The sequence below is a fragment of the Streptomyces bikiniensis genome (assembly GCF_000716625.1).
GTDB lineage: Bacteria > Actinomycetota > Actinomycetes > Streptomycetales > Streptomycetaceae > Streptomyces > Streptomyces bikiniensis.
In genome coordinates, this window is the sequence record NZ_JNXJ01000001.1 from 57,302 (window position 1) to 172,644 (window position 115,343).

Annotated in this window: 96 protein-coding genes and 3 pseudogenes (1 of these 99 cut by a window edge); 67 read left to right on the forward strand and 32 right to left on the reverse strand. The window is 73.9% G+C overall.

Annotated features, from left to right (window positions below; genetic code table 11):
- Nucleotides 1-900: 900 nt before the first annotated feature.
- Nucleotides 901-1,083, reverse strand: coding sequence for a hypothetical protein (locus OO47_RS36730; protein WP_158708618.1), 183 nt, complete (start codon nt 1,081-1,083; stop codon nt 901-903).
- Between the two features lie 205 nt (nt 1,084-1,288).
- Here OO47_RS36730 and OO47_RS00250 point away from each other — a divergent pair, with 205 nt between their 5' ends.
- Nucleotides 1,289-3,127 (forward strand): APC family permease, encoded by a 1,839-nt coding sequence (locus tag OO47_RS00250; RefSeq protein ID WP_030211321.1) that lies wholly within the window; start codon nt 1,289-1,291, stop codon nt 3,125-3,127.
- Here the strand turns inward: OO47_RS00250 and OO47_RS00255 are convergent.
- Nucleotides 3,124-3,801, reverse strand: a complete 678-nt coding sequence (locus tag OO47_RS00255; protein ID WP_030211324.1) for a TetR/AcrR family transcriptional regulator — start codon at nt 3,799-3,801, stop codon at nt 3,124-3,126. The two genes, OO47_RS00250 and OO47_RS00255, sit on opposite strands and share 4 nt — an antisense overlap.
- 113 nt (nt 3,802-3,914) lie before the next feature.
- On the opposite strand from OO47_RS00255, the gene OO47_RS00260 reads away from it, so the two are divergent.
- A complete protein-coding gene (locus OO47_RS00260; RefSeq protein ID WP_051715755.1) occupies nt 3,915-5,330 on the forward strand; it encodes a serine hydrolase domain-containing protein in 1,416 nt (471 codons plus the stop codon).
- Nucleotides 5,331-5,503: 173 nt separating this feature from the next.
- On the opposite strand, the pseudogene OO47_RS33195 reads toward OO47_RS00260, so the two are convergent.
- The 5 genes and pseudogenes from OO47_RS33195 to kdpB (OO47_RS00280) all read right to left on the reverse strand — a co-directional run.
- A pseudogene (locus OO47_RS33195) lies at nt 5,504-6,179 on the reverse strand (amino acid transporter); the annotation flags it as partial.
- Between the two features lie 346 nt (nt 6,180-6,525).
- A complete protein-coding gene (locus tag OO47_RS00270) occupies nt 6,526-7,314 on the reverse strand; it encodes a GNAT family N-acetyltransferase (protein WP_051715757.1) in 789 nt (262 codons plus the stop codon).
- Nucleotides 7,315-7,379: 65 nt separating this feature from the next.
- Complete coding sequence (locus OO47_RS38690) at nt 7,380-7,457, reverse strand: 50S ribosomal protein bL37 (RefSeq protein WP_401662558.1); 78 nt, start codon at nt 7,455-7,457, stop codon at nt 7,380-7,382.
- A gap of 14 nt (nt 7,458-7,471) precedes the next feature.
- Nucleotides 7,472-8,281, reverse strand: coding sequence for an SDR family NAD(P)-dependent oxidoreductase (locus OO47_RS00275; RefSeq protein WP_030211333.1), 810 nt, complete (start codon nt 8,279-8,281; stop codon nt 7,472-7,474).
- Nucleotides 8,282-8,543: 262 nt separating this feature from the next.
- Entirely contained in the window at nt 8,544-10,760 is a 2,217-nt protein-coding gene (gene kdpB / locus OO47_RS00280) for a potassium-transporting ATPase subunit KdpB (RefSeq protein WP_030211335.1), read from the reverse strand.
- Nucleotides 10,761-11,678: 918 nt separating this feature from the next.
- Here kdpB (OO47_RS00280) and kdpF (OO47_RS34365) point away from each other — a divergent pair.
- The 9 genes from kdpF (OO47_RS34365) to OO47_RS00320 all read left to right on the forward strand — a co-directional run bounded on the left by kdpF (OO47_RS34365) (nt 11,679) and on the right by OO47_RS00320 (nt 22,549).
- Nucleotides 11,679-11,768, forward strand: coding sequence for a K(+)-transporting ATPase subunit F (gene kdpF, locus OO47_RS34365; protein ID WP_033207508.1), 90 nt, complete (start codon nt 11,679-11,681; stop codon nt 11,766-11,768).
- Nucleotides 11,765-14,329, forward strand: a complete 2,565-nt coding sequence (locus OO47_RS00290; protein WP_267883670.1) for an ATP-binding protein — start codon at nt 11,765-11,767, stop codon at nt 14,327-14,329. The genes kdpF (OO47_RS34365) and OO47_RS00290 overlap by 4 nt, the downstream gene beginning before the upstream one ends.
- Nucleotides 14,330-14,454: 125 nt before the next feature.
- Nucleotides 14,455-14,604, forward strand: a complete 150-nt coding sequence (locus OO47_RS37140; RefSeq protein WP_167345327.1) for a hypothetical protein — start codon at nt 14,455-14,457, stop codon at nt 14,602-14,604.
- The gene (gene kdpF / locus OO47_RS34370) at nt 14,601-14,690 is read left to right on the forward strand and encodes a K(+)-transporting ATPase subunit F (protein WP_033207511.1); all 90 of its coding nucleotides are present in this window, start codon (nt 14,601-14,603) and stop codon (nt 14,688-14,690) included. Before OO47_RS37140 ends, kdpF (OO47_RS34370) begins: the two co-directional genes overlap by 4 nt.
- Before the next feature lie 8 nt (nt 14,691-14,698).
- A complete protein-coding gene (gene kdpA, locus OO47_RS00300; protein WP_030211339.1) occupies nt 14,699-16,363 on the forward strand; it encodes a potassium-transporting ATPase subunit KdpA in 1,665 nt (554 codons plus the stop codon).
- On the forward strand, nt 16,360-18,498 hold the full coding sequence (gene kdpB, locus OO47_RS00305) for a potassium-transporting ATPase subunit KdpB (RefSeq protein ID WP_030211341.1): 2,139 nt from the start codon (nt 16,360-16,362) through the stop codon (nt 18,496-18,498). Before kdpA ends, kdpB (OO47_RS00305) begins: the two co-directional genes overlap by 4 nt.
- A 6-nt stretch (nt 18,499-18,504) precedes the next feature.
- A complete protein-coding gene (locus OO47_RS00310; RefSeq protein ID WP_030211344.1) occupies nt 18,505-19,176 on the forward strand; it encodes a potassium-transporting ATPase subunit C in 672 nt (223 codons plus the stop codon).
- A 99-nt stretch (nt 19,177-19,275) separates the two neighbouring features.
- On the forward strand, nt 19,276-19,962 hold the full coding sequence (locus OO47_RS00315; protein ID WP_030211346.1) for a response regulator: 687 nt from the start codon (nt 19,276-19,278) through the stop codon (nt 19,960-19,962).
- A gap of 43 nt (nt 19,963-20,005) precedes the next feature.
- A complete protein-coding gene (locus OO47_RS00320) occupies nt 20,006-22,549 on the forward strand; it encodes a sensor histidine kinase (RefSeq protein WP_030211348.1) in 2,544 nt (847 codons plus the stop codon).
- A gap of 502 nt (nt 22,550-23,051) precedes the next feature.
- Here OO47_RS00320 and OO47_RS00330 read toward each other — a convergent pair.
- A complete protein-coding gene (locus OO47_RS00330) occupies nt 23,052-23,480 on the reverse strand; it encodes a hypothetical protein (protein WP_158708619.1) in 429 nt (142 codons plus the stop codon).
- A gap of 624 nt (nt 23,481-24,104) precedes the next feature.
- Between OO47_RS00330 and OO47_RS00335 the strand changes: the two genes are divergently transcribed.
- The 3 genes from OO47_RS00335 (at nt 24,105) to OO47_RS00345 (ending at nt 27,239) form a co-directional block, all read left to right on the forward strand.
- Nucleotides 24,105-24,734 (forward strand): DJ-1/PfpI family protein, encoded by a 630-nt coding sequence (locus OO47_RS00335; RefSeq protein WP_030211353.1) that lies wholly within the window; start codon nt 24,105-24,107, stop codon nt 24,732-24,734.
- Between the two features lie 229 nt (nt 24,735-24,963).
- Nucleotides 24,964-26,163 carry an MFS transporter gene (locus tag OO47_RS00340; RefSeq protein ID WP_051715759.1) on the forward strand — a complete coding sequence of 400 codons (1,200 nt, stop codon included), beginning with the start codon at nt 24,964-24,966 and terminating at the stop codon, nt 26,161-26,163.
- Entirely contained in the window at nt 26,160-27,239 is a 1,080-nt protein-coding gene (locus tag OO47_RS00345; protein ID WP_030211358.1) for a hypothetical protein, read from the forward strand. Before OO47_RS00340 ends, OO47_RS00345 begins: the two co-directional genes overlap by 4 nt.
- On the opposite strand, the gene OO47_RS00350 is transcribed toward OO47_RS00345, so the two are convergent.
- Complete coding sequence (locus tag OO47_RS00350; RefSeq protein WP_106969310.1) at nt 27,226-28,431, reverse strand: acyl-CoA dehydrogenase family protein; 1,206 nt, start codon at nt 28,429-28,431, stop codon at nt 27,226-27,228. The two genes, OO47_RS00345 and OO47_RS00350, sit on opposite strands and share 14 nt — an antisense overlap.
- A 146-nt stretch (nt 28,432-28,577) precedes the next feature.
- Between OO47_RS00350 and OO47_RS00355 the strand changes: the two genes are divergently transcribed.
- Nucleotides 28,578-30,371 carry a CoA transferase gene (locus OO47_RS00355; RefSeq protein WP_030211360.1) on the forward strand — a complete coding sequence of 598 codons (1,794 nt, stop codon included), beginning with the start codon at nt 28,578-28,580 and terminating at the stop codon, nt 30,369-30,371.
- On the forward strand, nt 30,368-32,053 hold the full coding sequence (locus tag OO47_RS00360) for a class I adenylate-forming enzyme family protein (RefSeq protein ID WP_051715762.1): 1,686 nt from the start codon (nt 30,368-30,370) through the stop codon (nt 32,051-32,053). Before OO47_RS00355 ends, OO47_RS00360 begins: the two co-directional genes overlap by 4 nt.
- 221 nt (nt 32,054-32,274) lie before the next feature.
- Here OO47_RS00360 and OO47_RS00365 read toward each other — a convergent pair whose 3' ends face one another.
- From OO47_RS00365 to OO47_RS00375, 3 genes are read right to left on the reverse strand one after another with little or no spacing between them, the layout of a single operon-like run.
- Nucleotides 32,275-33,123, reverse strand: a complete 849-nt coding sequence (locus OO47_RS00365; RefSeq protein WP_030211364.1) for a metal ABC transporter solute-binding protein, Zn/Mn family — start codon at nt 33,121-33,123, stop codon at nt 32,275-32,277.
- Nucleotides 33,081-33,950 (reverse strand): metal ABC transporter permease, encoded by an 870-nt coding sequence (locus tag OO47_RS00370; protein ID WP_030211365.1) that lies wholly within the window; start codon nt 33,948-33,950, stop codon nt 33,081-33,083. The genes OO47_RS00365 and OO47_RS00370 overlap by 43 nt, the downstream gene beginning before the upstream one ends.
- Entirely contained in the window at nt 33,947-34,582 is a 636-nt protein-coding gene (locus OO47_RS00375; RefSeq protein WP_030211367.1) for an ABC transporter ATP-binding protein, read from the reverse strand. Before OO47_RS00375 ends, OO47_RS00370 begins: the two co-directional genes overlap by 4 nt.
- A gap of 589 nt (nt 34,583-35,171) precedes the next feature.
- On the opposite strand from OO47_RS00375, the gene OO47_RS00380 reads away from it, so the two are divergent.
- Both OO47_RS00380 and OO47_RS00385 read left to right on the forward strand, forming a co-directional pair.
- The gene (locus tag OO47_RS00380) at nt 35,172-35,930 is read left to right on the forward strand and encodes a hypothetical protein (protein ID WP_324606502.1); all 759 of its coding nucleotides are present in this window, start codon (nt 35,172-35,174) and stop codon (nt 35,928-35,930) included.
- A gap of 134 nt (nt 35,931-36,064) precedes the next feature.
- Entirely contained in the window at nt 36,065-36,649 is a 585-nt protein-coding gene (locus tag OO47_RS00385) for a sigma-70 family RNA polymerase sigma factor (protein ID WP_030211369.1), read from the forward strand.
- Nucleotides 36,650-36,758: 109 nt separating this feature from the next.
- Here OO47_RS00385 and OO47_RS00390 read toward each other — a convergent pair whose 3' ends face one another.
- Complete coding sequence (locus OO47_RS00390; RefSeq protein ID WP_030211370.1) at nt 36,759-36,974, reverse strand: hypothetical protein; 216 nt, start codon at nt 36,972-36,974, stop codon at nt 36,759-36,761.
- A 447-nt stretch (nt 36,975-37,421) separates the two neighbouring features.
- Here OO47_RS00390 and OO47_RS00395 point away from each other — a divergent pair, with 447 nt between their 5' ends.
- From OO47_RS00395 to OO47_RS37540, 8 genes and pseudogenes are all read left to right on the forward strand, one after another.
- On the forward strand, nt 37,422-38,054 hold the full coding sequence (locus OO47_RS00395) for a hypothetical protein (protein WP_234323040.1): 633 nt from the start codon (nt 37,422-37,424) through the stop codon (nt 38,052-38,054).
- Between the two features lie 91 nt (nt 38,055-38,145).
- Nucleotides 38,146-39,597 carry a PepSY-associated TM helix domain-containing protein gene (locus OO47_RS00400; RefSeq protein WP_030211377.1) on the forward strand — a complete coding sequence of 484 codons (1,452 nt, stop codon included), beginning with the start codon at nt 38,146-38,148 and terminating at the stop codon, nt 39,595-39,597.
- Between the two features lie 159 nt (nt 39,598-39,756).
- Nucleotides 39,757-39,969: a hypothetical protein gene (locus OO47_RS00405; protein WP_033207514.1), complete on the forward strand. Its 213-nt coding sequence runs from the start codon at nt 39,757-39,759 to the stop codon at nt 39,967-39,969.
- Nucleotides 39,969-42,278, forward strand: a complete 2,310-nt coding sequence (locus OO47_RS00410; protein ID WP_030211380.1) for a heavy metal translocating P-type ATPase — start codon at nt 39,969-39,971, stop codon at nt 42,276-42,278. The genes OO47_RS00405 and OO47_RS00410 overlap by 1 nt, the downstream gene beginning before the upstream one ends.
- Entirely contained in the window at nt 42,275-42,808 is a 534-nt protein-coding gene (locus OO47_RS00415) for a copper chaperone PCu(A)C (RefSeq protein ID WP_030211382.1), read from the forward strand. The genes OO47_RS00410 and OO47_RS00415 overlap by 4 nt, the downstream gene beginning before the upstream one ends.
- A gap of 175 nt (nt 42,809-42,983) precedes the next feature.
- Nucleotides 42,984-44,021: pseudogene (locus tag OO47_RS33200) on the forward strand (ABC transporter substrate-binding protein).
- Nucleotides 44,022-44,136: 115 nt separating this feature from the next.
- Nucleotides 44,137-44,676: a FecCD family ABC transporter permease gene (locus OO47_RS00425; RefSeq protein WP_456114891.1), complete on the forward strand. Its 540-nt coding sequence runs from the start codon at nt 44,137-44,139 to the stop codon at nt 44,674-44,676.
- A gap of 129 nt (nt 44,677-44,805) precedes the next feature.
- Nucleotides 44,806-45,072: pseudogene (locus OO47_RS37540) on the forward strand (ABC transporter ATP-binding protein); the annotation flags it as partial.
- Nucleotides 45,073-45,427: 355 nt separating this feature from the next.
- On the opposite strand, the gene OO47_RS00430 reads toward OO47_RS37540, so the two are convergent.
- Nucleotides 45,428-46,378: a helix-turn-helix transcriptional regulator gene (locus OO47_RS00430; RefSeq protein WP_033207517.1), complete on the reverse strand. Its 951-nt coding sequence runs from the start codon at nt 46,376-46,378 to the stop codon at nt 45,428-45,430.
- Between the two features lie 86 nt (nt 46,379-46,464).
- On the opposite strand from OO47_RS00430, the gene OO47_RS00435 reads away from it, so the two are divergent.
- A complete protein-coding gene (locus OO47_RS00435; RefSeq protein ID WP_234323041.1) occupies nt 46,465-46,818 on the forward strand; it encodes a VOC family protein in 354 nt (117 codons plus the stop codon).
- A 32-nt stretch (nt 46,819-46,850) separates the two neighbouring features.
- Here OO47_RS00435 and OO47_RS36735 read toward each other — a convergent pair whose 3' ends face one another.
- Nucleotides 46,851-47,951, reverse strand: a complete 1,101-nt coding sequence (locus OO47_RS36735) for a hypothetical protein (protein WP_051715765.1) — start codon at nt 47,949-47,951, stop codon at nt 46,851-46,853.
- Nucleotides 47,952-48,191: 240 nt separating this feature from the next.
- Nucleotides 48,192-48,863, reverse strand: a complete 672-nt coding sequence (locus OO47_RS00445; RefSeq protein WP_078489407.1) for a TetR/AcrR family transcriptional regulator — start codon at nt 48,861-48,863, stop codon at nt 48,192-48,194.
- A gap of 299 nt (nt 48,864-49,162) precedes the next feature.
- Between OO47_RS00445 and OO47_RS00450 the strand changes: the two genes are divergently transcribed.
- From OO47_RS00450 to OO47_RS38695, 4 genes are all read left to right on the forward strand, one after another.
- On the forward strand, nt 49,163-49,564 hold the full coding sequence (locus OO47_RS00450; RefSeq protein ID WP_030211394.1) for a VOC family protein: 402 nt from the start codon (nt 49,163-49,165) through the stop codon (nt 49,562-49,564).
- 141 nt (nt 49,565-49,705) lie between these two features.
- Nucleotides 49,706-51,391 (forward strand): PP2C family protein-serine/threonine phosphatase, encoded by a 1,686-nt coding sequence (locus OO47_RS00455; protein ID WP_167345328.1) that lies wholly within the window; start codon nt 49,706-49,708, stop codon nt 51,389-51,391.
- Nucleotides 51,392-51,548: 157 nt separating this feature from the next.
- On the forward strand, nt 51,549-52,157 hold the full coding sequence (locus tag OO47_RS00460) for a hypothetical protein (RefSeq protein ID WP_030211399.1): 609 nt from the start codon (nt 51,549-51,551) through the stop codon (nt 52,155-52,157).
- Complete coding sequence (locus tag OO47_RS38695) at nt 52,127-52,291, forward strand: hypothetical protein (RefSeq protein ID WP_407696258.1); 165 nt, start codon at nt 52,127-52,129, stop codon at nt 52,289-52,291. Before OO47_RS00460 ends, OO47_RS38695 begins: the two co-directional genes overlap by 31 nt.
- On the opposite strand, the gene OO47_RS00465 is transcribed toward OO47_RS38695, so the two are convergent.
- The gene (locus tag OO47_RS00465; RefSeq protein ID WP_030211401.1) at nt 52,251-52,910 is read right to left on the reverse strand and encodes a response regulator; all 660 of its coding nucleotides are present in this window, start codon (nt 52,908-52,910) and stop codon (nt 52,251-52,253) included. The genes OO47_RS38695 and OO47_RS00465 overlap by 41 nt on opposite strands.
- A 56-nt stretch (nt 52,911-52,966) precedes the next feature.
- Complete coding sequence (locus OO47_RS00470; protein WP_078489408.1) at nt 52,967-54,076, reverse strand: sensor histidine kinase; 1,110 nt, start codon at nt 54,074-54,076, stop codon at nt 52,967-52,969.
- A gap of 261 nt (nt 54,077-54,337) precedes the next feature.
- On the opposite strand from OO47_RS00470, the gene OO47_RS00475 reads away from it, so the two are divergent.
- Entirely contained in the window at nt 54,338-54,823 is a 486-nt protein-coding gene (locus OO47_RS00475) for a cation:proton antiporter regulatory subunit (protein WP_030211405.1), read from the forward strand.
- A 7-nt stretch (nt 54,824-54,830) separates the two neighbouring features.
- On the forward strand, nt 54,831-56,105 hold the full coding sequence (locus tag OO47_RS00480) for a cation:proton antiporter (RefSeq protein ID WP_033207520.1): 1,275 nt from the start codon (nt 54,831-54,833) through the stop codon (nt 56,103-56,105).
- 65 nt (nt 56,106-56,170) lie between these two features.
- Here OO47_RS00480 and OO47_RS00485 read toward each other — a convergent pair whose 3' ends face one another.
- Both OO47_RS00485 and OO47_RS00490 read right to left on the reverse strand, forming a co-directional pair.
- Nucleotides 56,171-57,607: a flotillin family protein gene (locus OO47_RS00485; RefSeq protein WP_030211409.1), complete on the reverse strand. Its 1,437-nt coding sequence runs from the start codon at nt 57,605-57,607 to the stop codon at nt 56,171-56,173.
- Between the two features lie 62 nt (nt 57,608-57,669).
- On the reverse strand, nt 57,670-58,161 hold the full coding sequence (locus OO47_RS00490; RefSeq protein WP_030211411.1) for a hypothetical protein: 492 nt from the start codon (nt 58,159-58,161) through the stop codon (nt 57,670-57,672).
- A gap of 372 nt (nt 58,162-58,533) precedes the next feature.
- Between OO47_RS00490 and OO47_RS00495 the strand changes: the two genes are divergently transcribed.
- Entirely contained in the window at nt 58,534-58,959 is a 426-nt protein-coding gene (locus OO47_RS00495; RefSeq protein WP_078489409.1) for a BlaI/MecI/CopY family transcriptional regulator, read from the forward strand.
- A 5-nt stretch (nt 58,960-58,964) separates the two neighbouring features.
- The gene (locus OO47_RS00500; RefSeq protein WP_030211414.1) at nt 58,965-60,017 is read left to right on the forward strand and encodes a M56 family metallopeptidase; all 1,053 of its coding nucleotides are present in this window, start codon (nt 58,965-58,967) and stop codon (nt 60,015-60,017) included.
- A gap of 63 nt (nt 60,018-60,080) precedes the next feature.
- Here the strand turns inward: OO47_RS00500 and OO47_RS00505 are convergent, their stop codons facing one another.
- Together OO47_RS00505 and OO47_RS00510 are read right to left on the reverse strand one after the other, a co-directional pair.
- Nucleotides 60,081-60,536, reverse strand: a complete 456-nt coding sequence (locus tag OO47_RS00505; protein WP_030211416.1) for a tellurite resistance TerB family protein — start codon at nt 60,534-60,536, stop codon at nt 60,081-60,083.
- An 85-nt stretch (nt 60,537-60,621) separates the two neighbouring features.
- Nucleotides 60,622-61,869, reverse strand: coding sequence for an SLC13 family permease (locus OO47_RS00510; RefSeq protein WP_033207591.1), 1,248 nt, complete (start codon nt 61,867-61,869; stop codon nt 60,622-60,624).
- Nucleotides 61,870-62,175: 306 nt separating this feature from the next.
- On the opposite strand from OO47_RS00510, the gene OO47_RS00515 reads away from it, so the two are divergent.
- The 20 genes from OO47_RS00515 (at nt 62,176) to OO47_RS00610 (ending at nt 86,511) form a co-directional block, all read left to right on the forward strand.
- Nucleotides 62,176-64,485, forward strand: coding sequence for a collagenase (locus OO47_RS00515; protein WP_030211420.1), 2,310 nt, complete (start codon nt 62,176-62,178; stop codon nt 64,483-64,485).
- 104 nt (nt 64,486-64,589) lie between these two features.
- A complete protein-coding gene (locus OO47_RS00520) occupies nt 64,590-65,768 on the forward strand; it encodes an NAD(P)/FAD-dependent oxidoreductase (RefSeq protein ID WP_033207524.1) in 1,179 nt (392 codons plus the stop codon).
- On the forward strand, nt 65,765-66,085 hold the full coding sequence (locus OO47_RS00525; RefSeq protein WP_030211422.1) for a (2Fe-2S)-binding protein: 321 nt from the start codon (nt 65,765-65,767) through the stop codon (nt 66,083-66,085). Before OO47_RS00520 ends, OO47_RS00525 begins: the two co-directional genes overlap by 4 nt.
- Nucleotides 66,066-67,517: an FAD/NAD(P)-dependent oxidoreductase gene (locus tag OO47_RS00530; protein WP_030211423.1), complete on the forward strand. Its 1,452-nt coding sequence runs from the start codon at nt 66,066-66,068 to the stop codon at nt 67,515-67,517. The genes OO47_RS00525 and OO47_RS00530 overlap by 20 nt, the downstream gene beginning before the upstream one ends.
- Nucleotides 67,518-67,600: 83 nt before the next feature.
- Complete coding sequence (locus OO47_RS00535) at nt 67,601-68,515, forward strand: dihydrodipicolinate synthase family protein (RefSeq protein WP_030211424.1); 915 nt, start codon at nt 67,601-67,603, stop codon at nt 68,513-68,515.
- A 45-nt stretch (nt 68,516-68,560) separates the two neighbouring features.
- A complete protein-coding gene (locus tag OO47_RS00540; RefSeq protein ID WP_030211426.1) occupies nt 68,561-69,565 on the forward strand; it encodes a proline racemase family protein in 1,005 nt (334 codons plus the stop codon).
- An 80-nt stretch (nt 69,566-69,645) separates the two neighbouring features.
- On the forward strand, nt 69,646-70,332 hold the full coding sequence (locus OO47_RS00545) for a GntR family transcriptional regulator (protein ID WP_030211428.1): 687 nt from the start codon (nt 69,646-69,648) through the stop codon (nt 70,330-70,332).
- Nucleotides 70,333-70,589: 257 nt separating this feature from the next.
- The gene (locus OO47_RS00550) at nt 70,590-71,816 is read left to right on the forward strand and encodes an aminotransferase-like domain-containing protein (protein WP_199812256.1); all 1,227 of its coding nucleotides are present in this window, start codon (nt 70,590-70,592) and stop codon (nt 71,814-71,816) included.
- Between the two features lie 159 nt (nt 71,817-71,975).
- Nucleotides 71,976-72,416, forward strand: a complete 441-nt coding sequence (locus OO47_RS00555) for a cell division protein SepF (RefSeq protein WP_030211431.1) — start codon at nt 71,976-71,978, stop codon at nt 72,414-72,416.
- 55 nt (nt 72,417-72,471) lie between these two features.
- Entirely contained in the window at nt 72,472-73,914 is a 1,443-nt protein-coding gene (locus tag OO47_RS00560; RefSeq protein WP_030211432.1) for an AAA family ATPase, read from the forward strand.
- Nucleotides 73,911-74,321, forward strand: a complete 411-nt coding sequence (locus tag OO47_RS00565) for a nucleotide pyrophosphohydrolase (protein WP_051715767.1) — start codon at nt 73,911-73,913, stop codon at nt 74,319-74,321. Before OO47_RS00560 ends, OO47_RS00565 begins: the two co-directional genes overlap by 4 nt.
- Before the next feature lie 151 nt (nt 74,322-74,472).
- Nucleotides 74,473-74,964 carry a DUF6099 family protein gene (locus tag OO47_RS00570; protein WP_030211434.1) on the forward strand — a complete coding sequence of 164 codons (492 nt, stop codon included), beginning with the start codon at nt 74,473-74,475 and terminating at the stop codon, nt 74,962-74,964.
- 178 nt (nt 74,965-75,142) lie between these two features.
- Nucleotides 75,143-76,069 carry an LLM class F420-dependent oxidoreductase gene (locus OO47_RS00575; protein ID WP_030211435.1) on the forward strand — a complete coding sequence of 309 codons (927 nt, stop codon included), beginning with the start codon at nt 75,143-75,145 and terminating at the stop codon, nt 76,067-76,069.
- Between the two features lie 14 nt (nt 76,070-76,083).
- Nucleotides 76,084-76,998, forward strand: a complete 915-nt coding sequence (gene mmuM / locus OO47_RS00580; RefSeq protein WP_030211439.1) for a homocysteine S-methyltransferase — start codon at nt 76,084-76,086, stop codon at nt 76,996-76,998.
- Between the two features lie 225 nt (nt 76,999-77,223).
- Nucleotides 77,224-78,714, forward strand: coding sequence for a 3' terminal RNA ribose 2'-O-methyltransferase Hen1 (locus OO47_RS00585; protein WP_030211441.1), 1,491 nt, complete (start codon nt 77,224-77,226; stop codon nt 78,712-78,714).
- Complete coding sequence (locus OO47_RS00590) at nt 78,711-81,278, forward strand: polynucleotide kinase-phosphatase (protein WP_030211443.1); 2,568 nt, start codon at nt 78,711-78,713, stop codon at nt 81,276-81,278. The genes OO47_RS00585 and OO47_RS00590 overlap by 4 nt, the downstream gene beginning before the upstream one ends.
- A 273-nt stretch (nt 81,279-81,551) precedes the next feature.
- Nucleotides 81,552-82,271 carry a hypothetical protein gene (locus OO47_RS00595; protein WP_158708621.1) on the forward strand — a complete coding sequence of 240 codons (720 nt, stop codon included), beginning with the start codon at nt 81,552-81,554 and terminating at the stop codon, nt 82,269-82,271.
- Between the two features lie 185 nt (nt 82,272-82,456).
- Nucleotides 82,457-83,689 (forward strand): arginine deiminase, encoded by a 1,233-nt coding sequence (locus tag OO47_RS00600; protein WP_030211447.1) that lies wholly within the window; start codon nt 82,457-82,459, stop codon nt 83,687-83,689.
- Between the two features lie 228 nt (nt 83,690-83,917).
- The gene (gene argF / locus OO47_RS00605; protein ID WP_234323042.1) at nt 83,918-84,988 is read left to right on the forward strand and encodes an ornithine carbamoyltransferase; all 1,071 of its coding nucleotides are present in this window, start codon (nt 83,918-83,920) and stop codon (nt 84,986-84,988) included.
- Between the two features lie 119 nt (nt 84,989-85,107).
- On the forward strand, nt 85,108-86,511 hold the full coding sequence (locus tag OO47_RS00610) for an amino acid permease (RefSeq protein WP_030211451.1): 1,404 nt from the start codon (nt 85,108-85,110) through the stop codon (nt 86,509-86,511).
- A gap of 77 nt (nt 86,512-86,588) precedes the next feature.
- Here the strand turns inward: OO47_RS00610 and OO47_RS00615 are convergent, their stop codons facing one another.
- Entirely contained in the window at nt 86,589-88,097 is a 1,509-nt protein-coding gene (locus OO47_RS00615) for a DUF4246 domain-containing protein (RefSeq protein ID WP_030211453.1), read from the reverse strand.
- An 85-nt stretch (nt 88,098-88,182) separates the two neighbouring features.
- On the reverse strand, nt 88,183-88,746 hold the full coding sequence (locus OO47_RS00620) for a dihydrofolate reductase family protein (protein WP_030211455.1): 564 nt from the start codon (nt 88,744-88,746) through the stop codon (nt 88,183-88,185).
- A gap of 261 nt (nt 88,747-89,007) precedes the next feature.
- Between OO47_RS00620 and OO47_RS00625 the strand changes: the two genes are divergently transcribed.
- The 4 genes from OO47_RS00625 (at nt 89,008) to OO47_RS00640 (ending at nt 94,824) form a co-directional block, all read left to right on the forward strand.
- Complete coding sequence (locus OO47_RS00625; protein WP_030211457.1) at nt 89,008-90,756, forward strand: CoA transferase; 1,749 nt, start codon at nt 89,008-89,010, stop codon at nt 90,754-90,756.
- Nucleotides 90,753-92,621 carry a class I adenylate-forming enzyme family protein gene (locus tag OO47_RS00630; protein ID WP_033207529.1) on the forward strand — a complete coding sequence of 623 codons (1,869 nt, stop codon included), beginning with the start codon at nt 90,753-90,755 and terminating at the stop codon, nt 92,619-92,621. Before OO47_RS00625 ends, OO47_RS00630 begins: the two co-directional genes overlap by 4 nt.
- A 283-nt stretch (nt 92,622-92,904) precedes the next feature.
- On the forward strand, nt 92,905-94,161 hold the full coding sequence (locus OO47_RS00635) for a nucleotide sugar dehydrogenase (protein ID WP_030211464.1): 1,257 nt from the start codon (nt 92,905-92,907) through the stop codon (nt 94,159-94,161).
- A gap of 123 nt (nt 94,162-94,284) precedes the next feature.
- Nucleotides 94,285-94,824, forward strand: a complete 540-nt coding sequence (locus tag OO47_RS00640) for an EF-hand domain-containing protein (protein ID WP_030211466.1) — start codon at nt 94,285-94,287, stop codon at nt 94,822-94,824.
- Between the two features lie 83 nt (nt 94,825-94,907).
- Here OO47_RS00640 and OO47_RS00645 read toward each other — a convergent pair whose 3' ends face one another.
- From OO47_RS00645 to OO47_RS00665, 5 genes are read right to left on the reverse strand one after another with little or no spacing between them, the layout of a single operon-like run.
- Complete coding sequence (locus tag OO47_RS00645) at nt 94,908-95,360, reverse strand: DUF6917 domain-containing protein (RefSeq protein WP_051715771.1); 453 nt, start codon at nt 95,358-95,360, stop codon at nt 94,908-94,910.
- The gene (locus OO47_RS00650) at nt 95,357-96,430 is read right to left on the reverse strand and encodes a Gfo/Idh/MocA family protein (RefSeq protein ID WP_063831864.1); all 1,074 of its coding nucleotides are present in this window, start codon (nt 96,428-96,430) and stop codon (nt 95,357-95,359) included. Before OO47_RS00650 ends, OO47_RS00645 begins: the two co-directional genes overlap by 4 nt.
- Nucleotides 96,427-97,614, reverse strand: coding sequence for an Ldh family oxidoreductase (locus OO47_RS00655; protein ID WP_063831865.1), 1,188 nt, complete (start codon nt 97,612-97,614; stop codon nt 96,427-96,429). The genes OO47_RS00650 and OO47_RS00655 overlap by 4 nt, the downstream gene beginning before the upstream one ends.
- Nucleotides 97,611-99,974, reverse strand: a complete 2,364-nt coding sequence (locus OO47_RS38550) for a M20/M25/M40 family metallo-hydrolase (protein ID WP_324606503.1) — start codon at nt 99,972-99,974, stop codon at nt 97,611-97,613. The genes OO47_RS00655 and OO47_RS38550 overlap by 4 nt, the downstream gene beginning before the upstream one ends.
- A complete protein-coding gene (locus OO47_RS00665; protein WP_030211477.1) occupies nt 99,958-101,004 on the reverse strand; it encodes a Gfo/Idh/MocA family protein in 1,047 nt (348 codons plus the stop codon). Before OO47_RS00665 ends, OO47_RS38550 begins: the two co-directional genes overlap by 17 nt.
- A gap of 296 nt (nt 101,005-101,300) precedes the next feature.
- Between OO47_RS00665 and OO47_RS00670 the strand changes: the two genes are divergently transcribed.
- From OO47_RS00670 to OO47_RS00695, 6 genes are all read left to right on the forward strand, one after another.
- Nucleotides 101,301-102,458, forward strand: a complete 1,158-nt coding sequence (locus tag OO47_RS00670; RefSeq protein WP_033207533.1) for a DegT/DnrJ/EryC1/StrS family aminotransferase — start codon at nt 101,301-101,303, stop codon at nt 102,456-102,458.
- Nucleotides 102,455-103,663 carry a DegT/DnrJ/EryC1/StrS family aminotransferase gene (locus OO47_RS00675; RefSeq protein ID WP_078489411.1) on the forward strand — a complete coding sequence of 403 codons (1,209 nt, stop codon included), beginning with the start codon at nt 102,455-102,457 and terminating at the stop codon, nt 103,661-103,663. Before OO47_RS00670 ends, OO47_RS00675 begins: the two co-directional genes overlap by 4 nt.
- A gap of 79 nt (nt 103,664-103,742) precedes the next feature.
- Entirely contained in the window at nt 103,743-105,095 is a 1,353-nt protein-coding gene (locus OO47_RS00680; protein WP_033207535.1) for a protoporphyrinogen/coproporphyrinogen oxidase, read from the forward strand.
- Entirely contained in the window at nt 105,092-106,708 is a 1,617-nt protein-coding gene (locus OO47_RS00685; protein ID WP_030211485.1) for a class I adenylate-forming enzyme family protein, read from the forward strand. Before OO47_RS00680 ends, OO47_RS00685 begins: the two co-directional genes overlap by 4 nt.
- Nucleotides 106,705-107,559 (forward strand): class I SAM-dependent methyltransferase, encoded by an 855-nt coding sequence (locus tag OO47_RS00690; protein ID WP_051715773.1) that lies wholly within the window; start codon nt 106,705-106,707, stop codon nt 107,557-107,559. Before OO47_RS00685 ends, OO47_RS00690 begins: the two co-directional genes overlap by 4 nt.
- A complete protein-coding gene (locus OO47_RS00695; RefSeq protein ID WP_030211487.1) occupies nt 107,556-108,542 on the forward strand; it encodes a UbiA family prenyltransferase in 987 nt (328 codons plus the stop codon). The genes OO47_RS00690 and OO47_RS00695 overlap by 4 nt, the downstream gene beginning before the upstream one ends.
- A gap of 13 nt (nt 108,543-108,555) precedes the next feature.
- On the opposite strand, the gene OO47_RS00700 is transcribed toward OO47_RS00695, so the two are convergent.
- Together OO47_RS00700 and OO47_RS00705 are read right to left on the reverse strand one after the other, a co-directional pair.
- Nucleotides 108,556-109,383 (reverse strand): PaaX family transcriptional regulator, encoded by an 828-nt coding sequence (locus OO47_RS00700; protein ID WP_030211488.1) that lies wholly within the window; start codon nt 109,381-109,383, stop codon nt 108,556-108,558.
- 143 nt (nt 109,384-109,526) lie between these two features.
- Nucleotides 109,527-111,152, reverse strand: coding sequence for an AMP-binding protein (locus OO47_RS00705; protein ID WP_030211489.1), 1,626 nt, complete (start codon nt 111,150-111,152; stop codon nt 109,527-109,529).
- Between the two features lie 545 nt (nt 111,153-111,697).
- On the opposite strand from OO47_RS00705, the gene OO47_RS00715 reads away from it, so the two are divergent.
- Together OO47_RS00715 and OO47_RS00720 are read left to right on the forward strand one after the other, a co-directional pair.
- The gene (locus OO47_RS00715) at nt 111,698-112,111 is read left to right on the forward strand and encodes a RidA family protein (RefSeq protein ID WP_030211491.1); all 414 of its coding nucleotides are present in this window, start codon (nt 111,698-111,700) and stop codon (nt 112,109-112,111) included.
- Nucleotides 112,112-112,220: 109 nt separating this feature from the next.
- Nucleotides 112,221-113,774 (forward strand): MFS transporter, encoded by a 1,554-nt coding sequence (locus OO47_RS00720; protein WP_030211492.1) that lies wholly within the window; start codon nt 112,221-112,223, stop codon nt 113,772-113,774.
- 33 nt (nt 113,775-113,807) lie between these two features.
- Here the strand turns inward: OO47_RS00720 and OO47_RS00725 are convergent, their stop codons facing one another.
- On the reverse strand, nt 113,808-115,343 hold the 3' portion of the coding sequence (locus OO47_RS00725) for a SpoIIE family protein phosphatase (protein ID WP_078489412.1). 687 nt of this gene lie beyond the right edge of the window; only the last 1,536 of its 2,223 coding nucleotides appear in the window; its start codon lies beyond the right edge, outside the window; its stop codon occupies nt 113,808-113,810.

Genomic DNA, 115,343 nt, shown 5'->3' on the forward strand with positions numbered 1-115,343 from the left:
CGCCTGGTGCCGACCGGCAGGAGCGGACGCAGTCGTTCCTGCTCGGCCTCACTCGGATCACCCCGCCCCACGCAGCCCTACGATCCCGTCCCCGAGGTCGACGAAGGCGCAGACGGAGACCGTCTTCTCAACCGTCCCACGGAGTCCCGCCGCGCCGGCGCCGGCGGCCGCCGCACCCCGGCCGGCACCCGCACGCCTACCGGTGCCGCCTTCGGCGCGGAGGTCTCGCCCAGCGGGACCAGGAACGGGCGCACCGTCGCGTACCGGTTCGCCGGCGCAGCCCGCACGGCTACCCCAGCGGAGTCCTCGTCCTCCGGCACCAGTGCGACCACCGGCGCCGCCGCGCTCATCACCGCCGAGCGTGGAGCGGCCTCCTCCACTGCGGCCCACAGCGCCGCCGTGTCCAGGTCGGTGCGTGGGCCTCGACCGGCTCGCTCCAGCTCCTCCCACCGCACTTTCGCCCCCGCGCGAGCGTGGTGACGCCTCGCCGGCTGCGGCGCGGTAACTCCCCGTGAGGTCGTAAGCCTCAAGGATTTCCATGATCTCCCTGCTGTTCTTCACCCGCTCGAGCGTCGCCGAGCAGGACCTGTCGGGGCGAGCGGGGAGAAATATGGCCGTACGCGGGAATCCCGTGGCCATCAGTGGGGCGGTAAACGGCTGCCTATGGGGAGCTTGTCATGGCCGCCGTCAGTGCTGCGCCCCGCCGGGGACGGGTGCCACCGGATGTTCCTGACCGGTTCACCCGACGACGGTGTGCCGCTCAGCCCCTCCCCACCGGGCCTGGACGGCTTCCCCGGCCCTCGCCGGGCGCAGGGGTGTGGGGCGAGCGATTGCGGCGGAGCGCCCCGGGTCACGCGGGAGTCGCCGCCCGCGGTCCGGGAGGCCCCGCGATGTGGCTGGTCATGGGCGGTAGACCAGTTCCAGGAGGATGGCTGCGATGAGTTGCCACGCGCCGGCGGCGAGCAGCCACATGCTGTCGAGAGCCAACCCGGCGGCGCTCGTGAGGGCTGCGCCGAGGAAGAGCGTGCGGGAGAGGTGGAGCATGCGGCGGTCCGACGGCAGGCGCCCGTCATGTCGGCTCATGGGACGCACTGTAGGGCCGCGATCGGGCAGGCCGGCCGATGCCCGGGAAGTCTTCACGCCATCCTGATGCCCCGCCTGGCCGGGGCCGGCGTCAAAAGGCTGTCAGAGGAGGGCGGGGCGGCGCCAAGAACGCGCCAAGAAGGGCGGACAGGTCCGGGAGGCGGGCGGAAGCTGAGCGGAGCCCGATCCGAAGGAGTCCGCCCACATGACCACCCTGACCGCCGAGAAGGACGCCGCACCCGGTGCCGAGGAACCGCCCGATACCGGCGCCCGGCACAAGCTGACCGCTGTCACCGGGCTCGCTGCCCTGTCCCTGGACGCGATGGCGTCGGTGGCGTACGGGCCCGAGGCCATCGTGCTCGTACTTGCGGCCGCAGGTGGGTACGGGCTTGGGTTCACGCTGCCCGTGACGCTGGCCATCGCGGGGCTGCTGGCGGTGCTGGTGGCCTCGTACCGCCAGGTCATCGCGGCGTTCCCGGACGGCGGTGGCTCCTATGCCGTGGCGAAGGCGCACCTGGGACGGCGTACGAGCCTGGTCGCGGCCGGTTCGCTGGTCCTCGACTACGTGCTGAACGTCGCCGTCGCCGTCACCGCCGGCGTGGCCGCGCTGACGTCCGCCTTCCCGGGCCTGTACGGCGACCGGCTGGTGATCTGTCTGGGTGTCCTGGTGCTCATCACGGCTGTGAATCTGCGCGGGATCGTCGACTCGGCCCGCGCCTTCATCGTCCCGACCGCCGTCTTCGTCGGCGCGATCCTCGTCGTGATCGCCGTCGGCCTGTTCCGCGACGCGCCCGTCTCCACCGCGGCCTCCGACGGACACACCTCCGTTCTCGCAGACGACGCCACCACCATCGGTGCCCTGCTCCTGCTCAAGGCGTTCGCCTCCGGCTGCTCCGCACTGACCGGTGTGGAGGCGATAGCCAACGCGGTGCCGTCCTTCCGTGCGCCGGCCGCCCGCCGGGCGATGCGTGCGGAGGTGGCGCTGGGAGGGCTGCTGGGCGTGATGCTGATCGGTCTGTCCGTGCTGATCTCCCGTTTCGGGCTCCAGCCGGTGGAGGGCGTCACCGTCCTCGCCCAGCTCACCGACGCCTCCCTCGGTCACAACGGGGCCTTCTACGTCGTTCAGTTCGCGACCATGGTGCTGCTTGCGTTGTCGGCCAACACCTCCTTCGGCGGGCTGCCCGTCCTGCTCAAGCTGCTGGCCCGGGACAACTACGTGCCGCACGTCTTCGGTCTGAAGGCCGACCGACAGGTGCACCGGCACGGGGTGGTGTGGCTCGCGGTGGTCTCGGCGGCGCTGCTGGTCTTCTCCGGAGGTGACACCAACACCCTGGTGCCGCTCTTCGCGATCGGTGTCTTCGTCGGCTTCACGATCGCCCAGACCGGCATGGTCCTGCACTGGCGGGCCACCCGGCAGTGGGGCAAAGCCCTCCTCAACGGCCTCGGCGCCCTTCTGACCGGCGTCTCCGCGGTCGTCGTCACCGCCACCAAGTTCCACGACGGCGCCTGGCTCATCGTGATCGCACTGCCCGCGCTCGTCCTCGCCTTCGAGGCCGTCCACCGCGCGTACGGGCGGATCGGTGAGCGTCTGGGCGTGGGCAAGGTCCCGGAGCCGCCGCACCGTGAGCGCTCCCTGGTCCTGGTCCCCGTCTCCTCACTCACCCGGCTCACCAGCGAGGCCCTCACCGCGGCCGTCTCCCTCGGCGACGAGGTCCGGGCGGTGACCGTCTGCCACCCGGACCCCGAGGACCTGGCGGCCACCGAGGCCCTGGAGCGGGACTGGGCGCTGTGGAACCCGGCCGTTCCCCTGGTACGGCTCCCCTCTGAGAGGCGCTCGCTCGGGCGGCCCGTCAGCGTCTACGTACAAGCACTGCGCGCCGCCGAACCGGGGACCCGCGTGACCGTGCTGATCCCGGAGGCCGAGCCGCAACGCCTGTGGCAGCGGCTGTTGCAGAACCAGCGGGGCGCGGTCGTCGCCCACGCCGTCCGCCGGGACACGGATGCCGTGATCTGCCGGCTGAGGTTCCGGCTCGGGGCTGGCTAGTCCGTCTCGGTCAGCTGCGCCTCGAAGCCGTTCAGGATCGTCTCCAGACCGAACTCGAAGGTGCGGTCGGGGGCCGCGAGGTATTCGGTGGCGGCCGTCCCTCCCAGGCGTTCGCGCAGACGGGGGAAGTCCATGGCGACCTCGGTCGCCGCTGCCATGGTGTCGGCGAGCTCCTTCTCCGGGTCGCCGCTCTTGCCGAGGCGCCGGGTCAGCGAGACCTGGGCGGCGGTGCCGAGGGCGCTGCCGAGGACGTAGACGAAGACGGCGGCGGCGGCCCGGTCGGCGTCGGCGGGGGCGAAGCCGGCCTTCTCGTACAGGGCGAGGCTGTGGTCGTCGCGCCGGGACTTGCCGGGGCCGTAGAGCAGGTGGCTGCCGAAGGCCTGGCCGAGCCACGGGTGCCGGGTGAGCATCGCGTGCATGCTGCCGGCCATGGCGGCGGCGGCCGGCCGCCAGCCCGTCGCGTCGAGGTCGGGCAGCTCCACCTCGTTCCAGACCTCGTCGGCGGCGAGCCTCACGAGCTCGTCCTTGGTCCTGATGTGCCAGTAGACGGCGGTGGCGGCGGTGCCGAGCCGCGCGCCCAGGCTGCGCATGTTGAGGCCGTCGAGCCCTTCGTCGTCGAGCAGCTCGATCGCCGCGCGGACGATCTGGTCGGGGGTGAGTGTGTTTCGCGCCATGCCCGGACTCTACTTGAACTTAGTGCAGTAATGGGTCTACGGTGCTCCTGTACTTAGTTCAAGGAGCTCGTGTTCGATCCGGGCCCGAAACGAAGTCCCAGGGGGAACCCGTCATGCAGCAGCACGAGGACGACCAGCAGAACCAGCGGGACCGCGAGAACGAGTTCGCCGCGATCGTCGCGGCCCTCGCCGAGGAGCACGGCGTGCCCGGCGCATCCGTCGGCGTTCTGGTCGGCGGCCGGACGGCCTTCGTGAACCACGGGGTCACGAGCCTTGCCCACCCGCGCCCGGTCGACGAGCACACCGTCTTCCACCTGGCGTCGATCTCGAAGACCTTCACCGCGACCGCCCTGCTCCGCCTGGTCGAGCAGGGCGGGGTCGACCTCGACGCGCCGGTCCGGCGCTACGTGCCCGAGCTCGTCCTCGCCGACGAGGAGGTTGCCGCCCGGATCACCGTCCTCAACCTGCTCAACCACACCGCGGGCCTCGACTGGAACCTCATCGACACGGAGGGCGAGGACGGCTCCCTCGCCGCGTTCGTCGCCAAGCTCGACCGCCTCCCGCTGATCGCCCCGCCCGGCGCCCGCGCCTCCTACAGCCAGGCCGGCTACAACCTGGCCGGGCGGATCGTCGAGAACGTCACCGGCCGGCCCTTCGAGCAGGCCGTGGCCGCTCTCGTCCTGGAGCCGCTCGGCCTCACGGACACCGTCTTCGACGTGGACGACGTCATGGTCCGGCCGTTCGCCACGGGCCACGTCCACGGCGAGGACGGCGAACTGAAGGCCGCCCGGCCCTGGAAGGCCTTCCGCGCCGGCACCCGCGGCGACAACCCCGGCGGCGGCATCGCCTCCACCGCGGCCGACCTCCTCGCCTGGGCCCGCTTCCACCTGGGCGACGGCGACGGCCTGCTGCGCACCGCCACCCTGCACGGCATGCGCGACGAGACGGCGCCGCTGCGCGGCAGCACGATGGGCGACGGCTTCGGCATCTGCTGGTTCCGCCGTCCCGTCGACGGCGTCCGCACCATCGGCCACGGCGGATCCGGCAACGGACAGTACGCCGAGCTGCACCTCGCGCCCGAGCACGACTTCGCCGTCGTGTCCCTCGCCAACAGCGAGGAGGGCTACCTCTTCAACCAGGCCGTCGTCCGCGCCGCCTTCGCGCACTTCCTCGGCCTGGTCGAGAAGGACCCCGAGCCCGTGCCGTACGACGGGGCCCGCGCCCGCGAGGTCGCCGGGCGTTACCGGATCGACGCCATGAACCTCGACATCGCCACCGACGTCACCGCCGACGGGGAGCGGCTCACCCTCGCCGTGGAGATCAAGCCGGAGATCCGCCGGGCCTCGGACGCGGACATGCCGCCGGACATCGCCCCCGCCGCCATGGGCTTCCTGCCCGGAGACGGCGACGAGTACGTCCTCACCGAGGGCATCCTCGCAGGCCAGCGCGGCTTCTTCACCCGCGACGCCGACGGCCGCGTCACGGGCGTCGACCTGGGAGGCCGCCTCTTTAACCGGACGGCGAGCTGACTGGCCGACGTGGACGCGGGGGCGGCGGTCCCGGTCGGATTCCGCCTCGCGCAGGATCTCGCGGGTGACCGGGGCGATCTCGCCCTGCCCGAAGAGGAAGAAGCGCAGGAAGTCGGCGAAGGGGTTGCCCTCGGTCCATTCGAAGTACACGTGCGGACGGGCGCCGGTCATGTCGCGGCCGTCGTCAGGAGCTCCTTGGTGCCGCGGATCCGGCCGGTGGGCTTCGTCTCCGCGTCGCCCGGGTCGCCCTTCACGTGCGGCATGACCGCCATCCCCCGTCTCGAAGCCGGACAGGCCGAGCGCGAGCTTGGGGAAGACGATCGGCGCGACGCCGATCATGACGAAGACGTTGCCGTGTTCCTGGGTCAGGGCGGCCGTCCAGTCGGTGACGACGTGGCCCTCGGTGGCCACGTGCCACAGGCCGGTCACCACGACGACCGCGTTGAGCGCGAGGTAGACGCCGACCAGGGCGACGGCGACGCCGATCGCCTCCAGGAAGCCCTTGAGGAACACCGCGCCGAGCAGCGCGATCAGTATCAGGGTGATGATCACCTGCTTGTCGTGGAGGGCCGATTCCAGGTGCGGGTTCTCCACGAGGTGGGTGGAGGCGTCGGCGGCGGACAGGGTGATGGTGATGAGGAAGTCGGCGGCCGCGAAGCCGAGCAGGGTGAGGACGAAGAGCTTGCCCTTCCAGAAGGACAGCAGCCGCGACAGCATCGCGATCGAGCCCTCGCCGTGCGGACTCTCCTCTGTCACCCGCCGGTAGACCGGCAGCGCGCCCGCCAGCGTCACGATCACCAGCACGATCGTCGCGACGGGGGAGAGGAGGCCGGCCACGAGCGCGGCGATGCCGGGCCGGTGGCCGAGGGTGGAGAAGTAGTCCTTCGCCCCGGGGCCACAGCGCGGAGGTGGCGAGGGGGCGCGGAGGTCGACCTCGGCCCGGACACCGCCCTCGTCCCGCAGCGCGAGGCGCCCGGCGGTGTCCGCCGACCGGACGACCGCCACGAGCCGGTCGGTGCGCACGGTCCCGGTGTTCCACAGGCCCCGCACCGTCAGCCGCGCCGCCCGGGCCTCGCCGGGCCGTCCGGCGTCGTGCAGCACGTCGGCGGCGGGCCGGGAGAGGGGGGGCGATGGCTGCGGGCAGCTGACGCCGGGACCACGAGCGGTACACACCCGGTGGATGGCTACGCGCCTTTTACGCGGCGGCCCGCAGCTTTGACGTGTCGCTGACGGCGCTGTGCGGGCCGGTGGTGTGGTGCACGTACTCGCGCAGGAGCCGGAACCCGGCGGTCCAGGCGAGCAGGCGGCTCGCCCGGTTCTCGCGGGAGCAGCTCCAGGTGGCGGTCCGGCCGCGGGCCGCGATGTCGGCGGTCAGGCCGGCGACGCAGGCGAGGGCCAGGTGCTGTCGCCGCTCGGCGGGGTCGGTGGCGCAGGCCACGTCCTCGTACCGGCTGCCCGTGAACCGGGAGCAGGCCACGGCCAGGATCCGGTCCTTGCGGAAGGCGGCCCAGCCGTGCCCGGACCGGGCGAGGCCCTCGGGGCCGCCCCACGTGGCGAAGGGCCGACCGAGGGCGAGACCGGCGGCGACGAGCGCCGGGCCGTCCTCCGCGCGCAGGCGCCGGACCGTCGTCCCGCGGGGGACCTGTGCCGGGGCCGCGTCCGCCCGGTGGACGTAGAGCATGCGGTCCCACGGGTGCAGGAGGTCGAAGGCGGCGGCGAGCACGGGCAGGAAGCGGGGGGACGCCTCGACGCGGTGGCCGGCCAGCGGGGCGAGATCGGAGGGGGCGAGGGCGGTGGGGTCGCCGGCCAGGAGGGCGTGGCGGCCGCTGGTGACGGCGACGACGCGGGACCGGACGGGGCGGTCGGTCCACCAGGTGCCGTGGCCGGTGGTGAGGACGTGTTCGGCCAGGGTCGCCGTGCCGGGCGCGCCGACGGGGAACACCCGGGCGCAGGCCGGTGGCTGGTGAGCGGGGTGGGGGATCACGGGAACCTCCGGGAGTACGGGAGCGGTGCGGCCCGCTGTCGTCGTGCGGGCCGCACCTGGGCGGGTCAGCTCTGGCCGGCCTTGCGGCCGTGGTTCGCCTTCTTCTTGCGGCGGTCCTTCTTCTTGCGGGCGCGCTTGGACATGTCCGGTGCCCCTTTCAGGCCGTGTGGCCGACGAGGACGTCGGCGAGCTTGCTGAGGCGCTTGACGCTGCGTTCCTCCAGGGCGACCGGCGCCGGGGTGACGCGGTGCTCGCGGTCGTAGTAGGCGCCGTTGACGATCTCCGTGGCCGGGTCGCAGAGGCGCACGACGTGCGCGGCGCCCTCGGCCGGGGCGACGCCCTCGTGCGCGTACAGGGGCAGGAGGCCGGTGGTGCAGATGCCGGGATGGACGGAGACGGCGGTCACCCGGGGGTCGGCGGCGAAGACGGTGAGGGCGAGCTGGGACTGGGCGTAGGCGGCGAGGCGGGAGTAGCGGCGGGTGCGGTTGGGGTCGTTCCACTGGATGGAGCCGGTGCGGTGGAGCGAGGAGGAGACGTTGACGACACGGCCGCCGGGCTCGCTGGTGAGGGCGGGTTCGAGGAGGTGGGTGAGGAGGTAGTGGGCGAGGAAGTTGACCTGGAAGGCGACCTCGTTGCCGTCGGCGGTGACGGTGTGGCGTTCGGGCGCGGCCATGCCGGCGTTGTTGACGAGCACGTCGAGGCGCGGGTGCTCGGCCAGGACGCGGTGCGCGAGGCGCTCGACCTCCTCCAGGCGGGTGAAGTCCGCGCCGAGCGGGTGCAGACGGGCCTCGTCGACGTCGGCCAGGGTGACCAGACGGTCGGTGGCGGCCTGCGCCTCCTCGGCGGTGCGGCCGTGGACGAGGACGGTGGCGCCGCGCTCGGCGAGGATCCGGGCCGTCTGGTAGCCGATGCCGGAGGTGGCGCCGGTCACCAGGACGGTGCGGGAGGAAAGGTCGGAAACGGACATGACGGGTCAGTCCCTCACGGGTGTCGAAGGTGTGCGGGTACGGAGAAGGGGCGCCGGACGCGAGAGGTCACGACGCCCCGTGGCAGGGCCGGAGAGGATCAGCGGCGTACTGCGGTCTCCGGACAGCGGGGCTCACGACGGGGCGCCCGATGGGGCGGCCGGTCGAGCAGGAGCCACGCGCTGTTCATGTTCCCCATCGAAGCTCCGGGGCGACCCACCCGCAAGCCCAGAAGCCCTTCTCTTACGTGACTCTGACGGTTGTTCACCCGAGTCCGGGGACGGCGGAGACGAGCAGGTCGACGGCCTTGATGCCGAGGAAGGGCAGGGCCAGGCCCCCGAGCCCGTACACGAGCAGGTTGCGGCGCAGAAGCTCGTGCGCGGACGCCGGGGTGTAGCGGACACCGCGCAGGGCGAGCGGGATCAGGGCCACGATGATCAGGGCGTTGAAGACGATGGCGGAGGTGATCGCGGAGGTGGGGCTGCTCAGCCCCATGATGTTCAGTGCTTCGAGGCCCGGGTACGCGCCCGCGAACATCGCGGGGATGATCGCGAAGTACTTGGCGACGTCGTTCGTGATGGAGAAGGTGGTCAGGGCGCCCCGGGTGATGAGGAGTTGCTTGCCGATCTCGACGATCTCGATGAGCTTGGTCGGGTCGGAGTCGAGGTCGACCATGTTGCCGGCCTCCTTCGCGGCCGACGTGCCCGTGTTCATCGCCACCCCGACGTCCGCCTGTGCCAGCGCGGGGGCGTCGTTGGTGCCGTCGCCGGTCATCGCGACCAGCTTCCCGCCTTCCTGCTCCCGTCGGATCAGGGCGAGCTTGTCCTCGGGGGTGGCTTCGGCGAGGAAGTCGTCGACGCCGGCTTCGTGGGCGATGGCCCGGGCCGTGAGCGGGTTGTCACCGGTGACCATCACGGTGCGGATGCCCATGCGGCGCAGCTCCGCGAACCGTTCCCGGATGCCCTCCTTGACCACGTCCTTGAGGTGGACGATCCCGAGCACCCGGGGACCGTCGCTGTCGTGGAGGGCCACGAGGAGGGGCGTGCCGCCGGCGTCCGCGACCGCGTCGGACCAGGCGCGGGCCTCGGGCGGCACCGTGCCCCCGTACATCTCCACCCAGGCGGTGACCCGTGCCGCGGCTCCCTTGCGGATGTGGCAGGCGCCGCCGTCCCAGCGCAGGTCGACGCCGCTCATCCGGGTCTGCGCGCTGAACTCCACGAACCGGGGGTTCGCCAGTTCGCCCTCGGCGGGAGCCTCCAGGCCGTACTGCCGCCGGGCGAGCTCGGCCACGGACCGCCCCTCGGGGGTCTCGTCGGCGAGCGAGGAGAGCTGCGCCGCGTCGGCCAGGAGGGCGGCCTCCACCCCGGGGAGCGGGATGAAGGCGGTGGCCTCACGGTTGCCGAGGGTGATCGTGCCGGTCTTGTCGAGGAGCAGGGTGTTCACATCGCCCGCGGCCTCGACGGCCCGGCCCGACATGGCGAGGACGTTGCGCTGGACGAGCCGGTCCATGCCGGCGATGCCGATCGCGGAGAGGAGGGCGCCGATCGTGGTGGGGATGAGCGTGACGAGGAGGGCGACGAGGACGGTGGTGGACGGGGCGGCGTTTGCGTATCCCGCCATCGGCTTCAGTGCGACGACGACCAGGATGAAGACGACGGTCAGTGCGGAGAGCAGGATGTTGAGGGCGATCTCGTTCGGCGTCTTCTGGCGTTCCGCGCCCTCGATGAGCGCGATCATCCGGTCCATGAAGGAGTGGCCGGGGCGCGAGGTGACGCGGACGACGATCCGGTCCGAGAGCACCGTCGTCCCGCCGGTGACCCCGGAGCGGTCGCCGCCCGCCTCCCGGATCACGGGCGCGGACTCGCCCGTGACGGCGGACTCGTCGACCGAGGCGACGCCGGCGACGACGTCGCCGTCCGCCGGGATCAGCTCGCCCGCCTCGACGAGGACGAAGTCGAACTGCTTGAGGTCGGTCGCGGCCACCGCCTCCGTCGCAGCCCGGTCTACATCGGTGCCGTACCGCCAGTGCGTGAGCCGCAGCGCGACCGTGTCCGTCCGGGCCCTGCGCAGCGACTCGGCCTGCGCACGGCCCCGGCCCTCGGCAACGGCCTCCGCCAGGTTCGCGAAGACCACGGTCAGCCAGAGCCAGACGCTGACCGTCCAGGTGAACACGGACGGATCGAACAACGCCGAGAGCGTGGTCAGCACCGAGCCGACGGCCACCACGAAGAGCACGGGCTTCCGGACGAGGGTCCGTGGGTGGAGTTTGCGCAGCGCCTCGGGGAACGACTTCACGAGCTGCACGGGATCGAGGAGCCCGCCGTGGCCCGCGCGCCGGCGCCCCGGACGGAAGCGGGGGGCGGGATTGCGGGGCGGGGCCGGCGGAGGGCCCGGGAAGAGGGGTCCGTCGGAAGACGGCGAACCGGCAGGGACGTACGGGCCGGCGGGAGGGTGCGCCGGTCGGGGCGCGGCGGAATGCATCGCGGAAGGCCTTCGGGAAGATCCCGGCCGTCCGTGCGGCGGAGGCCGAGGAGAAACGGCTGGGCCCCTCCCGGGAGGAAGTCCTGGAGGAGTGGACGGTCCGGCCCGCGCCTGCGGGTGCCGGGCCGTGTGGACCCGGCACCCGTGGTGCGGCTGTGGACGGACAGCGCGGTCGCGACGCGGGGGCACGAAACGCCGGATGGGAGGGCGGTCCGTGCCCCCGCGGCCGGGACGATCAGGCCACTGACGCCCCCGGGCCGGTGAGCGACCGAGGATGAATCTAGACGCTCGTCGCCCGGGTGGAGCCCGCTCGACGCAGGCTTTGACGAGCCTCTTACGAGCCGTTGGAGGCGTTCGTCAAGGCTCCGTCAAAGCGAGGTGACCCGACGTCAGAGCAGCGTCAAGGGGGCCGGATCTCCACCCGGTCGTGGCACAGGATGATCCCCTCACGGGGGATCGGGCGACCGTTCGAACGTGTGGGGTGTGAGGGGGCGCGTCGCCGAGGCGGCGCGCGTGGTCCGTGACCGACGGCCCGGACCGACACCTCGGCACGAGCGGGCGGAACCGCCCGACGAGAGGGACGTTCCGGCCCGCGGCACCAGGGGGTGGCCGCGGGCCGGACGAGCCCTTCCGCGGGACGGCCTCCCCCCCCCCGGGCCTCGACGCCCCGACCCCCGGATCGGCGGACGTGCACGCCCGGCCGTGTGAACCGCCCGTACAGGAACCGTCAAAGACCCGTCAGCTTCCGGGACGCGGTCGACAGGGCGACGTCAAGGTGGGCGCACGTCGACTCGAAGCGAGCTTTGATGACAGAGAGCGAATGCATTCCGCTGTCCGTCCGCGCTGTGGTTCTTCGTCCGTCCGCGCTGTCCGCGCTGTGGCCCTTTGGTCCTTGTTCTCGTAGGGAGCTGATCGTCCGTGAGCATCGAGAATGCCGTCGGTCTCGCTGTTGCCCTGGCTCTCGTCGGCTATCTGGTGGCCGCGCTGTTCTACCCGGACAAGTTCTGACCGGCACCGGGCGTCCGGCGACAGAGACCCGTACCGGGCGGCCGGAGACGGGCGCGCCCGTCGGCCGTCGAGGAAGGCTCAAGGTGCTCATCGGCGCCACCGCCGGCGTCGGCAAGACGTACCGGATGCTCGACGAGGGCCACCGCAGGGCGGCACGGGGGACCGACGTGGTCGTCGGCGCCGCCGACTGCCGAGGCCGACCGCACACCGAGGCACTGCTCGACGGCCTGGAACTCCTGGGACACCGGGACGACGCGGCCCGCGGCCGTCCCGCGGACGATCACGGCGGCTTCGACCTGGACGCCGCGCTGCGCCGCCGCCCCGGACTGCTCCTCGTCGACGACCTGGCCCGCACCAACCCGCCCGGCCACCGCAACGCCCGCCGTTGGCAGGACGTCGAGGAACTGCTCGCGGCCGGCATCGACGTCCTGACGACCATCGACGTCCAGCACCTGGAGTCCCTGAGCGATGTCGTCGAGACGATCACCGAGGTACCGCCCGGCGACAGCGTCCCGGACGGCTTCGTCCGCGCCGCCGACCAGATCGTCCTCGTCGACGTGGATCCCGAGGACCTGCGCCGGCGGATGGCGCACGGGAACATCCACCCTCCGGAAATGGTGGACGCGGCGCTCGCCAGCTGGTTCCGTCCCGGCAACCTCACCGCCCTGCGGGAGCTCGCCCTGCTCTGGGTCGCCGACCAGGTCGACGACGCCCTGCGGAAATATCGCACCGACCACGGCATCGGCGGAATCTGGGAAGCCCGGGAGCGCGTGGTCGTCGGACTGACGGGCGGACCGGAGGGCGACACCCTCATACGGCGCGCCGCCCGGATCGCCGCCCGGTCGGCACAGGGCGAGCTGTCGGCCGTGCACGTCGCACGGGGCGACGGGCTCGCGGCGGGTGCCTCGTCCACGGCGCTCGCACGGCAGCGGCACCTGGTCGAGAGCCTCGGCGGCAGCTACCACACGGTCGTCGGCGAGGACGTGCCGACCGCGCTGCTGGACTTCGCCCGGGCCGGGAACGCCACACAGCTGATCCTCGGCACGAGCAGACGCGGCCGGCTGGAACGCTTCCTCACCGGGCGCGGCATCGGTGAGACCACCGTCGCGCTCTCCGGCGCGATCGACGTGCACATGGTCACCCACGAGAGGGCGGGCCGGGGACGCCTGCTCCCCTCGCGCCGACGCACCCTCCCGCTGTCCCGGCGCGTCGCCGGACCTGTCGCCGGTGTCGTTCTCCCCGCCCTCCTCACCCTGCTGCTCGACCGGTTCAGGGGCAGCGTCGACCTGACCAGCGAGGCCCTTCTCTTCCTGCTGACCGTGGTCGGCGTGGCCTGCATCGGCGGCATCGGATCCGCGCTCGTCGCGGCCGTGACGGCCTCCCTGCTGCTCAACTACTGGTTCGTACCGCCTGGAGGAGCGTTCTCCTTCGAAGACCCCGACAGCGTCCTCGCCCTCGTCGTGTTCGTCGTGGTCGCGGGTTCCGTCGCTGCGGTCGTGGACCGGTCGCTGCGGCTGTCGCGCAGAGCCGCGAGCGCCACGGCCGAGGCGGAGACCCTCTCGGCGCTCGCCGGCTCCGTCGTCAGGGGCGAACACACCGTCCCCGACCTGCTCGCCCGTACCCGGGAGACCTTCGCCGCCCACGCCGCCGAACTGACCGACCACCCCGTGGACGACCCCGCCGCGAGCCAGGTCGCGGTGGGCGACGGCAGCTTCCTCGTGCTGCGCGGCCGCACCCTGCCGGCTGCCGACCGCCGCGTCCTCAACGCGTTCGCCGCCCATCTCATGGCCGCCGTCGAACGGGCCCGGCTCGCCGAGGCGGCGGCCGAGGCGGAGACCGCGAAGTCCGCGGACCGGATGCGCACCGCCCTCCTCGCCGCGGTCAGCCACGATCTGCGGACCCCGCTGGCCGCGGGCTGGGCAGCAGTGGCCTCCCTGCGGAGCCCCGACGTGGGCTTCACACAGGAGGAACAGGAGGAGCTGCTGGCCACGGCGGACGAATCCATGGCCCGGCTCAGCAGGCTGGTCGACAACCTCCTCGACATGAGCCGCCTCCAGGCGGGCGCCCTCACCCTGAACCTTCGTCCCACGACCTGGGAAGAGGTCGTCCCGGCGGCTCTGGACGGCCTCCCGGACGACGCGGGACGCCGGGTGGCCCTCCGCGGACTGGAGGAGGCACCGCTCGTCCTCGCCGACCCTCCGCTCCTCGAACGGGTCGTCGCCAACCTCGTGGCCAACGCCGTCCGCCACTCCCCGCCAGGACACCTCGTCCTCCTCGGAGCCAGTACGCTCGCCGGCCGCGTCGAACTGCGTGTGGTCGACCGGGGCCCCGGTCTGCCTCCGGCAGACCTTGAACGCGTGTTCGAGCCCTTCCAGCGCCTCGGCGACACCGACAACACCACCGGTGTCGGCCTCGGCCTGGCCCTGGCCCGAGGGCTCACCGAAGCGATGGGCGGCACGCTCACCCCGGAGGACACCCCCGGCGGGGGACTGACCATGGTCGTCACGCTGCCCTGCGCGTACTCCCGGACACAGGGTGCCCCCGCCCCCACGGAACCCTGACAGCTGCCTGGACCGTGCGAACGATGCCCTCCAGCCGGGCATGGGAGCCGGCCGGGGCCCGCCGCGTAGGGGACGCGTCAAGAGTGGGGCCAAGGACGTTAGGGCGGTGTCAACGAAGGCGGCGGGTGGCCGAAAAGGCTGTTTCCTCAACTCGTCAGAGAATCCGCTTTTCCTTCATTCGGGAGTTCACGATGGCCGACGTGGCCTTCGTCGTCACCATGGTCGCGGTCTTCGCGCTGGTGGCTTTTGTCGCCAAGGGGGTGGCGAAGCTGTGACTGTCGAGAACATCGTCGGTCTGCTGGTGGCCGCCGGCCTGCTGGTCTATCTCGTCCTCGCCCTCCTCAAGCCGGAGAGGTTCTGAGCACGGATATGAGTCCCGTTCTGGCTGGAGTGCTCCAGCTCGTCGCCCTCGTCGTCGCCCTCGGTCTCTCCTACCGGCCGCTGGGTGACCACATGGCCAAGGTGTACTCCTCGGAGAAGCATCTGAGGCCGGAGAAGTGGATCTACAAGGCGATCGGTGCGAATCCGAACGTCGAGATGCGGTGGCCCGCGTATCTGCGCGGGGTGCTGGCCTTCTCCGTGGTGGGTGTCCTCTTCCTCTACCTGTTGCAGCGTCTTCAGGGTTCGCTGCCGGGTTCGCTCGGCTTCGTGTCGATCGATCCGGACCAGGCGTTCAACACGGCCGCGTCGTTCGTGGCGAACACGAACTGGCAGTCGTACTACGGCGAGCAGGCCATGGGCCACGTCGTGCAGACCGGTGGCCTCGCGGTGCAGAACTTCGTGTCGGCGGCCGTCGGCATCGCGGTCGCGGTGGCCCTGGTGCGCGGCTTCGCCCGTTCCCGTACGGGTGAGCTGGGCAACTTCTGGGCCGATCTGGTCCGGGGTGTCGTCCGGATCCTGCTGCCGATCTCCGTGATCGGCGCTCTCGTCCTGGTGGCCTGTGGCGCGATCCAGAACTTCTCCGGGATCCACGAGGTGGGTCGGTTCACGGGCGGTTCGCAGCAGTGGAACGGCGGCGCGGTGGCCTCGCAGGAGGTCATCAAGGAGCTGGGCACGAACGGCGGCGGCTACTTCAACGCCAACAGCGCCCACCCCTTCGAGAACCCCAACGGGCTGTCCAACCTCTTCGAGATCTACCTGATCCTCGTCATCCCCTTCGCGCTGACCCGGACCTTCGGCCGCATGGTCGGCTCGCTGAGGCAGGGGTACGCCATCCTGGCCACGATGGCCACCATCTGGCTCGTCTTCACGGGCCTGATGCTGTGGACCGAGTTCGCGGGCAGGGGCCCGGCCTTCGAGATCGCCGGCGGTGCGATGGAGGGCAAGGAGACCCGGTTCGGCATCGCGGCCTCCGCGATCTTCTCGGTCGCCACCACGCTGACCTCGACCGGCGCCGTGAACTCCTTCCACTCCTCCAACACCGGTTTCGGCGGTGGCATCAACCTCCTGGGGATGCAGCTCGGCGAGATCGCGCCCGGCGGCGTCGGCTCCGGCCTCTACGGCATGCTGATCATGGCGGTCATCGCCGTGTTCCTCGCCGGCCTGATGGTCGGCCGCACCCCGGAGTACCTGGGCAAGAAGATCGGCACCCGCGAGATCAAGTTCGCCGCCTGCTACATCCTTGTCACCCCGGCGCTCGTCCTCGGCTTCACCGCCGCATCGTTCGTCCTGGACACCCCGGCGAACTCGATGACCAACTCCGGCGCGCACGGCTTCTCCGAGATCCTGTACGCGTACACCTCGGGCGCCAACAACAACGGTTCGGCGTTCGCGGGCCTGAACGCGGACACGCAGTGGTTCAACTCGACCATCGGCATCGCGATGCTGCTGGGCCGGTTCCTGCCGATGGTGTTCGTCCTCGCGCTGGCGGGCTCGCTGGCGGAGCAGAAGCCGGTGCCGGAGACGGCGGGCACCCTGCGGACCGAGAAGCCGCTGTTCACGGGCCTGCTGGTCGGCACGATCATGATCATCACCGGTCTCACCTACTTCCCGGCCCTCGCGCTGGGCCCGCTCGCCGAAGGGCTCGCGGCATGACCAACGATCTGAAGAAGCACGAGGACGACATGTCCACCACCACGACTGGCCCCAGGACGCCACACGGCGACCCGTCCGGCGACCCCCAGTCGGCCGGCCGCGTCGGCGGGGGCCTGTTCGACCCGAAGCAGCTGATCACGTCCTTCCCCGACGCGATCAAGAAGCTCGACCCGCGGGTGATGGTCAAGTCGCCGGTGATGTTCGTGGTGCTGGTCGGCTCGGTGGTCACCACGGTGCTCGCGGTGAAGAACCCGGACGACTGGTTCGGCTGGGCGATCACCGCCTGGCTCTGGCTGACGACGATCTTCGCCAACCTGGCGGAGGCGGTCGCCGAGGGCCGGGGCAAGGCCCAGGCCGACACCCTGCGCAAGGCCAAGACCGACACCGTCGCCCGCCGTCTCACCAAGACGGGCGAGGAGCAGGTGGCCGGCACCGAGCTCAGGATCGGTGACCTGGTGGTCTGCGAGGCCGGCGACGTCATCCCCGGCGACGGCGACGTCGTCGAGGGCGTGGCCTCCGTGGACGAGTCGGCGATCACCGGCGAGTCCGCTCCGGTGATCCGGGAGTCCGGCGGTGACCGGTGCGCGGTGACCGGTGGTACGAAGGTGCTGTCGGACCGTGTCGTCATTAAGATCACGACGAAGCCGGGCGAGACGTTCATCGACCGGATGATCAACCTGGTCGAGGGCGCCGCCCGGCAGAAGACGCCCAACGAGATCGCCCTCAACATCCTGCTCGCTTCGCTGACGATCGTCTTCCTGCTCGCGGTCGTGACCCTGAAGCCGTTCGCGATCTACGCGGGCGCCGACAAGCAGACCTCCCTCATCGTCCTCACCGCCCTGCTCGTCTGCCTGATCCCGACCACCATCGGCGCGCTGCTCTCCGCGATCGGCATCGCCGGCATGGACCGGCTCGTGCAGCGCAACGTCCTCGCGATGTCGGGCCGGGCCGTCGAGGCCGCCGGCGACGTCTCGACGCTCCTCCTGGACAAGACCGGCACGATCACCCTGGGCAACCGCCAGGCCTCGGAGTTCGTTCCGGTCAAGGGCACCACCGCGGCCGAGCTGGCGGATGCCGCCCAGCTCTCGTCCCTCGCGGACGAGACGCCCGAGGGCCGCTCGATCGTGGTCCTGGCGAAGGAGAAGTACGGCCTGCGCGAGCGCCACCAGGGCGAGCTGACGCATGCCACCTGGATCGAGTTCACCGCGCAGACCCGCATGTCGGGCGTGGACGTGGACGGCAAGCAGACCCGTAAGGGCGCGGCCGGATCGGTCGTCAACTGGGTCCGCGAGCAGGGCGGCGAGGTCGCCGACGACGCGGACACCCTGGCCAACCGGATCTCCGAGGCCGGCGGCACCCCCCTGCTCGTTGCGGTCAAGGACGACAAGGGCGCGCGTGTCCTGGGTGTCATCCACCTGAAGGACGTCGTCAAGGAGGGCATGCGCGAGCGGTTCGACGAGCTGCGCCGCATGGGCATCAAGACAATCATGATCACGGGCGACAACCCGCTGACCGCCAAGGCGATCGCCGAGGAGGCGGGTGTCGACGACTTCCTCGCCGAGGCCACCCCCGAGGACAAGATGGCCCTCATCAAGCGCGAGCAGGCCGGCGGCAAGCTCGTGGCGATGACCGGTGACGGCACCAACGACGCCCCCGCGCTCGCGCAGGCGGACGTCGGGGTGGCGATGAACACGGGCACGTCGGCCGCGAAGGAGGCCGGCAACATGGTCGACCTCGACTCCAACCCGACCAAGCTCATCGAGATCGTCGAGATCGGCAAGCAGCTCCTCATCACCCGGGGCGCCCTGACGACCTTCTCGATCGCCAACGACGTCGCGAAGTACTTCGCGATCATCCCCGCGATGTTCGCGGTCGCCTACCCCTCGCTGGACAAGCTCAACATCATGGGCCTGGCCTCGCCCGAGTCCGCGATCCTCTCCGCCGTCATCTTCAACGCGCTGATCATCGTCGCCCTCGTCCCGCTCGCCCTCAAGGGCGTGCGCTACCGGCCCTCCAGCGCCGACTCGATGCTCCGCCGCAACCTCGGCCTCTACGGACTGGGCGGCCTGATCGCCCCGTTCATCGGCATCAAGCTCATCGACCTGCTCCTCTCCCTCATCCCCGGAATCGGCTGACCCACGATGAACAACTCAGCAGCGAACACCGGCCGGGTCCTCTGGGCGGGCCTGCGCGCCCTCCTCGTCCTCACCGTGATCTGCGGCGTCCTCTACCCGCTGGCCGTCACCGGGATCGCCCAGGTGGCCTTCCCCGGCAAGGCCAACGGCTCCGAGATCAAGGACGCGAGCGGGAAGGTCGTCGGCTCCGAACTCATCGGCCAGACCTACAACCTGCCCCTCAAGGAGGGCGAGGAGACGCCGACCCCGGACCTGAAGTGGTTCCAGCCGCGCCCGTCCAACGGCCTGGGCACCAACAGCGTCAACACCCAGTACTCGATCATCCTCTCCGGCGCCACCAACCGCTCCGGCGACAACGAGGACCTGATCACCTGGGTCAAGGACGCCAAGGCGGCGGTGGTCAGGGACAACTCCACCGCCGACCACAAGGTGAAGCCCTCCGACGTGCCCGCCGACGCGGTCACCTCCTCCGGCTCCGGCCTGGACCCGCACATCTCGCCCGAGTACGCGAAGCTCCAGGCCCACCGCGTCGCCGAACGCAACAAGCTCACCGTCGACCAGGTCGACCGGCTGGTCGCCGAGCACACGGACGACCGGATCCTCGGCTTCATCGGCGAACCCCGCGTCAACGTCCTGAAGCTCAACATCGCTCTCAAGGACCTGGTGGCCAAGGGCTGATGGGCTTAACCGAACGACAGCGGAGCCGACGAGCCATGGACGATCCACGGCTCGTCGGCTTCCGCCGCACACCGAACCACTACAGGAGGGGCGGCACCGATGACCCGGGTGCTGGTCGTCGAGGACGACGCGCAGCTCGCACGCGCACTGGTGATCAACCTGCAGGCACGGAAGTACGCCGTGGACGCCGCACCCGACGGCACGACGGCGCTGCGCCTGGTGGCCTCGGAGCAGCCGGACGTGATCCTGCTCGACCTCGGCCTGCCCGACATGGACGGGGTCGACGTCATCAAGACGCTCCGGGGATGGAGCAGGGTCCCGGTGCTCGTGCTCTCCGCGCGCAGCGGGTCCGAGGACAAGGTCCGGGCGCTCGACTCGGGTGCCGACGACTACATGACGAAACCGTTCAGCATGGACGAGCTGCTCGCCCGTGTACGGGCGGCGACCCGGCGCACCGAAGAGGCGTCCGCCCAACCGCTCACGACGAGTCCGGTCACGGCCGAGTCGTTCACCGTCGACCTCGTGGCCAAGAAGGTCCGGCGGCAGGACCGTGACGTACGGCTGACGCCGACCGAGTGGCACCTCCTGGAGATCCTCGTCTGCAACCCGGGCGCTCTCATCAGCCAGAGGCGCCTCCTCACGGAGGTGTGGGGGCCCAGCTCAGGCAGGAAGACCAACTACCTCCGGGTGTACATGGCCCAGCTCCGGCGCAAGCTGGAGGCGGACCCGGCGCACCCCCGTCATCTCGTCACCGAGCCCGGCATGGGCTACCGCTTCGAACCCTGACTCCTCCTCCCGCCACCGCACGAGAACGGCAGCGCACATCACCATGGGACGTGGAAAGTTCCGCATCTACCTCGGCGCGGCACCCGGCGTCGGCAAGACGTACGCGATGCTCTCGGAGGCCCACCGGCGGGTGGAGCGCGGCACCGACTGCGTCGTCGCCTTCGTCGAGCACCACCACCGACCGCGTACGGAGGTGATGCTGCACGGCCTGGAGACGGTGCCGCGCAGGGAGATCGCGTACCGGGACACCGTCTTCACGGAGATGGACGTGGACGCGGTCCTCGCCCGCCGGCCGGCCGTGGCGCTCGTCGACGAGCTCGCCCACACCAACGTCCCCGGTTCCCGCAACGCCAAGCGGTGGCAGGACGTCGAGGAGCTGCTCGCGGCCGGCATCGACGTCATATCCACGGTCAACATCCAGCACCTGGAGTCGCTCGGCGACGTCGTCGAGTCGATCACGGGGGTACGGCAGCGGGAGACCGTCCCGGACGAGGTCGTCCGCCGGGCCGACCAGATCGAGCTGGTCGACATGTCGCCGCAGGCCCTGCGGCGGCGGATGGCCCACGGCAACGTCTACAAGCCGGACAAGGTCGACGCGGCCCTCTCCAACTACTTCCGCCCCGGCAACCTCACCGCCCTGCGCGAGCTCGCCCTGCTGTGGACCGCCGACCGGGTCGACGAGTACCTCCAGGAGTACCGGACCGAGCACCGCGTCTCGAAGATCTGGGGCTCCCGCGAGCGGATCGTGGTCGGCCTCACCGGCGGCCCCGAGGGGCGCACCCTCATCCGGCGTGCCGTCCGCCTCGCCGAGAAGGGCGCGGGCGGCGAGGTCCTCGCCGTCTACATCTCCCGCAGCGACGGCCTCACCACCGCGTCGCCCAAGGAGCTGGCGCTCCAGCGCACGCTCGTCGAAGACCTCGGCGGCACCTTCCACCACGTCGTCGGCGACGACGTCCCCACCGGGCTGCTCGAATTCGCGCGCGGCGTCAACGCCACCCAGATCGTCCTCGGCGTCAGCCGGCGCCGGACGTGGCAGTACGCCTTCGGACCCGGCGTCAGCGCCACCGTCGCCCGTGAGTCCGGACCCGACCTCGACGTCCACATCGTCACCCACGACGAAGCCGCCAAGGGCCGCGGTCTCCCCACCGCCGGCCGGACGCGGCTCGGCCGGCCCCGCACCCTGTGGGGCTGGGCCGTCGGCCTCGCCGGGCCCGTCCTGCTCACCCTGCTCCTGAGCAGCGTCCTCCCCGAAGTGGGCCTGGCCAACGACGTACTGCTCTTCCTGACCCTGACCGTGGCCGCGGCCCTCCTCGGCGGCCTCAGACCCGCCCTGGCGTCCGCGGCCGTCGGATCGCTCCTGCTCAACTGGTACTTCACCCCGCCGCTCCACCAGCTCACGATCGCCGACCCGCGCAACATCGTCGCCCTGGTGATCTTCGTCGGAGTCGCGATCTCGGTCGCCTCGGTCGTGGACATCGCCGCCCGCCGTACCCATCAGGCGGCCCGGCTGCGGGCGGAGGCGGAGACGCTCTCCTTCCTCGCGGGCAGCGTGCTGCGCGGGGAGACCGGTCTGGACGCCCTGCTCGAACGGCTCCGTGAGACCTTCGCCATGGAGTCCGTGGCACTCCTGGAGCGCGGTGACGACACCGAACCGTGGTCCTGCGTCGCCAGGGTCGGCCCCCGCCCGATCGACCGCCCCGAGGTTGCCGACGTGGACATGCCCGTCGGGGACCACCTGACCCTCGCCCTGATCGGCCGTGTCCTGCCGGCCGAGGACCGCCGTGTCCTCGGAGCCTTCGCCGCCCAGGCCGCCGTCGTCCTCGACCGGCAGCGACTCGTGGGAGAGGCGGAGGAGGCCCGCAAGCTCGCCGAGGGCAACAAGATCCGCACCTCGCTCCTCGCCGCCGTCAGCCACGACCTGCGCACCCCGCTCGCCGGCATCAAGGCATCCGTCTCCTCCCTGCAGGCCGACGACGTCGAGTGGTCGGAAGAAGACCGGGCAGAACTGCTCGCGACCATAGAGGACGGCGCCGACCGGCTGGACCACCTCGTCGGCAACCTCCTCGACGTGTCCCGCCTGGAGACCGGCACCGTCACGGCCGTGATCAGGGAGACCGACCTCGACGAGGTCGTCCCCATGGCGCTCCTCGGCGTTCCCGAGGACAGCGTCGAACTGGACATCCCCGAGACGCTCCCGATGGTCGCCGTCGACCGCGGCCTGCTGGAACGCGCCGTCGCCAACATCGTCGAGAACGCCGTCAAGTACAGCCCACACGGGGAACCCGTTCTCGTATCGGCGAGCGCCCTCGCCGACCGCGTCGAACTCCGTGTCGTGGACCGGGGCCCCGGCGTCCCCGACGAGGCCAAGGACCGCATCTTCGGCGCCTTTCAGCGGTACGGGGACGCTCCGCGCGGTGAGGGCGTCGGCCTCGGCCTCGCCGTGGCGCGTGGCTTCCTGGAGGCGATGGGCGGCACGGTGACGGCGGAGGACACCCCCGGGGGCGGGCTGACCATGGTGCTCGGCCTGCGTACGGCGGACGGCCTCCCTCCGTCGAGCACGGGAGTCTCCCGGGAGAGGACGACCTGAGGCCGGTGGTGGATCCGGCCGTGTCAGTCGGGGTCCGGGCGGGCGCCCGGCACTTCAAGCGGCAGGACGCAGGGGTGTTCCCGCCCTTCCCGCAGGAACGTGAGGCGGACCGTGAGGATGCGCGCGGAAGGGGCGACGGCCGGCTGCCCGGTGATCGTCCCTTCCGTGTGGCCGCCGTCCGCGCTCGGGCCGTACGCACCGCCCCAGTCGGTGTACTCGTTGCCGACGTCGTCGCGCGCCTCCAGTGCCGGCAGGACGAACGACTCGCCTTCCTCCCCCCGGGGAGGGGCGGCCTGACCGTGTAGCGGAGGGTGAACGAGTCCTCGTCCAGTGACAGACCGTCGACGACGAGTTCGTGGCGGCCGTCGAGGACACGGGCGCTGGTGCGGGGGGTCCGGCTGTTCACGGGGTGCTCACGCGCTTCCGGGCCGGGGAACCCGACAGGTGATGCAACGGTCGGCGGCCGAGTCGGGCCTGGAGCCCTTCAGCGACCAGTGGAAGGTCAGCTCGTTGCCGGTGGCGATCGTGCCGGAACCCCCCCGACGTGCTGATACTTGTTCATGCTGCCGTGGAAGTTGTACGTGCTGATCGCGGTGTGCGGACCGTACGGCGGATTGACGGCCTTGCCGTTGACGTACGCGTACGGCATCGTCACCGTGACCGGAGAACCGAGGTTCGCCCGGGCCGTGTGGGACAGTTCGAGTCCCCGGGCGAGGGTGCCGCCCGACGCGCGCTGGAAGGTGACGGTCGATACCGCGTGCGTCCAGGTGCCGGTGCACAGCTTGTTCGCCGGCGTCCGGACGTGAACATCCTCCGCCCGCTCCCGGGCCGGCTCCTCGACGGTCGCCGCGTCCTTCGGCTCGTTCCGTGCGAGAAAGCCGCCACCGTCGTCGGACGGCTCGTCCACCGCCGAGGCGGATGCGGCGGCCATCGCCGGCAGGATGGCGCCCGAGGCGGCCAACACCGAAAGGACCTCCCTAACAGATCTCCCCCTTGCTTGACGTGCGTCACAACCGTTGCGGGTTGGAAAGCGGTTCACATGACGTCGTGGGAACAATCTCGCCGAGTGATCAATGCGGCAGCAACGGGCAGAGCGTATGAACCCCGTCAAGAGGAGATGTACGGGCGAAGCCGGGCTCACGCAGATCGAGGAGGCGCGCGAAGCGGAGGCGGGGTGTCCGGTGCGTGTCGGGTCGGGGGCGGTAGGAGGTCTGCGCCCGGGAAGGCGCCTGCGATCGCTTCCGCGCGGGCGACGCGTGCGCGGTCTGCCGACTGCTTCCTCCTGCCGAGCGCCCGAGTGGCGGGAGGGCACCGGCCCGGACGTACCGGGCCGGCACCGCGAGCGTTCCACGGCCTCGGTGCGGCAGGTGTGTCCTGCCGGGAACTCGGCCCCGGACCGCCACGACTCCCTCTGTGGGGGAATGAGCGGGGGACGCGGTCCGCTCCTCCGCCGCCACCGCAGCGAGGCGGTGCGCGATGGAACCGAAGGCCACGTGGCGGCCGCCGGCGATCCGCTCGCCTTCTCGACCCGCCCGCGCCAGCGAAGGAGCGCTTCATGCAGATCGCGATCGTGCTCTACCCGGGCTTCACGGCCATCGACGTCATCGGCCCCTACGACGTACTGGGCCGGCTGCCCGACACCGAGATCGTGTTCGTCGCCGAAACGCCGGGCCTCGTCCGTAACGACCTGCGCAGCCTTTCCATCGAAGCCGTGGCCCGGCTGGAGGACGCGCCCCGTCCCGATGTCGTGGTCGTCGGCGGCGGCCCCGGACAGGCGGACCAGATGACCGACGGCGCCCTGCACGCCTGGTTGAGGCGCGTCGACGAGACCGCCGACTGGATGACGTCCGTCTGCACCGGCGCCCTGGTCCTCGCCGCGTCCGGAGTCCTCGCCGGCCGCCGGGCGACGACGCACTGGGGCGCTCTCGACCGGCTCACCGGGTACGGCGTGACCCCGGTGAAGGAGCGTGTCGTCGTCGACGGCCACTACGCGACCGGCGCGGGAGCCTCGGCGGGGATCGACATGGCCCTGACCCTGGCCGGGCGGATCGCCGGGGACGACACGGCCCAGGCGGTGCAACTCCTCCTGGAGTACGCGCCACAACCGCCGTACGACGCGGGGACCCGGGAGTCCGCGGGCCCCGACGTCGTGGAGAGGCTGTTCGCGATGTTCCCGCACGAGTGAGTGCGGTCGGCCGGGCCGCCTTCGCGGGTCCCGCGCGAGCGGATCGTGGCAAAGCGCCGCTCCGGCGGGTGTCCTGAACGCAGCGTGTCGTTCGGTGTGGTCCGGTCGCCCGATCCCGGTGTGCCGCAGGCCACAGGAGCCGTCGGGAACCCGCAGCGCCCTCGCCACGACTGACTCTGCGACCGGTTCGCAGCATCCGACCGCACCGCGAGAGACGGAGACGAGACCTGTGGCGTCACACGGGACGGAAGCGGGAGCCTCGCCGATCGGGCGGGGGAGTGCGCGGCTCACCGCCCTGCTCACCTGCGCGATGGCGTTCTCCATGCTCCAGCTGTTCCTGCTGGGGGCGCTCGGCCCGCGGCTGGTGGACGATCCGGGCGTCTCTCCGACGGTGCTCGGCCTGACCACGACCCTCGGTTTCGGCACCGCCGCCTTCCTCTCCCCGGTCGCGGGGCGGATCGTCGACCGGACGGGCCCGCGACGTTCGCTGGTGCTGCTGCTCGTGGTCTCCGCCGTCGCCCTGGCGCTGATCGGCGCCGCCCCCGGTGCCGGGCTGCTGCTCGGTGCGGTGGCCCTGGGGGGCATCCCCCAGGCGCTCGCCAACCCGGCCACCAACAAGGCCGTACTGGCGACGGTGGTTCCCGAACGGCGTGGCGCGGTGACGGGCATGAAACAGTCGGGCGTCCAGCTGGGCGCGTTCGCCGCGGGGCTTCCCCTGGCCGGACTCGCCGCGGGTCTCGGCTGGCGCGCCGCCGTGTGGACCGCCGCGGGCGCCGCGCTGCTGGCCGCGGCCTGGGCGTACCGGTCCCTGCCCGCCGACGACGTGCGGCCCGCGTCACCCGCCGGCCGGCTGCGGGCCCCCGAGGGCATGACGGCCTGGCTGTGCGGCTACTCCCTCTTCCTCGGTGCGGGCATCGCGTCGGTCAACACCTACCTCGCGCTGTACGGTTCGGGGCCCCTGGGCCTCGGGCCCGCCGTCGCGGCGGCCCTCGTCGCGGTCCTCGGTGTCACGGGGATCGTGGGTCGTATCGGTTGGTCCCGGGCGGCCGGGCCGGGACGGGCGGAGCGGTTGCCCGCCGTCCTGGCGTGCGGAGCCGTCGGCGCGGCACTGCTGATCGGCGCCGCGGGGTGGGTCGGCCCGCTGGTGTGGGCGGGGGCGGTCGCGGTGGGCGTGTTCGCGGTCTCGGCGAACGCCGTGTCGATGGTGCTGGTGATGCAGCGGGCGAAGCAGGGGAGGGCGGGGCAGGATTCCGCTTTGGTCGCCGCCGGCTTCTTCGCCGGCTTCGCGGTCGGTCCCGCGGTGTTCGCGCCGTTCGCGGAGACCGGCCACTACGGGTGGGGATGGCTGCTCGTCGCCGCGGAGTTCACGGCCGCCGCGGCCGTCGCGTACGTCTGGTTCCGCCGCGACCGGCGGGTGCCGGCCCGGTGAGCGGTGTGGCGGGGGACTGGGCCGACCGGGCCATGGCCGCCGTGATGGAACGCGTCACCACGACCGAGGCCCAGGTCGGGGAGCGGTTCCCGCTGTACGCGGACCCCCGGGACGGGATCTGGAAGACGACCGGCCGTGGCTCCTGGACCGGAGGATTCTGGGCCGGGCTGCTGTGGCTGCGGGCCCGGTACAGCGGATCGGCGGCCGATCGGCGCGCGGCTGCCGGGCGCACGGCGGCCCTGGCTCCCTGGGCCGACGCGGACACCGTCACCCGGGGGCTGGTCTTCTGGTACCCGACCGCCCTGGCCGACGGCGACCCGGAGGCAGCCGTCCTTCAGGAGCGGGCCGCGCGGGCCGTTCTCGCCGCCCGTGACCCCGAACTCGGCCTCGTCCCCTGGGGGGAGGCTTTCGGCGGCCCCCGGTTGCAGGCCCGCGCCGACGGGATGCCCGGGACCGTACCCCTGCTGGCGACGCTCGCGCCCGGGGCGGCCGCCGGCCACCTCCACCGGCACCTGGACCTGTGCCTCGGACCGGAACGGGAACCTCTGCCCGCCTGGCGGTTCGAGGGAGGGGACGTCGGCTGGCAGCCGTGCGGGGAGCCCGGGCGGGGGTGGAGCCGGGGCCGCGCCTGGCTCCTCCTCGCCGTGGCGGACGCCCTGTTGCTGCCCGAGGTCGCCGCCCGCGACCGCGTGCGCCTGACCGAGGCGGCCCGGCGCCTGCTCTCGCTGGAGGGCATCCTGTCGGGACCGTTCGTGCCCCCGAACGACCGCGCGGCCCCGTACGGTCCCCTCGACACCTCGGCCGCCGCGATCACCGCCGTCGCCCTGCTCAAGCTCGCCCGCGTACCCGAGGACTGGGCGCCCGCGTGCTCGTACCGGGGAGTCGTCACGCTGAGCACCCTGGCCGCGAAGCACCTCACCGCACCGGGGTCCGGCCGGCCCGCGGGCATGCTGCTGGACGGCTGCTACGACGCGGGCCGGGGCCTGGCCGAGCGCCACGAACTGGTGTGGGGCGACTTCTTCCTGGCCCTCGGCCTGGCCTCCCTGAACGGTCTGGTCGACCTCACCCGCGTGTAGCGGCCTCTTCCGCCCGGTCGCGGAGGACGCGGCGCGCGACGGAGGTGACGTGGAGCTCGTCGGGGCCGTCGAGGATGCGTGCGGCCCGGCCGCCGCGGAACAGCGCGGGCAGGGGCGTGTCCGGGCCCAGGCCGGCCGCTCCGAACACCTGGATCGCCGCGTCGGCGACCTGCTGGAGCATCCGCGCCGCGGCCACTTTCGCCAGGCCCACCTCCGTACGCGCATCGCGCCCGGCCGCGACCAGGGCCGCCGCCTCGTGGACCAGCGGCCGGGTGGTGCGCAGGGCGAGGAGCGCGTCGAACACGTGCTGCTGGACGAGCTGGTGGTCGGCCAGCGAACCGCGCGTCCCGCGGCGCGTGACGGCCCGCTCGCACATGAGGTCGAAGGCCCGCTGGGCCTGGCCGAGCCAGCGCAGGCAGCGCAGCGTCCTGCCGATCGCCAGCCGCTCTCCCGCGAGGGTCAGGGCGCCGCCCTCGGGGCCCACCAGGTGGTCGTCCGGAACCGCGACGCCGTCGAACTCGATCTCGTACTGTCCTGCCGCGCCGAACACGGGGAGCTCGCGCACCACCCGGAACCCCGGCGCATCGGTCGGGACGAGGAGCAGTGACAGGCCGTCCCGGTCGCCCGGTGCGCCGCCGGTCCGGGCCAGGACGGTCACCAGGTCGGCCCGGGCCGCTCCGGAGACGAACCACTTGCGGCCGCTGACCCGCCAGCCGCCGCCCGGTGTGCGGGTGGCGGCGGTCGAGGTGAGCCGGGGTTCGGTGCCGGGGACGTCGGGTTCCGTCATGGCGTAGCAGGTTCGCAGGGTGCCCGCGACGAGGGGCCGCAGGTAGGCGTCGCGGACCCGGTCGGTCGCGTGCCGGGACAGCATGCCGACGTCCAGCAGGGGAGCGGAGCCGAGGGCCGCCGGCCCGTGATCGCTGGCCCCCTCGGCCTCTGCGAACCGTGCGTAGGCGGCGAACGGCAGCCCGCCGCCGCCCAGTTCCGCCGGGAGCGGGAGCGCCCAGAGCCCCTCCGACCGTGCCCGCGTGTGGATTTCGGCCAGGGCGACGGCCGCCGCCGGGCCACCGGCGTCGAGCACCGTCTCCGCCGGTGTCACCACGGAGCCGACGAACTGCCGTACGCGCTCGGTCAACTCGGCCGACGCGGTGTCGGATCGGGTGGGGTCGTCCAGCGATGCGGGATCCCGCACGGCGATGCCTCCTCGGCTGTCCGGGAACTCCCGGGAACGTGTGTCCGACTCTCTCTGTGGAACTGGTCGGGCGCACCGGCGTCCTGGTTCCCGTCTTCGGTACGACTCGGGCGCCGGCCACCGCCGGGCGCCGGGAGAGGAGAGGCATGGCGTCACCAGCAACCACGGCGGCCCTACGACCACTCGACGCGATGGACACCACCGTCTCGGGGCCCACGGAGATCGCCGACGTCGTCGCCGCGCACCTGGAACTGCTCGGGGCCCGCGCGGACGGGTCGCCGGACAGGGCCGGGGACGACGGGATCACGGTGGGCGGCCGGGGGTTCGAATCCGTGTCCGCCACCGTGCACTGGGGTGCACCCGGGACCGGACTCGTCGACGAGGCCACGGTCCAGGCCGCCACCGGCGTGATGGCCGTGCACGGGCGCAGGACCGGCCTTCCGGCCGGGCTGGCCGCCGACTACGCCGCCACCGCCACCGGAGTCCTCGCCGTCCAGGGGCTCCTCGCGGGACTGGTCGGGCAGTCCCGCGGAACGGCGGTCGGCCACGTCGAGGCGACCGCCGACCGGGCCGGGCTCCTCGCGGTCTCCCAGTACCTGGCGGCCGCCGGGGCCGACGAGGGAGAGGCCGCCGAACTCGCGCCCGGGGGGCCGCCCTTCACCTCCGCCGAGGGAGTCCTCTTCGAGCTGGAGACCCTCGACCCCGGTGCCTGGGCCGCCTTCTGGCGGGCCCTGGAGGCACCCGCGGACGCGATCCGGGCGGGCTGGCGTCCGTTCCAGTTCCGCTACGCCACGGCCTGCGCGCCCTTCCCGCCGGTGCTGCACGAGGTCACGCGCGGGAAACCGCTGGAGGAGATCCGCCGGGCCGCCGACCTGTCGGGGGCCGAGGTGTGCGCCCTGCGGACCCTGGCGGAGCGTCACGCGGAGGCCGACGGTGCGCCGCCCTGGTCGTTCCTGCCGGTCGGAGGCGAAGCGTTCCAGCGGCCCCCGCGCACGGCGAAGCCGGTCGGACCCGAGGCCGACGGCGGTCCGCTGACGGGCCTCACCGTGCTGGAGGCCGGCCGGCGCATCCAGGCGCCCCTCACCGCCCACCTGCTGGGCCTGCTGGGCGCCGAGGTGATCAGGATCGAGCCGCCGGGCGGGGACCCGCTCCGCGGCATGCCGCCGACCTCGTCGGGCATATCGGCGCGCTGGCTCGCCCTCAACCGCGGCAAGAAGGCCGTCGAGATCGACATCAAGGCGGCGGCCGACCGGCGCAGGCTGACCGAGATGGCCGCCGGCGCGGACGTCTTCCTCCACAACTGGGCTCCGGGCAAGGCGGCCGGACTGGGCCTGGACGCGGAGGACCTGGCCAGGGTCAACCCCGCCCTCGTGTACGCGTACACCGGCGGCTGGGCGGGCCGGATCGACGACGCTCCCATGGGCACCGACTTCATGGTCCAGGCCCGTACCGGCGTCGGCGAGGCGGTCCGGCCCGAGGGCGAACCGCCCGCACCGTCCCTGATGACGCTGCTCGACGTGCTCGGCGGACTGCACGGGGCCGAGGCCGTCCTGGCGGGACTCCTGCTGCGCGAGCGCACCGGCAGGGGGATGCGTGTGGACTCCTCGTTGCTGGGAGCGGCCGACACCCTCACCGCCCCCGCGCTGGCACGGATCGGGCGGGGCGAGAACCCTCGCCGTCCGGCCGGCTTCCGCCGGCCCCTACGCACGGCGGACGGCTGGATCGCGCCCGCCGACCGCGATGCCCGGGCCGCCGCGGCCCACGACCTGACCGCACTGCCCACCGCGGAGGCGCTGGCGCTGCTGCACGGCCACGGTCTGGCCGCGACCACCGTCACCACGGACCTCTCCGCCCTCCACCACGATCCGCGTTTCGGCGGTGCGATCCACCGCGACGCGCACGGCGCCCCCGCCGTCCCGGCCCCTTGGAGCTTCGCATGACCGTCGACCTGCACGACCTGCTGCCCGCCGGACTCCGCCGCTCCTGGGCGACCGACGGAACCTGCCCCGACCTCGACCTCTACAGCCTCTTCAGGGCCCGCCAGATCGCCGACCCGCACCACACTGCCGTCCTCGACGCCAAGGGCAAGCTCTGCTACACGGCACTCGACCGCAAGGTCCGATGTCTGGCCGCCGGTCTCAGAGACCTCGGCATACGCGAGGGCGACGTGGTCGGCGTGCAGCTCCCCAACCACCGCAACGCCGTCATCGCCGACCTGGCCCTGGCCGCCCTCGGCGCCGTCGCCCTGCCCTTCCCCGTGGGCCGCGGCGTCTTGGAGGCCGAATGCCTGCTGCGCCGTGCTCAGGCCGTGGCCGTCATCGCCGCCGTCGAACACCGCGACTTCCACCACGCCGCCGACCTCCATGTCCTCACCCGGTCCCTGCCCGACCTGCGCCACGTCGTCGCCGTCGGTCCCGGCCAGGCGCCGGAGGGAACGGTGGCGTGGGCCGGACTGATGCGCAGTGATCCGAAGGCGTTCACGCCCGCACGTCCCGACCCGGACAGCGCCGCCCGCATCCTGGTCTCCTCCGGTTCCGAGGCCGAGCCCAAGATGATCGCGTACTCGCACAACGCGCTGGCCGGCGGGCGGGGCAACTTCCTCGCGTCGCTCATGCCGGACCGGACGCCGCCCCGCTGCCTCTTCCTCGTCCCTCTTGCCTCCGCGTTCGGCTCCAACGGCACGGCGGTGACCCTCGCCCGCCACGGCGGCACACTGGTCCTGCTCGACCACTTCACCCCGGACGCCGCCCTCGCGGCCCTGCGCGAGCACCGGCCCACCCACGTCCTGGGCGTGCCGACGATGGTCCGCATGATGCTGGAGCGTCTCGACGCGGACGCCGAACCCCTCCCGGCGCCGACCGCCCTCGTCCTCGGCGGGGCGCCGCTGGACGAGACCACCGCGGCCGCCGCGGCGAAGGCGTTCGGCTGCCCGGTCGTCAACCTGTACGGCTCCGCCGACGGGGTCAACTGCCACACCGGGCTTGCCCACACGGTTCCGCCCACCGACGGCTCGGGCGTCGTCGCCGGCCTCCCCGACCCCCGCGTCACCGAGATCCGGATCGCCGACCCGGACACCCACGACGCGCTCGCCGACGGCGCCGTCGGCGAGATCATCTCCCGGGGCCCGATGTCCCCGCTGTGCTACGTCGGCGCACCCGACCTGGACGCCCGCTACCGCACGCCCGAGGGCTGGGTCCGCACCGGCGACCTCGGATTCCTCGACGCCGACGGCGTCCTGCACGTGGTCGGACGGCTGAAGGACATCGTCATCCGGGGCGGCGCCAACATCAGCCCGGCCGAGGTCGAACGCGAGCTCACCTCGCACCCGTTGGTCCGGGACGTGGTGTGTGTCGGGGTCCCCGACCCCGTGATGGGAGAACGCCTCGCGGCCTGTGTGGTCCCCCGGGGTGAGGACGCCCCCACCCTGGAATCCCTTGGCGAGCACCTGTCCGCGCGGGGCATGGAACGCCGCAAGCACCCCGAACGGCTCCTGGTCGTCCAGGCCATGCCGCTCACCGCGGCGGGCAAGCCCGACCGGGCCGCGCTGCGGGACCGTCTCACCCCGAGCGGGACGGACCCCGTCGCCCGGGAGGAGCGGCCGCCATTCGCGCAGGCGGGCTGATCAGGAGGGCCGGTCACGCGCGCACCGCGTGACCGGCCCCGACCCGACCACCGCCCCACGCCGGCGGACGCCTGGACATCCGGAGCGTGTACGAACCCTCGGAGGCGGTCCCCGAGGCCGGGAAACGCACGCGGGTGCGTCCGAAAGGGAACGCACCCGAGTGGGCCCGCCGCGCGGTGCGGGCCGAAGGCGGCCGTGCCGGCGGGGCCGGCGTCACGGGGTCAGGATCCGCCCATCCCCTTCTTGATCTCGGTCGCGGCGTTGCGGTAGACGGCCAGCAGGTCGAGGTCGTCGCCGGGGTAGTTGACGATCTGCACCTGCCTGGCGCCGGAGTCGGGCAGCACGGTGCCGGTCGACATGTGGGCGTTGTCCAGGACCAGGGCGGGCTTCTTGCCGGAGAGTTCGGCCAGCTGCGCGGGGGTCACGGCCTCCGGTCCGTACGTACCGGCCGGGGTGATGCCCGCGAGCTTCGCCGCCCAACCGGTGAACACCTGGGTGACGGTGACGGGGCTCTTGCCGCCGGGCCAGGCCGCCTGGACGTCCTTGTTGAGCTTGCCGTACTCGCTGTCGAATCCGGTCTTCCACTTCGTCGCGGCGTCCGTCGTGCCGAAGAGCGCGGCCAGCTTGTCGACCTCTGCCTTGACCTTGTCCGGGTCGTTGTCGAGGTTGACCTCGACCAGCTTCGCCTTCGAGCCGGCCGCCTCCTTGATCTTCGCGGCGTACGGCTCGAACGGCGCGTAGAGGACGAAGTCGGCCTGGGCGACGGCGGCGAGGTCGGAGGGCTTCGGGTCGTAGTCGGGGGCGTGGTGCACCGACTGCGGGACGATGACCTTGACGTCGTCGGCGCCGGCGGCCTTGGCGAACGCGCCCTCCCAGGTCGTGGTGACCACGACCGCGGGCTTCTGCTCGGCGTCGGCGGGTGCCGAGGACGCTCCTGCCGAGGCCGAGGCCGAGGCCGACGACGAGGGGGAGGACGTGTCGTTCTTGTCGCCGCCGCAGCCGGTGACGAGGGTCAGGCCGAGCGCGCTCAGTGCGAGGAGGGACGGGATGCGGACGCCGGTGCGCGCCATGAGGTGGTTCTCCGTTCGGATATGAGGTGCACGGCGAGGACGACCGCCCCCGCCGTCAGGACGAGGACGGGCCCGGGCGGCCAGTCCAGCCACAGGGCCAGCAGGAACCCGGTCAGGTTCACCGCGACCCCGATCCCGATCGCCCACAGGGTGATCGACTTCAGTGAGCGGCCCAGCCGCCGGGCGGCGAGAGCGGGCAGCAGGGTGAGCGCGTCGACGAGCAGGGCGCCGGTGAGCTTGATCGCTCCGGCGACCGCCACGGCCACCAGGACCAGCAGTGCGGCGGTCAGGGCGCGGACCGGGACGCCCGAGCACTCGGCCAGCTCCCGGTCGTACAGCAGCAGGCCGACGTCCCGCCGCCGCCACCAGAACAGCGCCGGCACGACGACGGCCAGCGCGCCGAGCACGATCAGGTCCGGTGTGCCGACGGAGAGGATCGAGCCCCACAGCAGCGCGAACGCACCCGAGGCGTTCACCCCGGACACCGCCAGGAGCAGCAGGGCCCCCGCGATGGCCAGGCTCATCAGCAGTCCCATCGCCCCGGACAGTCCGTCCGGCGTACGGGCCAGGGGCGCCACGCCCGCCCCGGCCAGGGCGCAGGCCACCAGCGCGCACAGCATCGGGTCGAGCCCCGTGATGAGGCCGACGGCGATCCCGAACAGCGCGACGTGCATCATCGCGAACCGGACCGGCATGATGTCCAGACCGACGATGATCACGCCGATGACGGGCAGACCGACGGCCGCGAACAGCAGGGCGAGACCGGCCCGCTGGACCGGGACGAGCTGGAGCAGCGCGCCGACGTCGGCGGTCGCGAGGGTGCTCACCGGACCTCCCGCAGCCGGCCCGCCGCCATCTCCAGGACCCGGTCGCACCGGTCGGCGAGCGCCCGGTCGTGCGTGACCACGACCAGGGTCACCGGCAGCGACGCCAGGACGTCCGCGGCTTCGGCCTGTCCGTCGAAGTCGAGTGCGGCGGTCGGTTCGTCGGCGAGCAGCACCTGCGCTCCGGCGGCGACACAGCCGATCGCCCGCGCGAGGTACATGCGCTGGAGCTGCCCGCCCGACAGGGTGTGCAGCGGCCGTTCGACCAGCGTGCCCACCCCGAGCCGGCCGGCCGCTTCCGCGGCCTCCGCGGGCGCACCACCGCTGGCGAGCAGTTCGGCACCGAGCAGGGGGAACCGGCCGACAGCAGGCTTCTGCGGGATCCAGGCGCAGGAGCGCCGCCGCCACGCCCACTCGGCCGCCGTGCCGGTGCCCCGGCCACCGACCAGGATCGATCCGCCCGCCTGCCGGTGCAGACCCAGGACGGCGCGCAGCAGCGTCGTCTTGCCCGATCCGTTCGTCCCGGTCAGTGCCACCCGGTCCCCGGCGGCGATCTCGAGGTCGACCCCCGAGACCGCCTCCACACGGCCGTGCCTGCACATGACCCCGTGCATCCGCACGTCCAACCCGCCCATCCCACACCTTTCAGACGGCACGTGTGAGGAGCCGGTTCGCTCCTCCCCCAGCGAGTAGTCGGATGGAGCGCGGTGCTGGTTCCAGGACGCGCCGTTCCGCCGGAATCGAGCCGCGCGCGATTTCTCCGCCGAGGTGCGCCGGCCGTGGTCCGGCGGGCGCGCGGGCGCGTCGGAGGGCCGGGGCCGGGGCGGTTCCGCCGGAAGGAGCCGGTGCCGGTGCCGTCCGGGTTACCGAGGAGCACAGGGACGATCCTCACGTGGGATCCGCCTCGCGTGGCAGGCGTTCCGAGGGGATTCCCGTGCCAGGATGACGCCGCCGGACCACGTGGGAATTCGCCTTCCCGAGCGTGGACCGTTCCGGGCCTGTCGGCCGCGTGTTTCGCCACATCCCGCTTCACGGAGGGGATGCGGCCGGCAGGTCCCTCGTGGCGGACGCGATCCTGTCCGGCCGAATGACCACCGTGTTCGTCCCTTCTGGTCCGCCGACACCTGGAACGCGGTCTTCCGCGGTGCGGATCCGGCCCCGGTCTGTGAGCACCGGGTACGAGCTGTCAGGATGCGTGCCATGACGGTCGGGGGGAGCTTGCGCGTGGCGCGCGCCGCGATGTTCGCGGTGGTGTGCGTGGTGCTCGCGTCCGTCGGTCACGTGCTCATGTCCGGCGAGTCCCTGCCGTGGCACGTTCTCGTCCTCTCCCTCGCGGCCGTCGGCGGTGCCGGCTGGGCGGCCGCGGGCAGGGAGCGCGGCCGCGTGGCGGTGGTGGCGCTCACCCTCGCTGTCCAGGCGGGCCTGCACGGGGCCTTCACCCTGGCCCAGGCACTGTCCTCGTCCCCGGCGGGGACATCCGGCGCGGAGTCCGCGCTGGCGCGACGCTGGGCCGACTACCTCCTGTGCGGGTCGCACAGTGACCTGGCCGCCGCGGCGCGCGCCTACGACGTGGCCGAGGACGCCGGTCTGATCCGGAACCTCAAGATGCCGCCGTTGAGCGACGGTTCGTCCGCGATAGTCGCCCTTCAACACACGGGGCACGGCGGGGGGCACGGAGGCGGCGGCCACGACATGGCCGCGATGACCGGTACCGCCTCGTGGGGCATGCTCGCCGCGCACGCCGCCGCGGCCCTGCTGTGCGGGCTCTGGCTCGCCCACGGCGAGCGCGCCCTCTTCCGTATCCTGCGCGCGGCCACGGACCGTGTCCTCGTCCCCTTCGCGCTCCTGCTGGCGATGCCCGCTCCGACGTGGGAACCGCCGAGGACGCCCTCCCTCGACCAGCCTGTGCGGCCGACCCGGCTGCGGCTGCTCGTCCACGCGCTCATCACCCGGGGTCCTCCGGTGGGAGCCGCTGTCGTCTGACGGCGGAAGAACCCGGACCGCGGCCGTACGCCGTCCGGGAGCACCCCCGTGCCCCCGCACGGGGCCCACCCCCTCACGGGCAGCCGACGGACGCGTGCCGTCGTGCCCGGAACACGGAAGGACCCGATCCCACGATGAGCCCTGTCCTGTCCGAAGACGTCACGGACGACGACCTCACCGCCTGGGCCCTCGCCGCCTCCCGCGGCGACGCCGACGCCGTCGACCGCTTCGTCCGCGGGGTCCAGAGCGATGTGCGGCGGTACGTCGGCCGGCTCGCCGACGACGCCCAGGCGGCCGAGGACCTGACCCAGGAGACGTTTCTGCGCGCCCTCACCAGCCTGCACCGCTACGAAGGGAGGGCGCCGGCGCGGCTGTGGCTGCTCTCCATCGCACGGCGCGCGGTGATCGACAGCATCCGCTACAAGACGTCCCGCCCACGTGTCTCCGACGTCGCCGACTGGCAGGACGTCGTCGAGCGGACACAACCGACGGACCTGCCCGGTTTCGACGAGGGCGTGCTGCTGCGGACCCTGATCGGCGCGTTGCCCGAGGACCGGCGGGAGGCGTTCGTCCTCACACAGGTGCTCGACCTCTCCTACGACGAGGCCGCACGGGCCGCCCACTGCCCCATCGGCACGGTCCGGTCACGGGTCTCCCGCGCGCGGGCGGCGCTGGCACAGTCGGTGAAGCACCCCGAAGGGATGCCCGTGGCCGCCTGAGGCCGACCGGTCCCCGGGCGCTCCCGGTCGTTTCCGTCCGCCGTCCCCGGCGGACGGAAACGACCGGGAGCCGCGGGCCGGACGTGAGCGACCGCGAGCGGGGCGGTCCTCAGGCCGACGCCACCGCGTCCAGCCTGCCTTCCTTCGCCTCCTCGACGAGCGAGGCGAACTGGTCCGCGCTCATCTCCACCTTCTGTCCGAAGTCGTCGGTGATCACCACCCGGCGCTCCGGGGGCGCGCTCTCGTCCACGAAGAGCTGGGGGCAGCCGCAGTCGCACTTTCCGCAGAACGTCGCCAGGGGCTCCAGAGAACCGATGTCAGCCATCACCACACGCCTTTCTCGATCACATCCGTACCAGGGCCGCACGATGCCGCCCCGTCCTCACGGACGGAGGAGTCCTGCCCGGCCGAGCGACACGCACGCCCGTCCGGAGAGCCGCCTGGGAGCACGAGGACCGGCCCTGTGCTCCCGATGCCCCCGATTCCGGCCATCCGCCGGAAACCGGACACCGCTTTCGTACGACCCTTCCGGCGGGGCGGCCGTTCCGCCCGGTCGCCGAGGGTGTGAGGGGGCGGGACTTCCCACCTGTTTGTCCCGTTGGTCGTTGTGGTGAGGCACCTCACTCGGACGGGGACGGGCAGGCGTCGGCACCGGTCGTGCGGTGCAACTCCGTTGGTCGTGCGCGAAGCTGACGGTGCGTGTGCGGGAGACGTCGCGGGGGAGCCGGGAAGCGGCGTCACGGGCCCTGCCCGGGCGGGCTACCTTGTGGCCGTGCGCGGACCCGGGAACTGGCTGAGGCGGACCCGGGCGGGTCTGCTCGGGGCCTTCGCATGCCTGTTGCTCGGCGCCGCCGGGCATGCGGCGGCGGGCGGGCGACTGCCCGGCGCGACGGGGCTCGCGGGGATCTTCGTCGTGCTGGCGGTCCTGTGCGGGGCGGTGTCGGCGCTGCGCCGTCACCGCTTCGCGGCGACCGCTCTCACGCTCGGTCTCGTCCAGAGCGTCCTGCATCTCGTGTTCCACGCGATGACCGGCGGGCACGGCGGGCACACCGCGGAGTCCGGCGGCGGGCACATGGCGCACATGGAGCACACGAGCCACGCCGGGCACGCTGAGATGCCGACCGGTTCCGTGGCCCCGGGACACTCCATGGACGCCGGGATGACGCCGGCCCACACGCTCGCGGCGCTCGGCGCCTCGGTGTGCCTGATCCACGGCGAACGCCTCCTGGCACGTCTGTCCCGGCTGCTCCTGAGCCCGCTGCCGCGCGCCCTCGTGCCCGCGGCGGTGCCGGTTCCACCGAAGCTGCCGACCGGGAGGCCCGACCGCCCCCTTCCCCCCTCGCACGGTGTGCTGCTCGCCCGCACCCGCCCCCGGCGCGGCCCGCCCCCGGTGACGTACGCCTGATCACCACCCCGCCCCGACCGGCGGTCTTCCCCGTGCCGACGGCGCCTCGCGCGCCCGGCCCGGTTTCCGTACGTCCCCATGGAGCACACACATGTCTTCCGTCACCGAATCCACCAGACCGAGAGATCCCTCCGGCGCGCCGGACGAGGCGCCTTCGGGCCGGTCCCGGCAGGGCGTACGCGCCCTGCTCGTCCGGCTCCACTTCTACGCCGGCGTGTTCGTCGCCCCCTTCCTCTTCGTCGCCGCCCTGACCGGCCTCCTCTACACCTTCACCCCCCAGCTCGACCAGCTCCTCTACGGAGACCAGCTGCGGGTGGAGCAGACCGGCGAGCGGGTGCTGCCCCTGTCCGAGCAGATAGCCGCCGCCCGGGCCGCCCACCCCGAGGGCACCCTCACCTCGGTGATCACCCCGTCGGGTCCCGAGGACACGACCCGCGTCGAGCTGTCGCTTCCCGAGCTCGGGGAGAAGCAGCGGACGGTCTTCGTCGACCCCTACACGGCCGAGGTGAAGGGCGAGCTGACCACCTGGTTCGGCTCGACCCCGGCGACGACCTGGCTGGACGACCTGCACCGCAACCTGCACCTGGGCGAGTTCGGCCGGATGTACTCCGAGGTCGCGGCGAGCTGGCTGTGGGTCATCGCCGCCGGCGGGCTCGTGCTGTGGATCGGCCGCAGCCGCGGACAGCGGGCGAAGTCGGCACGCGGTGTCCTGCTGCCCGACCGCTCGGCGCGTGGCGTACGCCGTACGCGCGGCTTCCACGCCGCGACCGGCGTCTGGCTCGCACTGGGCCTGTTCTTCCTGAGCGCCACCGGTCTGACCTGGTCCCACTACGCCGGTGAGCGCTTCGGGCAGGTCCTCGACGCGGCGCGGGGCCACGCGCCCGAGCTCGACACCCGGCTGCCCGACGCCCCCGAGCCCGCGGCGGAGGACGGCGGCGAGCACGCGGGGCACGCGGGTCACGACACGGGCGCGGGCGAGGCGCCGAAGGCGGACCCGGCGGACTTCGACAAGGCGCTGGAGGCGGCGAGGAAGGCCGGTCTGGGCGGCACCGTCACGCTGACGCCCCCCGCCGACACCGCCGGCGGCTGGGTCGTGGCGCAGTCCGACAACGTGTGGCCGGTCCACTACGACAGCGTGACCGTGGACGCCGCGAAGGGCGAGGTCACCTCGCGCGTGCGCTGGGCCGACTACCCGGTCCTCGCGAAGCTGACCAAGCTCGGCGTCCAGGGGCACATGGGCGTGCTGTTCGGCATCGTCAACCAGATCGTCCTCGCGCTCGTCGCGATCGGCCTGATCCTGGTGACCTTCTGGGGCTACCGCATGTGGTGGCAGCGCCGTCCCACCCGCGAGGACCGCTCCGGACGCCTGGGCAAGGCGCCCGCGCGGGGTGCGTGGCGTCAGCTCCCGCTGCCCGTCCTGATCATCGGAGTCCCGGCCGTCGTGGCACTCGGATGGGCGCTGCCGCTGCTGGGCGTCACCCTCGCGGTGTTCCTGGTCGCCGATGTCGTCGTCGGACTCGTGCGGCGCGCCCGCACGGCATGACGGCCCGGCCCGGGGCTGCGACGCGCGGCCCCGGGCCGACTCCCCGATGTGACTCACGTCACTGCATGATGAAGGAACTACCCCTCCCCGGTATCCGACCCCTGTCATACCTCCCTCCCGTCGACGGGAGGGAGAAGGATGTGACCGGAGGCCGTTGCCGTGGAACAGACGCCAGTCCGCGCGAGGGCGTTCGCCCGCTTCCTGCCGCCGCCCGCGGTGTGCGGCTTCCTGCTCCTTCTCGGGGTGGTGTTCGCGGGCGCCTACGCGGCGGGAGCCGCCGTCGGACCCGTCGCACCCGGCATCGTGGGCCCTGCCCCGCCCGGCTCCGGGCAGGACGGGACCACTCCCGGACACCACTCGGGCGGCCACTGATGACCGCGGGAACCGGGACCGGAACCGTCACGGACCTCGTCGTGGGGGGCATGACGTGCGGAGCGTGCGTACGCCGTGTCGAGCGGAAGCTCGGCAAACTGGAGGGGGTCGCCGCAGAGGTGAACCTGGCCACCGGCCGGGCCCGGGTGACACACCCTCGTGAGGTCACCCGGGACGCCCTCGTGGCGGCGGTGGAAGCGGCCGGATACACGGCCGAGGTGCCGCGCCCCGAGCCCACGCCCGAGACCGGCCCGGATCAGAACGAAGGCACCGGGACCGACCCGGAGCGTCAACGACTCGTCGTCACAGCCCTGCTGTCCCTGCCCGTCCTGATCCTCTCCATGGTCCCGGCCGCCCAGTTCACGAACTGGCAGTGGTTGTGCCTGGCGCTGTCCGCGCCGGTGGCGGTGTGGAGTTCGTGGCCGTTCCACCGGCAGGCACTGCGGGGACTTCGTCACTCGACGGCGACGATGGACACCCTGGTCTCCCTCGGCGTCCTCGCCTCCTTCTCCTGGTCCCTCTACGCCCTCTTCCTGGGCGGTGCCGGTGAACCGGGCATGCGCATGGACTTCACCCTGCTTCCCTCGGCCGGGGACGGCATGGCCCACGTGTATCTGGAGGCGGCGGTCGGCGTACCGCTGTTCGTCCTCCTCGGACGCTTCCTGGAAGCCCGCGCCCGGCTCGGTACGGGTGAGGCGCTGCGCGCCCTCGCCGACCTGGCCGTCAAGGAGGTCACCGTCCGCCGGGGAGAAGCCGAAGTGGCCGTCCCGGTCGAGGAGCTGCGCACGGGCGACCTCTTCGTCGTACGGCCCGGTGAACGCGTCGCGACGGACGGGCAGGTCGCCGAGGGCGGTTCGGCCGTCGACCTGTCGCTGGTCACCGGGGAGTCGGAACCGGTCGAGGTCGCCCCGGGCCAGGACGTCACCGGCGGCTCGGTGAACGTCGGCGGACTGCTCGTCGTCCGCGCGACCGCCGTCGGCGAGGACACCCGGCTCGCCCGCATCACCCGCATGGTCACCGACGCCCAGGCCGGCAAGGCCCGCGCCCAGCGACTCGCCGACTCGGTGGCCGGCGTCTTCGTCCCGATCGTCCTCACCCTCTCCGCCACCGTCCTCGGCTTCTGGCTCGGTGCCGGAGGCGATCCCCAGGCCGCCGTGACCGCGTCCGTCGCCGTCCTGGTCGTCGCCTGCCCCTGCGCCCTGGGGCTCGCCACACCCACGGCGCTCATGGCGGCCACCGGCCGCGGAGCACGCCTCGGCGTCCTGGTCAGCGGCCCCCGAGCACTCGAAGGGCTCCAGCACATCGACACCGTCGTCCTCGACAAGACCGGCACCCTCACCAGCGGACACATGAGCGTCGGCCGGGTGACCGCCGCGGCCGGCGGCCTCGGCGAGGCCACCGCGGTGAAGCTCGCCGGCGCCGTCGAGGCCGGCTCCGAGCACCCGCTCGGCCGGGCGATCGCCGCCCACGCGCGCCGGTCCCCGGGCGGTGGCTCGATCCCCCGCGTCCACGACTTCCGGGCCCTCACGGGAAAGGGCGTCAGCGGCCGGGTGGGGAAGCGGACGGTCGAGGTCGTCACAGCCGAGGCGGAGGAACTGCCCGCGGAGCTGCGGACAGCACTGGAACGGGCCGAGGACGCTGCCCGTACCGCTGTCGTGGTCCGGGTGGACGGGAAGGCACAGGCCCTGCTGGAGGTCGCCGACCTGGTCCGTCCCGGCAGCTACCGGGCGGTCGACCGGCTCCGCAGGCTCGGCGTCCGCCCGGTGCTCGCCACCGGCGACCGCGCGGCCGTGGCCCGCGCCGTCGCAGAGGACCTGGGCATCGCCGAGGTCCACAGCCGCTGCACCCCCGAGGAGAAGGCCCGGCTGGTGGCCCGTCTGCGCGCGGAGGGCCGCCGCGTCGCCGTCGTCGGCGACGGTGTCAACGACGCCGCCGCCCTCGCGGGAGCCGACCTCGGCATCGCCATGGGCGGCGGTACGGACGCCGCCATCGGCGCATCCGACGTCACCCTCGTCCGCGCGGACATCGAAGCCCTCGCCGACGCCGTACGCCTCGCCCGCCGCACCCTCGCCACGATCCGCACCAACCTCGCCTGGGCCTTCGGCTACAACCTCGTCACCATGCCCCTCGCCATGGTCGGCCTGCTCAACCCCATGCTCGCCGCACTCGCCATGTCCGCCAGCTCCGTCCTGGTCGTCGCCAACAGCCTGCGACTGCGCACCTGGCGGCCCGGAGGCACGGCCGAAGCCGCCCGCCGCTCCCGTACCCGCCCGGCGGGCGCCGGCCGGCCCATGGCCGGTGCGCGATGAACACGACGCCGCCCACCGCGTGGCGCTACGACCGCGCCCGCCTCACCGACGCACTCCGCACCGGTGCCGTCGCCCTCCTCCTGGGAGTCGCGGGGATCTTCGGCCTCTCCGCCTGGGCCCTCGCGGGGCACGCGGGCAGCCCGGCCCGGATCGAGGTCCGCGAGGGCCACGTGCTGCTGCCCGCCGTCCCGGGAAGCCCCACCAACGCCTACTTCCCGGTCGTCAACACCGGTGGCGCCCCCGACCGGCTCCCGTCGGCGACGGTACGCGGCGCGTCCCCGGGGCCTGCCGAGCTCACCCGGCACCGCATGAACGAGGCCAACGGGGCCTACCGGGAACCGAACGGCCTCCTCACCGTCCCCGCCCGCACGGAGCTCGCCATGTCCCCGTTCGGCACGGCCCTCACCGTACGGGCGTCACCGCGATGGCGCCCCGGCGACCGCATCACCTTCGTCCTCACATTCGAACGCGCGGGACCGATCACGGCCGACGCGGTCGTCACCCCCCTCGGAACCGTCCCGTCACGGTGACGGGGTTTCCGCGTGACCGCGTCGGGAGACCCTGTGACGGTTCCACGAGGACCCGGCAACAGGTTTCCCCCCGAGAGCTCAGACGCGTGGCGGGTCACGGGAACCGGGGCAGCCTTTCCCCCGACCCCTGTCGTGAACCGACCGGCACGGACCGGCCCGGCACCAAGGAGCGTCCATGCCGTTCCATCGACCTGCCGCACCGGCCCTCATCGCGGCCGTCGGCCTGACCACCGCTGCCTGCGCGGGTTCACCGGAGAACGCCGACGCGAAGGCGAAGGCGACGGCCTCGGCACCGGCCTCGGGCTATCCGGTGACGCTGGAGAACTGCGGCACGAAGCAGACGTTCACCAAGGCTCCCGAGCGGGTCGTGGTCATGAACGGTGCCTCGGTCGCCGAGGTCTCCACCCTCCTCGCCCTCGGCGTCCAGGACCGGATCGTCGCCAACCAGCAGAGCTACGGCCAGTCCGAGGTCCCCGGCCGCGCCGACGCCATCAAGGCCCTGCCGAACGGCGGCACCAAGCAGAACGACGCCTTCGACATCTCCCGGGAGGCCATGCTGCGGCAGCGGCCCGACCTGGTCCTCTCCAACACCTCGTACGGCTTCAACGCCAAGAACGGTTTCGCCACCCGCGACCAGCTCAAGGCCGTGAACGCCCGCACCTACATCTCCCCGCAGGGCTGCGAGGAGGATCCGTCCCGCACGACCCTCCAGGACAGCGACACCCTGCTGCGGGAGATGGGCAAGGTGTTCGGAGACGAGGACAAGGCCGAGAAGATCATCGCCGGCTCCCGGAAGCGGATCGCCGACATCTCCGCCAAGGTCGAAGGCGAGCCCAAGCCCAAGACCATGGTCCTCTTCTCGAACATGTCCATGCGAGCCAACGAGTTCAGCGCGGTCGTCGCCAAAGGCGTCGACAACGACATCCTCGCCAAGGCGGGCGGCACCAACGCCTTCGAGCCCGCCTCCGACACCTCCTTCGCCGACCTGAGCAAGGAGAAGGTCGCAGCCACCGACGTCGAAGCCCTCGTCGTCATCGCCTACAACGACCCGAACGTCACCGCCTACGCCCAGAAGCTGCTCAAGTAGTTCCCCCAGTGGACGGCCTCGAAGAAGAACACGTACGTGGTGCTGTCCGACTCGATGTACCCCGGCCCCAGCAACGACCTCGCCGTGGAGAAGGTCGCCGAGGTGCTGCACCCCGAGGCGTTCTGAGAACTCCGGGCCTCCTCGCGATCGCGGCTGTCCTTTCCGCGGCGCTCGTCGCGGCCATGATCGTGGCGATCAGCGCCTCATCACCCTGGGCGGCATCGGACTCGGCGGCACGGGCGTGGCCGGTGCGGCGTTCCTCGGCGCGCTGCTGGCCGGCGCCGCCGTCTTCGCCCTCGGCCGCCGCCGGGGCCGGATCGCGCCCACCCGCCTCGTCCTCGCCGGAGTCGCCGTCGGCTACGTACTGCTCTCCACCACCAGCTTCGTCCAGCTGTGGGCGACACCCACCGAGCTGCGCACGGTGAGGTTCTGGATGCTCGGCAGCGTCGCGGGAGCCCAGTGGAACCAGATCCCCGTCGTCGCGGCCGTGGTCCTCGTCTGCACCGCCCTGCTCACCGGCTCGGTCATCGCCGTCGTCGGCTCCATCGGCTTCGTCGGCCTGATGATCCCCCACCTGGTCCGTCTCACCACCGGCTCCGACCACCGGCGCCTGCTGCCCCTGACCGCACTCCTCGGCGCGGTCTACCTCGTCCTGGTCGACCTGCTCTCCCGCACCGTCATCCGACCCAGTGAACTGCCCCTGGGCATCCTCACCGCCCTGCTCGGAGCACCGTTCTTCCTCTGGCTGCTGCGCCGCAACACAATGATGGACACCGCATGAAGCCGACCGTCGACAACGTCTGGCTCGCCCTCGCCGGCACCCCCGTCCTGCGCGGCACCGCACTCGACGCCCACCCCCGGCGAGATCGTCGGCCTCGTCGGTCCCAACGGCAGCGGCAAACCCACCCTCCTCCTGGACCTGATCCGCTCCACTGGCGTCACCACCCTGGCCGTCCTGCACGACCTCGATCTCGCAGCCCGCCTCTGCGACCGCCTCGTCGTCCTCCACGAGGGCAGGGCCGTAGGAGCGGGGCCCGTACTCGACGTCCTCACCCCCCGGCTCCTCCGCGAGGTCTTCGACGCCGAGGCCCACGCCGAACGCCACCAGGACGACGTGATCCGAATCGCGTACGCCGCGGCCCCGCTCGTCCAACGAGAGACCCGTGAAGAGGGGTAGGGCGAGTTCACACGGCACGCGTGGGCCGTTCCGGCGAAGCCGTCGGCAAAGGAGAGGCTGCGCAATCCTCGTCCGGTCTTCGCACACAGTGCCCGTAGTGCACATCGGGAATGTCGTTGATGGGACGTAGAGGTGCTCTGACCTGGGATTTCCCTTAACCTGTTTTGCGTAGATCCTATTCTTGTGACGCATCATGTGGAGTGCGTGGCGATTCTGGAGCCTGTTGAGAAGGGCCGCTGACCTGCGGTTTGCCGAGTATGGATGGCAGGTGTGCACGGCGGGTGTCTCGTGGGCTTCGGCGCCCCGTCCGGTTCGGTGAGGTGGGAAGGGCGGGGCGCTCTCGTCGAGGTCGTCGTCAGCGGTTGGCTGTCAGGAGTGCTCGGGCGCGGTGGACGAGTGCCTGGCGCACCTCGTCGGGGGACAGCACGGTGAGGGGTGTGGCCAGGCCGAGGAGGTAGTCGGCGAGGCAGTCGACGCTGTTGCCGCCGATCCGGACCACGGTGGCTTCGGGGCCGTCGGGGCTGTGCGTGCCGATGGTGGGCGGGATTCTTCGCAGGGCGTGGTCCAGGGGCAGCGGAAGGCGGATCGTCGTACAGACCGGATAGACGACGCTTGCCATCCCGTCGGAGACCAGGGCCGCGGCGCCGGGCGGGTCGGTCAGATCGGCCGCATCGGCGGTGGGACGCACGCTCACCACCCGGTCGGCGCGGAAGGTGCGCCACTGCCGCTTGGTGACGTCCCGGGCGACCAGGTACCAGCGCATGCCGGTGTGGACCAGGCGGTACGGGTCGACGGCCCGCACGGAGGCCCGGCCGGCGTGGTCGCGGTAGGAGAGGGTGGTGCGCAGCGCGCCGTGGCAGGCCCGCGCGAGTTCCAGCAGTACGAGCGAGTCGATCTGCGGTTCGCCGGAGCGAGGGGTGTGTTCGAGGGCGCCGTCCAGCGCGCTCAGCCGGTCCGAGAGGCGTGCGGGGAGGCTCTGGCGGAGTTTGAGCAGAGCGGCGAGGGCCGCCTGCCCGGTGCCGAGGACTCCGCTGAGCGCGGCCTCGCGCAGGGCGACGGCGACGGCCAGGGCCTCCTCGTCGTCCAGGACCAGCGGCGGCGTCCGGGCACCGGGGCCGAGCCGGTAGCCGCCCCAGGGGCCGGGCGCGGACTCGACTCCGTAACCGAGGTCCCGCAGCCGGGCGACGTCCCGGCGGACCGTGCGGTCGGTGACCGCCATGCGCTCGGCCAGTTCACGGCAGGTCCATTCGGGGCGCGCGGACAGCAACGACACCAGGCGCAACAGACGGGAAGAGGTCCTGATCACGATCGGTCAGTCTTCCGTACGACCAGGACAGGCCCTGTCCGGGTCGTGGCCTACGGTCCCCTCTCATGAACACACCGGAGATCCGTATGCTTTCCGTCGACTTCGACTGCCTCGACCCGGCCGAACAGGCCCGCTTCTACGGCGCGGCCCTGGACCTGCCCGTGCTGTACCGCAGCGACGACTACGTCCTGCTGGGACGGGCGGGAGCGCCCGGACTCGGCTTCGTCCGCCAGGAGGGCTTCCGGCCCCCGGCCTGGCCCGACCCCGCCCACAGCAAGCAGGCCCACCTCGAACTGGGTGTCGACGACCTGGACGCCGCGCAGGAGAGGATGCTCGCCCTGGGTGCCGTCCTGCCCGCCTTCCAGCCGCAGCCCGACGCGTGGCGGGTGCTCCTGGACCCGGCGGGCCATCCCTTCTGCCTGGCGACACACGGAATCTGAGCCCGTCCCGCAGCCGGCGTGTCGTCGGTACGTCAGCACCAACGCGTACGGGGGCAGTTCCACCCGCCGCCACCACCGCCACCGCCACCGCCGCCGTCCGACGAGCCACCCGACCCGCCCGGCAGTCCGTTCGGGAAAGCGCTGTTGCGGTGCCGGTCACCGGGGAACGGATCGCGGTAGTCGGGGTCGCCGTCGTCGTCCCGGTCGGGCAGGCTCGGCCGATCGCCGTCCTCCCCGTCGGGAGCGGGGCAGCCGTTGTCCGGGTGGGTCAGTTCGAGTGTCACCCACAGGTCGACGGTGACGTCCCGGCCCTTCGCCGGGTCGGTCACGCACACCCGCCAGTCGTCGTACTCCCCCTCGTCGGGGAGCTGGTCGTTGACGTACGCCGCGGACGCCATGACGTGGTCGGCCGGTACGGTCCCGAGGGCGGCGACCTCCTTGTGCGCCGTCCTCCACGTCTTCCGGATCAGGTCCGGCATCGTCGGCCACGGGACCGCGCCCCCGTCCTCCCGGGGACACGGGGCGCCCTTCTTCACCGCGCCGAAGTCGATCGTTTTCGTGCCGGACGAGGTCCAGCCGGTGCGCTGGAAGCAGACGGTCCAGTTGAGCCGCATCCAGATGCTCTTGTCCTGGTCCGACGCGTCGTGCTCGTCCACGCCGAAACCAGCGGCCTCCGCGGCTTCCCGCGCGTCGTCCAGGGACATCCCCCGGTAGTCCTTCGCCGTGGGGCGGGGCTCGGCGGTCGGCGACGGCGAGGGCGACGGAGACGGAGACGTCCGGGCCGGGATGCCCGCCGTGCCCGCGCCCGCCGTGCCCGTGCCCACCGCGGCTTTCCCGTCCGGCCGTGCCGCGGTGCCCCGGGTTCCGTCCTCGGGCTGGTCCGGGGCGACCGAGCCGAGCAGCGCGAACGCCGCCACCGTGGCGACCACCTTCGTGCCCCGGCTCCAGGAACCGTCCTTCCAGACCAGGACGACGGCGACGACCATCACCGCGAATCCCAGATACGGGCTGATCAGCCCCAGTACGGGGACGGCGAGGAAGAACCCGGCGCGGGCGCGGACGGTCTGCCACCAGCGGGCGCGGGGAGCCGCCGGATCCGGCGACGGGCGGGAAGGAGCGGACGGGCGTTGCATGGGCGGTGTCTTCTCTGGCGCTGGGGCATGACGGCCCGCGAGGTCCTTCGGGACGTCTGTCGAGCGACCGCATCGTACAAAGTGCGCAAGGCGCCGGTCGCGTGGCATCGGCGCCGGCCGTCCGGGAGGCCGCCGGGCTCGGCGGAGAACCGCCCGGCCGTGATCGCGGGGGCGGCTGCCGTTCCGCGACGGAGGGAACGCTGTGCACGGGGAGATCGGGGGACGGGGTGAACCGCCTGGTCAGGCCCGGTTCTCCGCGCTCCTCGTCCCGCGGTTTTCCGCAGGGAGGGCCCGGTGGTCTCCCGTTCGCCTCTCCGGTGGGGTCGGGTCGGTGGCGTAGGCGCGCAGGAACATGTCCAGCAGTTTGTCGATCGCGGTTTCGTCGACCGGTCTGGTCGTGAGCAGGTGGCGGTAGTAGAGGCCGCCGCACAGGATTTCGGTGGCGAAGGCCAGGTCCGTGTCGGCGCGCAGTTCGCCGGTGTCCCGGCCGCGGGCGATGCGGTCCAGGGTGCGCTGCTCGACGGTCCGCAGGAAGCGCTCGTCCAGGGCGGCGCGGAGGGAGGGGTCGGACTGGGCCTCGGCGATGACGGCGCGGTAGACCGGTCCGATCGGCGGTTCGGACAGGGCCGCGGCGGAGCGGACGAACTGTTCGCGCAGGTCGCGGCGGACGTCGCCGGTGTCGCGGTGGTCCAGGTCCGTGGTCCATGCGCGGTTGAGGGCGTCCATCAGCAGCGCCGCCTTGGACGGCCAGCGCCGGTAGATCGTGTGCTTTCCGACCCCGGCCCGGCGTGCGATGGCCTCGATGCTCAGGCCCGCGTATCCGACCTCGGCCGCCAGGTCGAGCGTCACCTGGAGCAGTGCGTCGGTGCGTGCGGTGCCCCGGCGCCGTGGGGGCGGGGGTGTGTTCGGCATGGGTCGGATCCTAACGGCACGCACCATGCCGTTGACACGGCGCGGGTGGGGAAGCAGGATGATCACCCGAACGGCACGCACCGTGCTGTTCCGTACCGGGGGTGGACCCCCGCCGACGAGGAGGGGCGGCCCGTCGAGCGCGGCACCGTGCGCATGCGGACCGGCGCGTCCGGCAACCGCCGCCGGACCGGAGGCCCGCTTCCCGGACGCGCCTCCCGGACGTGCCTCCCGGGGCACGCGGGGCGCCCGGTCGCTCCACACCCCGTTCGTCATTCATCCGCACCCCTCAAGGAGCCGCCGTGAAGGTCACCACCTCGACCCTCTCCCTCACCGTCGCCGACGTGGACGCCTCGCGTGAGTTCTTCTGCGCCCACCTCGGTTACGAAGTCGCCATGGCCGCCGACGGCTTCGCCTCGCTCACCCGGGGCGAGGCCGACGCCGCCGCCGACATCGTGCTGCTCCGCACCGGCGCCGAGGTCCTCCCGCCCGAGCAGCGGGACCGGCAGGCCGGCGGCCTGATCCTGGCGCTCACCGTCAGCGGCCTCGACGCCGAGGAGCGCCGACTGCGCGAGGCCGGCGCGCCGATCACGATGCCGCTGCGCGAAGAGCCCTGGGGCGAGCGGCTGTTCCAGATGACGGACCCGAACGGCATCGTCGTCCAGCTCGTCGAGTGGGTCACCCCGGCCGACCCCTCCGCGTAGCGGCGCGACCCGGAGACGGGCGGGCTTCCGGCCGGTTTCCACCGGTCGGGGCGGAGTGCTCCCGGAAGGGGCTCCCGAATCCGGGTGACGGGACGAGGGACGTCCGGGAGTCCCGGAAGCCATCCGTGGCATGCTCGTTCCATGACGGGTAGCCGCGACGAGTTGGACGTGCCTGAGCCGGGAACCAGCGGCTTCGGGGGAGCCACCGCGCTCTCCCGCACGGCCGGTGAGGGCTCCGTCTTCTCGTCGAGCCGCTACGTGGCCCGCCGGCAGCCGACGGTGACGGCCCCGGGCACGCGCCCGCCCGTCCTCACGGAGTCCGCGATCCAGGAGATGCTCGACGGGCTGCCCGGTTCCGCGATCTTCCTCGTGCCGCTGTACGGGGCGGACGGCGGCGTCGAGGACTTCCGGGTCGCGGCGGCCTCGCCCGACGCGCTGGACATCGGGGGCCGCAGGGGCAAGGGGCTGGTGGGACTCAGCGTCCTGGAGACGTACCCGAGCGTGCTCGGCACGGACCTGTGGCGCGGCTACCTGGAAGCGCTGGAGAACGGCGTCCGCTACGAAGGAGAGCCCTTCGAGTACGAGGAAGTGCTCGCCGGCATCCCCCGCCTCTCCCGGTTCGCCGTCCGCGCGTCCGCCTGCCAGGGCGGCCTGATCGTCTCCTGGGTGCGCCTCGACAGCGGCGAGCGCGAGCAGCGCCGCCTGGAGGTGATGCAGCGCCTGGGCAACATGGGCTGGGCCAACTGGGACCTCGTCCGGAACGCCATCACCTGGTCGGAACAGGTCTACGACATCTTCGCCCGCGACCCCTCCCTCGGCCCCGTGACCCTGGAGGAGCTGCCCGGGCACGTCCTGGCCGAGGACCTGCCCGCCCTGGGCGACGAGGTGCGCCGGCTCCTCGGGGACGGGCAGCCCATCGACCACACCTTCCGCATCACCACCCCCCGCGGCGAGGTCCGGCACCTCCGGATCGTCGCGGAGGCCGAGGCGGACGCCCACGGCGCACCGGTCGAGGTCCACGGCTTCTTCCAGGACCTCACCGCCGTGAAGCGGACCAAGGAGCAGCTCCTCGAACGCGAACGGGCCGCCCTGGCGCAGCAGGAGACGCTGGCGACCGAGCGCGTCCTCGCCGCCCGGCTCCAGCACGCCCTGCTGCCCCTTCCCCAGCAGTCGCTGCGCCTCGCCGGCCTCACCGTCGACGTCGCCTACCACCCCCTCCAGCAAGGACTCAACGTCGGGGGCGACTGGTACAGCGCCATCGAACTGCCCGACGGCAGCGCCCTGCTCGTCGTCGGCGACGTCGCCGGCCACGGGCTCGACGCCGTGGCCACGATGGCCCAGCTCCGCTTCACCGCCAAGGGCATGGCCATCACCGGCACCCCGCTCGCCGCGATCCTCGCCCGGCTCAACACCCTCCTGTGGCACAGCGCCGACCGCGCCTACAGCACCGCCACGATGATCATGGGCCGGTACGAGCCCTCCTCCGGCATCCTCACCTGGGTCCAGGCCGGCCACCTGCCGCCCCTGCTCCTGCGCGACGGCGAGGCCCGGTACCTGCCGTCGCCCCGTGGCGTCCTCCTGGGCGCCACGACCGCGCCCCGCTACGACTCGTCCGCCATCCCCCTGCTGCCCGGCGACCACCTGCTGTTCTTCACCGACGGCCTGGTCGAGGCCCCGGGCGTCCTCCTCGACGACGGCCTCGCCCACCTGGCCCGCACGGTCGCCGGGCTCGGCGACGGCCCACGGCCCCTGGACGACATCCTGGGCGCCCTCGTCGACCCGGCCGCCCGCCGCGACGACATCTGCGTCCTGCACGTCAGCGTCTGAGGGGACCGGCCGACCCCGGGCGTCCGACGGAGCCCACCGGCCCCACGGGACCGGAAGGACCCCTCGTCCTCCACGCGAACCTCGTCTCCGACCTCGCGGTCGACCCCGAGGAGCGCGGGGTGCTCCGCGCCTGGGCGGAACAGGCGCCCCGGGAGGCGTGGCCGCTGCGGCCCGGCGACGTCCTGGTGTCCCCGGCGCCCCGTACGCCTCCGCGGCGGCGGCCGAGGCCGCCCTCGACGTGACCGGCGGGCCCGGAGGGCTGTGGGGCGTCGAGGAACGGATCGACGCCGCCCGGTCGGTGAGCATCCAGATGGAGACCGGGCCCGGCGGGACGAAGGCGCTGTTCAGCGGCGGGATGCGGACCGTGGACGGCGCCTTCACCGGTTACCTCTCGCCCCTGCCCGCCCCGGCGGCGCGCGTCGCGGCCACCCTGGAGGCCTGGGGGCACGCCCTGGGCGGCCTCCTCGCGGCGCGCGGGTACGCCGGGCCCTTCGGCCTCGACGCGATGGTGACGCCCGACGGCGAGGTCTTCGCGGGGGAGAGGAACGTGCGGCGCACGGCCACGACCACTCCGCGGGCCATGGTGGCCCGGCTCGCCGCCCGGTCGGGAGCCGGCGACCCGGCCTGGGCGACGGGCAAGGTGCGGCCCCGGCCCCGTACCCCTTCGCCGCGACCGTCGAGCGGCTGCACCGCGAACGGCTCGCCTACGACCCCGTACGCGGCGAGGGGATCGTCCTGTACGCCGGACCGCCACCCGACGGCCTGACCCGGCGTTACGCGGCGATCGCCGGCGACCACGCGGGCGTGGCGCGGTACGAGGAGCTGCTGCGGGCCGCCCGGGCCTCCGCCCCGGGCGGCTCTACGGCTCGATCAGGCCCACCCGGATCGCGTACCGGGTGAGTTCGAGGCGGTCGCGCATGCCCAGCTTCTGGAGCAGGTTGGCCCGGTGCCGCTCGACGGTCTTGGGGCTGATGACGAGGAGGTCCGCGATCTCCTTCGAGCTGTGCCCCTCCGCGACGAGCTTGAGGATCTCCTCCTCGCGTTCGGTCACCGCCTTGTCCGGCAGGGGCCTGCCCTGCTCCGCCCGGTCGAGGTAGGTGCGGATCAGGGCGGTCTCGGCGCCGGGGTAGATGAACGGCTCGTCGCGCACCGCCGCCCGGCACGCCTCCACCAGGTCCCGGTCGGCCACGGACTTCAGGACGTAACCGCTCGCCCCGGCCTTGAGCGCCTCGAAGAAGTACTGCTCGTTGTCGTACATGGTGAGGATCAGGATCCTCAGCTCCGGCTGGAGGCGGCTGAGTTCGCGGGCCGCCTGGAGCCCCGTCCGGCGGGGCATGGAGATGTCGAGGACGGCCAGGTCGATCCGCTCGGAGCGGGCCAGGGCGACGGCCTCCGCCCCGTCCGCGGCCTCGGCGACGACGGTGAGGTCCGGCTCGGCGTCGAGGATCAGCCGCACCCCGTTGCGCACCAGGGCGTGGTCGTCCGCGAGCAGGACGCGGGTCGGTTCCGCTGCGGTCACGACGCCGCCCTCCTCGCGTCGCCGGTCATGACGTCCCCTCTTCGCGGTGCCACCGGTCACGGCGTTCCCTTCTCCGGTCCGCCCTCCGGACCCTTCTCCGGTCCGTCCTGCGGACCCTTGTCCGGCCCGTCCTCCGGTCCGTCCTGCGGACCCTTCTCCGGTTCATCCTCCGGTCCGTCCTGCGGACCCTTCTCCAGTTCGTCCTCCGCCTCGATACGGCGTGCCCCCGCGCCGCCCGTCGTGCCCAGACGGACCTCCGTCCCCCCGGTCCGGCCGCCACGCACCGTCAGTTCCGCGCCGATCAGCAGGGCCCGCTCGCGCATGCCCCGCAGCCCGGCGCCCTCGGGCGCGTTCCCGATGCCCCGGCCGTCGTCCCGTACGAGCAGGCCCACCCCGCCCCCGGGCAGCAGCCGCAGCCACAGGTCGACGCGGCTCGCGCCGGAGTGGCGGGCCGTGTTGGTCAGGCCCTCCTGCGCCACCCGGTAGAGCACGAGCTCCGTCTCGTGGTCGAGCTTCGGCAGACCGGCCTCGATGTGCGGCCGCACCGTCAGACCGCGCGTGGAGAACTCCGACGCCAGCGACCTGAGCGCGCTGTGCAGGCCCAGCTCCTCCAGGACGCCCGGCCGCAGCCGGCGCGCCATCCGCCGGATCTCGTCGAGGCTGCCCCGGGTGGTCTCCTGCGCCTGGAGCAGCTCGGCCCGCAGGTCGGCGGGGGCGTGGTCGGCGGAGTGCTTCAGCTGGAGCAGGACGGCGGTGAGGGTCTGCCCCACCTCGTCGTGCAGCTCCTGCGCGATCCGCCGGCGCTCGGCCTCCTGGGCGGAGAGCACCCGGGCACTGCTCGCGGCCCGCTCGGCCTCCAGCCGGTCGAGCATCGTGTTGAACGTACGGGTCAGGTCCGCGATCTCGCCCCGGCCCGCCACCTCCGCGCGCCGGCCGGGCCGCAGCAGGTCCGCCGTCCGCATCACCCGGGTGAGGCGCTGGAGCGGCGCGAGGCCCACCCGCAGCAGGAAGGCGTTGGCCACGAGCATCGCCACCAGGCCGGCCACGAGGACGAACGCCTCGCCGACGAGGACCGGGGTGGAGACCGTGACGGGGCCGAAGAGCAGCAGCACGGCGACGACCAGGATCGCGGCGTTCAGCAGGAAGAGGCGCCAGTACAGCGACACCGTCCCGCCTCTCCCCGTGCGCACCGCGCGCCCTCCGGCCCGCGGCGGGACCCGTGTCCCGCCTCATCCTGACCGGTTTGTCGGTGTTCTGTCCATCCGTGCTGACACCCATGTTCCGCGTCTCCGCGCGGATGGCACCATAACGGGGCCGCGGGGCGCGGGACGGCGCCGTTCCCCCCGTGGCGCACCCCTTTCCACGACAGGCCGGCGACCGGCCCCGACCGGCCGCGGCCGGTCACGACGACAGGAGGCGACGGGCCAGTGCCTGCCCCACGGACCAGAACGACACCCCTGCCCGGAATCGGAGTCCAGTACGACTTCACGACGCGCGAACACCAGCACCTCTCGGTCATCGCGCACCGCGACGGAACGCGGACGGTGAACGTCTACCGGGCCGACGACCCCGACGCCTGCGCCCAGTCCCTCCACCTCACCGAGGGGGAGACGGCCTCCCTGATCGACGCGCTGATGCCCGCGCACCACAGCCCCAACGTCCTGCACACCACGGACCTGGGACTCGTCGCCGAGCGGATCGAGCTGTCCGCCCACTCGTACTGGAACGGGCGCGTGCTCGGCGACACCCGGATGCGCACCGAGGCGGGCGCGTCCGTCGTCGCCGTACTGCGCCGCTCCGGGGCGATCCCGTCCCCGGCGCCGGACTTCCGGCTCGCGGGCGGCGACACGCTCATCGTGATCGGCACCCGCGAGGGCGTCGACGCCGCGGCCGCGATTCTCGGACGGGAGTGAGGCGAAGGTGCATTCCGCTGTCTTCCTGATCGAGTTCGGCGCCATCATCCTCGGCCTGGGCCTGCTCGGCCGCTTCGCGGCCCGGTTCAGCTTCTCCCCGATCCCGCTCTACCTCCTCGCGGGCCTCGCCTTCGGCAACGGCGGTCTGCTGCCGCTCGGCGCCAGCGAGGAGTTCATCGCCATCGGCGCCGAGATCGGGGTCATCCTCCTGCTCCTGATGCTCGGCCTGGAGTACACGGCGAGCGACCTCGTCTCCAACCTCAAGACCCAGTACCCGGCCGGGCTCGTCGACTTCACCCTCAACGCCCTGCCGGGCGCCGTCGCCGCGCTGCTGCTCGGCTGGGGGCCGGTCGCCGCCGTCGTCCTGGCGGGCGTCACCTGGATCTCCTCGTCCGGAGTCATCGCCAAGGTCCTCGGCGACCTCGGACGCCTGGGCAACCGCGAGACCCCGGTGATCCTCAGCATCCTGGTCCTCGAAGACCTGTCGATGGCCGTCTACCTGCCCATCGTCACGGCCCTGCTCGCCGGCGTCGGCCTCGCCGCCGGCAGCGTGACGCTCGCCATCGCCCTGGGCGTGGCCGGGCTCGTGCTCTTCCTCGCCCTGCGGTACGGGCGCCTGATCTCCCGGTTCGTCTCCAGCGACGACCCCGAGAAGCTGCTCCTGGTCGTCCTCGGCCTGACCCTGCTCGTCGCCGGTGTCGCCCAGCAGCTCCAGGTCTCCGCCGCCGTCGGCGCGTTCCTCGTCGGCATCGCCCTCTCCGGCGAGGTCGCGGAGGGCGCCCACACCCTGCTGAGCCCGCTGCGCGACCTGTTCGCCGCGGTCTTCTTCGTCTTCTTCGGTCTGCACACCGACCCCGCCAGCATCCCGCCGGTCATCCTGCCGGCGCTCGCCCTGGCGATCGTCACCGCGCTGACCAAGATCGCCACCGGGTACTGGGCCGCGCGCCGGGCCGGGATCGGGGTCAAGGGCCGCTGGCGGGCCGGCGGCACGCTGGTCGCGCGCGGCGAGTTCTCCATCGTCATCGCCGGACTGGCCGTCAGCGCCGGCGTCCAGCCGCAGATGGGGCCCTTCGCCACCGCCTACGTCCTGGTCCTCGTCGTGATCGGGCCGCTCACCGCCCGCTTCACCGAGCCGATAGCCGCCTACGTCGCCCGTCGCCGGGGCACGCCGACGACCCCGGTCGCGGGAGACGGGGCGACGGCCGCGGAGCCCGTCACGGACCTCACGAAGGCCGGCAGCGGCGACGTGGAGGCGGGCAGCGGGGCGCCCGGCCGCGTCTGACGCCACGTCGTGGGTACGGGAAAGGCCCGGGGGCGACCTCCCCCGGGCCTTTCCGTGCCCGTCCCTCAGCCGGTGATCTCGACGGCCTCGCCCTGGGCCTCCCGGGGCCGGTGCGGCTCTGCCCCGTTCGGCTTCTGCTTCCGGGTGATGCCCTGGAGGAGCTGTGCCAGGTCGACGCCGGTGGTGGCGGAGAGCAGTTCCACACCCTGGGCGACGTTGTCCGCGACCGTACGGGACAGCTGGCTCGCCCCGTCGGTCGAGATGACCGTCATCTTGTCGACGGCCGACAGCGGCTCGGACGCCTTGGCGACGACCTGCGGCAGGACCTCGACGAGCATCTGGAGGACGGCCGCGTCCCCGTACTGGGCGAAGGCGTCGGCCTTCTTGCGCATGGCCTCGGCCTCGGCGGCGCCCCGCGCGGCGATGGCGGCGGCCTCGGCCTCGCCCTCGATCCGCACGGCGTCGGCGAGCGCGGCGCGGTGCGCCTTCTCGCCCTCACCGGTCAGCCGGGAGCGCTGGGCGTCGGCCTCGGCCTGCTTGACGAGGGCGATCCGGCGGGCCTCGGCCTCCTGCTCGGCCTGGTAGCGGGCGGCGTCGGCGGGCTTGCGGACCTCGGTGTCGAGCTGACGGTCGGTCAGCGCGGCCTGCCGCTGGGCGACCTTCTCCTGCTCGGTGAGGATGTCCTGCTGCCGGGCGGCCTCGGCGAGGGGCCCCGCGGCGTTGGCCTGGGCGGCGGCCTCGTCGGTCTGCGCCTTGATCTCGGCCTGCTTCAGGTAGAGGGTCCGCTGCGCGACGGCGATCTCCTCCTCCGCCTTCAGCCGGGCCTGCTCGGCGGTGCGGCGGGCGACGGCCTCGGCGATGTCCGCCTCCTGCTTGGCGCGGGCGGCCTCGGGGCGCCCGAGGTCTTCGAGGTAGGAGCCCTCGGTGGTGATGTCCTGGATCTGGAAGGCGTCCAGGACCAGGCCCTGGCCGGACAGGCTGGCCTCGGCCTCCTCGGCGACCTGGCCGGCGAACGCGGCGCGGTCCCGGATGATGTCCTCCACCGACATGCGGCCCACGATGGAGCGCAGCGCGCCGGACAGCACCTCCTGGGTGAAGCCGACGATGCCGTCCTGCTGCATCAGGAAGCGCTGCGCGGCCGCCCGGATCGAGTCCTCGGTGCCGCCGACCTTGACGATCGCGACGCCCTCCAGGTTCGCCTTCACGCCGCGCAGGGTCACGGCGCCGCGCACCGCGACCGGGATGTGCCGGCTGGAGAGGTCGAGGGTGAACTTCTGCTGCACGAACGGGACGACGAACACGCCGCCGCCTACCACGACCTTCTGGCCGCTGTTGTCGGTGAAGACGCGTCCGGTGGCGGGATCGGTGGCCTTCTTGCCGCGTCGGCCCGTGATGATGAACGCCTCGCTCGGTCCCGCGACCTTGTAGCGGGTGACGACGACGAGGCCGAGCAGAACGACGAGGACGACGATCCCGAGGACCGCTGTCAGTACAGGACTCATGGCGAAATCCCCTTGAGTGGAACGTGGGTGAAAAAGAGCGGAAAGAAAAAGCGGGCGCCGGGTCAGCGCTCGACGGGACGGACGGTGACCGACGTCGGGGAGAGGATGGACTCGACCCACACCTCGGCGCCCCGCGCCACCGGCGCGGCGGCCTTCGCCGCGTACTTCACCGGCTGCCCGCCCAGGTACAGCAGGACCTCGCCGTAGCCGGCGGCGGGGATCGCCGTGACGACCGTGCCCGACGTCCCGGTCAGGTCCTCGCCACGCGGCGCGGGCGCGTCGTCCCGGAGCAGGGCCCGGCTGAACCGCCAGGTCAGCCAGCCCACCAGGGCGCCGGCCACGACCCCGACGACGGTCGCGGTGACGACGCCCGCACCGGCGGCGCCGGTGGCGATGGCCCCGGTGAACCCGAGGGCCGAGACGAAACCGGCGATCACCGGGAGGGACAGGAATCCGTCCACCCCGATGCCGATGCCTTCCAGGACGCCGTCGAAAACGAGGGAGAGGGCCAGGACGGCCAGTCCGGCGATTCCGAATCCGAGAAACCAAACCATGTCGCTGTGCCCCCTCGGCCCCCGTGATCGGCTCGCGCCTCCGCGCCCGCGGGTTCTCGCGTGCGCGTTCTCGCGCCGAGCCGTGAAATCATGTTCCCGCGTCGGGAAGTACCCCATTGTCCCATGGCATAGGCCTGCGGAACATGGGTGCCGGTTACCCATGGACGCTCCCACCGGTATTGCGGTGGTGAATTCCCCTGTCGTCGCGAGGCTACCCGAATTCCTTTCCGCCGGGGAGGGCCGGGACGCCCCTGTACGGCACGGGACGCCCGGCTCCCCGCGTACGGTTCCTCCGCCCGCTCAGTACGATGGTCCGCCGGCCGGGCGGGCGGCAGACGGGACCGCCGGGCGCGGCGACGGAAGGGCGGCGGCATGATGGACCGGAGCGGCGACGGGGCGGAGCCCTCGGCCCGCAGGCGCGGGCAGGGCGAGCTGGAGGCCCAGGTGCTCGCCGCCCTGCGTGAGGCGACCGAACCGGTGCCCGTGGCGTGGGTGCGCGAACGCCTCGGCGGCGGCCTCGCCTACACCACCGTGATCACCATCCTGACCCGCCTGCGGGCGAAGGGCGCCGTGGAACGCGAGCGCGACGGCCGGTCCTTCCGGTGGACGGCGGTCGCGGACGAGGCGGGGCTCGCCGCGCTGCGGATGCGGAAGGTCCTGGACGCGGAGGCGGACCGGCAGGCGGTCCTGGCCAGCTTCGTGACCGCACTCTCGCCGAACGACGAGCGACTCCTTCGTGAACTCCTCTCCCCGGAGGCCGAGCTCCCCTCCCCGGAGGCCGGGGAGGAGGAAGGCTGACCGCCATGGGAGTCTTCGTCTTCCTTCCCCTGGTCCTTCCGCTGACCGCGTGGCCGGTCGCCCGCCTCGCCGAACAGCGGCTCCACCCCCGTACCGCGACCCGGCTGCTCGCCGCCGTCGCCGGTGTCTCCGCCGTGTGCAGCACGCTCTGCCTCGGCCTGCTCATGATCGTGGGCACCGCGCAACTGCCCGGCAACCCGCTCCCCGACAGCTGGTCGGACCCCGACGTGCGCGCGGCCGTCCCGTACGACGAGATCGCGGGCCGGGCGGCCATCCCCGCGCTCCTCGCCGTCCTGGTCTCCTGCGCCGTCGCCGCGTGGCGGCAGGCGCGGGTGCGCCGCCGGACGGCGGGCGCGCTGGCCGGGCTGCCGCCGACGTCCGTCGCGGTGCTGCCGGACCGCACCCCGTACGCGTACGCGCTCCCCGGCGGGCGCGGGAGCGGGCGCGGGAACAAGCGGGGGAACAAGCGGGGGAACGGTCGTGAGGGCGGGCGCGGCGACGGCCCAGGGAACGGCCGCCGGGACGGCCGCGGGAACGGCCGCCGGAACGGCCGCGGGCGGGTCGTGGTCAGCACCGGGATGCTCGCCGGGCTCGGGTCCGCCGAGCGCCGGGCGCTCTTCGCCCACGAGCGGGCCCATCTGAACGGGCGTCACCACCGGCACCTCCTGACGGTCCACCTGGCGGCCCGCGCGAACCCGTTCCTGCGCCCGCTGCGGACCGCCGTCGCGTACACCGCCGAGCGCTGGGCCGACGAGGAGGCGGCGGCCGAGGTCGGCAGCCGCCGGACCGTGGCCCGGGCGATCGGCAGGGCCGCGCTGCTCGCCCCGCGCGCCCCCGCCGCCACGCTCCCCGCCCTGGCGGCGGTGGGCCCGGTGCCCCGGCGGGTCGCGGCCCTGATGCGCCCGGCCCCGGTGGGCCGCGCCTGGCCTCCGGTGTGCACGGCCGCCGGCCTGGCCGCCTGGGGCGCCGCCTTCGGCACGACGGTCTCGGCCCTCTCCTCGGCCAACTCGGCGGTCACGCTGTACCTCGTGCTGCACGCCGCCACCACGTCGGTGTAGCGGGCCGCTGGTGGGACGAGTCGCCAGGGCCTGTCCGGCGGATCAGGGTCGGGTGGACAGGCCCTAGAGGTCGAACTCGTGCGGCGGCAGGCCGAGGGCGAAGCACGCCTCGCGCACCACGGCCTGCTCCGTCTTGTCGAAGTCGCCGTCGGCGCCGCCGATGACGATGCCGATCTGGACGACGGCGCGGGCCTCGGCCGGCTTCTTCTTCGCCTTGGCGATCTCCTGGAGGACGCCGACCTTGCCGAAGTCGAAGTCGGCGGTGAGCTTGTCCAGGTTGGCGTCGAAGCGGCGCTGGAGGTCGAGCGCGTCGAAGTTCTGCAGCACCTCGTCGGTCGCGATGAGCTGGGCGACCCGGCGCCGCTCGGAGGGGTCGATCGTGCCGTCGGCGGCGGCGACGAGGGCGCACATGGCCATGCTCGCGTCCCGGAAGGCGCCGCTCTTCAGGTCGTTCTTCTTCGCCACCAGCTGGGTCTGCATCGTCGATGCGGATTCCTTGATGCGGTCCCACAGGGCCATGAGCACTCCCGACGTCGATTGCCTACTTCTACGTACGTGTAGAACTTAGCAGTGTCGCCGGGGGTTCCCGGGCCGCGGGCGCCGGTCACGGACCCAGGAGCAGCAGCGAGAGCCACAGGGCCGCCGTCGAGGCGACCAGGGCGGCGGGGACGGTGAGCAGGCCGAGCCGGGTGAACTCCCCGAGGTCCACCGGGTGGCGGTGGTGGTGGGCGATGCGGCGCCAGAGGAGGGTGGCGAGGGAGCCCGCGTACGTGAGGTTGGGGCCGATGTTCACGCCGATCAGGACGGCGAGCACCGCGCCGGGCCCGGAGCCGGCCGCCAGTGGGACCAGGGCCAGGGTCGCGGGCAGGTTGTTGATGAGGTTGGCGAGGACGGCGGCGAGCGCGGCGGCGCCGAGCAGGGCCGGCAGCGAGGTGCCGTCGGGCAGGAGGTGGGCGAGGACGGTGCCGAGGCCGTTGTCGACGACGGCGCGGACGACGACGCCCAGGGCCAGGACGAACGCGAGGAAGGGCGGCGAGGCCGAGCGGACGAGGGCGCGCGGGGTGGTGTGACGGCGCGCCAGGGCCCGTACGGCGAGGACGGCGGCGCCCGCCGCGGCCGCCCAGGCCGGGTCCACGCCGGTGGCCGAGGCGACGGCGAAGCCGGCGAGGGTCGCGGCCACGGTGACCAGGGCGAAGAGCGGGAGTTCGACGGGCTCCGGCGGCTCGGCGGCGTCGGCGGGGGCGGCGAGGTCGCGGGCGAAGAAGCGGCGGAAGACCGCGTACTCGACCGCGACGGCGGTGAGCCAGGGGAGCAGCATCAGGAGCGCGAACCGGGTGAAGCCGAGGCCGGTGGCGGTGAAGGCGAGCAGGTTGGTCAGGTTGGAGACGGGCAGCAGCAGCGAGGCCGTGTTCGACAGGTGGGCGCTCGCGTAGACGTGGGGTTTGGGGCGGGCCCCCATCCGGGCGGCCGTCGCGAAGACCACCGGGGTCAGCAGGACGACCGTCGCGTCCAGGCTCAGTACGGCGGTGATCAGCGAGGCGAGGCCGAAGACGGCGCCGAGCAGCCGCTGGGGCCGGCGGCGGGACCAGCGGGCCATCCAGGCGCCGCAGGCGTGGAAGAGGCCTTCGTCGTCGCAGAGTTTGGCGAGGACGAGGACGGCCGCGAGGAAGCCGATCACCGGCCCGAGCCGCTCGGCCTCCTCGCGGACGGCGCCGGGCGTGACCGCCCCCACCGCGAGGACGGCACCGGCGGCGGGCAGCGCGAAGACCGCCTCGGGCAGACGGAAGGGACGGACGACGGCGCAGAAGAGCACCACGGCCAGGGCGAGCACGGACACGGACGAGACGAGCATGTGCCCGATCATCCGGGGTGGCGGGGGCGCGGCGGCGCCGGGGGTCCGGCGAGTCCCGCCGGACCCCCGGCCGGGTCGCGGGAGGCGCCGGGTCCGTTCCGGCCCCGTCGGCCGGCTCCTCGGTGTCCGCGCCGGCCTGCGGCGGGGGAGGAATCCCGCCCGGTTCCCGCCCGCCTCTTGTCAGTGCAATTTCACATTACTATGGTACTGCTCGCACCGCAGTTGCCATCGACGTCAACTCGGCCATCAGGAAAGCGAGTTGACTGGGAACCACCCCCACATCCCCCTCCCGACACAGGAGTTCCGGTGTCCCAGCACAGATCCGTGCGCACCTCCCTGCTCGCCGCCGTACTGGCGGCCGGCCTGCTCGTACCGCTCGGGCAGACCGTCAGCCAGGCCGCGACCGCGGGAAGCGCGCCGCCCGCCGCCGAGGCGCGTCCGCACCCGTACGACGAGGTCGACCGCCTCGCCGTCGCGCCCCCGGCCACCACCGCCCCCGCGCCCGCCCCCGGTGGCGCTGCCGCCGGACGGACACCCGGGCCCGCCGAGACCGGCGCCGCACCGCGCAGGGCCGAACGGCGGGCCGCCGCCCCGCCCTGCACCCTCGACGGCATCACCGGCCTGGCCCCCGAGCGGTTCGCCGACTTCCTCGCCGACCCCGCCGTGACCGCCGAGGGCTGTCTGCGCGACCTCATATGGACCTGGGACGCCCGGCTCGCCCCGGTCATGTCCGACGCCCACGTCCAGGCCGTCGCCCGGCGCGCCACCTGGCTCGCCCCCGGCCACGACGGACGCAACTCCACCCACCTGGAGGAGCTGTTCACCTACCTCCACGCGGTGGCCTACCACGACTTCTCGCGCGACGAGATCGACACCACCGACGCCCCCACCGTCGACGCCGTGCGCCGCGCCGTCGCCGCCTTCGGCACGGCAGCCCGCACCTTCGACGCCACCCCGGCCAACGCCGCCACCCTCCGCGAAGCCCTCTACGCGGCCAGCGCGCCCGGCCTGCGCCAGCACCAACTCGCCCTGATACCCAAGGTCCTGGCGACCATGGGCGCCGACCGCACCGCGACCCGGCACGACCCCGCCTGGGCGAACGCCGCGCTCGCCGCCCTCTCCGTCAACTACCTCGGCGTCTACCCGGGCAACCGGGACGCCGCCTTCCACGCGGCCGTCGCCGCCGACCCCGCGTACCGCGCCGCCTTCAAGGCCTTCTCCGGCCACGGGCACCTCAAGGGGACCGCCAACGCCTGGGTCGTCCGCGACGCGCTGAGCGAGTACGGCCGCTTCGGCCAGGTCGACGGCCTGCGCACGGGCGTCGTCGCCGACCTCGGCGCCCTGCTCGGCCCGGTCGAGACCACCTTCGGCACCGCGAGCGCGCCGTGGGCCTCGCTCGTCTCCTGGCTCAACTTCTACGACGCCTGCGCCCCCCACGGGGTGTGCAAGGGGGACATCGAGCGCCGGATCTTCCCGTACGCCCACACGTACGACAACGGGGCCCTCAAGGTCCGCACCGGCCTTCCGCGCGCGACCGTCGACACGCTCTACTACGCGAGCAAGCGGGTCAAGGCGCAGTTCCACCGGGTCCTCGGCACCCAGGAGCCCCTGGCCGGCGACCCCAACACCACCCTGAACGTCGTCCTGTACGCCTCGCGCGCCGACTACGAGCAGTACCACCCCATCCTGACCGGGATGGACACGAACAACGGCGGCATCTACATCGAGCGCGGCGCCACCTTCTACACCTACGAGCGGCGCGTCCCGCAGGACTCCACGCTCACCCTCGAAGAGCTCTTCCGGCACGAGTACACGCACTACCTGAACGGCCGGTTCGCGGTGCCCGGCTTCTTCGGCGAGGGCCCCTGGTACCAGAACGACCGCACCACCGCCATGGACGAGGGGACGGCCGAGTTCTTCGCCGGCGCCACCCGTGACGACGGCGTCGCCGTCCGCAAGTCGCTCGTCCGCGGCGTCATCTCCGACACGGCGGGCGGCGGACCGCGCATGACGGTGCGCCAGATCCTCAACGCCACGTACGACGGCGACGGATTCCGCTTCTACTCCTACGCCGGCACCCTCTTCGAGTACCTCTGGACCGAGAAGCCGTCCCTGCTGCGCGAGATGTACGGACACCTGCGCGCCGACAACGTCTCCGCGTACGACGCCTGGCGCGCGCGGCTCGGCTCCGACACGGCGCTCCAGCGCGGCTACGACGCCTTCCTCGACGCCCGGATCGCCGAGGTGGACCGCCTGTACGTGCCGGTGACCACGTTCACGCCGAACGACCGGCTGCGGGACTCCAGGGCCTCCGACGTCGCCGCCTCCTTCGCCGCCGCGACCTCCAACACCCCGGCCTGCGCGGAGACCGGCGCGCCCGGCGGACGCCGCTTCACCTGCACCGGCCGCATCACGGCCAACCTCGCGAACGCGGCGAGCGCGGACCAGGTCTTCAAGGACATGTCCGAGACCGTCGACTACTTCCTCCTCGACCGGGCGGGCGCGGCCTCGAACAACCTGGCCGACATGAACTGCTCCTTCGGTCCCGTCGACATCTGGACCGGCGGACGCGCGGGAACCTCCGGCTACAGCTGCGAGGGACCGCTGCGCGGCTGAGCCGCGCGCACCGGGCCCGGAGGGCGCGCGGTCGGGCGACCCCCGACCTCCTCCGGGCCCGGCCCGCCCTGTTCCTCCTCCCAGGAAGGTGGCACCTTACTTCCGTGTCCAAGAGCCAGAGCCCGGACGCCGTGATCATCGGCGCGGGCGTCGTCGGAGCCGCCTGCGCGTACTACGCCGGCCGCGCGGGACTCTCCGTCGCGGTCGTCGACCGGGGCCCCGTCGCGGGCGGCACCACCGGCGCCGGCGAGGGCAACCTCCTCGTCTCCGACAAGGAGCCCGGACCCGAACTCGACCTCGCCCTGCTCTCCGTGCGCCTCTGGCGCGACCTCGCCGCACTGCTTCCGGCCGACGTCGAGTACGAGGCCAAGGGCGGCCTCGTCGTGGCCCCCGACCCGACCGCCCTCAAGGCCCTGCGCGCCTTCGCGGAGGGGCAGCGGGCGGCCGGCGTCGAGGCCGCCGAGGTCCCCGGCGACGGACTGCGCGCCCTCGAACCCCACCTCGCCGGAGGCCTCGCGGGCGGCTTCCACTACCCGCAGGACTCCCAGGTCCAGCCCGCCCGCGCGGCGGCCCGGCTCCTCGCCGCCTCCGGTGCCGCCGTCCACCTCGGAGAGGAGGTCACCGGCATCCTCCGCACCCCCTCCGGGGCGGTGCGCGGAGTCCGCACGGCCCGCCGCGACCTCACCGCCCCCGCCGTCGTCAACGCGGCCGGCACCTGGGGCGGCGCGGTCGCCGCCCTCGCCGGTACGGAGCTTCCGGTACGGCCCCGACGCGGCTTCGTGCTCGTGACCGAACCCCTCCCCAGGGTCGTGCGGCACAAGGTGTACGCCGCCGACTACGTCGCGGACGTGGCCAGCGGCTCGGCCGCGCTCCAGTCCTCGGCCGTCGTGGAGGGCACCCCCGCCGGGCCCGTGCTCATCGGCGCCACCCGCGAGCGCGTCGGCTTCGACCGCTCCCCGTCCACCGAGGCCCTGCGCCGGCTCGCCGCCCAGGCCGCCGCGCTCTTCCCGGTCCTCACGGACGTACGGGCGCTGCGCGCGTACCACGGCTTCCGCCCCTACCTGCCGGACCACCTGCCGGCGATCGGACCCGACCCCCGCGTCCCGGGGCTGCTGCACGCCTGCGGCCACGAGGGCGCGGGCATCGGCCTGGCCCCGGCCACGGGACTCCTGATCGCCGCCGCGCTCACGGGAGAGCCGGCGGGGGGCGTCGATCCGGCGCCCTTCCGGCCGGAACGGTTCGACGACGCCCCCGACACCGGACGACGGGAGAACACCCCATGAGACGACGCCGCACCCCGCGCGCCCTGGTCGGCGGCCGGGCCGGGGCCGCCTTCACCGTCACGTTCGACGGACGCCCGCTCCCCGCGCTCGACGGCCAGTCCGTCGCCGCCGTCCTGTGGAGCGCGGGCATCCTGACCTGGCGCACCACCAGGAACGCCGGGGCGCCGCGCGGGGTCTTCTGCGGCATGGGCAGCTGCTTCGACTGCCTCGTCACGGTCAACGGGCGCCCCAACCGGCGCGCCTGCCTCACCCCGGCCCGCCCCGGCGACGCCGTCACGACCCAGGAGGGAACGGGCCGTGCCGACCTCGCCGTCTGAACCGCCGGAGCGGTCCGGACCGTTCGACCTCGCCGTCGTCGGTGCCGGCCCCGCCGGCCTCGCCGCCGCCGTGGAGGCGGCCCGGCGCGGACTCCGGGTGGTCCTCCTCGACGCGGGGGACCGGCCCGGCGGCCAGTACCACCGGCACCCCGCGCCCGAGCTGGGCGCGCGGCGGCCCGGGGCGCTCCACCACGACTGGCGGGAGTTCACCCGCCGCACGGCCGCCCTGGACGGCCTCGTCCGGGCGGGCCGGGTCGTCCACCTACCCGGGCACCACGTCTGGACGGTGGTCCCCGAGGGCACCGGCCGGCGGCTGCACGCCGTGGCCGGGCCCGACGAGGCCGCCGCGTCCGTCAGGGCCCGCGCGGTACTCCTGGCCACCGGCTCCCACGAGCGCCAACTGCCCTTCCCCGGCTGGACGCTGCCGGGCGTGGTGGGCGCCGGGGGAGCGCAGGCGATGCTCAAGGGCGGGCTCGTCCTGCCCGGTCGCAGGGTCGTCGTGGCGGGCAGCGGCCCCCTGCTCCTGGCCGTCGCGGGATCCCTGGCGGCGGCGGGCGCCCGCGTCCCCGCCGTGGTCGAGGCCGGCACGTACCTCGGCTACTCCGGCTTCGCCCCGGCGCTCCTCCGCAACCCCGCCAAGCTCGCCGAAGGCGCCCTGCACGGAGGCGCGCTGCTGCGGTACGGCACCAGGCTCCTCACCCGTCACGCGGTGGTCGGGGCCCACGGCTCCGCGCGCGTCGAGGCGGTGACCACGGTACGGCTCGGCCCCGACTGGCGCCCCCTGCCGGGCACCGGCCGCCGGATCCCCTGCGACGCGCTGGCCGTCGGCCACGGCCTCGTACCGCAGTTGGAACTCGCCACGACCCTCGGCTGCGCGACCCGCACGGCCGCCGACGGGACGGCCGCCCTCGTCCTCGACGCCGAGCAGTCGACCTCGGTCCCCGGCGTCTGGGCGGCCGGGGAGGCGGGCGGCATCGGCGGCGCCCGACTCGCGGTCGTGGAGGGGACGCTGGCAGCCGCCTCCGTCGCCCGCGCCCTCCTCGGCGGCGGAGCGCCGGGGCCGCGCGAGACCGCGCTCCGCCGCCGCCGCGACCGGCTGCGCGCGTTCGCGGAGGCGATGGGCGGCGTGCACCGGCCCGGGCCCGGCTGGACCGGGTGGCTGCGGCCGGACACCGAGGTCTGCCGCTGCGAGGAGGTGCCGGCCGCCCGCGTGACGGAGGCCGTCGACGTCCTGGGCGCGCGGGACGCCCGTACGGTCAAACTGCTGACCCGCGCCGGAATGGGCTGGTGCCAGGGCCGCGTGTGCGGCCCCGCCGTGGCCGCCCTCGCCGGGCACGCCTCCGGGGAGGGGGCGGTCCCGGACCGGCGCCCGCTCTCCTGCCCCGTACCGCTCCGGCATCTGGCGGAGCTTCCGGAACCTCCTGCTGACTGAACATCAGGAGTGGCCGTGCGCACGCCTCTTGTGGGCCGCGCACCCAGAAGTAAAATGTCACACACCACACAAGGGAGTCCTTCATGGCCCACGAACAAGCCCCCGTGCACCGCGACCGCCCCTGGCGCGGCATCATGGTCGCCACCGCCCTCCCCTTCCGCGAGGACGGCTCCGTCGACCACGACGCCTACGCGCACCACGTGGCCCGGCTGATCGCCGAGGGCTGCGACGGAGTCGTCCCGAACGGCTCCCTCGGCGAGTACCAGACGCTCACCGACGCCGAGCGCGCCCGCGTCGTACGGACCGCCGTCGAGGCGGCCGGGGACGGCGCCCGCGTCATGCCGGGCGTCTCCGCGTACGGCGGCGCCGAGGCCCGCCGCTGGGCCGAGCAGGCCGCCGAGGCCGGCGCCGGGTCCGTCCTGCTCCTGCCGCCCAACGCCTACCGGGCCGACGAGGCGGCCGTACGCGACCACTTCGCCGCCGTCGCCGCCGTCGGCCTGCCCGTCGTGGCCTACAACAACCCCCTCGACACCAAGGTCGACCTCACCCCCGCCCTCCTCGCCCGGCTCCACGCCGACGGCAGCGTCGTCGCCGTCAAGGAGTTCAGCGGGGACGTCCGCCGCGCCTACGAGATCGCCGAACTCGCCCCCGGACTCGACCTGCTGGTCGGCGCCGACGACGTCCTCCTCGAACTCGCCCTCGCCGGCGCGGTCGGCTGGGTCGCCGGCTACCCCAACGCCCTCCCGCGCACCTGCGCCGCCCTCTACCGGGCCGCCGTCGCGGGCGACCTCGACACCGCCCTCCCGCTCTACCGGTCCCTCCACCCGCTCCTGCGCTGGGACTCGAAGACCGGGTTCGTCCAGGCGATCAAGCTCTCCATGGACCTCGCCGGACACCGCGGCGGCATCACCCGGCCGCCCCGGCTCCCGCTCGCGCCCGAGCAGGAGGCCGCCGTGCGGGCCGCCACGGAGAAGGTCCTCGCGGAGGGCCACGCGTAACCCCGTACGCCCGCCCTCCCTCAAGGCACCGACAGAAGGGGAACCATGCGCACCCGCCACGTCTACCACGCGGTGGACTCCCACACCGAAGGCATGCCCACCCGGGTGATCACCGGCGGCCTCGGGGTGATCCCCGGAGCCACGATGGCCGAGCGGCGGCTCCACTTCGCCGCACACCTCGACCACGTCCGCACCCTCCTCATGTACGAGCCGCGCGGCCACGCCGCGATGAGCGGCGCGGTCCTCCAGCCGCCCACCCGCCCCGACGCCGACTACGGCGTCCTCTACATCGAGGTCTCCGGACTCCTCCCGATGTGCGGCCACGGCACCATCGGGGTCGCCACCGTCCTCGTGGAGACGGGCATGGTGCCGGTGGCCGAACCGGTCACCACCATCCGCCTCGACACCCCGGCGGGGCTCGTGAGCGTCGACGTACGGGTGGAGGACGGCGCCGCGAAGGCGGTCACCCTCACCAACGTGCCGTCCTACTGCGTCGGCCTCGACCTCAAGGCGGACGTGCCCGGGTACGGCACCGTCACCTACGACCTCGCCTACGGCGGCAACTTCTACGCCTTCGTGGACCTCGACGCCCTGGGGCTGCCCTTCGACCGCGCCCGCAAGGACGACCTCCTCGCCGCCGGACTCGCCGTCATGGCCGCGATCGACGCGGGACCCGACCGGCCCGTCCACCCGGAGAACCCCGCCATCGCCGGGGTCAAGCACGTCTACCTGGCCGCGCCCGGCTCCGACGCCACCCGCTCGCGCCACGCCATGGCCATCCACCCCGGCTGGTTCGACCGCTCCCCGTGCGGCACCGGCACCAGCGCCCGCATGGCCCAGCTGCACGCCCGGGGACTCCTCGCCCCCGACACCGACTTCGTCAACGAGTCCTTCATCGGAACCGAGTTCACCGGCCGGATCGTCGGAGAGACCACCGTGGGCGGACGGCCCGCCGTGGTCCCCACCGTCACCGGCCGGGCCTGGATCACCGGCACGGCCCAGTACTTCCTCGACCCCGACGACCCGTTCCCCGCGGGCTTCCTGCTCTGAAGTCCTTCGGTGACGGTCGGACCGGACGGCGAAACGTGACATTGTACGATGCCCCTCCGTGACTTCTCGGAGGACGCACGATGGGTGACCTGAAGCAGTACGGCCTCGTCAGGGCGCAGGAACGGCTCCGCGACCAGGTCGGGCACGCCCTCCGCGCGGCCCTGATAGCCGGAGAGCTGCGCCCCGGCCAGGTCTACTCGGCCCCCGGCCTCGCGGCCGACCTCGGCGTCTCCGCGACCCCGGTCCGCGAGGCCATGCTCGACCTGGCCCGCGAGGGCCTGGTCGAGCCCGTCCGCAACAAGGGCTTCCGCATCACCGAGGTCGGCGAGCGCGACCTCGACCAGTACACCGAACTGCGCACCCTCATCGAGGTCCCCACCGTCGGCCGGGTCACGAGGACGGCGTCGCGGGAACAGCTGGAGGAACTCCGGCCGGTCGCCGAGGAGATCGTCGCCCGCGCCCGCGCCCACGACCTCATCGGCTACCTGGAGGCGGACCGCCGCTTCCACCTCGCCCTGCTCGGCCTCTCCGGCAACGAGCGGCTCGTCGAGACCGTCGGGGACCTGCGCAAGCGCTCCCGCCTCTACGGCCTGACGGGTCTGGACGAGGCCGGTCTGCTCGTCTCCTCCGCCGAGGAGCACGTCGAACTCCTCGACCTCATGATCGCCGGGGACGCGCGCGGCGCCGAGGCCTGCATGCGCCGCCACCTCGGCCACGTCCGCTCCCTGTGGGCCGAGGGCCGCGACAAGCCGGCGGAACGCCGGTAGCACCGCCCCGCGGAGCGGGCCTCGGAAACGGTTCCGGACCGGCTCCGGGACTGGTTCCGGTCGGTTCCGGACCGGCTCCGGGATCGGTTCCGGATCGGCCTCGGGTCGGTTCCGGATCGGCCTCGGGTCGGTTCCGGATCGGCCTCGGGACCGGCTCCGGGGCCGGTTCCGCACGGCCTCGGAGCGCGCCAACTCGGCGTGCCCGGGCGAAAATCTCACGATCTGGACATCGCCCCGCACATCTATATGCTGACAGCATGTTTCCCGCCGACTCCACGCCCGCGCACGCCGGTCCCCCCGCCTCCGCCGCGCCCGTGCCGGCCGTCGCCTCCCGCCTGGCGAACGTCGGCTCGTCGCCCGTACGGGACATCCTGGCGCTCACGGCACGGCCCGAGATGATCTCCTTCGCCGGCGGCCTCCCCGCCCCCGAGCTGTTCGACGTCGCCGGGATGCGGGCCGCGTACGACCGGGTCCTCACGGAGAACCCGCGGCAGGCCCTCCAGTACTCCACGACCGAGGGCGACCCGGAGCTGCGCGCCGCCGTCGCCGACCGGCTCACCGCGCGCGGACTGCCCACGGAGGCCGACGACCTGCTCGTCACCACCGGCTCGCAGCAGGCCCTCACGCTCCTCACCACCGCCCTCCTCGAACCGGGCGCCGTGGTCCTGGTCGAGGACCCCTGCTACCTCGCCGCCCTCCAGACCTTCGCCTTCGCCGGGGCCCGCGTCGTCCCCGTGCCCACCGACGACCGGGGCGTCGTCCCGGAGGCCCTGGAGGAGATCGCGGCCCGCGAGAACCCGACCCTCCTCTACGTCGTCCCCACCTTCCAGAACCCCACGGGCCGCACCCTCCCCGCCGAGCGCCGCACCGCCGTCGCCGAGGCCGCGGCCCGCCACGGCTTCTGGATCGTCGAGGACGACCCGTACGGCGAACTGCGGTACGACGGCGAGCCCGTCCCCTGGATCGCCGCCGACCCCGCGGCGGCCGACCGCACCGTCCTGCTCGGCTCCTTCTCCAAGGTGATGGCCCCCGGCCTCCGGCTCGGACACCTGCGCGCCCCCGCCGGGCTGCGCCGCTCCTGCGTCATCGCCAAACAGGCCGCCGACCTGCACACCTCGACCATCGACCAGGCCGCGGCCGCGCGGTACCTGCGCGACAGCGACCTCGACGCGCACGTGGCGGTCATCCGCGCCGCCTACCGGGAGCGCAGGGACGCGATGCTCGAAGGCCTGCCGGCCGCGCTGCCCGAGGGCAGCCGGTGGAACAGGCCGGAGGGCGGCATGTTCGTCTGGGCGACCCTGCCCGAGGGGTACGACGCCACGACCCTCCTGAGGACCGCCGTCGGTCACGAGGTGGCGTACGTGCCGGGAGCGCCGTTCTTCTGCGGCGAACCGGACCCGGCCGCCATGCGGTTGTCGTTCACGACGCACTCGCCCGACGAGATCGGGGAAGGCCTCCGCAGGCTCGCCAAGAGCTTCGTCTGACCCGGACCGGTGATACGAGCCGGTGACACGGTCCGGTGGTACGGGGCCGGGGCGGGGGAGTGGGCCGACCGGGTGAGCTTCCGGCCCGTCCGCCCGCCGCACCGCCATCACGCCGTGTCGTTGTTGGGCCGAACGGGTGAGTAGCGGGAGGATGGACCCATGAGTAGGTACGAGAGGTACGACGTCACCGACGAGCAGTGGGAGGGCCTCGCGCAGGTCGTGCCCCTGCGCGGCCGTGACGAATGGCCGTCCAGGGTCGACCACCGCACGATCCCCGAGCAGTACGAGTCCGCCGAGCAGCGCCGCATGGTCGTGCTCCGGGTGCAGGTCTTCGCCGACGCCCGCGAGGTCGCCGAGTACCTCATCGCCCAGATCCCGGTGCTCCTCGACCTGACGAGCGCCGACACCGAGGTCGCCAAGCGGATTCTCGACTTCAGCAGCGGCGTCGTCTTCGGGCTCGGCAGCGGGATGCACCGCGTCGACCGGAACGTCTTCCTGCTCGCCCCCGCGGGCACGGAGGTCGAGGGCGCGGAGGGCGCGGAGGGCGCGGACGAGGAGGAGGTCGTGGGGGGCCGGACCGCCGGCGTCCCCCGATCGTAGGAAGGTCCGCCCGACGTAACGGTTCGCCGGGGAAAGGGCTGCGTACGGTCCGGACATGGACCTCACCGGCGGCTCCGCGCCCGCCCGCACGTCGAAGAACCGCTCCTCCGACCTCGTACCCGGCCCCGACTCCGTCACTCCTGCCGGTTCCGGTTCCGGCCCCGGTTCTCCTTCCCTTTCCCCCTCCCCCCTTCCCGTTTCCGGCGGCGCCGTTCCTTCCAGCGCCACGCCTTCCCCCGGGTTCCGCGTCCCGGAGGCCCGTACCTCCACCGCGTCCGCCTCCGGGGCGGCCGCTTCCCTCCCGCGCGCTTCCCGGTCCCGTGCCTCCGTCCCCGAGGCACGGGGCCCGGTCGCGCCGGAGACACCGGGAGCCCGGCCCGACGCCCGGCCCGCCGTCACCGAACTGCGCCTCTCCGCGTTCGCCGGACACCGCTCCGCCGTGTACGCGCTCGGTCCCGTGACCCTCTTCACCGGGCCCAGCGGCAGCGGCAAGACCACCACCCTGCGGGCGTACGAGGCGCTGGCCCGGCTCGGCGCGGGCGACCCGCTCGACGAGGTGTTCCCGGACGCCGCCGACCTCGTTCCCGAGCGCGCCCGGCCCGACACGCAGGGCCGGCGCGGGTTCCGCATCGGCTGCACCGTCGACGGACCGTGCGGCCCCGTCAGCCTGGACCTCGCCGTGCAGGCCGAACCCCGGCTCCGCATCGTCGGCGAACGGCTCACCGCACGGGACCGCACCCTGCTCGCCACCGCCCTCCGGGACCCCGGGCGCAGCACCGTCCAGGCCGAGTGGCACACGGCGGGCACCACCTCCGTGACCAGGGCCCCGCTCCCGGACGACCTGCTCGGTACGGCCCTGCTGCCGCTGCGGGTCGCCGGCAGGACCCCCGGACAGCTGGAGGTCCTGGCCGCCGCCGAGCAGGTGGTCGTCGGGCTGCGGTCCGCCTTCGCCTGCGACCCCCGGCCCGAACGGATGCGGGCCCCCGTGCCGCCGGGCGAGGGACGGCTGCGGCGCGACTGCGCCAACCTCGCCGAGGTCCTGCACCGCACCCACACCGACTGCCCGCGCCGCCACCACCGCCTCGCGGTCGTGGCGGGAGCGGGCTGCGCGGGGACCGTCACGGGGCTCGGGGTGCGGGAGCTCCGCGAGGGCACCGTCCGGGCGGTGCTCGAACGGGGCGGCCGGCCCGCGACCCCGCTCGGACGCCTCGGCGACGGCGAACTGCGCTATCTGGCGCTCGCGCTCACCCTGCTCACGGGCCCCGGGGTCCTGGAGATGGACCGCATCGCCGAGGTGCCCGACGCCATGCAGAGCCTGACGCTGCTCGCCGACGGCCTCGACCGGGGCCTCGACCGGCGCCAGTCGGCCGAACTGCTGCGGCTCGCCGTGGAGATCGCCGGGGACGGGCACATCAGGGTGGCGGGCGCGGTGGGCGACCGGACGGCGGCGGAGGCGCGCCGGACGCCCGGGGCGACGGTGGTAGACCTGAGCGCGTGACGCACGAAGAGACGACGGACGACGGTGTGGCGGGGCTCCGGCGCAGGCTGGTCGCGTTCGCGGCCGCCCGCGACTGGCAGCCCTACCACACGCCCAAGAACCTGGCGGCGGCCCTCAGCGTGGAGGCGGCCGAACTCCTGGAGATTTTCCAGTGGTTGACCCCCGAGCAGGCCGAGCGCGTGATGGAGGACCCGGAGTCGGCCCACCGGGTCGCCGACGAGGTGGCGGACGTGTTCGCCTACCTCCTCCAGTTCTGCGAGGCGCTCGGGATCGATCCGCTGGCGGCGCTCGCGGCCAAGATCGACCGCAACGAGCTCCGCTTCCCCGCCGAACGGCGGGAGGGAGGGGGCGAGAGGCAGGAGGAGGACGGGGAGCGGGGTGAGGGAGGGGTGGGAAGAGACCTGTGAACGAAGATCGTCACTCTTCGGAGTGATCGACTTTCCCCCATCAAGCCTCCTGTCCACAGATTTCCGAATTCCTCTGGTGTTTGGGCTCAGGTCGCCTCACTCTGGGTAATGACTGAGTGGGTGGCAAGTCGTGGGAACGGGGGCGGTGTTGATGGAAGCGGAGCGACTGATCGCGCTCGGCCGGCACGCGCTGGCGGAGAGCGGGACGGCACAGGACATCGTGGCGGAGGCCTGGCAGACCCAGGCCCTCGCCCAGGCCGTGGGGAGCCGTCTCGCGCTCTGCGGTCCGCAGGAGCTGCGGGGCGAGGCGCGGGGGCTGAGCGAGATCGGGGAGTATCCGGCGGTGTGGGGCGCCGGGGGGCCGCGCGCGGCCCGGCTGACCGAGGTCGCGGACCCCCACCGGGCGCTGACCGCGCTGGGGGAGCTGCTCGGCGAGGTGGGGATCGCCCTGGTGGGCGTGGCCTGCGCCACCGACGAGGAAGGGCTCTACTGGCAGTGCATCGAGGCGATCGACGCCACCGACGAGTCGGGGGACCGGGTGCGCGGGTTGTTACGGCGCCTCGTCGTTCGCGACGGCGAGCGAGCCCGCCCGCCCGACCCCGCCCGGGGCCGCGCGACCCCACGACGGGAGCCGTCGTGTTGACGCCCCCGGTCCGACCGGGCTCCTCGATCCGACCGGACTCCCTGATCCGACCGTGCTCCCCGATCTTCCCGTTCCGGCCGGGCTTCCCGGAGCGCCGGGGGCGGCCGGGGCGGGCGGCCCGGGCGGCCCGGGTGTCGGCCGGGAGGTTGACCCGCACCCGACGGTGCAGGATGGAGGCATGGATCTTCGCATCTTCACCGAGCCCCAGCAGGGGGCCGACTACGACACCCTCCTCACCGTGGCCCGCGCCACCGAGGAGCTCGGGTTCGACGCTTTCTTCCGCTCCGACCACTACCTCAGCATGGGGTCCGCCGACGGCCTGCCCGGCCCGACGGACGCCTGGATCACCCTGGCAGGACTGGCCCGGGAGACGAAGAGGATCCGTCTCGGCACGCTGATGACGGCCGGCACCTTCCGGCTCCCCGGAGTCCTCGCCATCCAGGTCGCCCAGGTGGACCGGATGTCCGGCGGCCGGGTCGAACTGGGCCTGGGCGCGGGCTGGTTCGAGGAGGAGCACAAGGCCTACGGCATCCCCTTCCCGAAGGAGAAGTTCGGCCGCCTCGAAGAGCAGCTGGCGATCGTCACCGGCCTGTGGGAGACCGAGGTCGGCAAGACGTTCACCCACGAGGGGGAGTTCTACCGGCTCACCGACTCCCCGGCGCTGCCCAAGCCCCTCCAGGACAAGATCCCGGTCCTGATCGGCGGCCACGGCGCGACCCGCACGCCGAGGCTCGCCGCGCGGTACGCGGACGAGTTCAACATCCCGTTCGCCTCCCTGGAGGACAGCGAGAAGCAGTTCGGCCGGGTGCGGGCCGCCGCCGAGGCCGTCGGCCGGCCGGCCGACGACCTGGTGTACTCCAACGCGCTGGTCGTGTGCGTCGGCCGGGACGACGCCGAGGTGGCCCGCCGGGCCGCCGCCATCGGACGGGACGTGGACGAGCTCAAGGCGAACGGCCTGGCCGGCTCGCCCGCCGAGGTCGTCGACAAGCTCGGGCGGTACGCGGCCATCGGCTCCTCCCGGGTCTACCTCCAGGTCCTGGACCTGGACGACCTGGACCACCTGGAGCTGATCTCCGCCCAGGTCCAGTCCCAGCTGGGCCGATAGGGAGGAGCGACCCGATGAGACCGGCCCGTACGCTCGCCGAAGCCCTCCGGGCGGAGGTCCTCGTCCTCGACGGCGGACTCTCCCACCGGTTGGAGGCACAGGGCTGCGACCTCTCGGACGCGCTCTGGTCCGCGCGGCTCCTCGCCGACGGACCCGAGCGGATCGAGGAGGCGCACATGGCGTACGTACGGGCCGGGGCGCGGGTCCTCATCACCTCCGGGTACCAGGCCACCTTCGAGGGCTTCGCCCGGCGGGGCCTGGACCGGGCGGACGCGGCGCGGCTGCTCGCCCGGAGCGTGGAGCTCGCGCGGTCGGCGGCGGACGCCGGAGAGCGGGAGGTCTGGGTCGCCGCGTCCGTCGGACCGTACGGCGCGATGCTGGCGGACGGCAGCGAGTACCGGGGCCGGTACGGGCTCTCCGTACGGGAGCTCGAAGCGTTCCACCGGCCCAGGATCGAGGTGTTCGCGGCGGCCGGGCCCGACGTCCTGGCCCTGGAGACGGTGCCCGACGCGGAGGAGGCGGAGGCGCTGCTGCGGGCGGCCGAGGGGTGCGGGGTGCCCGTGTGGCTGTCGTACACGGTCGAGGGCGGGCGGACCCGGGCCGGACAGGACCTGGCGGAGGCGTTCGCGGTCGCCGCCGGGAACGACCGGGTGGTGGCGGTCGGGGTCAACTGCTGCGACCCGGCCGACGCGGGACCCGCCGTGGAGACGGCCGTCGCCGTGACCGGGAAACCGGCCGTGGTCTACCCCAACAGCGGGGAGCGCTGGGACGCCCGGGCGCGGGACTGGCGCGGCGGGTCCGCCTTCGACCCGGAGCGGGCCGCCGACTGGGTACGCTCCGGGGCCCGGCTCGTCGGCGGCTGCTGCCGGGTCGGCCCGGACGCGATCACCGCCCTGGCCGGGACCTTGGCCGCCGACGGCACCGGCTGAGCCGGGAGCTTCCGGCGCGCCCGGTCCGCGCGACAGGACCCGTGCGTCCGGCCCGTGCTGTCCGGCCCCTGCGCTCCCGGCCCGCGTGCCCGCCCGCCCCGCGCGCCCGCCCGCCTCGCGCTCCCGGCCCGCCCGCCCCGCGCCCCCCGTGCGTCCGGCCCGCACCTCCGGACCGTGCGGAAAATGCCTGGTGAGGCCGGTGCGGGCGGCACCATACTCGAAGGCGTGTTCCTGACGATCAGTACGACCGGCATCCCGGAGCGACCCGCGACCGACCTCGGATTCCTGCTGCACAAGCATCCCGAGCGGGCGCAGTCGTTCTCGACCTCGCACGGCACCGCGCACGTCCTCTACCCCGAGGCGAGCGCCGAGCGGTGCACGGCGGCGCTCCTCCTGGAGGTGGACCCCGTGGCGCTCGTGCGCCGCGGCAAGGGCAAGGGCCGGGGCGGCGCCCCGGACTCCGCGCTCGCGCAGTACGTGAACGACCGGCCCTACGCCGCGTCCTCGCTGCTCGCCGTCGTGCTCGCCAAGGTCTTCAAGACCGCGCTGCACGGCGACTGCAAGGCGATGCCCGAGCGGGCCGCCGCGCCGCTGCCGCTGCGGATCGAGGTCCCCGCGCTCCCCGCCCGGGGCGGCGCCGCGCTGGTGCGCGCGCTGTTCGGCCCGCTGGGCTGGTCCGTCGTGGAGGCCGAACCGATCGCGCTGGACCCGGAGTTCCCCGAGTGGGGCGACTCGCGGTACGTGCGGCTCGTCCTGGAGGGCGAGCTGCGGCTCGCGGACGCCCTCAACCACCTGTACGTCCTGCTGCCCGTCCTCGACGACGCCAAGCACTACTGGGTCGCGCCCGACGAGGTCGACAAGCTGCTGCGCGCCGGTGACGGCTGGCTCGCCGGACACCCCGAGCGGAAGCTGATCACGGAGCGCTACCTCTCCCGCCGCCGGGGCCTGGCCCGGGAGGCGGCGGAACGGCTCGAACTGGTCCGGCTCGCCGAGGCCGAGGGCCTGGACGTCGAGGACGTCGACAACGCCGTGGACGAGACGACCGACACCGAGGAGCGCCCGGTGCCGCTCGCCCAGCAGCGGCGGGACGCGATCCTGTCCGCGCTGCGCGCGGCCGGGGCGGTGCGCGTGCTCGACCTGGGCTGCGGACAGGGCCAGCTGGTGCAGGCCCTGCTCAAGGACCCGCGCTTCACCGAGGTCGTCGGCGTCGACGTGTCCGTCCGGGCCCTGACCGTCGCCGCGCGCCGGCTGCGGCTCGACCGCATGGGGGAGCGGCAGGCCGCCCGCGTGAAGCTGGTGCAGGGCTCCCTCGCGTACACCGACAAGCGCCTGTCCGGCTATGACGCGGCCGTGCTCAGCGAGGTGATCGAGCACCTGGACCTGCCGAGGCTGCCGGCCCTGGAGTACGCGGTGTTCGGCTCGGCCCGGCCCCGCACGGTCCTCGTGACCACGCCGAACGTCGAGTACAACGTGCGCTGGGAGAGCCTGCCCGCCGGGCACGTCCGGCACAGTGACCACCGCTTCGAGTGGACCCGCGAGGAGTTCCGGAGCTGGGCGGCCCGGGTGGCGGGGGAGTACGGGTACGAGGCCGGGTTCGTCCCCGTCGGCCCCGACGACCCGGAGGTCGGCCCGCCGACCCAGATGGCCGTCTTCACCCGCGCCACCACCGGAAGCGACGAGAACACCGACGAGAACGAGAAGGAGGGACGGGCATGACCACCGTCACCGACAGCACCGCCGACACCACCACCGCGCGCCGGGCCCTGCCCGTCACCGACCTCTCCCTCGTCGTGCTCGTCGGCGCCACCGGCTCCGGCAAGTCCACCTTCGCCCGGCGCCACTTCAAGCCCACCGAGGTCGTCTCCTCCGACTTCTGCCGGGGGCTCGTCGCCGACGACGAGAACGACCAGTCCGCCAGCCGGGACGCCTTCGACGTCCTCCACTACATCGCCGGCAAGCGCCTGGCCGCCGGCCGGCTCACCGTGGTCGACGCCACCAACGTGCAGCAGGAGGCCCGGCGGCAGCTCGTGCAGCTCGCCAGGACGCACGACGTGCTGCCGATCGCGATCGTCCTCGACCTGCCCGAGCAGGTCTGCCGCGAGCGCAACGCGGCCCGCCCCGACCGCGCCGACATGCCCGCGCACGTGATCCAGCGCCACCGCCGCGAGCTGCGGCGCTCCCTGCGCGGCCTGGAGCGCGAGGGCTTCCGCAAGGTCCACGTGCTGCGCTCCGTCGAGGAGGTCGAGGCCGCCGAGGTCGTCCTGGAGCGCCGCTTCAACGACCTGCGCCACCTCACCGGACCTTTCGACATCGTCGGCGACGTCCACGGCTGCAGCTCCGAGCTGGAGACCCTGCTCGGCAAGCTCGGCTACGTCGACGGCCGCCACCCCGAGGGGCGCACGGCGGTCTTCGTCGGCGACCTGGTCGACCGGGGGCCCGACTCCCCGGGCGTCCTGCGCCGCGTCATGTCCATGGTCGCCTCCGGCGACGCCCTGTGCGTCCCCGGCAACCACGAGAACAAGCTCGGCCGCTGGCTGAAGGGCCGCAAGGTCCAGCGGACCCACGGCCTCGCCGAGACGATCGAGCAGTTGGAGGGCGAGAGCGAGGAGTTCCGGGCCGAGGTCGCGAAGTTCATCGACGGGCTCGTCAGCCACTACGTCCTCGACGGCGGCGACCTCGTCGTCTGCCACGCAGGACTGCCGGAGAAGTACCACGGCCGCACTTCCGGCCGGGTGCGCTCGCACGCGCTGTACGGGGACACCACCGGCGAGACCGACGAGTTCGGGCTGCCCGTGCGCTACCCGTGGGCGGAGGAGTACCGGGGCCGGGCCGCCGTCGTCTACGGGCACACCCCCGTGCCGAACACCTCCTGGATCAACAACACCCTCTGCCTCGACACCGGAGCCGTCTTCGGCGGGAGGATGACCGCGCTGCGCTGGCCGGAGCGCGAGCTGGTCGACGTACCGGCCGAGCGGGTCTGGTACGAGCCGGCCCGGCCGCTCGCGACCGACGCGCCCGGCGGGCACCAGGGGCGCCCCCTGGACCTGGCCGACGTGCACGGGCGGCGGACCGTCGAGACCCGGCACCACGGCAACGTCGCCGTGCGCGAGGAGAACGCGGCGGCGGCCCTGGAGGTCATGAGCCGGTTCGCGGTCGACCCGCGCCTGCTCGCGTACCTGCCGCCGACGATGGCGCCGACCGCCGCCTCCAGGGAGGACGGCTATCTGGAGCACCCGGCCGAGGCCTTCGCCCAGTACCGGGCCGACGGCGTCGAACGGGTCGTGTGCGAGGAGAAGCACATGGGCTCCCGGGCCGTGGCCCTGGTCTGCCGGGACGCCGACGCGGCCCGCGAGCGCTTCGGCGCCGACGGGGTGACGGGCGCCCTGCACACCCGTACCGGACGCCCCTTCTTCGACGACCCCGCCGTCACCGAGGAGGTCCTGGTACGGCTGCGGACCGCGATCGGCGCCGCCGGACTCTGGGAGGAGCTCGACACGGACTGGCTGCTGCTCGACGGCGAGCTGATGCCGTGGTCGCTCAAGTCGGCCGGTCTGCTCCGCGCCCAGTACGCGGCCGTGGGCGCCGCCTCGGGCGCGGTGCTGCCCGGCGCGGTCGACGCCCTGCGGCGGGCGGTGGAACGCGGAGTCGAAGGGGTCGACGGCCTTCTCGACCGGCAGCGGGGACGGGTGGCGGACGCGGAGGCCTTCACGGCCGCCTACCGCCGTTACTGCTGGCCGACCGAGGGTCTGGAGGGCGTGCGGTTCGCGCCCTTCCAGCTCCTGGCGGCACGCGGGCGCTCGCTCGCGGCCGTGCCCCACGACGAACAGCTCGCGTGGCTCGACCGCCTCGTGGAGCACGATCCGACCGGCCTGCTCCAGGTCACCCGCCGGCTCGTCGTGGACACCGGCGACGAGGCCTCGGTCCGCGCCGGCGTCGACTGGTGGCTGGAGCTGACCGGCGCGGGCGGCGAGGGCATGGTCGTCAAGCCCCTCGCCGCGCTCGTCCGCGACGCGAAGGGCCGGCTCGTCCAGCCGGGCGTGAAGGTCCGCGGCCGGGAGTACCTGCGGATCATCTACGGCCCCGAGTACACCCGCCCGGAGAACCTGGAGCGGCTGCGGCAGCGCTTCCTCGGCCACAAGCGGTCCCTCGCCCTGCGCGAGTACGCGCTCGGCCTGGAGGCGCTCGACCGGCTCGCGGACGGCGAACCGCTCTGGCGGGTCCACGAGGCCGTCTTCGCGGTCCTCGCCCTGGAGTCGGAGCCGGTGGACCCGAGGCTCTGACCCGAAGCTCCGACCCCGGGGCCCGGGACGGAGACGCACGGGCCCGGGGCAGCGACGTACAGGCCCCGGGACAGGGGGCGCACGGGCCCCGCGACAGGGGCGCAGGGGTGCCGGAAACGGCGCTCCCCTGCGCCCCCCGTGCTCGTTGACGCGTTTCTTCCGCACCCCCTAGCGTTCATCACCCCGTCACGTGGCGGGACGTCAACCCCCTTGTGGGACAAGGCGGACGACGCACACCTTCGGCCGGCACCGGGGCGTCGCGAGGGAGTCGGAGTGAGCAGTGCGGGAGCGAACGGGACGGTGGACGGAGTCGTGGGCGGGATCCACCGGTTCGTCGTCTTCGGCGGCGTCTGCGGCTCCGGGAGCCCGGACGGGGCCGGAGGGGAACCGCACCGCGCGGCGCTGCACGCCGCCTTCGACGAGGCGTACGGCTCCATCGGCGTCGAACCCGGCACGTACCACCGGGAGGACCGGGGCGACGGCGTCCTCGCCGCGCTGCGCCCCGGCGTGCCGCCGTCCCTCATGGTCGGGCGGTGGATCGACACCCTCCACGAGAGCCTGCGCGCCCACAACGCGGGCCGCGACCGGCGGCTGCGGCTGCGGATCGGCATGGACGCCGGGCTCGTCGCCCGGGGCGGGCAGGGGGAGGGGGGCGGGCTCGTCGGACGGGCGGTCGACCGCGCCGCCCGGCTCTGCGGCAGCGCCCCGGCCCGGCGGATCATGGCGGAGGCGCCCGACGTCGACCTCCTCGTCGTCGTCTCCGACTGGCTGTACGGGAACGTGGTCGCCGAGGGCGGGCGGTACGTGGAACCGGCCCACTACCGGCCGGCCCGCGTCCGGCCCGGAGCGGCCGACGGGTCCGACGGGTCCGACGGGTTCGATGGGAACGACGGGAACGACGTGACCGCCTGGTTCCACGTGCCGCGCAGGACCGCGCCGCCGCTGCCGGAACCGGAGCCGGAGCCGGAGCCGTACGGCGAACCGGTGGCCTGAGGAGGGGCGGGGGGAGCCGACGGGGGGATCACGGACCGGCGTCGGGCCGTCGCGGGGGGACGGCCCGACGCCCAGCACCGAGGAGGGGCCGTACCGCCGCGCGCACCTGACCGGCCACGACCGCACCCGCCGCCTCCCGTGCCGAAACACGGGCCGCGCGGGCCCCCCTCCGTCAGGATGGACCCATGGGATTCCACGTCGACTCCGAGACCGGGCGGCTGCGCCGCGTCATCCTCCACCGCCCCGACCTGGAGCTGAAGCGGCTCACCCCGACCAACAAGGACGCCCTCCTCTTCGACGACGTGCTCTGGGTGCGCCGGGCCCGGCAGGAGCACGACGGCTTCGCCGACGTGCTGCGCGACCGGGGGGTGGAGGTGCACCTCTTCGCGGACCTCCTGAGCGAGTCGCTGAAAGTGCCGGCCGCCCGCGCGCTCGTCCTGGACCGGGTCTTCGACGAGAAGGAGTACGGTCCGCTCGCCGCCGACCACCTCCGGTCGGCCTTCGACTCGCTCGACGCCGTCGCGCTCGGCGAGGTGCTCGTCGGCGGGATGACGAAGCGGGAGTTCCTGGCGGCGCACCGGGAGCCGACCTCGGTCCGCTTCCACGCCCTCGACCTGGACGACTTCCTCCTCGGCCCGCTGCCCAACCACCTCTTCACCCGGGACACCTCGGCCTGGATCTACGACGGCGTCTCCATCAACGCCATGCGCTGGCCGGCCCGGCAGCGCGAGACGGTCCACTTCGAGGCGATCTACAAGCACCACCCGCTCTTCACCGGGCCCGACGCGGGCCCCTTCCACCACTGGTCCGAGGGGCAGGCGGACTACCCGTCGACGATCGAGGGCGGCGACGTCCTGGTCATCGGCAACGGCGCCGTGCTCATCGGGATGAGCGAGCGCACCACCCCGCAGGCGGTGGAGATGCTGGCCCGGGGCATGTTCGCGGCCGGTTCGGCGCGCACGATCGTCGCGCTCGACATGCCGAAGCGGCGCGCGTTCATGCACCTGGACACGGTGATGACGATGGTGGACCAGGACACGTTCACCCAGTACGCGGGGCTCGGCATGCTCCGCTCGTACACGATCGAACCGGGGGACGCGGGGCAGCCGCTGCGGGTGACCGACCATCCGCCGGAGCGGATGCACGACGCGATCGCGGCGGCCCTGGGGCTCCCGGAGATCCGGGTCCTCACCGCCACCCAGGACGTGCACGCGGCCGAGCGCGAGCAGTGGGACGACGGGTGCAACGTGCTCGCCGTGGAGCCGGGGGTGGTCGTCGCGTACGAGCGGAACGTCACCACGAACACGCACCTGCGCAAGCAGGGCATCGAGGTGATCGAGATCCCCGGCAGCGAGCTGGGCCGGGGGAGGGGCGGCCCGCGCTGCATGAGCTGCCCGGTGGAGCGGGACGCCGCCTGAGGGCCCGGGGGCGGGGCGGCCGGGGCCCGAGGTCAGGGGGCGGGGCGGCCGGGGCCGGGGCCCGAGGTCAGGGGCCCGGGCTCAGTGGTCCGGGACCGGGGCCCGGGGGAGGGCGCGGACTTCCCGCGAAGGGGGCTGTATATAAATGTTGGAGTGCGTATAGACTTCCATAGTCCCCGATCGTCGTCCCCGATCGCCGTCCCGACCGTACCCACAGGAGCGCGACCCATGGCCACAGACCTCATCGGCCGCCACTTCCTCAAGGAGCTGGACTTCACCGCCGAGGAGTTCCGCGGTCTGGTCGCGCTCGCCGCCGAACTCAAGGCCGCCAAGAAGGCGGGCGCGGAGGTGCAGCGGCTGCGCGGCCGGAACATCGCCCTGATCTTCGAGAAGACCTCGACCCGCACCCGCTGCGCCTTCGAGGTCGCCGCCGCCGACCAGGGCGCCTCCACGACCTACCTGGACCCCTCGGGCTCCCAGATGGGCCACAAGGAGTCCGTCAAGGACACGGCCCGCGTCCTCGGCCGGATGTTCGACGGCATCGAGTACCGCGGGGACAGCCAGGCCGCCGTCGAGGAGCTGGCCGCCTTCGCGGGCGTGCCCGTCTTCAACGGCCTCACCGACGACTGGCACCCCACCCAGATGCTCGCCGACGTGCTCACCGTGACCGAGCACACGGACAAGCCGCTGGACGCGGTCTCCTTCGCCTACCTCGGCGACGCCCGCTTCAACATGGGCAACTCCTACCTGGTCACCGGCGCCCTGCTCGGCATGGACGTCCGGATCGTCGCCCCGAAGACGTACTGGCCGGCCGAGGAGGTCGTCGAGCGGGCCCGCGAGCTCGCCGAGAAGAGCGGCGCCGTCGTCACCCTCACCGAGGACGTGGCCGAGGGGGTCCGGGGCGCCGACTTCGTGGCCACCGACGTGTGGGTCTCCATGGGTGAGCCCAAGGAGGTCTGGGACGAGCGGATCGCCGCCCTCGCCCCGTACTCCGTGACCATGGACGTGCTGCGCGCCACCGGGAACCCGGACGTCCGGTTCCTGCACTGCCTGCCCGCCTTCCACGACCTGGGCACCGCCGTCGGCCGCGACATCCACGCCCGGCACGGCCTGACCGAGCTGGAGGTCTCCGACGAGGTCTTCGAGTCGGCGCACTCGATCGTCTTCGACCAGGCCGAGAACCGGATGCACACCATCAAGGCGGTCCTGGTCGCGACGATCGCCGGGACCGGGACCGGGACCGGGACCGGGACCGGCGCCGATGGCGGGTCCGATGGCGAGGTCGCGACCGGGGCATAGCATTACGCCCGATTGGGTGAATATGCGCGGTGCGGTTTACGATCGCACGGTTCAGGGGGGTCCGGGCGGGTAAGCCCGGACCCCCCTCACGTGTGTCCGCGCCAGAAACGAGAACCCGCATGCCCCCGTCCGCCCCGCGGATCAAGACGCCGCAGCAGCTCATCGCCGAGTCCGGCGCCGACCTCGAAGGCCACGGCCTCAAGCGCACCATGGGCCTCTTCCAGCTCGTCTGCTTCGGCGTCGGCGCGATCGTGGGCACCGGCATCTTCGTCGGCCTCTCCGACAGCGTCGCGGAGGCCGGCCCCGCGGTCGTGGTCTCCTTCGTCCTCGCCGCGATCACCTGCGTCTTCACCGCCTTCTCCTTCGCGGAGCTGGGCAGCGCGATCCCGGTCTCCGGCTCCTCGTACTCCTTCGCCTACGCGAGCCTCGGCGAGCGGGCCGCCTTCCTCGTCGGCTGGTGCCTGCTCCTGGAGTACGGCGTGTCCGTCTCCGCCGTCGCGGTCGGCTGGAGCCAGTACCTCAACGAACTCCTGGACGGCCTGATCGGCCTGCGGCTGCCCGCCGCGCTCTCCGCCGGACCGGCCGAGGGCGGCGTGGTCAACCTGCCCGCCGTGATCGTGATCCTGCTCGCCGCCACCCTGCTCGTGCGCGGGGTCCGCGAGAGCGCCCGGGCGACCGCCGCCATGGCCGTCCTCAAGATCGGCATCCTGGTCGTCTTCTGCGCCGTCGGCTTCTCCGCCTTCCAGGACGGGCACCTCTCGCCGTTCACGGGCAGCGGCGCCGCCGGCATCACCGCCGGCGCCTCCGTGGCCTTCTTCTCGTACATCGGCTTCGACGCGATCACCACGGCCGGCGAGGAGGTGAAGAACCCGCGCCGCAACGTCCCGATCGCCATCCTCGTCTGCATCGGGATCGTCACCCTGCTCTACTGCGCGGTCGCCCTCTCCGCGATCGGGGCGATCGGCGCCGACGCCGTCGCGAACAGCCCGGCCGCGCTCTCGGTCGTCGTGGACGAGGTCACCGGCTCGTCGGTCGGCGGCGGGATCGTCGCCTTCGGCGCGGTCGTCGCCATCGCCTCCGTCGTCCTCGCGGTGATGTACGGCCAGACCCGCATCCTGATGTCGATGTCCCGCGACGGCCTCGTCCCCCGGGTCTTCGAGCGGGTCTCCCCGAAGACCTCGACCCCCGTCGCCAACACCTGGATCGTCGCCGCCGTCTTCGCCGTGCCGGCCGCCTTCGCCCCGCTCGACGTGGTCGTCGACCTGACCACCATCGGCACCCTGGCCGTCATGGCGGTCGTCAACCTCGCGGTGATGGTGCTGCGCCGCCGCGCCCCCGAGCTGCCCCGCTCCTTCCGGGTGCCGCTCTTCCCGCTGAGCCCGGTCCTCGGCATCGGCTTCTGCCTGTACCTGATCTGGGGCACGGGCTGGGCGACCTGGCTGCAGTTCGCGGTCTTCCTGCTCGCGGGCGGTCTGCTGTACGCGGCCTACGGACGCCGCAACTCGCGGCTCGCGGCGCGGTAGGGGCAGCCGCGGGACGGCCCCGTACCGGGTGGGCGGCCGCCGTCCGCCGGCCGCCCCCGGGGGTCCTCCGGCGGAGCTCAGTGCTCGCAGAGGGAGAACTCGCGCTCGTACAGCTGCTCGTTGTGCTCGTCCACGAAGAACTTGCGCTCCTTCATGAGCTCCTCGCGGTACTCCTCGGCCTGCGCGCGCGTCATGGTCGAGGTGGCGGACCACGGCTGCTGCGGCGGCACGTCGGACGTCGAGACGATCCGCTCCGACGGGTCGACCAGGAAGAACGCGAGGATCTTGCGGTGGCCCGGGCGGGCGGGGTCCGCGAGGCGGAACGGGGCGACGCGGTGCTGCAGGACGTTCGGGAACGCCAGGCAGCGGCCCGCCGGGGTCGCCACCGACCCCAGCACCTGGTTCAGCGCGTCCTCGTCCTCCAGGCCGTAGACCTCGCGCAGGCCGTCGTCGTCGTTCTGCTCGTAGTCCGGGTCGTCGAGCGCCGCCCGGAAGCCCAGCCGGCTCTCGGTGATGTTCTCGCTGTCCCAGTAGAAGAGGCCGGTCGAGACGATCCGCTCGTTCAGCATCCCCTCGACGTGCCAGGAACCGCCGGCGTACTCGGGCTTCTCCGGGGTGAGGTGGATGGTGGCGAGCTTGACGATCACCTGGAGGCGGCGGCCCCGCAGGTCGACCCGGGCGGACGCGTCGGGCAGCGCGGGCGGGGTGAAGTCCGGGGCGTCCGGGACGACCGGGCGGCGGTTCTCCCACCAGTCCTCGTAGGCCTCCTCCCAGGCGTCGAGGGCCTCGCGGTGCGCCCCGGCGTCGTCGTAGGAGTTCCTGTGCGGGTACTCCGGCTTCGAGTCGTACCACCCGTAGGGGTCGGCCACGATCCGCGGGGGCCGGGGGTGGCGCAGATCGGTGAGCACGTTCTCGAACAGCGGGCGGAAGCGCGCGAACAGCTCCGGCAGGACGGCGGCCAGCTCACGATGGACCTCGGGATGGACGTTGTTGACGTACGAGAGGAAGGCGGCGCCGCCGTCCTCGTCGACCTCGACATCCGTGGGCAGCCACTGGAACCGCTCCGAGAACTCGTGCTTCGAGTAGCTGGTCGTCGGGTTCCGCCAGGCCTCCTCGGGAGCCCCGCTCACGTCCCTCACCAGGCAGAACAGCGAGGGGTGCACCAGATCGAGGACCTGGCCGTCCGAGCCGGGGTGCCAGTCCCTCTCCGCCTCGGGGACCTCCTCCAGGACCCGGACCGCCTCGCGCAGCCGGGACCGCAGCCCGTCGTCCACCAGCGCGTCCGACTGCCACACGCCGTCGACCCCGGACACCTCGGTGCCGGTCCGCCCGTCCCGCAGCGCGGCGTAGTGCGCGAGTTCGGCGAGGACGTGGCGGACCTGCGCCTCGGTGAGCCCCTGAGCGACCGCCTCCCGCGACCACCTGGCGGCGATCTCGGGGTCGTTCATCTTCTCGAACCAGTCCGGCTTCTCCCGGATGTGCGCGCTGCACTCGATCATCTGGAGTTCCCGCAGCGTCCGGGGCGTCGCGAACGCTATGGAACGGGAGGTCTGGAAGGGCAGCGGGAAAGCGGACGGGCCGGACAAGGCTCTTGTTCCTCACGGTCGGTGGACGATGGCGGGAACAATACTTCGACGGACCGACAACGAGGCCGCGGTCCGGCGGGGTGCCTCAGCGCACCACGCGGTGGCGGAGCAGGACGACCTTCGAGCCGAGGGCACGGGTCTCCACGAGTTCGAGGTCCACCCGGCGCTCGTCCCGGGGGAAGAACGGAGTGCCGCCGCCGACCAGCACCGGATGGACCACGGTCCGGTACTCGTCGATCAGACCCGCCGCGGCCGCCCCGGCCGCCAGGGTCGCGCCCCCGATCGCGATCTCGCCCTCTCCGGGCTCGGCCCGCAGCCGCTCGATCTCCTCCGCCACGCTTCCGGTGGCCAGCCGGGCGTTGCCCCGCACCTCCGTCAGGGTGGTGGAGAACACCACCTTCGGGAGCGGATTCCAGAGCGCGATCCACTCGCGCGTCGGGGCGTCGAGCGACGGGTCCTCGCCGGCGGTCTCCCAGTACAGCATCGTCTCGTACAGCCGCCGCCCCATCAGATGGACGCCGACCCCCCGGATGTCCTCGATCCAGAAGCGGAAGACCTCCTCGTCGGGCCCCGACCAGTCGAAGCCGCCGTCCGGCCCGGTGATGTAGCCGTCCAGGGACACGCCCATGGAACAGGTCACTCTGCGCATCGGAAAGCCTCCTCGGTGACGGGCTTCCGACAGTACGTCCGCCGGGCGCCGGGGGACGCGCCACGACGCGCGGGAGCCCGACCGGGGCACGCCCGGCCCCGGTCGCCCGGTGGAACAACCCTGCGAACCCTCCCCGGTGGGGATGAAGCGCCGTCGCCGCCGTGCCCCCGGCCGCCCTCCCGCTGTTCTTTCCGGCGGAAAGATCGTTCCGGCGCCGGGAGGGGGCACGATGCGACGAGGCGGGGAAGGCGGTCGCCGCACATGAGCCCGTACCAGGAGACCGGGACCCGGACGCCGCCCGCCGCCACCCGCACCGCCCGGACGGTGGCCGGGCGACTCCTCGACCGCACCTTCGGCACCCCGGCCGAACGTCCCCGCTGGGACGTCGACGGCGCCGGGCCGGTCGGCATCGACGCGGGCGACGAGCACGCGGTGCAGGCCGCCTGCGGCGTCATGCACGTGCACGGCCGGGCCACCGGCGCCCCCGCGCCGCTCGCCGCGGACTACGTCTCCACGGTGACCGGCGTCCTCGCCGCCCAGGGCGCCACGGCGGCCCTCCTCGCCCGCCGCCGGGGCCGCCCCCCGCTGCGGACCCGCACCTCGCTCGCCCAGGGCGCGCTCCTGACGCTCACCCAGTACCTCGCCGCCGCCACCGCGGACGACGGGACGGGGGCCCGGGCCACGGACGACGGGACGGGGCTCGCCACCCTCACCACCGCCGACGCCGTACGCGTCGAGATCGAGACCCTCGACCCCGAGGCCTGGGCCGGATTCTGGCACCGGCTCGGCGTGCCGCCCCGGACGGCGGGACGCGGCTGGCAGCCCTTCCAGGCCCGCTTCGGCACGGCCGTCTGCCCCCTGCCCCCGGAACTCCGCGCCGCCGTACGGGCCCACCCCCTGGAGGCCGTACGCCGGGCGGGCGCCGAGCACGGCGTGTCGGTCGCCGCGATCGGGGAGGCGACGACGGCCCCGCCCGGCCTCGCCCCCTGGACCCTCGCACCGGCCCCGCCCGCCGGCCCGCCCCCGCCCCTCCCGGCCGTGACCGGCGCGGACGCCCTGCCCCTCGCCGGCCTGCGGGTGGTCGAATCCGCCCGCCGCGTCCAGGGGCCCGTGGCCGGGCACGTCCTGCGGCTGCTCGGCGCCGAGGTCGTCCGCGTCGAACCCCCCGGCGGCGACCCGATGCGGGGCCTGCCCCCGGTCGCCGGGGGCTGTTCGGTCCGGTTCTCCGCGCTCAACCACGGCAAGGCCGTGACCGAGGCCGACCTCACCACCCGCCCGGGCCGGGAGGCCGTGCGCGAACTGGTCTCCCGCGCCGACGTCTTCCTGCACAACTGGGCCCCCGGCAAGGCCGGGACCCTCCGCCTCGACGCCGACGCCCTGCACGCCGTCAACCCCCGCCTGGTGTACGCCTCCGCCTCCGGCTTCGGCACCGCCCTCGGCCCCCTCCCGCCGATCGGCACCGACTACCTGGCCCAGGTCCACAGCGGCCTCGCCGCCGCGCTCCGCCCCGCCGGGGAGCCGCCCGCCCCCTCCCTGATGACCGTCACCGACGTGCTCGGCGGCCTGGTCCTCGCCCAGGCCGTGCTCGCCGGCCTCCTCGCCCGGCAGGAGACCGGCCGGGGCTGCCGGGTCGCGTCGTCGCTGCTCTCCGCCGCGGCCCTGGTCCCGCGCCCGCCCCGGCGCGTCGCCCTCTCCGCGCCGGACCGCCCGCTGCCCACCGCCGACGGACTGCTGTACCCGGGGGCCGAGGCCCGGGCCCTGCCCCGGGAGCTGGCCCGGACCGTCGGCGCCACCGGCACCGCCACGGTGGGGGAGCGGCTGCGGACCCGCACGACGGACGCGTGGCTGGCCGAGCTGCGGGCGGCCGGACTGCCGTCCGTCGCCGTCCGCACCGACCTGGCGGACCTCGCCGCCGACCCGGCCTTCGCCCGGGCCGTCCTGCCGCCGGACAACCGCCTCCCGTACGCGCGCCCCGCCGCGCCCTGGGAGTTCACGGAGGAGACCCGATGACCACGGCACCCACCGCCCACCGGACGACCTGGCGCTCCCGCAACGGCCTGGAGTTGTCCGACAGGGTCCCCCGCGCCGACCGCGCGGCGTGGGAGGACCGGGGACTCTGCCCCGACGCCGACCTCTTCACCCTCTTCCGGGGCCACGCGCTCGCCGCCCCCGGCCGCGACGCGGTGGTGGACGAGCGGGGGGCCCTCTCCTACGGCGAGCTGTACGCGGAAGTGCTGCGCGTCGCGGCCCTGTTCGCGGAGGCGGGGCTCGGCCCCCGGGACGTGATCGCGCTCCGGCTCCCCAACGGGCGCCTCGCGGCGGCGGCGGAACTGGCCGTCTACGCCCTCGGCGCGGTCGCCCTGCCGTACCCCCTCGGCGGCGGCACCCGGGACACCCTCTCGCTCCTCGCCCGCTCCCGGGCGGGCGGAGCCGTACTGAGCGAACCCGAGGACCTCGAAGCGGCGTCCGAACTCCCCTGGTTGCGAGCGGTGTTCACGACCCGACCGGACGCCGCGCCCGGAGTGCGGCGGCTGGACCGCGCCCCGGAGGGCGGACCGCTGCGCCCGGCCGGCCGGCCCGCCGAGGCCGCCGACCCGGCCCGGATCCTGGTCTCCTCCGGCTCCGAGACCGAGCCGAAGATGATCGCCTACAGCCACCAGGCCATGGCGGGCGGCCGAGCCGCCTACGTACGGGCCCTCGCGGCCACGTCGGCCCGCACCGAGCCCCGGACCCACGCCGGCCCTCAGGCCCGTACCGGACTTCTGCCCCCTACCGACCCTCCGGCCCGTCCCGGAGCCCCGGTCCGCGCCGGCTTCCCGTCCGGAACCGAGACCCCGGCCGCAACCCCGTCCGGATTCCCGGTCGTTCCCGGCCCCTCGGCGGAGCCCGAGCCCCCGGCCGCCCCGCCCCGGCTGCTCGTCCTCGTCCCGCTCGCCTCCTCGTACGGCTCCCTGGGCGTTCCGGTCGGGCTCGCCGCCCTCGGCGGGACCCTGATCGTGCGCGGGCGGTTCGACGCCGCCGACGCGCTCCGGGCGACCGTCGAGCACCGGCCCACCCACCTCTTCGGGGTGCCGACCATGCTGCGGCGGATGGCGGACCTGCCGCGCCTCCCGGGCGAGGACACCTCATCGCTGCGGGCCGTCGTCTCCAGCGGAGCCGCGCTCCCCGCCTCCACCGCGGCCGCCTGCCGCGAACGGTTCGGCGTACCGGTCGTCACCGTGTACGGCTCGTCGGACGGCGTCAACTGCCACACCGCCGCCCCCGGCGCCCCCGCCGGGGACACGGCGGGCACCCCCGACCCCGCCGTGGCCGCCCTCCGGATCGTCCGGCCGGACGGCTCCCCGGCGGACACCGGGGAGCCCGGGGAGATCCAGGCCAAGGGCCCCATGACCCCGCTCTGCTACGTGGCCGCCCCCGACCTCGACGCCCGCTACCGCACCGCCGACGGCTGGGTCCGCACCGGCGACCTGGGGGCGCTCGACGGGGAGGGGCGGCTGAGGGTCCTCGGGCGGCTCAAGAGCGTGGTGATCCGGGGCGGGCACACCATCAGCCCGGCCGAGGTGGAACAGGAGCTGGGCACCCATCCGGGGATCGCGGAGGCGGTCTGCGTCCCGGTGCCGGACGAGGAGTTCGGGGAGCGGCTGTGCGCCTGCGTGCGGCCGGTGCCGGGAGCGCCCGCGCCCGCCCTGGGCGACGTGACCGCGCACCTCGCCACCCGGGGCCTGGAGCGGCGGAAGTTCCCCGAGTACCTGCTCGTCCTCGACCGGATGCCGCTGCGGCCCACCGGCAAGGTCTGCCGCCGCACCGCCGCCGCCCGCGCCGTCGCCGCCCTTGGCGTCGACACGCCACCCGGTGCCACGGTTTTCGACGGGTGAAGCAGACGATTTCACTCGTACAGGCGAAATAGCCCATTCATGTCGCCAAGGTGACGAAACTCGTGCAATTCTGTCGTCAGCAAGCGGAATCCCTGATTCAACTTCCTCTGCGGCAGAGGCCCTTCGAGGGGCCCGCCCCCGTTCACGGAGAACTCTCTTGCGACGTTCCCTCGCCTTTTCCGTCCTCCCCGCCCCCGTCCCCGGCCGCACCCTCGCCGGCGGCGACGCCCGCGTCTGACGGACCGGAACACGAGGGGACCCACACCGGACACATGGGGGAAACATGTTCACTGAAGTCGCCGTGGTCGGCCTCGGCTACGTCGGCCTCCCGCTGGCCCGCCGGGCCTGCGAGGCGGGACTGGCGACCGTCGGCCACGACATCGACGCCGACGTCGTCGCGGGCCTGGAGGAGGGCCGCTCCCACATCGGGGACGTCCACGACGCGGACGTCGGGGCGATGCGGGCCGCGGGCTTCCGCGCGAGCACCGACCCCGGCGTCCTCGCCGGCGCCCACACCGTCGTCGTCTGCGTGCCGACCGGCCTCACCCCGGCCGGCGAACCGGACCTGGAACCGCTGCTCGCGGCCGTCCGCACCGTCGCCCGCCACCTCGAACCGGGCACGCTGGTCTGCGTCGAGTCCACCAGCCACCCCGGCACCACGGAGGAGATCGTCCGCCCCCTCCTCGAAGCGAGCGGGCTGCGCGCCGGCGAGGACTTCCACCTGGCGTACTCGCCCGAGCGCATCGACCCCGGCAACCGCCGTCACACCCTGCGCACCACGCCGAAGGTCGTCAGCGGCTCCACCGAACTCTGCGCCAAGCACGCCGCCGCCTTCTACGAACGCCTCGTGGACGAGGTCGTCGTCGCCGCCGGCACCCGGGAGGCGGAGATGGCCAAGATCCTGGAGAACGCCTACCGGTACGTCAACATCGCCCTGGTCAACGAGGCCGCCGTCTACTGCGACCGGGTCGGCATCGACATCTGGGACGTGCTGCGCTGCGCGGACACCAAGCCCTTCGGGTTCTCCGCCTTCCGCCCGGGCCCCGGCGTCGGCGGCCACTGCATCCCCGTCGACCCCCGCTACCTGATGACCCGCGCCGCCGAACAGGGCTTCACCTTCCACACCCTGGACGCCGCCCGCACCGTGCTCGACGCGATGCCGGACCACGTCGCGGGACGCGTCCGCGACCTGCTCGCCGCCACGGGCAAGGATCCCACAGGGGCCCGGGTGACGCTGCTCGGCGTCGCCTACAAGGCCGACGTCGCCGACACCAGGGAGTCGCCCGCCTACCCCGTGGCCCGCGCCCTGCGCGCCCTCGGGGCCCGGCTCGCCCACCACGACCCGCACGTCGACCGGTTCGAGGTGGACGGCGTCCCCGTCCCCCGGCAGCCGTCGCCGGAACGGGCCCTCGCCGACAGCGATCTGGTGGTGCTGCTCCAGGACCACTCCGCCTACCGGGCGGTCGACTGGGACGGGGCCGCCTGCCCGGTCCTCGACACCCGGGGGGCGGCGGAGGGCCGGCGCGTGGTGCGCCTCTGACGCCGCGCCCCGCGCCCCACGGACTCCCGGCCCGGGACGCGCCCGCGCGTCCCGGCCGTGGGACAAGCGCGTCCGGACGCCGTCCGGACGCCACACGAAGCAACGGAACAAGGAGATCGACCCATGACCGTGGCAATCGACAACGTCGCCCAGGAGCGTCTGGCGAAGCGCTTCGACAAGTGGGACGCCGACGGCAACGGCCTGCTGGAGCCCTCGGACTTCACCGCCGAGGCCGCCACCATCGCCCGCGCGTTCGGCGAGTCCCCCGAGTCGCCGAAGGCCACCGCGCTGCGCGACGGCTTCGTCGCCATGTTCGAGGAGCTCGCCCGCAGGGCGGGCGTCGCGCCGCAGGGCTCGCTCGACCGCGAGCAGTTCCTCCGGGCCGCCGGTGAGGTCGTCCAGGGCGGCGCCGCCACCTTCGACCCGGTGTTCTCCCCGGTCGCCAAGGGCATCGTCGGCCTGGCCGACCGCAACGGCGACGGCGTCATCGACGGCACCGAGTTCGCCACCTGGCTCAAGGCCCTCGGCCTCGGCGAGGCGCAGGCCCGTGAGGCCTTCAAGCGGATCGACGCCGACGGCGACGGCACCCTGTCCGAGCAGGAACTGCTCGGCGCCGTACGCAAGTTCCACCTCGGTGAGCTCGACGTCGAGCTGCTCGGCTGAGAACGGCACCTGATCCGACAGCGGCCGGCCGGCGTCCCCGCCAGGGGCGCCGGCCGGCCGCCGTGGTGTGCCGTGCCGCGTCGTCAGCCGGCGGGCGCGAAGACCACCGGGGCCTCCGGCGCGAGCGCCAGGGACCGGCCGGTCAGCAGCCGGGGCGCGTGGACCACGATGTTGTAGTGGTTGGGCAGGTGGCAGCCGTCGAAGCCGAGCACGGTCCCCACCGGCTCCCCGCCGATCAGGAGCGTGTCCCCCCGGTCCACGACCCCGCCGAGGTCCAGCTCCACGAAGCCGAGGAAGCCGACCCGGTCCACCCGGGCGCCCGGCGCGTCGGTCCACCGGTCGGTGGTGAGCAGTTCGTGCACCTCGCCCCGGCGCACGCAACGGGCCGCGAACGGCTCCAACTCCATTCCGCGGTCCGTGCGTTCGTGCAGCAGCACCTTCACCATGGTCCCGCGCACCGCCCGCTTGGCGCCGTTCTCGTGCAGGCCGGAGTCGAGGGAGGGCGGGGCCACGGGGAGCGCGGGGGAGGAGGTCATCGGGACTCCGATCGACGGACGGCGCGCGGTTCCCGCGGCTCGTGCGGTTCATGCGTTCCGTGCGGCTCATGGGGGGTGCGGGGCCCCGGCGGGCCGGCCGCGGCCTCCACCGCGTAGACGGCGGCGACCAGTTCGAGCGCGGCGAGGCCGCCCTCGACGGCCCGGGAGGGGTCGGGCAGGTCGCGCAGCCGGGCGAGGTCGCGCAGGACCCCCTCGTACTCGTGCCACAGCGACTCCTTGAAGCCGGGCCGGCCGTCCAGCATGTCCGCGTACAGCTCGGTGCCGTCGTCGAGGCGTACGAGCACGTCCTTCACCTCCCCGGGGTACGACCAGTCCAGCTCCACCCGCGCCCGCCCGCCCGGCCCGGCCAGCTCGACCACGGCCTGCCGGTCCGTGCCGGCCGCGTCCCGGACCACGTCGGCGGCGACGACCTCCGAGGGGGCCTCGCCCAGCACCAGCCGCACCAGGTCGAAGGCGTTGGGCCCGTTGTCCGCGACGCAGCCGCCGCCGCAGCGGGCCGGGTCCAGGTACCAGGTGTCCGCGCCGATGTGCTCCTCGATCCGCTCCAGGTACCGCACCCGCACGGACTCCACCCGCACCGGCGCGCCGGGCGGCGGCAGCCGGTCCAGGAGGTCCAGGACGCGGTCGTTGTAGCGGCGGTGGAACGCCGTGAGCAGCGGGACGCCGTGCTCCCGGGACAGCGCGGCGAGCCGCCGTCCGTCCGCCGGGTCCAGGGCGAGCGGCTTCTCCACGCACACCGGGACACCGGCCCGCAGCGCGTCCGCGCACACCTCGGCGTGCGCGTGGTTGGGCACCGCCACGACCAGGGCGTCCAGGCCCCCGGCGGCGAGCAGGTCCCGGTGGCCGGGGTGGCAGGCGATCCGGCCGCGGTACGGGGCGAGGGCCTCCTCGCGCAGGTCGCAGACCGCGGCCACCTCCCACCCGGGCAGCCGCCCGGCCGCCGCCAGGTAGAAGCGGGAGATCACCCCGAGCCCGGCGATCCCCAGGCGCAGGGGCCGGCCGCCCCCGGTGCGCGGTGCCGCGCCGTCGTCTCCGGTGGTCGGCGTCATCGGCTCTCCTCCCCGGTGGCCGGGGCGGTCGCGGTGACCGGGAGCCGTGGGTCCGGGACCGTCGCGGCGGCCGGAAGCCGCAGGCCGAGGGCCGTCAGTTCGGCGTGGAGCGGGGCGGGCAGCGGGACGCCCGAGGCGCGCCGCTCCTCGGCGCGTTCGGCCTCCGGGTGGCCCGGGTAGCGGACCGGCCCCTGACCCGGGAGCGGAGGACAGCCCAGTACCGTCCCGAACATCTCCCGGGCGTCCCCGGCGAAGCCGTCGCGCAGCGCGTCGGGGGCGACCGCCAGGACGAGGAAGCCGATGTCGTCGTCGCTGCCGCCCGGCCTGCCGTCCCCCTCCAGGGCCGCCGGGGCGGGCCCGGTGGCCGCCCCGGGCAGCACGGCGGCGAGCAGCTCCACGGCGAGCCCGAGCCCGAACCCCTTGAAGGCGCCGGTCGCCGGGGTGCCGCCCAGCCAGCCGAGCCAGGCCTCGCCCCGGTCGTAGGCGGACGCGTCCCGCACCGGGCGCCCGGCGTCGTCGGTGAGCCAGCCCTCGGGCGCCTCGCGCCCGTCCCGGGCCGCCGTGCGGAGCCGCCCGGTGGGGACGACGGTGGTGCTCATGTCGAGGACGAACGGGCGCCCCCCGACCGCCGGGGCCGCCACGCTCAGCGGATTGGTCCCGAGCAGGGCCGCCGCGCCGAGCGGCGGACGGGCGATGCGCTGGCCGCCGCAGTTGGAGGCCACCACGCCGATCATGCCCCGGTCGGCGGCCCGCCGCGCGTGGACGCCCGCGCAGCCGAAGTGGGTGGCGCCCCGCACCGACACCAGGCCGATGCCGTGGCGGGCCGCCCGCTCCGCCGCGAGGTCCGTGGCCTCCGACGCGGCCCACAGGCCGAGCGCCCGCCGGTGGTCCAGGAGCACGCAGGCCCCCAGGTCGCGCAGGACCTCCGGCTCGGCGGCCGGGTCGGCGCCGCCGGACTCCAGGAGCGGCCGGTAGAGGCGGCCCAGGTTGAACACGCCGTGCGAGTCCATGCCGGTCAGGTCGCCGTAGCAGAGGGCTTCGGCGGCGAGCCGGGCCCGGGCCTCCGGGACCCCGAGCCGTACGAAGCAGGCGGCGGTCTCGCCGAGCAGCGTCTCGTACGGGACGGTCACCTCCCCCCGCACGTCGCTCCGGGGTGCGGCGCCGGCGGGCAGCGTGGACGTCATGCGGTTCCTGCTTTCTCGGTGAGGTCGGTCGGTACGGACGCGGGGGCGGTGCGACGGGCCCCGTCCCGCCGCCGTACGTCGTCGGCGAAGGCGGTGAGCAGCGCGGCGGTGCGGTCCGCGAACGCCTCCAGGTCGGCCAGGTCGACGAACTCGCCCGCCGCGTGGGCCCGGTTGGCGTCGAGGGAGCCCGGTCCGAAGACCGTGGTGAAGGAGTCCGGCAGGCCCTCCGCCCAGATCGCGTCGCAGGTGAAGGCCGGTTCGTCGTCCGGCCACCGGTCGACGCCCGCCCGCGCGAGCAGCTTCTCCCCCCACTCCGGCTGGGGGCCGAGGGCGGGCAGGCCGCGCTTCTCCCACTCCAGGCGGGTGATCCGGGCGGCGTCCCCGGCGGTCCGCGCGAACGGCGGCGTGCCGGAGAACCGGGCGGCGAACTCCCGCAGTCCCGCGTCGAGGGCCCGGACGAGGGCCCGTTCGGCGGCGGCCCCGGCCTCGGCGGTGGCGTACGCCAGGTTGAGCAGCAGGCTGCCGGTGCCGTGCACCTTGTTGTGCAGGGTGCCGGTGTGCAGCCCCGCCACGCAGACCGTGAACGGCGGTGTGCCGGAGGCGTCCCGGCCGAGGGCGGCCGCGAGGTGCTGGGCGAGGAAGCCGAGCAGGACGGTGGCGTTGTGCCCGGCCTCCGGGCGGTCGTCCACGGCGTCCTCGCCGCCGACCGTGATCCGGGCGGTGGCGGCGGCCGTCGCGCGGGGCAGGTGGCGCAGCCCGGTCGGCTCGCAGAACACGTTGAGCCGGCCCGTGTGTCCCGCCTCCACGAGCGGCCGGGTGCCGAAGGTGCCGAGCGCCCCGCCCTCCTCGCCCGCCACCGCCTGCACGAGCACGGCGACGTCCCGGCCGATGTCCGGGCAGGTCCGGGCGGCGGCCGCGACCCCGGCGAGCAGCGCCACCGCGGGTCCCTTCGCGTCCACCGCGCCCCGGCCGGTGAAGCGGGCTCCGTCGAACGCGGGGGGCTCGCCGCCGGCGACGGTGTCCAGGTGCACGTTGAACATCACCGTGCGCTCCCGGGGCAGTTCGGGCCCGAGCCGCAGCACCAGGCTCGGCTGGTCCGCCAGGAACGCCGGATCGGCGGCGACCGCGCGCCGCACGGGCGCCGGGGTGTCGTCGCGCAGCACCGCCGAGGGGGCCGGGGCGCCGAGGCGCACGGTCCCGAACCCGAGCCGCTGCGCCGCCGTGGCGTACGAGCGCAGGGCGGCGGTCGTCAGGTGGGGCGCGCCGGAGCCGGTCTCCAGCGGGCCCGCGGTGGGCGTGTGCAGCAGGTGCAGCAGCAGGCCCGTGTCGACGGCGGGGCGGGGCAGGGCCTTCAGGGCGGCGGTCGGGGCGGGAAGCGGCAGGGCCGCCAGGCGGCGGGCCGCCCGTACGAAGGGCCCGGCCGCGTCCTCGCTCCGCACCCCCTCGTGCGGGACCACCGCCAGATGGGGTTCGAGCGAGTACGCCCCCCGGTAGCCGTACTCCTCCAGGAGGCGCACGCAGTCGGCGACCCGGGCGGCGCCCTCGCCGGGCAGGGTGTAGACGGCCTCGCCGGGCCGGTCGCCGGGTAGCGCGTCCTTGACGTGCACGTGGGCCACGTACGGCAGCAGCTCTTCGAGGAGGGCGTGGGCGTCGTACCCGTACGGGACGCCGTTGCCGGTGTCGAACAGGACGCGCAGCGCCGGGCTGCCGACCTCGGCGAGGAGCCGGAGCGTCCGGGAGGCGTCGGAGCCCGCCCAGCCCGCGCAGTTCTCGTGGAGCAGTTCGACGCCGAGGGATTCCGCCCGGCGGGCGAGCCGGCGCATCCGGTCGATCGCCCCGGCCGCCCACGCCTCCTCGGGGAGGCCGCCGTCGGTCCACGACATGACGCGCAGGCTGCGGCAGCCGAGGATCCTGCCGTGCTCCGCGAGCCGTTCCAGCTCCTCCAGGTCGGCGGAGAAGGGACCGGTGACCGGGCGGGCCCAGTTGCCGATCCGGGAGTCGAGGCAGACCACGCCGAGGCCCGCCGAGTGCAGCCGCCCGGCGGCCTCCCGCACGACCGGCTCGGGCAGGTCGGCGAGGGCCGTGCCGTCGAGGGAGCGCAGCTCCAGGGAAGTCCAGCCCAGCTCGCGGGCGACGGCGATCTGCCCGGCCAGATCGGGGGCGGCCTCGTCACCGATGCCGGTGATCCGGCCGGTCGGGCCGAGGGGACGGGTGTCCGTGGGGGAGGCGGCGTGCTCGGAGGGTTCGGCGTCGGCGGAGGAGGCGGCGTGCTCGGAGGGTTCGGCGTGCGCGGGAGAGGCGGCGTGCTCGGGGGACTCGGCGTGTTCGGCGTACGCGGGGGACTCAGTGGACCGCGACACGGGAAGCCTCCTCGCGCCGGCCCTCGGCGGTCTCCTCCGCGCAGCGCCGTTTGGCCGCGTCGAGCAACCGGACCGCGTCGGCGTGCAGGGCGAAGTCCTCCTCCCAGGAGGGGTCGTCGGCCGGGACCCCGGCGAACCGGGTGTAGACCCCGAGCAGGAACGCGGCCAGCGCGTCGTCGCGGAACACCTCGCGCCGCCCGTCCACGACGAGCTGGACGTGGTCGTCGGCGTCGCTCGCGGCGAAGTGGGCGACGGCGGTGCCGCGTTCGAAGGCGAAGAGGGCCCTGCGCTCCCGTACGGGCGAGGTCAGGTCGGAGAAGAGGCGGGTGCGCACCCCGCTCGCGTGCCGCAGCTCCAGGAGCGCGGAGCCGAGCCCGGGGCGCACCGTCCCCCCGACCCGCAGGTCGGTCAGCCGGGCCCCGGTCGGCTCGGCGGGACCGGCCAGGGAGAGGACCAGGCCGAGGGAGTGCGGCAGCTCCACGTCGAACGCCGTGGGGTGCCCGTCGTCGGCGCCCAGCGAGCGGGCGAAGCGCGGCTTGTGCTGGGTGACGTCGATGCGCAGCAGCCGCCCCTGGCCGCCCGAGCCGATCAGGTCGCGGAGCCGTCCGGCCAGGGCCGAGGCGGGCCAGTGGGCCACCACCGCCAGGCGGAGGCCGTGGCGGGCGCGCAGCTCCGCCACGGCCGCCAGCTCCCCGGCGTCGGCGGCGAGCGGCTTCTCCACGATCAGGTCGCGGTAGCCCGCCCCGCACAGCTCGGCGAGGACGGCGGACCGGCCAGCGGGCGGGGTGCAGACGTGGACGGCGGCGCGGTCGGGCGGCAGCAGCTCCCGGGCCTCCTCCAGGGACGGCACCACGGTCACCCCGTCCGGCACCGGGGCCCGCTCGCCGGGCCGGGGGTCGACGGCGACCACCGGCCCCCGCCACGCGTCCGGCGACCGGTCGAGGGCGGTGCGCAGGGCCCGCAGGTGCAGCCCGGCCCCGGAACGGCCCAGTCCGACGATCAGGGGCTGTCGGATCGGGGGCTGCTTCATGCGGTTGTTCCATCCAGTGGTTCGGAACCCGTGCGTACGGGCGGTTGCGGCGAAGAATCTCGCCGTGCCGAACGACACCGGTCAAGGAAATCAGAGGTGTTGTCACCGGAAAGTATGAAGTTCCTTTGAGGGTTTGAGACTTCATTCTTCCGGCTGTTAGATTCACCGGGCAGACTTCCCGAAGGCGGGGTCCGGCCCGCCCGTCGCATTCTCTCGGGCCGCCGCCCTGACCTCAGTCGACCGTCCTGAACTCATCTGGCACCGGCGAGCCGTCGGCCGAGAAGAATTGTTTCCGCGTGACCTCACCCAGCATTCCCTTTTTCTCCCAGGCGAAGACGTTCGAAAAGATCTGGCCGGACCTCCGGGCCGGGGTGGACGAGATTTTCGCCGACGGCAAGTTCTCGCATTCCCGCCGGGTCGGCCGCCTCGAAGAGGCCCTGGCGGAGTACACCGGGGCCCGGCACGTGATCGGGGTCAACAGCGGCACCGACGCCCTGGTGCTGCTCCTGAAGGCGTGCGGGCTGCGCCCCGGGGACCGGGTCCTGGTCCCGGCGTACTCCTTCGTCGCCACCGCCACCTCCGTCGTCCTGGCCGGCGGGCGGCCCGTCTTCACCGACATCGACCCCGACACGTACGCCATGGACCCCGGCCGGATCGGGGACGCGGCGGCGGACGGCGCCCGGTTCGTGATGCCGGTCCACCTCTTCTGCCGCATGGCGGACATGGCGGCGCTCACCGCCCTCGCCGCCGACCGCGGCCTGACCCTCGTGGAGGACAGCGCCGAGGGCATCGGCATGCGGCAGCACGGCGTCCACGCCGGACTGCACGGACGCGGCGGAGTCCTCTCCTTCTTCCCCAGCAAGACCCTGGGCGCGCTCGGCGACGCCGGGGCCGTCCTCACCGACGACCCGGACCTCGCCGAGCGCGTGGCCGCGCTGCGGCACCACGGCCGGACGGGACGCACCCTCGCCCACTTCCCCGGCATCTCCCACGAGACCCGGTACGTCGGCCACAACAGCAAGATGGACGACCTCCAGGCCGCCGTCCTGCTCGCCAAGCTCACCGTCCTCGACGAGGACGTCCGCCACCGGGCGGTCCTCGCCCGGCGCTACGACGAAGGGCTGCGGGGGACGCCCGGCATCACCCGGCTGCCCGCCCTCACGGGCGCCCCCGACGAGGTCTTCTACGTCTACCTGATCGAGACCGAGCGGCGCGACGCGCTCGCCGCCCACCTCCAGGAGCGGGGCATCGGCACCGAGACGTACTACCCCCGGCCGCTGCACCTCCAGCCCTGCTTCGCCGGACTCGGCCACCGGCCCGGCGACTTCCCCGCCGCCGAGGCCGCCGCCGGCCGTGCCCTCGCCCTGCCGCTCTACGCCGACCTCACCGAGGCCGAGGTCGACCACGTCTGCGCGACCGTCCGCGCCTTCCACGCCGGGAGGGTCCCCGCATGACCACGACCAGCACGTACGAGGACCCGGCCGTCGGGGACGGCCCCGCGCCCGGCGGCCGCGTGCCCTTCTTCCCGCCCGACCTCTTCCACGAGGACCGCGACGCCCTCCTGCGGCTCCTGTACGAGATCGGCACCGGTGAGGACCAGAAGTTCATCCTGGGCGACCGCACCCGCCGCTTCGAGGAAGCCCTGCGCGACCGGCTCGGCGCCGCCGACGCGGTCGCCTGCTCCAGCGGCACCTCCGCCCTCCACCTCATCCTCACCGCCCTCGGCATCGGCCCCGGCGACGAGGTCGTGGTCCCCGCCCTCGGCTGCGCCCCGCTCGCCGCCGCCGTCCTGCACACCGGCGCCGTCCCGGTCTTCGGCGACGTCGACCCCCGCACCCTCACCCTCGACCCCGAGGACGCGCGGACCCGCATCACCCCCCGTACCAAGGCGCTGATGCCCGCCCACATGTTCTCCGTCATGGCCGACATGCCCCGCTTCACCGCCCTGGCCGCCGACGGGGGACTGCGCCTGGTCGAGGACTCCGCCGTCGCCCAGGGCGCCGTCCTCGACGGCACGCCCGCCGGACTGTGGGGGGACGCCGGGCTCTACTCCTTCGTGCAGGTCAAGTCGTTCGGCATGCCCGGCGAGGGCGGCGTCGTCGTCACCCGGGACGAGGAGGCCGGCCGCCGCGTCCGCATGCTCCGCAACCACGGCCAGGACGGCGTCCACCGGGGCCTGCACCACGTGATCGGCGTCAACAGCCGCTTCGACGAGATCCAGGCCGCCTTCCAGCTCCACCGGCTGCCCGGCCTCGACGCCCGCCTGGAGCGCCGGGCCCGGATCGCCGCCCACTACACCGAACGCCTCGCCGGCCTGCCCGGCCTCACCACCCCGCCGCCCGGCACCGACGGGCGCTGCTACTACGTCTACACCCTGCTCGCCGACGACCGGGACGCGCTGCGCGCCCACCTGGACGCCGAGGGCGTCGACACCCACGTCTACTACCCCGCGACCCTGCCCGACCAGGCCGCCTTCGCCCCCGTCGCCGCCTCCGTACGGACCGGGGCCGGAACCGGCGGCGCCGGAACCGACTGGCCGCACGCCCGGGACGCCGCCCGCCGGCAGCTCTCGCTCCCCGTCCACCACCGGCTCACCGACGCCCAGGTCGAACACGTCGCCGACACCGTCCGCGCCCACGCCCTGCGCGCCCGCGGGTGACCGCACGGCCCCTCCGGACGCCCCCTCCCCGTACCCCCACGGCCCACGCCGCCCCCAGCCCCTCACGGAGTACCCCCGCATGACCCCTGACCTCGACGTCGCCGTCGTCGGTGCCGGACTCGCCGGTCTCGCCGCCGCCCACGAACTGCGCCGCAGCGGCCACGAGGTGTGCGTCCTCGAAGCCGCCGACGCCCCCGGCGGCCGGATGCGCAGCCTCCGCCGCGACGGCTACCTGATGGACACCGGAGCCGAGCAGATCTCCGCCCGGGGCTACCGCGCCACCTGGCAGCTCGTCCGCCGGGCCGGGCTCACCCCCGACGACGTCCCCCGCATCGGCCGCCCCATGGCCGTCTGGCGCGGCGGACGGCCGCACAACGGCGTCGGCGAACTCCGCGCCGTCCTCACCGGCGCCGGACTCGTCCCCGCCGCCCGCCCCTCCCTGGCCCGCTTCCTCGCCCGGAGCGGCCGGAACCGCGCCGCCCTCGACCACGACCACCCCGAGGACACCCCGCTCGGCGCCGACACCGTCGCCGCCCTCGCGCGCCGCCACCACCCCGACCTCCACGACCACCTGCTCCAGCCGCTCTCCGGCGCCTTCTTCGGCTGGGACGCCGAACGCAGCGCCGCCGCGCCCCTGGTCGGCCTGCTGCTCGCGGTCGGCCCGGTCTCCGCCTGGCGCACCTACCGCGGCGGCATGGACCTCCTCGCCACCCGCCTCGCCGCCGGCCTCGACACCCGCTACGGCCGTCGCGTCGAGGAGGTCACCGACCGCGGCGACCACGTCCGGCTCACCGTCGACGGCGCCGCCCTCACCGCCCGCGCGGTCGTCCTCGCCGTGCCCGCCCCCGTCGCGCTGCGGCTCACCGACGGCGCCGACCCCGACGCCACCGGCTACCCGGCCGCCTCCACGTACCGGCCCATGTACAAGGTCAGCTGCGCCCTCGACCGGCCGCTCGCCCCGCGCGGCGGCGCCTACGCGCTGCTCACCCCGGAGTGCGAGGAACCGGTCCTGTCCTGCCTCGTCGCCGACCACCTCAAGTGCCCCGACCGCGCCCCCGCCGGACGCGGCCTGATCAGCCTGCTCGCCTCCCCGCGCCGCATCCCCGAACTGGTCGAAGCGGGCGAGGAGGAGGCCGCCCGCCGGCTCACCGCCGCCGCCGAACGCTACGTCCCCGGACTCGGCGCGTCCCTCACCGCCACCCACGTCCACCACTGGCCGCAGGCCATGCCCGAACTCACCCCCCGGGCCCTCGCCCTGCGCGGCGCGTTCCTGCGCCGCCCGGCCCGCGCCGTCGAGTACGCCGGGGACTGGGTCGCCGCCCGCCCCTCCAGCGAGGGCGCCGCCCGCTCGGGCGCGCTCGCCGCCGCCCGCGTCCTCGCCCGCCTCGCCCCGCGCCGGGGCCGCACCCTCCGGCAGGAGACCGCCGCATGACCCCCCACGACCCGGGCGTCCTCTTCGACGACCTCGCCGACGCCGGCGCGCCCACCCGCTTCCACCTCGACCGTCCCTTCGACCTCGCCCCCGGGCCGGCCGGGGCCGCCGCCACCGAGTGGACCGTCCCCGAACTCGCCCTGCTCGTCCGGGAGACGGCGGGCGCGCTCGCCGCCGCCGGGGCCGGACCCGGCGAACGCGTCGCGATCGTCAAGGCCAACCACTGGGACTACGACCTGATCGCCTGCGCCGCCGTCCGCACCGGCGCCGTCCCCGTCAAGCTCTCCGACCACCTCCCGCCCGCCGCCCTGCGCGTCCTCCTGGACCGCTGCGCGCCCCGCGTCCTGGTCACCGACCTCGACGTCCTCGGCCGCGACCCGTCGGCGGACCTCGCCGGTACGGCCCGTACGACCGTCGTCCTCGGCCCCGGCGGCGGCGAACTCCCGCCCGGCACCGTGCACATCGACGACCTGGCCGGCCACCCCGACCCCGGCCCGCACCCCCGCGACGACGACGCGCCCCTGGTCGTCGTCCACACCAGCGGCACCACCGGCGTGCCCAAACTGGTCGCGCACACCACCCGCACCCTGGTCCACCACCTCGCCCGGTTCGAGACCCTGCCGGTGCCGCGCATCGGCCTGCGCCGCGACGACACCCTCTTCAACGCCAGCTCCTACGCCCACGGCCGCACCATCTGCTGGACCGCCGTCGCCCCCGTCCGCGCGCCCCGCCACATCACCCTCGACTCCACCGGCCGCCCCGAGACGGCCGACCTGCTGCTGCGCGCCCACCCGCCCACCGTCGTAGAGGCCCTCCCGGCCCGCTACGTACGCCTCCGCCCGCTGACCCGGCGCCTGGACAACCCCTTCCGGGACGTACGGACGTACATCAGCACCTACGACGCCGTGCACCCGCCGGTCGTCCGCTCCTACCTCCAGGCCAGTTCACGGCGCGGCCCGGTGTGGATGCAGGGCTGGGGCCAGAGCGAGACCGGCCCGCTGACCTTCGCCTTCCACACCCGCCGCTCCGTGGCGCGGGCCGCCGACGGCACCCCGACCACCGTGCGCGACCTCGGTCGGCCCGTCCCCCTGAAGACCCGGCTGAAGGCCGTCGACCCCGACACCTTCCGGCCGGTGCCCCCGGGCACCCCCGGCCTGCTCCTGTGCCGCACCCGGGCGCTCGCCCCCGACTACCCGGGCGAGCGGGAGCGCTGGGAGGCCAAGGTCCACGACGGCTGGTGGAACACCGGGGACGTCGGGGCCGTCGCCCGCGACGGCAGCGTCCGGCTGCTCGACCGGGAGGTCGACCACCTCCCCGGGTTCAGCTGCCTGCGGACCGAGGACGTCCTGGAGGACCGGCTGCCCGAGGCCCTGGAGTGCGTCGTCCTCGCCCGGCCCGACGCGGCCCCGCTGCCCGTCGTGGTCACGGAGGACGGCGACCTCGAACCGGCCCGCTGGAAGGCGGCCGTGGCGGACCTGCCGCCGCTCGCCGACCCCGTCGTGCTCGGCTGGGACGAGGTCCCGCGCACCGGCACCGGGAAGGTGCGGCGCGTGCCCCTCCTCGAACGGCTGACGGGCAGCACGGAGACCTGCGGAACGGGGCGCTGGACGTGAACCCGGCCCCCACCACCCCCCTCGGCTACGTCTTCGACAACGACAGCCCGCACAGCGCCCGCCACCACGCCTGCCTCGAAGAGGCGCTCGACCCGCTGACGCTCGGCCACCTCCGGGAGGCGGGCACGGCCCCCGGCATGCGCTGCCTGGAGATCGGCGCCGGCGCGGGCAGCGTCGCCCGGGCCCTGCTCCGCCTCGTCTCGCCCGGCGGCACCGTCACCGCCACCGACATCAAGCCGGGCCGGATCGCGCCGGAGCCGGGACTGACCGTGCTCGCCCACGACGTGGTCGACGACCCGCTGCCCGGGAGCGGTTACGACGTCATCGTGGCCCGTCTGGTCCTCCAGCACCTGCCCGAACGGCAGGAGGTCCTGCGGCGCCTTGCCGACGCGCTCGCGCCCGGTGGGCTCCTCCAGGTGGACGAGTTCGACGCCGGGCACGAGCCGTGCCTGCTCGCGCCCTCCCCGGACGACGCCCGGCTCTACGAGCGCTTCACCGGGGCCAGGACGGCCCTGATGCGCGCCTCCGGCGGCGACCCCACCTGGGGCCGCCGGGCGGCGACGGCGGTCCGCGACGCGGGCCTGACCGGCATCCGGATCCGGCCCCACGTGCTGCTGCGCGCCCCGGGCACACCGGCGGTCGGCCTCCAGCTCCACCACCTCGCCCAGCTCACGCCCCGGCTCCTCGACGGCGGCTTCACGCGCGCCGAACTCGACCGGCTCCACGCCCTGATGCACGACCCGGGGTTCGCGGCCGCGACCGGCGTCCTCTACTCCGTACAGGGCCGCCGCCCGATCCGGCCGGGGCACCCACCAGCACACCGCACCACGGACAGCACCGAGGCGACATGACCGACTCCACGCTCACGACGACCACCGCGCCCGCCGGACCGCCCGCGCCCCCCGCCCGTACGGACGGCAGGCTCAGGACCTACGCGCGGCTCGGCAAGCTCGACGTGTACGACTACTACCTGGGCACCTTCATCGCCCTGTCCGCCGTCGTGCCGCTCGCCGGCGCGCTCACCGGACGCACGGCCGCGCTCTTCGGCGTCTTCCTCGTCGGGCAGGTCCTCCTCCTGATGGCGATGACCGCCTTCGACGACGTCACGGGCTTCCGCGACGGCAGCGACATCACCAACTACGGCCCCGACCACCCCCTGCGCAACGTGCGGCGCAAGCCGCTGGTGGCCGGGACGCTGACCGTCCCCGAGGCCCTGCGGTTCGCCTGGACCTGCGCCGTCCTCGCCGCCGCCCTGTTCGCGGTCACCGCGCTCCTCGCGCCGCACCGCCCGGCCTGGACCGCGATCGGGCTCGTCGTCCTGTGGGCGGTGACCCTCCAGTACTCCTACGGCGTCAAGCTCAGCTACCACGGCTTCCAGGAGGTCTACCTGGTCGCCCTGGGCTTCGCGCTGGTCGTCCTGCCGTACGGCATGGTCACCGGCCGGGCCACCGGCTTCCTCCTGGTGCAGGCCGTCCTCTTCGGCTTCGGACCGCTGATGTTCGGCGTCTACTCCAACACCAACGACGTCGACGGCGACCGGGCCGTGGGCCGCCCGACCGTCGCCGCCCTGGTCTCGGAGCGGGGCAACGCCCGGTTCATCGGCGCGCTGTCCCTGGCCGAGTTCCTGACGATCGCGGGGGCGAGCGCGACGGGGATCGCCCCCCGGTGGTTCGTCCTCCTGATGCTGCCGGCCTCGCTGCTGCGCCTCCGCCAGTACCTGCTCGGCTTCCGGAGCGGCGACATCATGCGGGCCCGCCGCACCGGCTTCGCCGTGCACCGGCTCGGCGTGGTCCTGATGTGCGTGGCGAACCCGCTGGCGGCGGCCCTGGCGTGACGCGTCCGGCGCCCTACTCCCCGTACCCGGCGAGGAAGGGGCGTACGAACTCCGCCCCCCGGTCCCGCAGCAGCTCGTGCAGGGCGGCGAAGACCTCCGCCGAGCGGCGGCCCGGCCAGTCGTCGGGCAGCAGCTCCGCCGGGAGGACCGGGTCGGCGTACGGGAGGCGGCGCCAGGAGTCGAGGGCGAGCAGGTAGTCCCGGTAGGCGTCCCCGGGGTCGCCCGGGTCCTCCCGCCGGGCCCGCAGGACCGGCTCGTGGGCCGTCAGGAACTCCTCGTGGAGGGCGGCGATGGCGGGCAGGTCCCACCAGCGGGCCGCCGCCTCCGCCGTCGCCGCGTACCCCAGGTGGTCGCCCCGGAAGAGGTCCACGTACGGGGAGAGCTCCAGGCGCTCCAGGGTGTTGCGCGTCTCCTCGTACAGGCGTGCGGGCGCGATCCAGACGCCCGGCGCCGCCGTCCCGAAGCCGAGGCGGGTGAGCCGGGAGCGCAGCAGGTGCCGCTTGTGCCGCTCGGCCTCGGGCACCGAGAAGACGGCCAGGACCCAGCCCTCGGACAGCTTCGGCTCGCTCCGGGCGTAGATCCGGCGGTCGCCGTCGTCCAGGAGCCGCCGGGCGCTCTCCGAGAGGGCGTACCCGGCGGCCCCGTCCGCCGTGCGGCGCGGCAGCAGCAGGCCGCGCCGCTTGAGCCGCGACACCGAGGAGCGCACCGAGGGCGCGTCCACGCCGACGGCGGCGAGCAGCCGGACGAGCGCGGCCACCGGCATCGGAGAGCCGTCGGACGTGCGCCCGTACGCGCCGTAGAGGGAGACGATCAGGGATCGGGGAGTGTGCTGCTCGGCCACGTGATCACTTTAGGCGGTGGGTACGGGGGATGTGCACACGTCAGGCGGGGTCGCGCGGGGCGCGGACGCGGGAGCGGGCACGAGTACGGGTACGGGTAAGGGCGTTGGCGCGGGTACGGGCGCGGCCACCGCCGGGTGCCGGCTCACACCGCCTTCCGCAGCCGGAAGCGCTGGAGCTTGCCCGTCGCCGTGCGCGGCAGCGCGTCCAGGAAGACGATCTCGCGGGGCGACTTGTACGGGGCGAGGCGGGCGCGCACGAAGGCGCGCAGCGCGGCGGCCGTGCTCGCGTCGCGCGGCACCCCGTCCCGTACCACCGCGTACGCGACGACCACCTGGCCGCGCAGTTCGTCCGGGCGGCCCACCACGGCCGTCTCCACCACGTCGGGGTGGCCGAGGAGGACCTCCTCGACCTGGGGCCCGGCGATGTTGTACCCGGCGGAGATGATCATGTCGTCGGCCCGGGAGACGTAGCGGAACCAGCCGTCGGGTTCGCGGACGTACGTGTCGCCCGTGACGTTCCAGCCGTCCCGCACGTACTCGGTCTGGCGGGGGTCGTCCAGATAGCGGCAGCCGACCGGGCCGCGCACCGCGAGCAGCCCCTCCCGGCCGTCCGGGACCTCCCGGCCCTCCCGGTCGACCACCTTGGCGCGCCAGCCGGGGACGGGGCGGCCGGTGGTGCCGGGGCGGATGTCGCCGTCGGCGGCCGACAGGAAGATGTGGAGGAGTTCGGTCGCGCCGATGCCGTTGATCAGGCGCAGGCCCGTGCGGGCGTACCAGGACCGCCAGGTCGCCTCGGGCAGGTCCTCCCCGGCGGAGACGCAGCGGCGCAGCGAGCCGGTGTCCGGGGCGGTGCCCCGGGTCAGCTCGTCCAGCATGACCCGGTAGGCGGTCGGGGCGGTGAAGAGGACCGAGATCCGGTGCCGCTCGATCGCGGCGAGGAGCTGCTTCGGACCGGCCTGTTCGAGGAGGACCGCGCTCGCCCCGGCCCGCAGGGGGAAGACGAGGAGCCCGCCGAGGCCGAAGGTGAAGGCGAGCGGCGGCGAACCGGCGAAGACGTCGTCGGGCAGCGGGCGCAGGACGTGCGCGGAGAAGGTGTCGGCGACGGCCAGGACGTCCCGGTGGAAGTGGACGCAGCCCTTGGGCCGTCCGGTGGTGCCGGAGGTGAAGGCGATGAGGGCCACGTCGTCGGCGGCGGTCGGCACGGCCTCGTACGGGCCGGGGCGGCGGGCGGCGAGGGCGAGCAGGTCGTCCGGGCCGTCTCCGCCGAACGGGGTGATCCGGAGCCCGGGGATCCGGGCGGCGAGGAGTTCGTCCAGGGAGCGGGCGTCGCAGAGCGCGTGGGTGCAGCGGGCCGCGTCCGCCATGACGGCCAGCTCGGGGGCGCGCTGCTGGGCCAGAACGGTGACGGCGACCCCGCCGGCCTTCATCACGGCGAGCCAGCAGGCGGCCAGCCGGGGGGTGGTGGGCCCCCGGAGCATGACCCGGTTGCCGGGCACGACCCCCAGATCGGCGGTGAGGACGTGGGCCGTCCGGTCGACCAGGTCCCGCAGCTCCCCGTAGCTCCAGACCTCGCCCTCGCCGTCGTGGAAGGCGGGCCGGTCGGCACCGAACCGCTCCACCGTGCGGTCGAGGAGTTCCGCCCCGCAGTTCAGCCGGTCGGGGTACGCGGGCCCGGGAAGGCCGTCGAGGAGGATCCGCGGCCACGACTCCGGCGGCGGCAGCCGGTCGCGGGCGAAGGTGTCCAGATGCGCCGAGGGCGTCAGCTCCATGGGCCCGTCCCCCTGTCGTGATGGGGTCGCCCGCCGCTCCACGGGCGTATCGTGATGGTGACGACAGTCAACAGTTCGCGATAACTGGGGTAGAGGCCGGGGCCGCCGGGGCCGCCGGGGCGGAGGCTCCGGGAGGCGCCGGGACGGAGGCGCCGGGGCGCACCCCGGTCGAGGCGCCACCGCGCGCCGGTACGCCCGCGCCTGCAGGCGGCGGCACGGAGGCGCCGGGAGGTGGCGCTGTGACGGAGGCGCCGGAAGGCGGCACCGATACGAGGGCGCCGGGAGGTGGCGCTGTGACGGAGGCGCCCGGAGGCGGCGTCACCACGAGGGCGCCAGAGGGCGCCGGAGAGGGCCCGCATGCCCGCATTCTCGCTCGATCCGGAACGGACCACCTGGTGTGCGGAGCTCCGTGCGCCCCGGATCCACGAGGGGGCCACCGAGGTCCGGCGCACGATCGTCGCGAAGGACCCGTACGCCCGCCACCACGAGGAAGCCCGTCATCATGAGGAGCAGGGACACGCTTCCCCCCGGAAGGAGCCGGCCCCATGAGCCTGCACCGCCACAGCCCCGCCGACCTCGCCCCGCCCACCGGCTTCAGCCACGCCGTCACCGCCACCGGCACCCGCTTCGTCCTCCTCGCCGGGCAGACCGCGCTGGACTCCGACGGCACGGTCGTGGGGGAGACCCTCACCGAGCAGTTCACCACCGCCCTCGCCGACCTCCTCGCCGCCCTCCGCCACACCGGCGGCACCCCCGCGGACCTCGCCCGGGTCACGGTCCACGCCACCGACGTCGAGGACTACCGCGCCCACGCCCACGAACCGGGCGGCATCCGGCGGCGGCCGGCGGGCCGTGACCACCCCGCGACGGCCGTGATCGGAGTCGTACGCCTCCGGGACGAACAGGCCCTGGTGGAGCTGGACGGCTGCGCCGTCCTGGACGAACCCGCGCACGCCTGACCGGCCGGTTGATCGACTGGTCGCCCTCCGGGGCCGGGCTTAGTGTCGAAAGGGTGGGCCGACCGGCTCACGACCCCCTCCCGTGAGGGCGTGCGCGCCGTGAACACCCATGCCTAGCTCCCCGAAGTCGACGACTCCCGCGGCGACGGCCCCCCGCCGGGGCGGCGGGGACGGCAAGGGCATCGCCCTGTTCGTGATCGCCTCCTGCCAGCTGATGGTCGTCCTCGACATCACGATCGTGAACATCGCGCTCCCGCACATCCAGAGCGCCCTCGACTTCTCGACCACCAGCCTGGCCTGGGTCGTCAACGCCTACACGCTCACCTTCGGAGGCCTCCTGCTCCTCGGCGGCCGTTTCGGCGACATCCTGGGCCGCCGCCGCGTCTTCATGTTCGGCGTCCTGCTCTTCGGACTGGCCTCGCTCTTCTGCGGGTTGGCCCAGAGCGAATGGCAACTCCTGGCCGCCCGCGCCCTCCAGGGTGTCGGCGGCGCCATCGCCTCGCCGACCTCGCTCTCCCTCATCACCACGACCTTCGAAGAGGGCCCCGAACGCAACCGCGCCTTCGGCGTGTTCGCCGGCGTCTCGGCCGGCGGCGGCGCGATCGGCCTGGTGGCGGGCGGGATGCTCGTCCAGTGGCTCGACTGGCGCTGGATCTTCTTCGTCAACGTGCCCATCGCCCTCCTCATCGCCTTCCTGACGCCCCGCCACGTCAAGGAGTCGGCACGGCGCCCCGGCCACTTCGACCTCACCGGCGCGCTCACCTCGACGCTCGGCATGGTGGCGCTCGTGTACGGGTTCATCCGGGCCGCGCAGGAGGGCTGGCGCGATCCGTACACGATCGGCTCGTTCGTCGCGGCGGTCGTCTTCCTTGCCGCGTTCATCCTGGTCGAACGCCGCTCCCAGCAGCCGATCACCCCGCTGCGCATGTTCGCCGACCGCAACCGCTCGGGCACCTACGCCATCATGCTGTGCCTGGCGGCGGCGATCTTCGGGATGTTCTTCTTCCTCACCCTCTTCGTGCAGCAGGTCCTCGGCTTCACCCCGCTGCGGGCGGGCCTCTCCTTCCTGCCGGTCAGCGCGATCATCGCGGTCGGCGCCGGGCTGACGTCCAACCTGCTGCCCCGGTACGGCCCGAAGCCCTTCATGGTGACGGGCTCGGTCCTGGCGGCGGCGGGCCTCTCCTGGCTGACCCTGACGGACGTGCGCTCCACCTACCTGGGGAGCATCCTCGGCCCGATCCTGGTCTTCGGCCTGGGCATGGGCCTGATGTTCGTCTCGCTGACCATCATGGCCCTCTCGAACGTCGAACCGCGTGACTCGGGCGCCGCGTCCGGCCTGCTCAACGCGATGCAGCAGGTCGGCGGTTCGCTGGGCCTGTCGATCCTGGTCACGGTCTTCGGCACGGCCAGCCGCAACGAGGCGGAGAAGCAGGTCCCCGCCTTCCTCTCCCAGGCGGGCCCCCTGGAGAAGGCCCGCTTCGCCGAGACCGGCCAGCTCCCGCCGCCCTGGAGCGACCAGGTGCTGACCTCCGGCGTCTCGGCGGGCTTCGTCACGGCGGCGATCTTCGCCGTGGTGGGCGCCCTGGTCGCCCTCTTCGTCATCAAGGTCCGCCCGTCGGACATCGAGCGCCTCAAGGGCGGCAGGGGCATGATGCCGGGCTAGGACCTGTCCGGCGGATCAGGGGCGGGGCCGGCGTCACACCTCGGGGCGGGTGGCCGTCAGGACGAGGACGGCCTGGTCGTCGTCGATGCCGTGGTCGCCGGTGAAGGCCCGTACGGCCCGGGTGAGGGTCTCGATGACGCGGTGGGGACCGGTCCGGGGCGGGACGTCCGCCAGGGCCGCGACGAGGCGGTCCTCGCCGAACTGTTCGCCGTCGGCGTCGCGGGCCTCGGTGATGCCGTCGGTGTAGAGCAGGAGGCTCTCGCCCGGCCGCAGGAGGAGGCGGTGCGCGGCGAGCTGGGTTTCGGGCCCGATGCCCAGCAGGGCGCCGGGTACGTCGACGGTGCGGACGGTTCCCCGGGCGTCCAGGTGCAGGGGCATGGTGTGGCCGGCGCGGACGAGCTCGACGTCCAGACCCTGCTCGGTGGGGGTGAGGATGCCGTGGACGAGGGTGACGAAGCCGGTGCCGTGTCCGGCGGGCCGGTTGACCAGGGCCTGGTTGACCGCCGCGACGACGGCCTCGGGGCCGGGCAGGAGGGGGGCCACGGCGCGGGCGGTGTGACGGACCAGGGCGGTGGTGGTGGCGGCGATGGCGCCGCGCCCGCAGACGTCACCGAGCAGGAACGCCCACCGGCCTCCCTCCAGGGGGAAGACGTCGTAGAAGTCGCCGCCGATGTCGAGTCCCTCGCCGGCGGGGTGGTAGTAGGTGGCCACCTCGGCGCCGGGCACCCGGGGCAGGTCGGGCAGGAGGAGCCCGGCCTGCAGGTCGCGGGCGAGGGCGGCGCGGTGGGTGTACTGACGGGCGTTGCGCGCGGCCAGGGCGGCGCGCCGGGTGAGTTCCTCGGCCAGGGCGACGGTGTGTCCGTCGAAGGCGTGCTCGCCGGTGGACAGCAGGGTCACGGCGCCGAACGCCGTGCCCCGGTCGAGGAGGGGGAGGCACACGTAACCGGTGACGCCCAGCTCGTGCCAGGGACCGGGCCCGGAGGGGGTGCGGCGGGCCACTTCGGTCACGCCGGAGGCCAGGACGCGGGCGACGGCGTCGTCGTCGGCGTCGTAGACGGGGATGTGCGAGGCGAGGAGGTCCTGCTGGTGCCGGGTGGGGGCGGCGGTGGCGACGCGGTGCACCCGGCCGCCCTCGACCACGTCGACCGCGCCCAGTGGGGCCAGTCGCGGCACGCAGGCCGTGGCCAGGCGGTTCAGCGTCTGGAGGGCGTCCAGGTCGGAGGAGAGCGCGGTGCTCGCGTTCAGGAGGAAGGCCAGGTCGTCGCGGGCGGCCTGTTCGCGGACCTCCGCCGCCCGGCGCGCCTGCTCGGCCCGGTGGCGCTCGATGGCCAGGGCGGCGGTGTCGGCGAAGACCCGGGCGAGCGCGAGGTCGGCCTCCCGCGGGCTCCGCGGGGTGCGGTGGTACATCGCGAAGGTGCCCAGGAGCGAGCCGTCGCGGGCCAGGATCGGGGTGGACCAGCAGGCGGCCACGCCGGCCTTGTCGGCCAGGTCGCGGAAGTCGTCCCAGAAGGGGTCGGTCGCGATGTCGGTGACGATCACCGGACGGCGACGGTGCGCGGCGGTGCCGCA

Coding starts and splice junctions, on each gene's coding strand:
- OO47_RS00635 (WP_030211464.1), top strand. CDS start 92,905: ATGTTCACTGAAGTCGCCGTGGTCGGCCTCGGCTACGTCGGCCTCCCG.
- OO47_RS00525 (WP_030211422.1), top strand. CDS start 65,765: ATGAGACGACGCCGCACCCCGCGCGCCCTGGTCGGCGGCCGGGCCGGG.
- OO47_RS00255 (WP_030211324.1), bottom strand. CDS start 3,801: ATGGCGCGAAACACACTCACCCCCGACCAGATCGTCCGCGCGGCGATC.
- OO47_RS00250 (WP_030211321.1), top strand. CDS start 1,289: ATGACCACCCTGACCGCCGAGAAGGACGCCGCACCCGGTGCCGAGGAA.
- OO47_RS00415 (WP_030211382.1), top strand. CDS start 42,275: ATGAACACGACGCCGCCCACCGCGTGGCGCTACGACCGCGCCCGCCTC.
- OO47_RS00310 (WP_030211344.1), top strand. CDS start 18,505: ATGAACAACTCAGCAGCGAACACCGGCCGGGTCCTCTGGGCGGGCCTG.
- kdpB (WP_030211335.1), bottom strand. CDS start 10,760: ATGCATTCCGCCGCGCCCCGACCGGCGCACCCTCCCGCCGGCCCGTAC.
- OO47_RS00375 (WP_030211367.1), bottom strand. CDS start 34,582: ATGGGCGGGTTGGACGTGCGGATGCACGGGGTCATGTGCAGGCACGGC.
- OO47_RS36735 (WP_051715765.1), bottom strand. CDS start 47,951: ATGCAACGCCCGTCCGCTCCTTCCCGCCCGTCGCCGGATCCGGCGGCT.
- OO47_RS36730 (WP_158708618.1), bottom strand. CDS start 1,083: ATGAGCCGACATGACGGGCGCCTGCCGTCGGACCGCCGCATGCTCCAC.
- OO47_RS00385 (WP_030211369.1), top strand. CDS start 36,065: ATGAGCCCTGTCCTGTCCGAAGACGTCACGGACGACGACCTCACCGCC.
- OO47_RS00455 (WP_167345328.1), top strand. CDS start 49,706: ATGACGGGTAGCCGCGACGAGTTGGACGTGCCTGAGCCGGGAACCAGC.
- OO47_RS00400 (WP_030211377.1), top strand. CDS start 38,146: ATGTCTTCCGTCACCGAATCCACCAGACCGAGAGATCCCTCCGGCGCG.
- OO47_RS00620 (WP_030211455.1), bottom strand. CDS start 88,746: ATGCGCAGAGTGACCTGTTCCATGGGCGTGTCCCTGGACGGCTACATC.
- OO47_RS00490 (WP_030211411.1), bottom strand. CDS start 58,161: ATGGTTTGGTTTCTCGGATTCGGAATCGCCGGACTGGCCGTCCTGGCC.
- OO47_RS00275 (WP_030211333.1), bottom strand. CDS start 8,281: ATGTCCGTTTCCGACCTTTCCTCCCGCACCGTCCTGGTGACCGGCGCC.
- OO47_RS00390 (WP_030211370.1), bottom strand. CDS start 36,974: ATGGCTGACATCGGTTCTCTGGAGCCCCTGGCGACGTTCTGCGGAAAG.
- OO47_RS38690 (WP_401662558.1), bottom strand. CDS start 7,457: ATGTCCAAGCGCGCCCGCAAGAAGAAGGACCGCCGCAAGAAGAAGGCG.
- OO47_RS00560 (WP_030211432.1), top strand. CDS start 72,472: ATGGACCTCACCGGCGGCTCCGCGCCCGCCCGCACGTCGAAGAACCGC.
- OO47_RS00545 (WP_030211428.1), top strand. CDS start 69,646: ATGGGTGACCTGAAGCAGTACGGCCTCGTCAGGGCGCAGGAACGGCTC.
- OO47_RS00365 (WP_030211364.1), bottom strand. CDS start 33,123: ATGGCGCGCACCGGCGTCCGCATCCCGTCCCTCCTCGCACTGAGCGCG.
- OO47_RS00715 (WP_030211491.1), top strand. CDS start 111,698: ATGAGCCTGCACCGCCACAGCCCCGCCGACCTCGCCCCGCCCACCGGC.
- OO47_RS00540 (WP_030211426.1), top strand. CDS start 68,561: ATGCGCACCCGCCACGTCTACCACGCGGTGGACTCCCACACCGAAGGC.
- OO47_RS00575 (WP_030211435.1), top strand. CDS start 75,143: ATGGATCTTCGCATCTTCACCGAGCCCCAGCAGGGGGCCGACTACGAC.
- OO47_RS00500 (WP_030211414.1), top strand. CDS start 58,965: ATGGGAGTCTTCGTCTTCCTTCCCCTGGTCCTTCCGCTGACCGCGTGG.
- OO47_RS00320 (WP_030211348.1), top strand. CDS start 20,006: ATGGGACGTGGAAAGTTCCGCATCTACCTCGGCGCGGCACCCGGCGTC.
- OO47_RS00665 (WP_030211477.1), bottom strand. CDS start 101,004: ATGAAGCAGCCCCCGATCCGACAGCCCCTGATCGTCGGACTGGGCCGT.
- OO47_RS00720 (WP_030211492.1), top strand. CDS start 112,221: ATGCCTAGCTCCCCGAAGTCGACGACTCCCGCGGCGACGGCCCCCCGC.
- OO47_RS00680 (WP_033207535.1), top strand. CDS start 103,743: ATGACCCCTGACCTCGACGTCGCCGTCGTCGGTGCCGGACTCGCCGGT.
- OO47_RS00590 (WP_030211443.1), top strand. CDS start 78,711: ATGACCACCGTCACCGACAGCACCGCCGACACCACCACCGCGCGCCGG.
- kdpB (WP_030211341.1), top strand. CDS start 16,360: ATGACCAACGATCTGAAGAAGCACGAGGACGACATGTCCACCACCACG.
- OO47_RS00505 (WP_030211416.1), bottom strand. CDS start 60,536: ATGGCCCTGTGGGACCGCATCAAGGAATCCGCATCGACGATGCAGACC.
- OO47_RS00495 (WP_078489409.1), top strand. CDS start 58,534: ATGATGGACCGGAGCGGCGACGGGGCGGAGCCCTCGGCCCGCAGGCGC.
- OO47_RS00675 (WP_078489411.1), top strand. CDS start 102,455: ATGACCACGACCAGCACGTACGAGGACCCGGCCGTCGGGGACGGCCCC.
- OO47_RS00695 (WP_030211487.1), top strand. CDS start 107,556: ATGACCGACTCCACGCTCACGACGACCACCGCGCCCGCCGGACCGCCC.
- OO47_RS00315 (WP_030211346.1), top strand. CDS start 19,276: ATGACCCGGGTGCTGGTCGTCGAGGACGACGCGCAGCTCGCACGCGCA.
- OO47_RS00630 (WP_033207529.1), top strand. CDS start 90,753: ATGACCACGGCACCCACCGCCCACCGGACGACCTGGCGCTCCCGCAAC.
- OO47_RS00445 (WP_078489407.1), bottom strand. CDS start 48,863: ATGCCGAACACACCCCCGCCCCCACGGCGCCGGGGCACCGCACGCACC.
- OO47_RS00610 (WP_030211451.1), top strand. CDS start 85,108: ATGCCCCCGTCCGCCCCGCGGATCAAGACGCCGCAGCAGCTCATCGCC.
- mmuM (WP_030211439.1), top strand. CDS start 76,084: ATGAGACCGGCCCGTACGCTCGCCGAAGCCCTCCGGGCGGAGGTCCTC.
- OO47_RS00570 (WP_030211434.1), top strand. CDS start 74,473: ATGGAAGCGGAGCGACTGATCGCGCTCGGCCGGCACGCGCTGGCGGAG.
- OO47_RS00435 (WP_234323041.1), top strand. CDS start 46,465: ATGCTTTCCGTCGACTTCGACTGCCTCGACCCGGCCGAACAGGCCCGC.
- OO47_RS00685 (WP_030211485.1), top strand. CDS start 105,092: ATGACCCCCCACGACCCGGGCGTCCTCTTCGACGACCTCGCCGACGCC.
- argF (WP_234323042.1), top strand. CDS start 83,918: ATGGCCACAGACCTCATCGGCCGCCACTTCCTCAAGGAGCTGGACTTC.
- OO47_RS00360 (WP_051715762.1), top strand. CDS start 30,368: ATGACCGTCGACCTGCACGACCTGCTGCCCGCCGGACTCCGCCGCTCC.
- OO47_RS00625 (WP_030211457.1), top strand. CDS start 89,008: ATGAGCCCGTACCAGGAGACCGGGACCCGGACGCCGCCCGCCGCCACC.
- OO47_RS00260 (WP_051715755.1), top strand. CDS start 3,915: ATGCAGCAGCACGAGGACGACCAGCAGAACCAGCGGGACCGCGAGAAC.
- OO47_RS00550 (WP_199812256.1), top strand. CDS start 70,590: ATGTTTCCCGCCGACTCCACGCCCGCGCACGCCGGTCCCCCCGCCTCC.
- OO47_RS00510 (WP_033207591.1), bottom strand. CDS start 61,869: ATGCTCGTCTCGTCCGTGTCCGTGCTCGCCCTGGCCGTGGTGCTCTTC.
- OO47_RS00645 (WP_051715771.1), bottom strand. CDS start 95,360: ATGACCTCCTCCCCCGCGCTCCCCGTGGCCCCGCCCTCCCTCGACTCC.
- OO47_RS00650 (WP_063831864.1), bottom strand. CDS start 96,430: ATGACGCCGACCACCGGAGACGACGGCGCGGCACCGCGCACCGGGGGC.
- OO47_RS00600 (WP_030211447.1), top strand. CDS start 82,457: ATGGGATTCCACGTCGACTCCGAGACCGGGCGGCTGCGCCGCGTCATC.
- OO47_RS00655 (WP_063831865.1), bottom strand. CDS start 97,614: ATGACGTCCACGCTGCCCGCCGGCGCCGCACCCCGGAGCGACGTGCGG.
- OO47_RS00535 (WP_030211424.1), top strand. CDS start 67,601: ATGGCCCACGAACAAGCCCCCGTGCACCGCGACCGCCCCTGGCGCGGC.
- OO47_RS00335 (WP_030211353.1), top strand. CDS start 24,105: ATGCAGATCGCGATCGTGCTCTACCCGGGCTTCACGGCCATCGACGTC.
- OO47_RS00485 (WP_030211409.1), bottom strand. CDS start 57,607: ATGAGTCCTGTACTGACAGCGGTCCTCGGGATCGTCGTCCTCGTCGTT.
- OO47_RS00705 (WP_030211489.1), bottom strand. CDS start 111,152: ATGGAGCTGACGCCCTCGGCGCATCTGGACACCTTCGCCCGCGACCGG.
- OO47_RS00410 (WP_030211380.1), top strand. CDS start 39,969: ATGACCGCGGGAACCGGGACCGGAACCGTCACGGACCTCGTCGTGGGG.
- OO47_RS00640 (WP_030211466.1), top strand. CDS start 94,285: ATGACCGTGGCAATCGACAACGTCGCCCAGGAGCGTCTGGCGAAGCGC.
- kdpA (WP_030211339.1), top strand. CDS start 14,699: ATGAGTCCCGTTCTGGCTGGAGTGCTCCAGCTCGTCGCCCTCGTCGTC.
- OO47_RS00555 (WP_030211431.1), top strand. CDS start 71,976: ATGAGTAGGTACGAGAGGTACGACGTCACCGACGAGCAGTGGGAGGGC.
- OO47_RS00355 (WP_030211360.1), top strand. CDS start 28,578: ATGGCGTCACCAGCAACCACGGCGGCCCTACGACCACTCGACGCGATG.
- OO47_RS00330 (WP_158708619.1), bottom strand. CDS start 23,480: ATGGCCGCCGCATCCGCCTCGGCGGTGGACGAGCCGTCCGACGACGGT.